Annotated in this window: 80 protein-coding genes and 1 pseudogene (2 of these 81 running past the window's edge); 49 read left to right on the top strand and 32 right to left on the bottom strand. The window is 64.4% G+C overall.

Going from position 1 to position 115343, the window contains the following annotated elements:
* From LTI14_RS04685 to LTI14_RS04650, 8 genes are all read left to right on the top strand, one after another.
* A protein-coding gene (locus LTI14_RS04685) for a carbohydrate ABC transporter permease (RefSeq protein ID WP_241464978.1) crosses the window boundary here: on the top strand, positions 1–570 show its 3' portion. 441 nt of this gene lie to the left of the window's left edge; only the last 570 of its 1011 coding nucleotides appear in the window; its start codon lies beyond the left edge, outside the window; the stop codon is at positions 568–570.
* Positions 571–572: 2 nt separating this feature from the next.
* The gene (locus tag LTI14_RS04680; protein ID WP_241464977.1) at positions 573–1424 is read left to right on the top strand and encodes a carbohydrate ABC transporter permease; all 852 of its coding nucleotides are present in this window, start codon (positions 573–575) and stop codon (positions 1422–1424) included.
* A gap of 21 nt (positions 1425–1445) precedes the next feature.
* Positions 1446–2693, top strand: coding sequence for an ABC transporter ATP-binding protein (locus LTI14_RS04675; RefSeq protein WP_241464976.1), 1248 nt, complete (start codon positions 1446–1448; stop codon positions 2691–2693).
* A 161-nt stretch (positions 2694–2854) separates the two neighbouring features.
* Complete coding sequence (gcvH, locus tag LTI14_RS04670) at positions 2855–3241, top strand: glycine cleavage system protein GcvH (protein WP_241464975.1); 387 nt, start codon at positions 2855–2857, stop codon at positions 3239–3241.
* 36 nt (positions 3242–3277) lie between these two features.
* On the top strand, positions 3278–3721 hold the full coding sequence (locus LTI14_RS04665; RefSeq protein WP_241475949.1) for an FHA domain-containing protein: 444 nt from the start codon (positions 3278–3280) through the stop codon (positions 3719–3721).
* Positions 3722–3812: 91 nt separating this feature from the next.
* Entirely contained in the window at positions 3813–4577 is a 765-nt protein-coding gene (gene ftsR, locus LTI14_RS04660; protein WP_241464973.1) for a transcriptional regulator FtsR, read from the top strand.
* A 14-nt stretch (positions 4578–4591) separates the two neighbouring features.
* Positions 4592–5095 (top strand): bifunctional nuclease family protein, encoded by a 504-nt coding sequence (locus LTI14_RS04655; protein WP_241464972.1) that lies wholly within the window; start codon positions 4592–4594, stop codon positions 5093–5095.
* Positions 5096–5288: 193 nt separating this feature from the next.
* Entirely contained in the window at positions 5289–5894 is a 606-nt protein-coding gene (locus tag LTI14_RS04650) for a MerR family transcriptional regulator (protein WP_342357718.1), read from the top strand.
* 66 nt (positions 5895–5960) lie between these two features.
* On the opposite strand, the gene LTI14_RS04645 is transcribed toward LTI14_RS04650, so the two are convergent.
* Entirely contained in the window at positions 5961–6746 is a 786-nt protein-coding gene (locus LTI14_RS04645) for a ParA family protein (protein WP_241464971.1), read from the bottom strand.
* A gap of 65 nt (positions 6747–6811) precedes the next feature.
* Positions 6812–7141: a putative quinol monooxygenase gene (locus tag LTI14_RS04640; protein ID WP_241475948.1), complete on the bottom strand. Its 330-nt coding sequence runs from the start codon at positions 7139–7141 to the stop codon at positions 6812–6814.
* A gap of 191 nt (positions 7142–7332) precedes the next feature.
* On the opposite strand from LTI14_RS04640, the gene LTI14_RS04635 reads away from it, so the two are divergent.
* The 3 genes from LTI14_RS04635 (at position 7333) to LTI14_RS04625 (ending at position 10791) form a co-directional block, all read left to right on the top strand.
* Positions 7333–8178, top strand: a complete 846-nt coding sequence (locus tag LTI14_RS04635) for a DUF4190 domain-containing protein (RefSeq protein WP_241475947.1) — start codon at positions 7333–7335, stop codon at positions 8176–8178.
* A 355-nt stretch (positions 8179–8533) separates the two neighbouring features.
* Positions 8534–9982, top strand: coding sequence for a mycothione reductase (locus LTI14_RS04630; protein ID WP_241475946.1), 1449 nt, complete (start codon positions 8534–8536; stop codon positions 9980–9982).
* A gap of 206 nt (positions 9983–10188) precedes the next feature.
* Positions 10189–10791, top strand: coding sequence for a mycothiol-dependent nitroreductase Rv2466c family protein (locus LTI14_RS04625; protein ID WP_241475945.1), 603 nt, complete (start codon positions 10189–10191; stop codon positions 10789–10791).
* A gap of 165 nt (positions 10792–10956) precedes the next feature.
* Here LTI14_RS04625 and LTI14_RS04620 read toward each other — a convergent pair whose 3' ends face one another.
* A complete protein-coding gene (locus LTI14_RS04620; protein WP_241470963.1) occupies positions 10957–11721 on the bottom strand; it encodes an SDR family oxidoreductase in 765 nt (254 codons plus the stop codon).
* Between the two features lie 81 nt (positions 11722–11802).
* On the opposite strand from LTI14_RS04620, the gene valS reads away from it, so the two are divergent.
* Positions 11803–14490, top strand: a complete 2688-nt coding sequence (valS, locus tag LTI14_RS04615) for a valine--tRNA ligase (RefSeq protein WP_241475944.1) — start codon at positions 11803–11805, stop codon at positions 14488–14490.
* 109 nt (positions 14491–14599) lie between these two features.
* Here valS and LTI14_RS04610 read toward each other — a convergent pair whose 3' ends face one another.
* The 3 genes from LTI14_RS04610 to LTI14_RS04600 all read right to left on the bottom strand — a co-directional run bounded on the left by LTI14_RS04610 (position 14600) and on the right by LTI14_RS04600 (position 17260).
* A complete protein-coding gene (locus LTI14_RS04610) occupies positions 14600–15307 on the bottom strand; it encodes an MgtC/SapB family protein (protein WP_241464962.1) in 708 nt (235 codons plus the stop codon).
* A 118-nt stretch (positions 15308–15425) separates the two neighbouring features.
* A complete protein-coding gene (locus tag LTI14_RS04605; RefSeq protein ID WP_241464961.1) occupies positions 15426–15557 on the bottom strand; it encodes a putative transporter small subunit in 132 nt (43 codons plus the stop codon).
* The gene (locus LTI14_RS04600) at positions 15554–17260 is read right to left on the bottom strand and encodes a sodium:solute symporter family protein (RefSeq protein WP_241464960.1); all 1707 of its coding nucleotides are present in this window, start codon (positions 17258–17260) and stop codon (positions 15554–15556) included. Before LTI14_RS04600 ends, LTI14_RS04605 begins: the two co-directional genes overlap by 4 nt.
* A gap of 625 nt (positions 17261–17885) precedes the next feature.
* Here LTI14_RS04600 and ileS point away from each other — a divergent pair.
* The 4 genes from ileS to ndk all read left to right on the top strand — a co-directional run bounded on the left by ileS (position 17886) and on the right by ndk (position 23605).
* A complete protein-coding gene (ileS, locus tag LTI14_RS04595) occupies positions 17886–21260 on the top strand; it encodes an isoleucine--tRNA ligase (RefSeq protein WP_241475943.1) in 3375 nt (1124 codons plus the stop codon).
* Complete coding sequence (locus tag LTI14_RS04590) at positions 21257–22633, top strand: bifunctional folylpolyglutamate synthase/dihydrofolate synthase (protein WP_241475942.1); 1377 nt, start codon at positions 21257–21259, stop codon at positions 22631–22633. Before ileS ends, LTI14_RS04590 begins: the two co-directional genes overlap by 4 nt.
* 86 nt (positions 22634–22719) lie before the next feature.
* Positions 22720–23199 (top strand): DUF4233 domain-containing protein, encoded by a 480-nt coding sequence (locus tag LTI14_RS04585; protein ID WP_241475941.1) that lies wholly within the window; start codon positions 22720–22722, stop codon positions 23197–23199.
* Positions 23192–23605, top strand: coding sequence for a nucleoside-diphosphate kinase (ndk, locus tag LTI14_RS04580; RefSeq protein ID WP_241464956.1), 414 nt, complete (start codon positions 23192–23194; stop codon positions 23603–23605). The genes LTI14_RS04585 and ndk overlap by 8 nt, the downstream gene beginning before the upstream one ends.
* Before the next feature lie 87 nt (positions 23606–23692).
* Here the strand turns inward: ndk and LTI14_RS04575 are convergent, their stop codons facing one another.
* The 3 genes from LTI14_RS04575 to LTI14_RS04565 form a co-directional block, all read right to left on the bottom strand.
* Positions 23693–24730: an ABC transporter ATP-binding protein gene (locus LTI14_RS04575; protein ID WP_241475940.1), complete on the bottom strand. Its 1038-nt coding sequence runs from the start codon at positions 24728–24730 to the stop codon at positions 23693–23695.
* The gene (locus LTI14_RS04570; protein ID WP_241475939.1) at positions 24727–25665 is read right to left on the bottom strand and encodes an ABC transporter permease; all 939 of its coding nucleotides are present in this window, start codon (positions 25663–25665) and stop codon (positions 24727–24729) included. The genes LTI14_RS04575 and LTI14_RS04570 overlap by 4 nt, the downstream gene beginning before the upstream one ends.
* A 147-nt stretch (positions 25666–25812) precedes the next feature.
* The gene (locus LTI14_RS04565) at positions 25813–27918 is read right to left on the bottom strand and encodes an acyltransferase family protein (protein WP_241475938.1); all 2106 of its coding nucleotides are present in this window, start codon (positions 27916–27918) and stop codon (positions 25813–25815) included.
* 227 nt (positions 27919–28145) lie between these two features.
* On the opposite strand from LTI14_RS04565, the gene LTI14_RS04560 reads away from it, so the two are divergent.
* The 4 genes from LTI14_RS04560 to LTI14_RS04545 all read left to right on the top strand — a co-directional run bounded on the left by LTI14_RS04560 (position 28146) and on the right by LTI14_RS04545 (position 34317).
* Complete coding sequence (locus tag LTI14_RS04560; protein WP_241475937.1) at positions 28146–30272, top strand: acyltransferase family protein; 2127 nt, start codon at positions 28146–28148, stop codon at positions 30270–30272.
* 554 nt (positions 30273–30826) lie between these two features.
* Positions 30827–31750, top strand: coding sequence for a hypothetical protein (locus LTI14_RS04555; protein ID WP_241475936.1), 924 nt, complete (start codon positions 30827–30829; stop codon positions 31748–31750).
* Positions 31751–32021: 271 nt separating this feature from the next.
* Positions 32022–32960: a hypothetical protein gene (locus LTI14_RS04550; RefSeq protein ID WP_241475935.1), complete on the top strand. Its 939-nt coding sequence runs from the start codon at positions 32022–32024 to the stop codon at positions 32958–32960.
* Between the two features lie 226 nt (positions 32961–33186).
* A complete protein-coding gene (locus LTI14_RS04545) occupies positions 33187–34317 on the top strand; it encodes an ATP-grasp fold amidoligase family protein (RefSeq protein ID WP_241475934.1) in 1131 nt (376 codons plus the stop codon).
* Positions 34318–34338: 21 nt separating this feature from the next.
* On the opposite strand, the gene LTI14_RS04540 is transcribed toward LTI14_RS04545, so the two are convergent.
* The 3 genes from LTI14_RS04540 to LTI14_RS04530 form a co-directional block, all read right to left on the bottom strand.
* Positions 34339–36390 carry an acyltransferase family protein gene (locus tag LTI14_RS04540; RefSeq protein WP_241475933.1) on the bottom strand — a complete coding sequence of 684 codons (2052 nt, stop codon included), beginning with the start codon at positions 36388–36390 and terminating at the stop codon, positions 34339–34341.
* A 48-nt stretch (positions 36391–36438) separates the two neighbouring features.
* Positions 36439–39210: a glycosyltransferase gene (locus LTI14_RS04535; protein ID WP_241475932.1), complete on the bottom strand. Its 2772-nt coding sequence runs from the start codon at positions 39208–39210 to the stop codon at positions 36439–36441.
* A 295-nt stretch (positions 39211–39505) separates the two neighbouring features.
* Positions 39506–41629, bottom strand: a complete 2124-nt coding sequence (locus tag LTI14_RS04530; protein WP_241475931.1) for an acyltransferase family protein — start codon at positions 41627–41629, stop codon at positions 39506–39508.
* A 168-nt stretch (positions 41630–41797) separates the two neighbouring features.
* Here LTI14_RS04530 and wecB point away from each other — a divergent pair, with 168 nt between their 5' ends.
* The 3 genes from wecB (at position 41798) to smc (ending at position 49543) form a co-directional block, all read left to right on the top strand.
* Positions 41798–42955 carry a non-hydrolyzing UDP-N-acetylglucosamine 2-epimerase gene (gene wecB, locus LTI14_RS04525; protein ID WP_241475930.1) on the top strand — a complete coding sequence of 386 codons (1158 nt, stop codon included), beginning with the start codon at positions 41798–41800 and terminating at the stop codon, positions 42953–42955.
* Positions 42956–43601: 646 nt separating this feature from the next.
* A complete protein-coding gene (locus tag LTI14_RS04520; RefSeq protein ID WP_274615898.1) occupies positions 43602–45680 on the top strand; it encodes an acyltransferase family protein in 2079 nt (692 codons plus the stop codon).
* A 146-nt stretch (positions 45681–45826) separates the two neighbouring features.
* On the top strand, positions 45827–49543 hold the full coding sequence (smc, locus tag LTI14_RS04515; RefSeq protein WP_241475928.1) for a chromosome segregation protein SMC: 3717 nt from the start codon (positions 45827–45829) through the stop codon (positions 49541–49543).
* Here the strand turns inward: smc and LTI14_RS04510 are convergent.
* Positions 49530–49922 (bottom strand): DUF1801 domain-containing protein, encoded by a 393-nt coding sequence (locus LTI14_RS04510; RefSeq protein ID WP_241470983.1) that lies wholly within the window; start codon positions 49920–49922, stop codon positions 49530–49532. The two genes, smc and LTI14_RS04510, sit on opposite strands and share 14 nt — an antisense overlap.
* A 128-nt stretch (positions 49923–50050) precedes the next feature.
* Here LTI14_RS04510 and LTI14_RS04505 point away from each other — a divergent pair, with 128 nt between their 5' ends.
* Complete coding sequence (locus LTI14_RS04505; protein WP_241475927.1) at positions 50051–51283, top strand: MFS transporter; 1233 nt, start codon at positions 50051–50053, stop codon at positions 51281–51283.
* Between the two features lie 106 nt (positions 51284–51389).
* On the opposite strand, the gene LTI14_RS04500 is transcribed toward LTI14_RS04505, so the two are convergent.
* From LTI14_RS04500 to eat, 6 genes are all read right to left on the bottom strand, one after another.
* Complete coding sequence (locus tag LTI14_RS04500; RefSeq protein ID WP_241464941.1) at positions 51390–52670, bottom strand: ammonium transporter; 1281 nt, start codon at positions 52668–52670, stop codon at positions 51390–51392.
* A 161-nt stretch (positions 52671–52831) separates the two neighbouring features.
* Complete coding sequence (locus LTI14_RS04495) at positions 52832–53608, bottom strand: 3-oxoacyl-ACP reductase (RefSeq protein ID WP_241475926.1); 777 nt, start codon at positions 53606–53608, stop codon at positions 52832–52834.
* A gap of 75 nt (positions 53609–53683) precedes the next feature.
* A complete protein-coding gene (locus tag LTI14_RS04490) occupies positions 53684–55042 on the bottom strand; it encodes an aldehyde dehydrogenase family protein (protein ID WP_241475925.1) in 1359 nt (452 codons plus the stop codon).
* Entirely contained in the window at positions 55039–55860 is an 822-nt protein-coding gene (locus tag LTI14_RS04485; RefSeq protein ID WP_241475924.1) for a gamma-glutamyl-gamma-aminobutyrate hydrolase family protein, read from the bottom strand. Before LTI14_RS04485 ends, LTI14_RS04490 begins: the two co-directional genes overlap by 4 nt.
* Positions 55841–57187: a glutamine synthetase family protein gene (locus LTI14_RS04480; RefSeq protein WP_241465102.1), complete on the bottom strand. Its 1347-nt coding sequence runs from the start codon at positions 57185–57187 to the stop codon at positions 55841–55843. The genes LTI14_RS04485 and LTI14_RS04480 overlap by 20 nt, the downstream gene beginning before the upstream one ends.
* Before the next feature lie 93 nt (positions 57188–57280).
* Positions 57281–58714 (bottom strand): ethanolamine permease, encoded by a 1434-nt coding sequence (gene eat / locus LTI14_RS04475; RefSeq protein WP_241475923.1) that lies wholly within the window; start codon positions 58712–58714, stop codon positions 57281–57283.
* A 193-nt stretch (positions 58715–58907) separates the two neighbouring features.
* Here eat and LTI14_RS04470 point away from each other — a divergent pair, with 193 nt between their 5' ends.
* A complete protein-coding gene (locus tag LTI14_RS04470; protein ID WP_241475922.1) occupies positions 58908–59624 on the top strand; it encodes a FadR/GntR family transcriptional regulator in 717 nt (238 codons plus the stop codon).
* 90 nt (positions 59625–59714) lie between these two features.
* On the opposite strand, the gene ftsY is transcribed toward LTI14_RS04470, so the two are convergent.
* A complete protein-coding gene (gene ftsY, locus LTI14_RS04465) occupies positions 59715–60914 on the bottom strand; it encodes a signal recognition particle-docking protein FtsY (RefSeq protein WP_241475921.1) in 1200 nt (399 codons plus the stop codon).
* Positions 60915–61117: 203 nt separating this feature from the next.
* On the opposite strand from ftsY, the gene LTI14_RS04460 reads away from it, so the two are divergent.
* A complete protein-coding gene (locus tag LTI14_RS04460) occupies positions 61118–63289 on the top strand; it encodes an acyltransferase family protein (protein ID WP_241475920.1) in 2172 nt (723 codons plus the stop codon).
* Between the two features lie 89 nt (positions 63290–63378).
* On the opposite strand, the gene wecC is transcribed toward LTI14_RS04460, so the two are convergent.
* Positions 63379–64608 (bottom strand): UDP-N-acetyl-D-mannosamine dehydrogenase, encoded by a 1230-nt coding sequence (gene wecC / locus LTI14_RS04455; RefSeq protein ID WP_241475919.1) that lies wholly within the window; start codon positions 64606–64608, stop codon positions 63379–63381.
* Between the two features lie 210 nt (positions 64609–64818).
* On the opposite strand from wecC, the gene LTI14_RS04450 reads away from it, so the two are divergent.
* Complete coding sequence (locus LTI14_RS04450) at positions 64819–67014, top strand: acyltransferase family protein (RefSeq protein ID WP_241475918.1); 2196 nt, start codon at positions 64819–64821, stop codon at positions 67012–67014.
* 36 nt (positions 67015–67050) lie between these two features.
* On the opposite strand, the gene LTI14_RS13215 is transcribed toward LTI14_RS04450, so the two are convergent.
* The 3 genes from LTI14_RS13215 to LTI14_RS13210 all read right to left on the bottom strand — a co-directional run bounded on the left by LTI14_RS13215 (position 67051) and on the right by LTI14_RS13210 (position 73282).
* Entirely contained in the window at positions 67051–69927 is a 2877-nt protein-coding gene (locus tag LTI14_RS13215) for a glycosyltransferase (RefSeq protein ID WP_241475917.1), read from the bottom strand.
* Positions 69924–70316 carry a hypothetical protein gene (locus LTI14_RS04440; RefSeq protein WP_241470995.1) on the bottom strand — a complete coding sequence of 131 codons (393 nt, stop codon included), beginning with the start codon at positions 70314–70316 and terminating at the stop codon, positions 69924–69926. Before LTI14_RS04440 ends, LTI14_RS13215 begins: the two co-directional genes overlap by 4 nt.
* A gap of 119 nt (positions 70317–70435) precedes the next feature.
* On the bottom strand, positions 70436–73282 hold the full coding sequence (locus LTI14_RS13210; RefSeq protein ID WP_241475916.1) for a glycosyltransferase family 2 protein: 2847 nt from the start codon (positions 73280–73282) through the stop codon (positions 70436–70438).
* Positions 73283–73379: 97 nt separating this feature from the next.
* On the opposite strand from LTI14_RS13210, the gene ffh reads away from it, so the two are divergent.
* From ffh to LTI14_RS04375, 12 genes are all read left to right on the top strand, one after another.
* Positions 73380–74984, top strand: a complete 1605-nt coding sequence (gene ffh / locus LTI14_RS04430) for a signal recognition particle protein (RefSeq protein WP_241464927.1) — start codon at positions 73380–73382, stop codon at positions 74982–74984.
* 217 nt (positions 74985–75201) lie between these two features.
* Positions 75202–75609 carry a 30S ribosomal protein S16 gene (gene rpsP, locus LTI14_RS04425; protein ID WP_241464926.1) on the top strand — a complete coding sequence of 136 codons (408 nt, stop codon included), beginning with the start codon at positions 75202–75204 and terminating at the stop codon, positions 75607–75609.
* A gap of 17 nt (positions 75610–75626) precedes the next feature.
* Positions 75627–75869, top strand: coding sequence for an RNA-binding protein (locus LTI14_RS04420; RefSeq protein ID WP_036476533.1), 243 nt, complete (start codon positions 75627–75629; stop codon positions 75867–75869).
* A 19-nt stretch (positions 75870–75888) separates the two neighbouring features.
* On the top strand, positions 75889–76473 hold the full coding sequence (gene rimM / locus LTI14_RS04415) for a ribosome maturation factor RimM (protein WP_241470997.1): 585 nt from the start codon (positions 75889–75891) through the stop codon (positions 76471–76473).
* Between the two features lie 14 nt (positions 76474–76487).
* Positions 76488–77222: a tRNA (guanosine(37)-N1)-methyltransferase TrmD gene (trmD, locus tag LTI14_RS04410; protein ID WP_241470998.1), complete on the top strand. Its 735-nt coding sequence runs from the start codon at positions 76488–76490 to the stop codon at positions 77220–77222.
* A gap of 206 nt (positions 77223–77428) precedes the next feature.
* A complete protein-coding gene (gene rplS / locus LTI14_RS04405) occupies positions 77429–77824 on the top strand; it encodes a 50S ribosomal protein L19 (RefSeq protein ID WP_241464923.1) in 396 nt (131 codons plus the stop codon).
* A 143-nt stretch (positions 77825–77967) separates the two neighbouring features.
* Positions 77968–78594, top strand: a complete 627-nt coding sequence (lepB, locus tag LTI14_RS04400) for a signal peptidase I (protein WP_241464922.1) — start codon at positions 77968–77970, stop codon at positions 78592–78594.
* 70 nt (positions 78595–78664) lie between these two features.
* Positions 78665–79315: a signal peptidase I gene (gene lepB / locus LTI14_RS04395; protein ID WP_241470999.1), complete on the top strand. Its 651-nt coding sequence runs from the start codon at positions 78665–78667 to the stop codon at positions 79313–79315.
* A 49-nt stretch (positions 79316–79364) separates the two neighbouring features.
* Positions 79365–80033, top strand: coding sequence for a ribonuclease HII (locus tag LTI14_RS04390; protein WP_241464920.1), 669 nt, complete (start codon positions 79365–79367; stop codon positions 80031–80033).
* Positions 80034–80214: 181 nt separating this feature from the next.
* Complete coding sequence (locus LTI14_RS04385; protein ID WP_241464919.1) at positions 80215–80595, top strand: YraN family protein; 381 nt, start codon at positions 80215–80217, stop codon at positions 80593–80595.
* Positions 80595–82232, top strand: a complete 1638-nt coding sequence (locus LTI14_RS04380) for a YifB family Mg chelatase-like AAA ATPase (protein ID WP_241475915.1) — start codon at positions 80595–80597, stop codon at positions 82230–82232. The genes LTI14_RS04385 and LTI14_RS04380 overlap by 1 nt, the downstream gene beginning before the upstream one ends.
* Positions 82233–82246: 14 nt before the next feature.
* A complete protein-coding gene (locus tag LTI14_RS04375; RefSeq protein WP_241475914.1) occupies positions 82247–83041 on the top strand; it encodes a DNA-processing protein DprA in 795 nt (264 codons plus the stop codon).
* 292 nt (positions 83042–83333) lie between these two features.
* Here LTI14_RS04375 and LTI14_RS04370 read toward each other — a convergent pair whose 3' ends face one another.
* From LTI14_RS04370 to LTI14_RS04360, 3 genes are all read right to left on the bottom strand, one after another.
* Complete coding sequence (locus LTI14_RS04370) at positions 83334–84140, bottom strand: hypothetical protein (protein WP_241475913.1); 807 nt, start codon at positions 84138–84140, stop codon at positions 83334–83336.
* Positions 84141–84293: 153 nt separating this feature from the next.
* Positions 84294–85376: an AAA family ATPase gene (locus LTI14_RS04365; protein ID WP_241475912.1), complete on the bottom strand. Its 1083-nt coding sequence runs from the start codon at positions 85374–85376 to the stop codon at positions 84294–84296.
* Entirely contained in the window at positions 85373–86971 is a 1599-nt protein-coding gene (locus tag LTI14_RS04360) for an ATP-dependent nuclease (RefSeq protein WP_241475911.1), read from the bottom strand. Before LTI14_RS04360 ends, LTI14_RS04365 begins: the two co-directional genes overlap by 4 nt.
* A 222-nt stretch (positions 86972–87193) precedes the next feature.
* Between LTI14_RS04360 and LTI14_RS04355 the strand changes: the two genes are divergently transcribed.
* From LTI14_RS04355 to LTI14_RS04340, 4 genes are read left to right on the top strand one after another with little or no spacing between them, the layout of a single operon-like run.
* The gene (locus tag LTI14_RS04355; protein ID WP_241475910.1) at positions 87194–88681 is read left to right on the top strand and encodes a class I SAM-dependent DNA methyltransferase; all 1488 of its coding nucleotides are present in this window, start codon (positions 87194–87196) and stop codon (positions 88679–88681) included.
* Positions 88671–89903, top strand: a complete 1233-nt coding sequence (locus tag LTI14_RS04350; protein ID WP_241475909.1) for a hypothetical protein — start codon at positions 88671–88673, stop codon at positions 89901–89903. The genes LTI14_RS04355 and LTI14_RS04350 overlap by 11 nt, the downstream gene beginning before the upstream one ends.
* A gap of 59 nt (positions 89904–89962) precedes the next feature.
* Entirely contained in the window at positions 89963–93004 is a 3042-nt protein-coding gene (locus tag LTI14_RS04345; protein ID WP_241475908.1) for a type I restriction endonuclease subunit R, read from the top strand.
* Positions 93005–93036: 32 nt separating this feature from the next.
* Positions 93037–93687, top strand: a complete 651-nt coding sequence (locus LTI14_RS04340; protein ID WP_241475907.1) for a hypothetical protein — start codon at positions 93037–93039, stop codon at positions 93685–93687.
* Between the two features lie 1430 nt (positions 93688–95117).
* Here the strand turns inward: LTI14_RS04340 and LTI14_RS04335 are convergent.
* Positions 95118–95519: pseudogene (locus tag LTI14_RS04335) on the bottom strand (ISL3 family transposase); the annotation flags it as partial.
* A gap of 279 nt (positions 95520–95798) precedes the next feature.
* Between LTI14_RS04335 and LTI14_RS04330 the strand changes: the two are divergent.
* The 3 genes from LTI14_RS04330 to LTI14_RS04320 all read left to right on the top strand — a co-directional run bounded on the left by LTI14_RS04330 (position 95799) and on the right by LTI14_RS04320 (position 105537).
* Positions 95799–97889, top strand: coding sequence for a peptidoglycan-binding domain-containing protein (locus tag LTI14_RS04330; RefSeq protein ID WP_241475906.1), 2091 nt, complete (start codon positions 95799–95801; stop codon positions 97887–97889).
* A 19-nt stretch (positions 97890–97908) separates the two neighbouring features.
* Positions 97909–103962 (top strand): hypothetical protein, encoded by a 6054-nt coding sequence (locus LTI14_RS04325; RefSeq protein WP_241475905.1) that lies wholly within the window; start codon positions 97909–97911, stop codon positions 103960–103962.
* A 264-nt stretch (positions 103963–104226) separates the two neighbouring features.
* Positions 104227–105537 carry an ISL3 family transposase gene (locus tag LTI14_RS04320; protein ID WP_241475904.1) on the top strand — a complete coding sequence of 437 codons (1311 nt, stop codon included), beginning with the start codon at positions 104227–104229 and terminating at the stop codon, positions 105535–105537.
* Between the two features lie 298 nt (positions 105538–105835).
* Here LTI14_RS04320 and LTI14_RS04315 read toward each other — a convergent pair whose 3' ends face one another.
* The 3 genes from LTI14_RS04315 to LTI14_RS13325 form a co-directional block, all read right to left on the bottom strand.
* Entirely contained in the window at positions 105836–106375 is a 540-nt protein-coding gene (locus LTI14_RS04315) for a hypothetical protein (protein WP_241475903.1), read from the bottom strand.
* Positions 106362–108320, bottom strand: coding sequence for a hypothetical protein (locus LTI14_RS04310; RefSeq protein ID WP_241475902.1), 1959 nt, complete (start codon positions 108318–108320; stop codon positions 106362–106364). The genes LTI14_RS04315 and LTI14_RS04310 overlap by 14 nt, the downstream gene beginning before the upstream one ends.
* A gap of 1963 nt (positions 108321–110283) precedes the next feature.
* Entirely contained in the window at positions 110284–111636 is a 1353-nt protein-coding gene (locus tag LTI14_RS13325; protein ID WP_446740376.1) for a site-specific integrase, read from the bottom strand.
* A 310-nt stretch (positions 111637–111946) separates the two neighbouring features.
* On the opposite strand from LTI14_RS13325, the gene LTI14_RS04305 reads away from it, so the two are divergent.
* The 3 genes from LTI14_RS04305 to LTI14_RS04295 all read left to right on the top strand — a co-directional run bounded on the left by LTI14_RS04305 (position 111947) and on the right by LTI14_RS04295 (position 114343).
* Positions 111947–112663 (top strand): DNA-processing protein DprA, encoded by a 717-nt coding sequence (locus LTI14_RS04305; protein ID WP_274615891.1) that lies wholly within the window; start codon positions 111947–111949, stop codon positions 112661–112663.
* 48 nt (positions 112664–112711) lie between these two features.
* Positions 112712–113689 carry a tyrosine recombinase XerC gene (locus LTI14_RS04300; protein WP_274615890.1) on the top strand — a complete coding sequence of 326 codons (978 nt, stop codon included), beginning with the start codon at positions 112712–112714 and terminating at the stop codon, positions 113687–113689.
* Between the two features lie 147 nt (positions 113690–113836).
* Positions 113837–114343: a DUF3145 domain-containing protein gene (locus LTI14_RS04295; protein ID WP_241464916.1), complete on the top strand. Its 507-nt coding sequence runs from the start codon at positions 113837–113839 to the stop codon at positions 114341–114343.
* A 245-nt stretch (positions 114344–114588) separates the two neighbouring features.
* Here LTI14_RS04295 and fabF read toward each other — a convergent pair whose 3' ends face one another.
* On the bottom strand, positions 114589–115343 hold the 3' portion of the coding sequence (fabF, locus tag LTI14_RS04290) for a beta-ketoacyl-ACP synthase II (protein ID WP_241464915.1). 505 nt of this gene lie beyond the right edge of the window; only the last 755 of its 1260 coding nucleotides appear in the window; its start codon lies off the right edge, out of view; its stop codon occupies positions 114589–114591.

Here is a 115343-nt window from a genome sequence, read left to right as displayed (position 1 = left end):
CCCTACGGCATCATCACCGTGGTCTCCGCCTTCGCCTGGTTCTACATGTTCGACATCAACTCAGGCTTCGTGAACAACTGGTTCGGCTGGGTCCCCGGGATCGACAGCGACCTCGACTGGTTCGCCAACTTCGGCACGGCGATCACCGTGATCATGGCCTCGGAGATCTGGAAGACGACCCCGTTCATCGCCCTGCTGCTCCTGGCGGGCCTCGCCCAGGTCCCCGATGAGCTCGTCGAAGCCTCCAAGGTCGACGGCGCCAGCTGGCGTCAGCAGATGACCCGGGTGATCCTGCCCAACATGAAGGCTGCGATCATGGTCGCAGTGCTCTTCCGCGCACTGGACGCCTTCCGAATATTCGACAACGTCTTCATCATGACCAATGGCGCCGCGGGCACCGAGGTGCTCTCGCTGCTGGCCTATCGGACCTCCATCGGACGGTTGGAGATCGGACTCGGCTCCGCGGTCTCGGTCATCCTCTTCATCTGCGTGCTGCTGATCTGTGTCATCGCGATCAAGTTGTTCAAGGTCGATCTCGCCAGCGGCACCGACTCCAAGGGAGGTAAGTAGAGATGGCCTCCAACGGCAAGCTCACCGGAAAGCAGCGCCTGGGATGGACGGTGCTGAGCGTCGTCGTCCTGGTCTATGCACTGTTCCCAGTGGCCGCGATCCTGGCCACCAGCTTCAAGACTCAGGCGGACCTCGGCACTGCCTCCTTCCTGCCTGGCAGCCCCACCTGGGCGAACTACGAGATGATCCTCTTCGGGGACGCCCAGGGCCTGTTCCTCACGGCGCTGCGCAACTCCATCGGCATCACCCTGATCGCCACCTTCATCGCCGTGGTGCTGGCCACCCTGTGTGCCTACGCCATCGCGCGGCTGGACTTTCCGGGCAAGAAGATCATCCTCGGATCCGCTCTGGCGGTGTCGGTCTTCCCCGTGATCTCAGTGGTCATTCCGCTGTTCAACCTGTGGCGCAACATCGGGCTCTATGACACCTGGCTCGGGCTGATCATCCCGTATCTGTCGCTGACGCTGCCGATCTCGATCTGGACGCTCGCCGCGTTCTTCCGGCAGATCCCCTGGGACCTCGAGCAGGCGGCGCAGGTGGACGGCGCCACCCAGTGGCAGGCCTTCCGACGAGCGATCGTGCCGCTGGCCATGCCCGGTGTATTCACCACCGCGATCATCGCGTTCTTCATCGCCTGGAACGACTTCGTCTATGGGATCTCGCTGACCTCCACCGAAGCCGCCAGACCCGTTCCTGCGGCGCTGGCCTTCTTCACCGGGGCTTCCCAGTTCGAGGAACCCACCGGCGCAATCTCCGCGGCTGCCATCGTCGTGACCATCCCCGTCGTCGTTCTGGTGCTGCTCTTCCAGCGCCAGATCGTATCCGGACTGACCCAGGGCGCCGTCAAGGGCTGAGTAGATAAGGACTCCACTGCAATGTCATCCATCACGCTTAAGAATCTCGTCAAGAAATACGACGATGGCTTCCCAGCTGTCAACGACATCTCCATAGACATCGAAGACGGCGAGTTCATCATCCTGGTGGGACCCTCCGGCTGCGGAAAGTCCACGCTGCTGCGCATGATCGTGGGCCTCGAGGACATCACCGAGGGTGACCTGCTCATCGGCGGGGAGCGCGTCAATGAGAAGGCCCCGCGCGAACGCAACCTCGCCATGGTCTTCCAGAGCTACGCGCTCTACCCGCACCTGACCGTCTACGAGAACATCGCGTTCCCGATGCGGCTGACCAAGGGGAAGTTCACCAAGGAAGAGATCGATGAGAAGGTCCGCCACGCGGCAACCATGCTCGAGCTCACCGAGCACCTGGACCGCAAGCCGGCGAATCTCTCCGGCGGTCAGCGTCAGCGTGTGGCCATGGGCCGCGCGATCGTCCGCGAGGCCGACGCGTTCCTCTTCGATGAGCCGCTCTCGAACCTCGATGCGAAGCTCCGCGGGCAGATGCGCGCAGAGATCGCCAGGCTCCAGCGTGAGCTCAACACCACCAGCGTCTACGTCACCCACGATCAGACCGAGGCGATGACCCTGGGGGACCGGGTGGCAGTGCTGAAGAAGGGTCTGCTCCAGCAGATCGCCTCCCCGCGGGAGCTCTATGAGCAGCCGGCGAACCTCTTCGTCGCCGGATTCATCGGCTCACCGTCGATGAACTTCCTGCCCGGCACCGTGGAGGGCAATGTCTTCTCCACTCCGCTGGGCAAGATCGAGATCCCCGACCGTGCGGCAAAGGCGGGCGAAGGGCGCGACATCGTCCTGGCGGGCATCCGCCCGGAGTTCTTCGACGATGCCTCCCAGCTCAGCGAGGCTCAGCTCTCCAAGGGCACGACCTTCACCGCAGAGATCAGCCACAGCGAGTGGATGGGCAATGAGCAGTACGCCTATGTCTCCTACGAGACCGACGAACGGGTCCACGAGACGCTGCGCAACCTCGCCGAAGAGATGGACGCCGACGAGCTGCGCACGCAGCTCGTGGTCGAGGTCGATGCGACCTCGCGCTTCCGCAGCGGTGACACGGCCGAGCTCTGGCTGGACACCCGCAGGATGCACCTCTTCGACCCAGCCACCGGGGAGAACCTCACCCGGGACGAAGAAGCCGGCGCGGAGCTCACTCGCGAGGCCCGCGAGGACCGCAAGCGCGACGCCGAGCGGTTCGTCGCCCGGCAGGGCTGACCGGAGCGCCGCCGTCCCGGTTGACCTGCGGGGTCATACCGTCAGGTCGGCCTGGGGTGCTAAGTTGTTCGCAGACAGACCTGACGCTCAGCAGGACAGACCGCCGCGAGGCGGCTGTCCGCTGAGCAGTCAACACCAGGCCGAAGAGTTGGAGCGCAAGCATGAGCACCGTCCCCGAAGATTTCAAGTACAGTGCCGAGCACGAATGGATCGGCACCACCGAGGATTCACTCGTGGTGCGCGTGGGCATCACCGACTTCGCTCAGGACGCCCTCGGTGAGGTCGTCTACGTGGAGCACCCCGAGGTCGGCGCTACCGTCGCCTCCGGTGATGTGGTCGGCGAGGTCGAATCCACCAAATCTGTATCAGACATCTTCGCGCCGGTCGCGGGAGAGATCGTCTCCGTCAACACGGATCTCGACGAGAACCCCGGTGCCGTGAACTCGGCCCCCTACGCCGCGGGCTGGCTGTTCGAGATCAAGCTCGCAGAATCCTCGGGGGCAGATTCGCTGCTCTCTGCCGAGGATTACAAAAACCAAGTAGGCTGAAGGCCGCCAGCAGGCAGGCCGGCGAGAGGAGGCGACGTGGAGAGCACGCGAGAACATGACAGCAGTCAGAGTGCGGCGGAGACGACGAGCATCTCGTTGCCGCCAGCCGATGCGCACGCGGGGGAGCCTCACCTATCTGAGGATGACAAGCAGGCCATCGCGGCGCTGCCCAAGAACTCCGCTCTGCTGATCGCCCACAGCGGCGCCAATCAGGGAGCTCGGTTCTTGTTGGATCAGGACCTGACCACTGTAGGCAGGCATCCGGAGGCGGGGATCTTCCTCGACGATGTCACCGTGTCACGGCGTCACGTAGAACTGGATCGGGAGGGTCTGGGCTTCCAGATCCGGGATCTCGGCAGCCTCAACGGCACATACGTGAACCACGACCGCGTGGACGAGTATGCGTTGAGGCCAGGTGACGAGGTGCAGATCGGCAAATTCCGGCTGACCTTCTATGCCGGATCCAAAGAATCCGACTGACCGGTGACTCGAGATCCCAGGGCGGACCGGAGGGGAACGTTATCCTGAAGCCGATCTCGTCCCTTCCCCACAGCCCGAAAGAGGACACGCAGTGAGTGCTTCCGCAGCGTCGAAGTCGAAGCCGAAACCGGCCCCGCCCTCGACCGAGCGCGCCGCCAAGCATGTCTTCACCATCTCTGAAGTCCTGCGGGAGCTGCAGAACGAATTCCCGGATCTCACCGCATCGAAGCTGCGCTTCCTCGAGGAGCGCGATCTGGTGGAACCGGCCCGGACCGCCTCGGGCTACCGCAAGTACTGTGCCTCCGACGTCGAGCGGCTGCGCTTCATCCTGGCGCTGCAGCGCGACCGGTACATGCCGCTGGACGTCATCAAGCAGACGATGGACGTCATCGACTCAGGCGAGACCCCCGAAGAGCTGCCGCAGGCGCCTCCGGTGGGTCCCCGTGAAGTCACCGATGAGATGGCAGCTCAGATCACCGGACGCATCCGGCCGATGTGCCGCAAGGAGCTGCGCGCCCACTCCGGCGCCACGCGCGGGATGCTCGACACGCTGGAGAAGTTCCGCATCATCCAGGCCGATGGCGAGGGCAACTACAGCCACCACGATCTCAAGGCCGTCAAGGCGGTCCGGGTGCTGGCACGCTATGGGCTTGAACCGAAGCACCTGGTCAACATCCGGCGCTCCGCGGACAATGAGCTGGACCTGATCGCGCGCGCCATGGCCCCGCATGCCGCCCGCAAGGACACCGCCGCCCGAGCGCGGGTGGCAGAGTCCTCCAAGGAGATGCTCCAGTGCCTGAAAGACCTGCGAGCTTCAATCATGGACACATCGGTCGAGCAGTTGGACAAAAACTGACCTAGACTTGGATCATGGAGAGCCAGCTTGTGCCGCTGGATGTCGTGGGAGTTCGGATCGAGCTTCCATCGAAACAGCCTGTGGTGGTGCTTCGAGGCGCCGAACCCGGACTGGAGAATCTCCATGTGGCCGTCCTGGTTGGACCTGCCGAGGCCAATGCCGTCGCCATGGCGATGGAGAAGAAGGTCCCGCCCCGGCCGATGACTCACGACCTGCTCGCCGAGGTCATGACCAGGCTCGGCTCGGGAGTGCGCTCCGTGGAGATCGGCATGCTCGACTCCTCGACCTACCGCGGGACCATCACGCTGGGCAGTGGTCGCAGCTTCGATGCCCGGGCCTCAGACGCCATCGCAGTGGCGGTGCGGGTGCAGTGCCTGGTCACCATGGACCGCGAGATGCTCACTCGGGTCGGGATCACCCCGCGCACCGCCGCCACCGGGCAGCGTCCCATCTCCGAGGATGAGATCAAGGAGTTCCGCCGGTTCCTGGACAACGCCGAGCCGGAGGATTTCCAGTGAAGCAGGCCCGCTGCGGGCGCGAGACTAGTGCAATCGCGCGACACGCCGTAGAGTAAATTTCAAATGTCTTTGACCCATAGCGGCTGCGGCAATACCGTCAAGGGACAAGACTCTCGCACGCACCTTCCTCGTCGCTCTCGCGTCGCAGGGACGCGCTTCCCCGGCGGAGTCGAGCACTTCAGGAGGGTACCAGGTGGGTCCAGAATCGCACGCGGGCACTGAGCGTGTTCGGCCAGGGCAGGCGGCTGCCCAGCAGCCCCTGTTCAGTGACGGCCTGCCCGAGCTCGACGAGGAGCTGGGCTACCGCGGTCCGGTCGCCTGCGCCGCCGCCGGAATCACCTACCGCCAGTTGGACTACTGGGCGCGCACGAAGCTTGTCCAGCCCTCCATGCGCAACGCCGCCGGGTCCGGCTCGGCGCGTCTCTATTCCTTCCGCGACGTCCTGGTCCTGAAAGTCGTCAAACGCCTGCTGGACACCGGCGTCTCGCTCCAGCAGATCCGCAGCGCGATCGAGCACCTGCGCGAACGCGGCGTCGATGACCTCGCGCAGATCACCCTGATGTCAGACGGTGCCTCGGTCTATGAATGCACCTCCGCCGACGAGGTCATCGACCTCGTGCAGGGCGGACAGGGAGTCTTCGGCATCGCCGTAGGCCGCGTCTGGCGCGAAGTCGAGGCCAGCCTGGTGGAGCTCCCGCGTGAGCGCACCGAGCCCGACGCGGTCCCCGAGCTCGAAGCCTTCGGTTCCGCCGGCGACGAGCTTGCCCAGCTCAGAGCCCGCCGCTCCCAAGCCTCTTAGTGCCCCACCCGTCTCCATCGAGGGGCGGAGTCTCGGTGCACCTGAGTGCGATCCAGGCGAGACCGCTCAGACCAGCTGCTCAAGCAGCTGGTCGAAGGACCTCGCCAGGTCCCTGACCTGATCGCTCGGCCACTGGTGCACCGGGTAGGCCGCGCCCTGGATCTGCTGCCAGAAGGGGTTCTCCTCCAGGACCGGAAGCATCAGCTTGTCCTTGTAGAGCCGTTCCATCTCGAGCAGCCGGTACTCGTGCTCGGCGGAGTCCGCGCGGACACGGTTGACCACCACACCGGCCGACTTGAGCTGCGGCGCGTACTCGTTGGAGAACATCCGGATGGCGCGCATCGTACGCTCTGTGCCGGCCACGGAGAACAGGCTCGGCTCGGCCACCATCAGCACACCGTTGGACGCCGACCAGCCGATCCGGGTCAGCCCGGCCAGCGAGGGCGGGCAGTCGATGAGCACCAGGTCATAGCCGGTGACGCGATCCAGCAGCAGCCGCAGCCGCCGCATGTCGCGGGGCCGGATATCGGGGCGATCGAATGCGGCGGAGAGCGCGGAGCCCACGACGACGTCCAGCGTCGCGTCGGAGCGATGTTCCTGGGGGAGCAGATCCACCCAGCCGGAGCGGACCACATGGTCGCTGAGGTTGGCGCGCTTGGCGTCGCGCAGCAGCTGACCTGCCTCCGTGCCGGTGCCGCGGGCGACCGCGAGCCCGGTGGTGGAGTCCGCATGGGGGTCGAGGTCGACGACGAGGGTCCGCACCCCCTGATGGAGGGCGGCCGAGGCAAGGCCCATGGTGACCGAGGTCTTACCGACCCCGCCCTTCAGACTGGAAACGCTCAAGATCTGCACGCTACCCATCATAGGGATGATCTGCGGTGTTCCCTGCCCCGGCGCTCCGCGCAGCGAGAGCGGGGTCAGTTGATCTTCATCTCACCCATCTCCTCCCAGTCCTCACCCTCGATCTGCCGGGAGATGATCTTCGGGGTGGAGACCAGGGCCTCTGCCATGGCGCCGTCCGAGCTGACCGCCCGCTGGAAGTGCGCCGATTCCACGTGCGGACCGGCGGCGTCGTCGTCGAAGGCCTCGATGAGCACATACTCGTTGGGGTCCTCCACGCTGCGGGACCATTGGAACCACTTGTTCCCGGGCTCGGCGCGCGTGGCTTCGGTGAACTCAGCCGTGATCGCTGGCCACTTCTCTGCGTATTCGGGCTTGACCTGGAATTTCACGACGATGAAGATCATGTGGATCCTGCTCTCTGACGATTAGGGGAGTGGGCCGCGGACTGTCCGCTGGGAATGGCCGTTCACTGGCACGTTGTTTAGTCTGCCTTGTCCAGCGAGATGACGCCATGACGAAGACCAATGATGCTGAAGTCAGCAGCGTTCTTGCTTCTCGATGGTGACTCGTATCACGTAGCCTTTAACGTGATTCCGTGCGGCGCCAAACCACCGCGGCTTCACTCGCCCGCATCAACGTCCCCCACCTTGACGAGGCAACCATGTCTGACCGGTATCAGCAGAACCCGCAACAGTACGACCCGTATCAGCAGTATTCACCAGTGTCACCGACGCCAGCCAAGACAGGTATCGGCATCGCGGCAATGGTCCTTGGCATCGTGGGGATCGTCTTCGCGTTCATTCCCGTTGTTGGATTGCTCAACTTCTTGCTCGCACCCCTAGCCATCATCTTGGGCATCATCGCGGTCGTGAAGCGTCGCGGCCGCGGCCAGGGCATCACGGGTGTCGTCACCGGCGCCGTCGGCCTGGTTATCGCCACCATCGGCGTCGCATTGGCCGGAGCCATCTTCATCAGCGTCGATGACGAGATGCAGAACCTCGAAGAATCCCAGGAAGAGGCTGAGGAGGAGATCGAGGCAATCGCCGAAGCAGACGACGCAGTCGAAGACGCCGACATCGAAGAGATCGAGGAAGAGGTCGCCGAGGAGGAGGCACCTGCCGAAGAAGTCGAGGCCAGCGGGGAATGGGTAGAAGTTGCCACCCTCTCGGGAACCGGCAACCAGCGTGGCGAGGTCTTCGAGGTCACTGGCGACGTCCTGCTCTCCTACGAATTCAACGGAGACGACGACTTCGGCATCGCCGGTGTTTATCTCATGGACGAAGGCAGCAACCTCACTGAAGACGGGGGTCTTCCCGAAGTCATGCTCAACGGCTCAGACAGCGGCGAGACTATGATCTACCGCTCCGCCGGTAACTACTACCTCGACGTCACCGCGGCCAACTACAGCGACTGGACCGTCACCGTCGAAGAACAGCAGTAACTCCATCAGCGACGGCCGAAGGGCTCCACTGCGCCCGAAGGAACTTCCGACTGGCACAAGCTGGATGGGGCGCTTCTTCGTCTGGCAGCGCGGCTCGTGGCCGTGGACGTCAGCCGCGTGCAAGAACGCTCGTCTTCTTCAGCGCCGGCACCTCCAGGTTCCCGATCGGGGGCTGGCCGTTCCTGCTGACTGGGACTAGTCACATTGTTATGGGCGGCCGCAGCGGTCACCACCGAGGTCCTGGTGATGTTCACCAGTGGTGACGCCGCCGGCCCACGACAACCGACCAGACCGCCGAGGGATTCCCCCGAGGCCGCTGTGAAGCCGGTCCGACGTTCCCGTCTAGGATGGCCGCATGGCCCACTATGACCTCTCCATCATCGGCTCCGGCTCCGGGAACTCCCTGATCACACCCTTCTGGGATGACAAACGCGTCGTCCTGGCGGACAAGGGTGCAGGGGGCACGGGAGCCTTCGGCGGCACCTGCCTCAATGTGGGCTGCATCCCCACCAAGATGTTCGTCCGCCCGGCGGCGCTGGCCCGAGGGCCTGTCGAAGCGGCCCGGCTCAACGTCACCCAGGAGACCACCGACGTGGACTGGCCCGCCATGCGGGACCGGGTCTTCTCCCGCATCGACGCCATCTCGGCCGGCGGCCGGCACTACCGGGAGGTCGAGCTGGACAACGTCGACCTCGTCGCCGAGAAGGTCACGCTCACCGGGGACTTCAGCCAGCCGCCCTTCGCCTTCGTCTCCGAATCAGGGGTCCGGGCCGAGGCTGACCAGCTGGTCATCGCCGCCGGCTCCCGTCCGGTGCTCCCGGACGTCGCGGGCATAGGCCTCCCCGGGGTGCACACCTCGGACACCATCATGCGCATCGACCAGCGGCCCGACAAGCTGCTGATCCTCGGTGGCGGCTACATCGCCTGCGAGTTCGCAGGGGTGTTCTCAGGCTTCGGAACAGAGGTCGTCCAGATCAACCGCAGCCACGGACTGATGACCGCACTGGACCACGACATCTCCGCGGCCTATACGGCCGAGGCGGAGAAGAACTGGACCGTGCACTACGAGCGCACCATCACGAGCATCTCCGAGCACGGCCCGGGCCTGCGAGTCGAGCTGGTCACCTCTGACGGCCGGGTCGAGCACTACGACGTGGACGCGGTCCTGGTGGCCATCGGCCGCACTCCGAACACCGACCTCATCGGTGCCCGAGAGGTCGGGCTCGATGTCCACCCGGACGGACGCCTCTTGGTGGATGAATACCAGCGGGTGCTCATGCAGGGCGAGCCCGTGGACGGCCTCTATGCGCTCGGCGACGTCAGTTCCGAGGCGATGCTCAAGCACGTGGCGAATCAGGAGGCCCGGGTGGTCGCCCACAACCTGGTGCATCCGGACCGGATCCGGCCCTCACGGCATGAGGCCATCCCCTCGGCGATCTTCTCCTTCCCCGAGATCGCCCAGGTCGGGGCGACCGAGGCGCAGGCGGCACAAGCCATCGGTGAGGAGCACCTCACCACCAAGATCCAGAGGTACGGCGACACCGCCTACGGCTGGGCGATGGAGGATGGCAGCGGGATCTTCAAGGTGATCGCGGACCGCCGCACCGGCCAGATCCTCGGGGCCCACGTCATGGGCTACCAGGCTTCGAACCTGATCCAGCCGGTCATCCACGCGATGAGCTTCGGCCAGGACGCCTACACCGCCGCCCGCGGCCAGTACTGGATCCATCCGGCCCTGATGGAGGTCACCGAGAATGCGCTCCTGGGCCTGGAAGTCCCGATCGCAGAGGACGCCCCGCTCTGAGGTGACCTGGGCGGATCCGATCTGATCCCGGGAGCACAGGTGGCGCCACTGACAGCGCCGCCGCAGGAATGGAATCAGCAGCGCCCCAGTTGTGACCACGAGAAGCATCTGCAGCAGAATCATCTCCGTTCACGAGCTGCAGCTGACACGAACCAACACTGATCCGTGCGCGGAGGCTGAATGCCCCGCGCCGAGAGGAGTCCTTCATGGCTGAACGCGTCGATTTCTGGTTTGACCCGCTGTGCCCCTTCGCCTGGGTGACATCACGCTGGATCCTGGAGGCGGAGAAGGTCCGCGACATCGAGGTGCACTGGAACGTGATGAGTCTGGGCGTGCTCAACGAGGCCAAGAACCCCTCACCGGCCGAAGATCCCGAGCAGCTCGCCCGCTGGGTCCCCGCCCGCGCCGCCACCGCTGTCGCGCTGCAGCACGGTGAGGCCAAGGTCGGCGAGTTCTACACCGCCGCCGGCACTGAGATCCACAACAACGGCAACAAGGACTTCGAGTCCGCCACGCTCAACGCGCTGCGCGCCGTGGGCCTGCAGGAGGACCTCCTCGCCGAGGCCAAGACGGATAAGAACGACGCCGAGATGCGCGCCTCCCACGACAAGGGCATCTCCCTGGTCGGTCAGGACGTCGGCACCCCGGTCGTGGCGTTCCAGGGCACCGCGTTCTTCGGTCCGGTGCTCACCCGGATTCCGCGCGGCGAGGACGCCGGCAAGGTCTTCGACGGCGCCGTGGCTCTGGCGCAGTTCCCGTACTTCTTCGAGCTCAAGCGCTCACGCACGGAGTCCCCAGTCTTCGACTGAGCGGGACTTCCACCATGTGACGTCACTTCAGGACGCCACCGCACGACGACGCCGGCGCGGGCTTGAGAGCCCACGCCGGCGTCGTCGTCGGTTCTGCTGGCGTCGGCCCTCGAGGCAGCAGCCTCGGGTCGGTGCCGCGTCAGGCGGCCGGGGTGCCGCGGCTGATCACTCCTCGCGGATCACCTTGTGCTGGGCGGCCTGAGCGACCGGGCGGACCACCACCTGGTCCAGGTTCACGTGGTGGGGGAGGGTGACTGCGGCGGCGATGACCTCGGCGATGTCCTCGGCCACCAACGGGCGCTTGACTCCGCGGTAGACCGCCTCGGCGGCGGCCACATCGCCGCGCAGCCGCTTGGCGGTGAACTCCTCGGTGGCCACCATGCCGGGCAGCACCTCGATCACGCGGATGTTGTGCTCGGCCTCCTCCAGGCGCAGCGCGCCGGTGAGTGCGTGCTCGCCGAACTTCGCCGCGTTATAGCCTGCCCCGCCCTCATAGGGGGCGAGGGCGGCGGTGGAGGTCACGGTGAGGATCGTGCCCTCGCCGTGGGCGCGCAGCATCGGGACGAAGGCCTTGATCATGTTCAACGCGCCCAGCACGTTGACCTCGTACATCCAGAGCCAGTCCTCGGGCCGTCCCTCGGCGACCGTGTCCATGCCCAGCGCGCCGCCGGCGTTGTTGATCAGCGTGTCGATCCCGCCGGCCGCGGTGACCTCTTCCAGCGCGGCCGCCACCTGCTCCGGGTCGGTGACGTCGCAGATGATCGGAATGATCCCCTCCTGCTCGGCCAGGCTCTCGAGCTTCTCGGCCCGGCGGGCGACGGCGAAGACCCGCCAGCCCTCGGTGGTGAGGCGGTGCGCGGTGGCGGCGCCGATCCCGGAGGAGGCGCCGGTGACCAGGGCGCTGCGGGTGGAGGCATCAGTGTCAATCATGAAGACAGCCTAGTGAGCGGGGTGCTCCGGGAGAACCGCCCGTTCAATATGTGACACTGCCGCCGTGAGAGAATGGCCAGCATGGCTGATCACACTCCGGGCACAGACGCGCCCGCCACCGAGACCCTTTCCACAGACGCATCCCACGGCACCGCCGCGCGCAAGACCCCCGTGGTCCCGGACCGCCCCGCGCTGGAGGGCCTCGAGGAGAAGCTCCACACCGCCTGGCAGGCCGAGGAGATCTACCACTTCAACGAGGACACCGAGCGCGCGGATGTCTACTCCATCGACACTCCGCCGCCCACCGCCTCCGGGGCGCTGCACGTGGGGCACATGTTCTCCTACACGCAGACCGACGTGATGGCGCGCTTCATGCGGATGTCGGGCAAGAACGTCTTCTATCCGTTGGGCTGGGACGACAACGGTCTGCCCACCGAGCGCCGGGTGCAGAACTACTACGGCGTGCGCTGTGACCCCGCGCAGCCCTACGACCCGGACTACACCCCGCCGGAGAAGCCGGCCAAGAACCAGCGCGACTGGGACGCCATCAGCCGGGCGAACTTCATCGAGCTCTGCGAGACACTCACCGTGGAGGACGAGAAGATCTTCGAGGATCTCTTCTCCCGGCTGGGCCTCTCCGTGGACTGGCGCCAGACCTACCGCACCATCGACGACGATTCTCGCGCCGCCTCCCAGCGCGCCTTTCTGCGCGACATCCATGCCGGCAACGCCTACACCGCCCAGGCACCGACGCTGTGGGACATCACCTTCCGCACCGCAGTGGCCCAGGCCGAGCTGGAGGCCAAGGACCACCCCGGGGCGTACCACCGCTATCCCTTCACAGTGAAGGACACCGGTGAGCAGGTCTTCATCGAGACCACCCGCCCTGAGCTTCTGCCCTCCTGCGTGGCCCTGGTCGCGCACCCTGACGATGAGCGCTACCAGCAGCTCTTCGGCAAGACCGTGATCTCCCCGCTCTTCGGCGTCGAAGTCGAGGTCAAGGCGCACGGACTGGCACAGCCGGACAAGGGCTCCGGGGTCGCCATGATCTGCACCTTCGGCGACATGACGGACGTGACCTGGTGGCGTGAGCTGCAGCTGCCCACCCGCGCGCTGATCGGCCGCGACGGCCGCTTCTCCCGCGAGACCCCGGAATGGATCAGCTCCGCCGAAGGCCGGGCGAACTACGAGCAGCTCGCCGGCAAGACCGTGCATTCTGCCAAGGAAGCCGTGGTGGAGCTGCTCAAGGCCGCCGATCTGCTCGACGGTGAGCCGAAGAAGATCACCCACGCGGTGCACTTCTACGAGAAGGGCGACAAGCCGCTGGAGGTCGTGACCTCGCGGCAGTGGTACATCCGCAACGGCGGCCGCGACGCCGCCCGCCGGGAGAAGATGGTCGCCCGCGGCAAGGAGATCTCCTGGCACCCGGCCTTCATGCGCTCGCGCTACGAGAACTGGGTGGAGGGCCTCAACGGTGACTGGCTGGTCTCTCGGCAGCGCTTCTTCGGCGTGCCGATCCCGGTCTGGTACCCGCTCAACGCCGACGCCGAGCCCGACTATGACAACCCGCTGCTGCCCGAGGAGGCGCTGCTGCCGGTGGACCCGGCCTCGCAGGTCCCCGCCGGGTATGACAAGTCCCAGCGCGGCGCCGCCGGCGGCTTCATCGGCGAGGCCGACGTGCTGGACACCTGGGCCACCTCGGCGATCACCCCGCACATCGCAGGCCGCTGGGAGAAGGACAACGACTTCTTCAACAAGGTCTTCCCCTTCGACCTGCGCCCGCAGGGCCACGACATCATCCGCACCTGGCTCTTCGCCTCCGCGGTCCGCGCGAACTCGTTGAACGACTCCGTGCCGTGGACCAACACCGCGATCTCCGGATGGATCCTGGACCCGGACCGGAAGAAGATGTCCAAGTCCAAGGGCAACGTGGTCGTGCCCACCGAGCCGCTGGAGCAGTTCGGCTCCGACGCGGTGCGCTACTGGGCTGCCTCGGCCAAGCTCGGCGCGGACACCGCCTACGAGGTCGCGCAGATGAAGATCGGTCGACGGCTGGCGATCAAGCTGCTCAACGCCTCGAAGTTCGCGCTGAACCTGGGCGTGACCGAGGCCCACATCATCACCGACGACGCTGGAGCCCAGGTCCTCACCGAGCCCCTGGACCGCGCCCTGATCGCCGAGCTGCGCACCGTGGTGGAGCAGGCCACCAAGCACTTCGCCGACTATGACTACGCCCGGGCGCTGCAGCTGGTGGAGTCATTCTTCTGGTCCTTCACCGACGACTACGTGGAGCTGGTCAAGGATCGCGCCTACGGCTCACGCGGCGAGCAGGCGCAGGACTCGGTGCTGGCGGCCCTGGCCACCACGCTGGATTCGCTGCTGCGGCTCTTCGCTCCGGTGCTGCCGTTCGTGACCGATGAGGTCTGGCGCTGGTGGCGCAACGGCTCGGTGCACTCCACCCAGTGGCCGGGAACCTCCGGGCTGGAATCCGTGCAGGGCTCGGCCGGGATGTTGGACTCCGTCGCGCAGGTGCTCTCGGGTCTGCGCAAGGTCAAGTCCGAGGCCAAGGTCAAGCAGCGCACCGAAGTGATCACCGCCAAGGTCTTCGCGCCGGAGCGGACGCTGGCCCACATCGACGCGGCGATCGCGGACGTGCAGGCGGCCACTCGGGCGCGCTCCCTGGAACTGGTGGTTCAGTCCGAAGCCGTGCAGCACGTGGTCGTCACCGACGTGGAGCTCGTCGAGGAAGAGCAGCCCGCCCAGGTCTGACGCTTCCGCGAAGTCAAGAAATCGTAGAGCCATAGCCGATCATCGGGCTATGGCTCTACGATTTCTTCATCGCTGGACAAGCTGACCGCCCTGCGCGGGACCGGGTAGGTCAGTCGTTCTCCTCGGTCACGGTGCGGATCTCCAGGACGCCGTCGAGCTCCTGGAGTGCTTCGAAGAGGTGTTCCCGGCCCACGCGCTGGGTGCGGGTGAAGGTCATCGTGGCGTCCACCGCGAACCCATCGCCGACCTCGAGCCGTCGGGTACGCACCAGCCGGGTCTCATAGCCCCACTGAGCCGCGGCGCCGAGGATCTCGCGCAGGATCCCGCGACCGTCTGCGTAGCGCACGATATAGCGTTCGGAGCGGTCGTGGCGGGGGAGTCGGCGGACCAGGTTCGTCACCACGGTGACCGAGAGCAGGTAGAAGACCACGGTCAGCCCAGCGATCACCGGCATGCCGGCCCCGCAGGCCATCCCGACGGCGGCCGTCACCCAGATCGACGCCGCGGTGGTCAGCCCGGAGACGACGTTCTGCCGGACGAAGATCACCCCTGCGCCGATGAAGCCGATCCCGCTGACGATCTGCGCGGCGATCCGCGACGGGTCCAGGACCACGTCCCCGCCGATGAGGTGCGAGAACCCGTAGGCGGAGACCAGGGTGAACAGGGCCGAGCCCATGCCGACCAGGATGTGGGTGCGCGCTCCGGCGGACTTCTGCCGGATGTCACGCTCGATCCCGATGGTCGCGGACATCAGGAACGCGAGGGTCAGGAGCAGAATCTGCGTCGGGGCCGTCTCCGGCCAGACATCGATGTTCATCACCGGCTCCTCTCGAGATCCCACATCACCCTATAGCGCCGTCGTCGAGCGGCACAGTCCTGCCGGGGGCCGCCCCAGGGCAGGGCAGCCCCCATGCCGGGCGGCCCTGCGTCCAGACTCAGATGATGTCCTGCCCGGACTCGCGAGCCTTCTTCCAGTCGGCGAAGAAGGCGTAGCCGATCACGCCCATGACCGCGAGCACGATCAGCGGCCACATCAGGGTGTAGAGGGTCATCGCAAGGGGGCTCATCGGGTGTCTCCCACTGTTGTCGGTTCAGGGTTGGCGGTGCTGGCAGCATCTGCGGGGCCGGCTGCCGCGTCGTCGTCGAAGTTGCCGGTCCGCTGCGCGATCAGCGCGAAGTCGAACTCGGCGTTGCCGCGCACCGACATCGCCCAGCAGACGATGGTGCTGACCGCATAGGCGACCAGCGAGGCGCTGAGCGTGGCGTAGTCGTGCAGGAAGCCGATGACGAACGGCGCCGAGACCACGGCGGCGATCACCGCCACCACCTTGGCGACCTTCATTCCGAAGAAGCCGAAGCACATCAGCCCCAGGATCACCGCGATGCCGACCACCGAGAGCAGGTCCACGAAGATCCCGACCGCCCCGGAGAGCGGGAACCATTCGAAGCGCACCGGCACGAAGCAGGCCAGCGCCGCGAGCACCGAGACGGTGAAGGCCTTGTTGGTGACCTTCTTCCAGTAGAAGCTGGCCAGCACCGGGAAGACCAGCGCGCCCCAGAGCGCGCCGACGAACACCAGCAGGTCCAGGATGCTCAGCTGCAGGCTGGCGAAGCTCACCGCCGCGGCGGTGGCCAGCAGCATGGTCACTCGGCCTACCAGAAGCATGGTCTGCGGGTTGGCCTTGGCCTTGCCGGCCACGTTCTGCCCATAGACATCGGCCATCATGATCGAGGACATCGCTGAGAGGTCGGAGTCAGCGGTGGAGGAGAGGGCGCCGATGATCATCACGAAGAAGATCGCCAGCAGCGCCGCGGGCAGGTAGCTCGCCGCCATCTCGGGAATGATGTTGTTGACGTCGCCGTCGGTGGGTTCGAAGCCCAGGTAGAGGGCCATCACGCCGAACATGCCCACCCCGATGACCATGGCGCCATAGCCGATGGTGGCGGTGATGAAGGTCGGCTTGATCAGATCCTCGCGCACGGCGAAGAGCCGCTGGGCGATGGTCTGGTTGCCGATCGCGTAGGCGAGCACCGCCGCGATATAGGGCGCGCCCTGATTCAGGAACGCCTCGCTGGAGAAGAAGCTCTGCTGCTCGGGCGAGAGGTTCTGCGCGCCGGTCTCGAAGGCGGACGGGAAGTCCGCGGCGAAGAAGATGAACGGGATGATCACGGCCACGGCCCCGAACATCGCCATGACCTGGATGAAGTCGGTCAGCACCGAGGCGCGGAAGCCGGACCACAGCGTGTAGAGCAGCACCCCGGCGGCCACGGTGAGCACGCCCTGGATGAAGGTGAACGGAGAGAGCATCGCGATCAGCACCCCGCCGGCGATGAAGTTCGACATCAGCGAGATCAGGCTGCCCACCACATTGGAGCCCGCGAGCATCAGCTGACTCGAGCGTCCGTGCCGGGCGTACATCACCTCGGCGATGCTGTGCGCCCGCGGCGCCACCGCGCGGATCCGCTTGCCGAAGGGGTAGATGAACAGGATCATCAGCGCCCCCCAGAGCCCGTAGTGGATGGGCCCGGAGATCCCGTAGGTGTACCCGGCCTCGGCGGAGGCGTACATCGACGACGCCCAGATCCAGGTCGCGGTCATGGATGCCGCGGAGATCCCGAAGCCGATCTTGTTGCCGGCCGTCATGTACTGGTCAGCGTTCTCCTTCTTCTTCCTGATCCGATGCGAGACCAGGTAAGTCCCCCCGTAGAAGGCCACCAGCAGCAGCACCACCGTGATGGCGCCGAACTGGACTGCGCTTGATTCGTTCACGTCGTATGTTCCCCTCGTTGAGTATCAGTCGTCTCGCTGCGTTCACTCGTCGTCACATCCGCCTGGCGCCGCATTTTTGGGCGCGCACAGGCAAGGCATCGCGTGACGCCGCATCGTGCTTCAACGGATCCGTGGCCGCGCTCTGAGCTCATGACGCGGGCCTGTTCTCAGGCCTCGGCGGAGCTGGTGCAGATGGCGCGGGACGGTGTCCCCTCGTGGCGGCCGGGCCGCACCCTCATCCATCAAAGGGGGTGAACCAGGCCACAAGCAGTAGACCGTAACACACTGCCTATTTCACTCGACCGTTCCCGGTGCCCGCGGCGCCGGCTCCGGATGGCCCCTCAGGCACGGACCCAGTAGACTGATCACCAGCAGCTTTGACCCGGCCATCACCGGTGAGCTTCCGGTAGAACCGGTCCCGCGGCATCACCCCCGCGGCGCCTCAGTAGAGCCGGACGGGTAAGCCCGTCACAGCAGTCATGGAGAGGCCCGACGACGGCGCGTCCTCAGCTCCTTCACGGAGCAGGGACGGCAGGCGTGGGGCAAGCAAGGTGGTACCGCGCCCGGCAGGCGTCCTTGTGAGTGCGTCAGACCATCGCTCAGCACCACAGCAGGACGGACCTCCATGACCGAGAACAACTCTCCCGTGTATCCCCGCGCATCAGCCGCCGAGTCAGGCGCGCGTCGGATCCCCGCCTCCCCGCGCTTCCCGAAGATCGAAGAGCGCGTGCTGGCGCAGTGGGAGAAGGACGGCACCTTCCAGGCCTCCATCGACAACCGGCCCACCGAGGACGCCTCCGGTGAGGCCAACGAGTTCGTCTTCTACGACGGTCCGCCCTTCGCCAACGGTCTGCCGCACTACGGTCATCTGCTCACCGGCTACGTCAAAGACCTCGTGGCGCGTTACCAGACCCAGCGCGGCTCCCGGGTGGAGCGGCGCTTCGGCTGGGACACCCATGGGCTGCCCGCCGAGCTCACCGCCATGAAGGAACTCGGCATGACCGACAAGGCCGAGATCGAGGCCTTCGGCGTGGACAAGTTCAACGACGCCTGCCGTGCCTCGGTGCTGAGGTACACCGGCGAATGGGAATCCTATGTGCACCGCCAGGCCCGTTGGGTGGACTTCGAGAATGACTACAAGACGCTCAACGTGGACTACATGGAATCGGTCATCTGGGCCTTCAAGCAGCTGCACGAGAAGGGCCTGACCTACCAGGGCTTCCGCGTGCTGCCGTACTGCTGGAAGGACGAGACCCCGCTGTCCAACCACGAGCTGCGCATGGACGACGACGTCTACAAGGACCGCCAGGACCCCTCGGTCACCGTGGCTTTCCCGATCACCGGAGGCGGCGCGCACGGCGACGCCCTCACCGGGGTCAACCTGTTGGCCTGGACCACCACACCCTGGACCCTGCCCACCAACTTCTCCGTCGCCGTGGGTCCTGAGGTGGAATACGTCGTCGTCCAGGCACCCGCAGATTCCGCGCTGCCCGGCCGGCACCTGATCGCTGCCGAGCTGCTCGGCGCCTACGCCAAGGACCTGGGCTTCACCGACGCTGAAGCCACCGACGCTGAAGCCACAGACGTGCAAGCCACCGAAGCGGTGCCTGCCACCGCGGCCGAGGCGGCAGCCGCCGCCGTCGTCGCCCGCTACCAGGGCACCGAGCTGGCCGGGCTCGAGTACGCGCCGCTGTGGGACTACTACACCGACACCGAGACCTGGGGCACCGAGCACGCCTTCCGGGTGCTGGTGGAGGACTACGTGACCACCACCGACGGCACCGGGCTGGTCCACCAGGCCTCGGCCTACGGTGAAGAGGATCAGCGCTCCTCCGAGGAGGCCGGGATCCCGGTGATCCTCTCCGTGGACGAGGGCGCCCGGTTCCTGCCGATGTTCGCCCAGCCCACCCCCACGGGCAAGACCCCGCTGGCCGAGATCGCCGGGGTCCAGGTCTTCGAGGCCAACCGCACCATCATCAACGAGCTCAAGACCTCCGGGCGACTGGTCCGTGAGGCATCCTATGTGCACTCCTACCCGCACTGCTGGCGCTGCCGCACCCCGCTGATCTACAAGGCGGTGACCTCCTGGTACGTGGCTGTCACCCAGGTCAAGGAGCGGATGCTCGAGCTCAACGAGCAGATCAACTGGATCCCGGGCAACGTCAAGCACGGCCAGTTCGGCAAATGGCTGGAGAACGCCCGCGACTGGTCGATCTCCCGCAACCGCTACTGGGGCAGTCCGCTGCCGGTCTGGGTCTCGGACGATCCGGAGCACCCGCGGACCGAGGTCTACGGCTCGCTGGAGGAGCTCAAGGAGGCCTTCGGCGACTACCCGCGCAACGCCGAGGGCGAGCCCGACCTGCACCGGCCCTGGATCGATGCGCTGACCCGCCCGAACCCCGACGACCCCACGGGCGCCTCCACGATGCGCCGGGTCGAGGACGTCCTCGACGTCTGGTTCGACTCCGGCTCGATGCAGTTCGCCCAGGTCCACTACCCCTTCGAGAACGCCCAGTGGTTCGCCGATCACCACCCGGCGGACTTCATCGTGGAGTACATCGGGCAGACCCGCGGCTGGTTCTACACCATGCACGTGCTGGCTACCGCGCTCTTCGACCGCCCGGCCTTCACCAACGTGATCAGCCACGGGATCGTGCTGGGCTCCGACGGCCAGAAGATGTCGAAGTCGCTGCAGAACTACCCGGACGTCTCCGAGGTCCTGGACCGCGACGGCTCCGACGCGATGCGCTGGTTCCTGATGTCCTCGCCGATCCTGCGCGGCGGCAACCTGGTGGTCACCGAGGAGGGCATCCGTGAGAGCGTCCGACAGGTGCTGCTGCCGATGTGGAACGCCTGGCACTTCTTCGGGCTCTACGCCAACACCGCCAACCAGGGCGCCGGCTACCAGGCCAAGTCCGTGGGGGCCGACGACGTCGCCAGCCCGCTGGACCGCTACATCCTCGCCGCCACCGGTGATCTGGTCCGCGAGGTCACCTCCTCGCTCGACGCCTACGACGTCTCCGCCGCGTGTGAGTCGCTGCGCCGGTTCTCCGACACGCTGACCAACTGGTACATCCGCCGGTCTCGGGCCCGCTTCTACGCCGAGGACTTCGCCGCCTACGACGTGCTCTACACGGTGCTGGAGACCTTCGCCCGGGTCTCGGCTCCGTTGCTGCCGCTGATCAGCGAGGAGATCTGGCGCGGCCTGACCGGGAAGCGCTCGGTGCACCTGGCCGACTGGCCAGACCCTGAGGACTATCTGCGCGACGAGCGTGCCGTGGAGCTGATGGAGCTCACCCGTCTGGTCAGCTCCGCCGGGTCCTCGCTGCGCAAGCAGGCGAATCTCCGGGTCCGCCAGCCGCTGGCCAAGCTCTCCGTGGCCGTGCCGCAGGCTCAGGCGCTGGAAGGCACCTACCAGCAGATCATCGCCGATGAGCTGAACCTCAAACAGGTCCAGCTGCTCGACGCCGCGCAGACCGATGCGGCGGACTTCGGCATCGGACAGCAGCTGGTGGTCAACGCCCGCGTCGTCGGCCCCCGACTGGGCAAGCAGGTCCAGCAGGCCATCAAGGGCGCGAAGTCCGGTGACTGGTCGGTCGAGGCCGGCGTGGTGACCGCTGGAGGGTTGGAGCTCTTCGATGGTGAGTACACTTTGAGCACCACGGTCTCCGAAGAGCTCGGCGAGAAGGCCGTCACGGTCCTGGACGGTACGGGCGGCTTCCTGGTGCTGGACACGGAGCTCAGCGAGGAGCTGATTGCCGAGGGCACCGCCCGGGACCTGATCCGCAGCATCCAGCAGGCCCGCAAGGACGCCGATCTGCAGGTCTCAGACCGGATCGAGACCACGGTCACGGCGTCCCCGGCCATCGTCGCGGCGCTGGAAGCCCACCGTCAGCTCGTCAGCGAGGAGACCCTCACGGTGGATCTGCACCCGGTCGCCTGCGAGAGTTCAGCCGAACCGAGCATTCATGTGTCCGTCGTCGAAGGAGCTCGAGCATGAGCGAAGACCTTGATCAGTTCTCAGTGGCCAGCGTCTACGCGGAGCTGCTCTCGCGCGCACCGGAGAACAAGATGGAACCGCGGATGCAGCCCATGGTCGAGGCCATGGACCTGCTGGGGGAGCCGAACCGGACCGCGCCGGTCATCCACATCACCGGCACCAACGGCAAGACCTCCACCGCCCGGATGATCGAGGCCGGCCTGCTTGCCCACGATCTGCGCGTCGGGCGCTACACCTCCCCGCACCTGACCTCGGTGACCGAACGGATCTGCCTCGACGGCCAGCCGGTCGACGACGGCACCTTCGTGCGGATCTGGGACGAGGTGCGCCCCTTCATAAGCCTGGTCGACGCGAAGCTGGACGACCGCGGCGAGGTCCCGCTGACCTACTTCGAATGTGTCACCATCCTGGCGTTCGCGGTCTTCGCCGACGCCCCGGTGGATGTCATGGTGCTCGAGGTCGGCCTCGGCGGCATCACCGACGCCACCAATGTGGCCGACGGATCGGTCAGCGTGGTCACCCCGATCAGCCTGGACCACACCGACCTGCTCGGCGACGACGAGCGCGACATCGCCCTGGAAAAGTCCGGCATCATCAAGTCCGACGGGTTCCTGATCTCCGCCGCCCAGGTCCCGGCCGCGGCCGATGTGCTGCTCGCCGAGGCGCGGGCCAAGAATGTGCCATACCGCTTCGAAGGCGTGGAGTTCGGCGTCGAATCCCGGGTGCCTGGGGTAGGGGGTCAGCAGCTGACCGTCTCCGGCCTGGCCGGACGCTACCCGGACATCCTGCTGCCCCTGCACGGGGCGCACCAGGCGCAGAACTTCGCCGTGGCGGTAGCCGCTCTGGAGGCGTTCATCGGCGGGGGAGACCAGGAACTCAACATCGAGAACCTGCGCCTGGCCGCGGAGAACATCAGCGCCCCCGGACGACTCGAGACCCTGCGCACCGGCCCGAGCATCATCGTCGACGCCGCGCACAACCCTGCCGGGATCACCGCCAGCGCGCAGGCGCTCAAGGAGAGCTTCGGGCTCTCCCGACTGGTGCTCGTGGTCGGGATCCTGCAGGACAAGGACGCCCGCGAGATGCTCACCGCGCTGTACAAGGAGTATGAGGGTCTGGTCGAGGACATCTGCTTCACGCAGTCCACCTCCCCGCGGGCCATTCCCGCAGGACAGCTCGGAACACTCGCGCTCGAGGTCGGCTACGCCGAGCAGGACATCTACGTCACCGAACGCCTCGACGACGCGATCGACTGGGCGGTGGGGCGCGCCGACGAGGCCGACCCGGGCCTGATCGGCGGCGTGCTGATCACCGGATCGATCACCCTGGTGGGTGAGGCCCGCACGCTGCTGGGAGCACCCGAGGGAACATGAGTCAAGACCCCGAGTCGAGCGGCGAACCAGAACCAGTTCAGAGAACCCCGCAAGAACCAGCACCCAGCACGAGGCAGGAGCAGAGGATGCCCAAGCAGACCCGCGCACAGCGCGAATGGCGCCCCGGACAGGTCAAGGCACCACGATCGGTGAAGACGCTGTTCGCCTCCACCGTGCTGTGCCTGGAGGCAGTGCTGATGTTCTTCTTCAGCCTCATGGCCTGGGGGTTGAACCAGAACGAGTGGTACGCCTGGTGGCTGCTGGGCGGCTCGCTGGCCCTGGCGGTGGTCCTGATCTTCACCTGCGCCATCCTGCAGCGCCGAGGCGGCTATGCGTTCGGCTGGGTGCTGCAGTTCGTGATGCTCCTCGGCTTCATCGCGGTGGCACTGGTGACCAGCGAAGGCCTGATCGTGCCACTGGCAGCGATCCCCGGCGTGGCCTTCATGGCCTGCTGGTGGTACGCGCTGAACAAGGGCGATCAGCTTGACGACGAGAAGCTCGACAGATTCCGGGCCGAAGAGGCCCTGGCAGAGAACCCGACAACTGAGGAGCACAAGAATGACTGAACGTACCCTGATCCTGGTCAAGCCCGACGGTGTTGAGCGAGGTCTGACCGGTGAGATCCTGCGTCGGGTGGAGGCCAAGGGCTACCGCGTCACCGCGCTGCAGCAGCTCAGCGCCAGCACCGAGCAGCTGGCGCAGCACTACGCCGAGCACGAGGGCAAGCCCTTCTACCAGCCGCTGGTGGACTTCATGCTCTCCGGCCCGGTGGTCGCCGCGGTCGTGGAGGGTGAGCGCGTCATCGAAGGCTTCCGCTCCCTTGCCGGCACCACAGAGCCGACGACGGCGGCTCCGGGCACGATCCGCGGAGACCTCGGCCGGGACTGGGGCGAGAAGGTGCAGAAGAACCTGGTCCACGGCTCCGACTCGGTGGAGTCCGCCGAGCGCGAGATCGGCATCTGGTTCAGCTGAGACCGCTCGGCTCCTCAGCTCAGCTGAAAGCCTGAACATGACGGCGGCTCCGGAGGATGACTCTCCCGGGGCCGCCGTCATGTTCGCTCAGCGGCTCCGGCTGCCGCCGGCCTTCTTCGGCCGGGAGCCGGAGGTGAAGTCGACCTTGATCGGATCCAGCCGCAGCCGGGTGCGTTCGTAGACCACCTTGGCCGCGCGCATCCGACCGTTCGACTTGTGCGAGGTGTACTCCTCGTACTGCTCGCACACCCACTGCGGGTCGCCGTCGGCGAGCATCTCGCCCTGTTCGATCCAGATCACCCGGGTGCACATCTGCTTGATGGTGCCCAGCGAGTGTGAGACCAGGAAGACGGCGCCGGCATTGGCGCGCACTTCATCCAGGCGCTCCTTGGTGCGTGCGCGGAACTGCGCGTCTCCGGTGTTCAGCGCCTCATCGATCAGCAGGATGTCCGGGTCGACGGAGGTGGCGATGGCGAACTGCAGCCGCGAGGACATGCCTGAGGAGTAGGTCTTCAGCGGCATCTCCAGGGCATCAGAGAGCCCCGAGATCTCCACGATCTGATCATATTTCGCCGCAGTCTGCTCCGGCGAGAGCCCCATGGCCAGGCAGCCGAGCCGGATGTTCTCCCGGCCGGAGATCTCTTTGACCAGTGCGGCGTTGACGCCGAGCATCACCGGGGTCGACGTGGCGTAGACCTCACCGCTGGTGGGGCGGACCTTGCCGGTGAGCAGCTTCATCAGCGTGGACTTGCCGGACCCGTTGGTGCCGATCACGCCGACTGATTCACCGCGGTTGACGATGAAGCTCAGGTTCGACAGGGCGTGGACCTCGGCCCAGCCGGCGCCGGTGAGCCGTCTGAGGCCTTGAGCGATGCGACCGCCGGAGCCCTTGTTGCCCGTGGATGAGCGCACCCGGTAGGTCATGGAGGCGTCGTCGACGACCATACAGACATTCTTCGGATCCACGGTCTGGATCACCGGGGTCTGTTGGGTGAAGGGATGATCCTCCCAGGCGTCGGCCAGACCGGCAGAATCATCGTCCAGTTCTATGGCGAGGTCTTGAGCAATCAGGTCAGCTTCGGTGTCGGTGTTGCGCCGCGGGACATAGGGAGTAGAGGTACTCATCGTTCCTTCCCGTAGCTCTCTTCCCCGTGCCAGAAGATCAGGAACCCGATGAGCATTGAACCAGCTGCCCAGGAGCCCAGGACGATCCAGCGGGCGGGATCAGCGAACCCGTCGTAGAGCCAGGCATGACGGATGATGTCGAGGACACAGAAGAGCGGGTTGAGGCCCATCACCGTGTCCAGCCAGTCAACACCCATGTCAGAGTATCGATCTGAGGAGAAGAACACCGCTGAGGTGTAGAACAGGATCCTGGTGCCGAAGCTGATCAAGTGCTTGACGTCGTTGTGCGCATTGACTGCTCGTGCCAGCGCGAGGGACCAGCCGAGCATCACCATCAGCGCCAGGGCGATGCAGGGGAAGAACAGCAGCCAATGCCAGGTCAGCGAGATCGGCACCTCGTCGGCGTCCCCGAGCTGCAGGTCTCCGATGCTCAGCACGAGCAGGGCCATCACGAAGAACATCGGGATGCTGGAGAAGAGCTCGCGGACCGTGGTGGAGATGACCAGGCAGGCACGAGGGAAGTTGAAGGCCTGCACCACTCGTTGGTTCCCGGCGATTGCGTTTGACCCGCCGGAGACCGCGGTGGTGAAGAAGCGGAAGGTGAACACGCCGATGATCAGATACCCGATGAAGTTGTCCACGCCGCGACCGGTCTGCAGCAGCAGGCCGAAGACGAAGAAGTATGCCGTGCCGAAGAGGATCGGATTCAGGATCATCCATACCCGGCCCAGCGAGTCATAGCTGTTGGCCGAGGCGACGCGGGAGTGAGAGTCGTAGTACAGGAAGTGGCGGAAGGACCAGATCTCGCGGATGTAGCGGAAGAGCCCCGGGCGGGCCCCGACCCGGATGAGGTTGCTGCCATCAAGTTGAGCGACCCTGCGAGCTTCGCCTGGCTCCTGGGGTCCACCGGCGCGCTCTAGAGCAGGTGCGGCCATGGTCGTTTCCTTCCTGATACCTCGATCGGGCAGGAGTGCCGTCTCGTTCTCGCGGTCCTCCTGCCTTGTTCTACCACCTATGCGGAGTCGAAGTGCGGGACCGGCTGAGCGCCTGCGAGTCTATCAGCGTCGCCGCTCACCACCGGGTCAGCTTGCCTGCGGAGAGAACAACCCAGGGACGGACTCCCGAAGCTCCCGCTCAAGATGCGGCACCATGGTCTCGACGTATTCATTGGTCAGGTGGTGGCTGTCCCGGTAGACCAGGATATTGCCGATCACAGCCGAGCACTCCTGGGCGGGGCAGAAGTGCTCGGTGAGATCCAAGCTGTAGGTGTTCTCGGGCAGGTCCAGCTCATTCAGCGGGTTGACGTCGGCGTATTTCTCATACTCCGGGGCGCATTCGATCGAGTCTCCGCCGTCGGCCAGACAGTCGGGGACGTTCTGCGTCTGCCGAGGCGTTCCCCGCACGAGCAGCAGATCCGTTCCGGCCCCCGTGATCGCGTCCCACTGGTCCGGGGCCCCCTCATGCACGCTCTCGGTCCCGGACTCCCGGGGGATCGCGGTGCCCGGGGTCACCACAAGATCGGGCTGACGGTCGGCGACCACATCGGGGAAGCCGGTGAGCCACTCGTCGCAGGTGTTCGGATCCTCGGTGTCGAGCCCGCGGAACACACACCCGCCCTTGGTGGAGACCAGCACTTCCCAGTTGTGCTTCTCTGCAAGGATGATCCACGCGTTGTGCCAGTGACCCGCGTGGGAACCGCCCGCGAGCATGATGGTCTTGGAGGGGTTCTCCGGCTGTGCGGGATCCTCACAGACCAGCACCTCACCGGATCCAGGCTGATCTCCTGTGGGCTGGTGACAGTCGGTTCGCGCGTACTCGGGCACCCGACGGGAGATGCCGCCGAGATCCGGGTAGAACTCGACGTCGCGCGCGGAGCGATCGGCATTGATGATGTCTGCTCCGGGATAGAGCATCCGGTCCACACCCGCCATGGCGAGGCCGTCCTGCTGCGGGGAGGTGGTCATCTGCACGTAGGTGGTGGCGCCGAGTCCACCAATGATCAGCGTGCTGGCGGCCAGCGCCAGCGTCTTCCCGGCAGCTCTTCTCGCTCCTGGGCCGCTTTCGGTCCTGGACGTGCGGGCCAGTGGCTGCTCGACGAAACGGTGGGTCACCCAGCCCAGGAGCAGGGAGAGGGCGAGCACGGACACCGAGTCGGTGAGCGTCAGTCCGGAGGCGCCGCGAAAATCGAGAGTGAAGATGAGCAGCGGCCAGTGCCACAGGAAGAGTCCGTAGGCGATGTCACCCAGCCGGGTGAACGGAGCGGTGGAGAGCAGGCCCGCGGCCGTACGCCGCCCGTCCTTCTGCCCGGAGCTCGGCGGAGTCGCCGAGGCCAGGACCAGCGCCATGCCTGCCAACGGCCAGAGCGACCACGGTCCGGGGAAGAGCGCCGCCCCGTCCAGGACGAAGCCGCAGCTGATGACCAGGCCGAGCCCGAGCCAGCCAGCGGCCGTGCGCGAACCGCGCGGGAGCACGAACCTGGCGCCGAGCAGAGCGAGGAGACCGCCGAAGCCCAGCTCCCAGATGCGCGTCTGGGTCAGCAGGTACGCCTCCGCCTGGTTCTGCTGCTGAACGATCAGGGCGGCTGCGAAGGAGGCGCTCATCAGCAGACCGATGAGCGTCGCCATCGTGACGGTGGGGGAGAACCCGGATCGACGGGCCAGCCAGACAGCGAGCAGCGCCACCGCTGGCCAGATCAGATAGAACTGCCCCTGGACGGAAAGGGACCAGAAATGCTGGAAGGGACTCGTCTCGGCACCGGCGGCCTCGTAGGAGAGCTGCGAGCGGATCAGCTCAAAGTTCTCGAAGTAGAGCAACGAAGCACGCGCCTCGGCGATGAGCTGGGCATGTCGGGTGAGCGGGAGCAGGAGCAGGCCCGCAAAGGTGGTGACCGCGATGACCAGGGCCGCGGGAGCCAAGATCCGCTTCGCCAGTCGCACGAAGTAGCGCAGAAAGTCGATCTTCCCCGTTGAACCCGCCTCACGCAGAAGCATCGCGGTGAAGAGGAAGCCGGAGATGGCGAGGAAGATGTCGATGCCCCCGGAGACCCTGCCGGCACCGAACAGGTGGAACAGGACGACGCCGGCGATCGCGAGTCCGCGCAGACCGTGCAGCTCAGGCCGATGGCGTCGTTCGAGGAGCGCGCCTGCCACAGGCTCGTCAGCTCTGGAGGCGCGCGGACGTTGGGTCAAGATCGGTCGAGGCACTGTGACGCAGGATATCTGATGGCTGTATTGGTGGCGCTCCGCGACACCCACCGGATCCTTGCAGCACTGAAACAGCGATGAGACGCGGATTCGCAGAACACTATTGGCGAACACGCGTCCAATGGCGGAGGAGGGGGCGTGTCTCCTGCATATCATGACCCACGTGTCTCTGGAGATCACTCCGTGGACTCTTTGACTCAAGGAGCAGGACCGTGACTGCAGCTATGACGACACCCGTGCAAGGGCACGCTTACACCCAATCAAAATACCGACCTGACATCCAGGGATTGCGTGCTGTAGCGGTAGGTCTTGTACTGCTGTATCACGCTGGTGCACCGTTTCTCGAAGGCGGGTTTGTCGGGGTGGACGTCTTCTTCGTAATCTCCGGTTTCCTGATCACAGGAATGCTCCTGCGTCAAAGTCTTGAGACTGGCAAGATCGACCTCTCCGATTTCTACGCGCGGCGTATTCGAAGGATTCTTCCCGCCGCGACAGCGGTTCTCATGGTGACAGCTGTGGCCACGCTGCTAGTTCTCCCCCGAACCCGATGGGAGGGCGTTGGCCATGATGTCGTAGGCAGCGCGCTGTACTACGTCAACTGGGTATTCGCATCGAACACCGACTACCTCAACGCCGACGCGGCGGCGAGTCCGTTGCAACACTTCTGGACGCTCGCCGTCGAAGAGCAGTTCTATATCGTATGGCCCCTTCTGCTCGTGGTGGTCCTCGCCCTTGTCGCGCGTCTGCGCACTGTCAGGTCCCTGCCACAGTCGCTCGCGCTCGAGCGCATCAGGATTAGAAGAGCATTGGAGCTGGGAGTCGCGCTGATGATTGTGCCTTCGCTCCTGTGGTCCGTTTATTGGACGGCCGCTGAGCCCGCGCGAGCCTACTTCGTCACCACTACTCGTCTCTGGGAACTTGGTATCGGTGCGGCTGTTGCGGTATTCGCCGTATACCTCGAGCGCATCCCACCGCAGGTCGGGTACATGCTGCAGCCGCTAGGGCTAGCGTGCATCGCCACTGCAGGCGCGATGTATTCGAACGAGACTTCATTCCCAGGGGCGGCCGCTCTGCTGCCCACGCTGGGGGCGGCGGCGGTCATCGTTGGAGGTATGTCTGGTCGGGCCTACACCGGAGTCTCACGGATTCTTGTGTTGAAGCCGATGCGATGGTTGGGAGACCTCTCCTACTCACTCTATCTCTGGCATTGGCCTCTCTTGGTCTTCGGGGCATATCTCCTGGGTGGCGAGCTCGAGTTTGTCCACGGTCTCGCGATCATCCTGCTTGCCATCCTGCCGGCCTGGCTCAGCTTCACGTACATCGAGACACCATTCCGAACATGGAGTTATGTCGCACGGGACCGATGGCGTGCCATCAAGGTGGGCCTGGCAATGATGCTGGCCTCCGTGCTGGTTGGTCTGGTGATGATTCTGGCCGTGGGTCTATCCGGACAGCCGAACGAGCTTGCTCCGAGAGACGCTGCTGGGGCCGAAGTGCTGAATGACGACGGTGCGGCCGGCGATGTTGTCGATAGCGTGAATGCGTTCACGCCCGTGCCCGAAGATGCAGCTGATGACAATCCTGGCCTATTTGACCTCGGGTGCCACCAGGAGCAGAACGCTACAGAGGTTGAGCCGTGCGTATTCGGCGATGAAGATTCCGACTACGTAGTAGCTCTGGTCGGGGATTCACATGCAGCCCAATGGCTCCCGGCTCTCGCCCCCGTTGCGGAGTCGCACAGTTGGCGATTGGAGACGTACACGAAGTCGAGCTGCCCTCTCAATGGAGTAGGGCTGTCCCATCAAGGAGTCTTCTACGAGGAGTGCTATCAGTGGGGACAGGAGATCGTGGCGTCGTTGAGCCAGCGATCCGACGTGGACCACGTCGTCGTCAGTGCATCTCGGTACGAGACCCCGGAGGATGTGCCGGAAGGTGTCCCGGTGGGTGACCTCGAAGAAGGCTATTCGCAGATATGGGGTCAGCTCAGTGAGTCAGGGATTCCGCTGACCGTCATTCTCGACACCCCAAGAACTGAGATTGATGTGCCGGAATGTGTTGTAGAGCATGAAGACGATCTTAGCGAGTGTGCGGTTCAACGAGACCAAGCGCTTTCTTCGAGCGGATACCGGCAGCTCAAGAAGGCCGCCGAGATGAGTGGATTGACGACGATCGACATGACCGACTCGATATGTCCGGCTCAACACTGTGCGCCCGTGATCGGGTCGGTCTTGGTCTACCGAGACTCCAATCACATCACGGCGACCTACGCTGAGAGTCTCTCCTCCCACCTGGAAGAGGCGTTGCAGGATTCCAGCGAGCTTCGATTCTCCGATCGCTGAGGTGGGTCCTCGGAGTCGTTGATGCTCCCAGGGGTCGAACCGCTCCTCATGCCAGGACCCCGGAAGCTGTCACGGTGTCGATGTCACCGGAGACCATCTCCGCGCCTACGAACTGGAAGAGGACGACCCCCGCGCTGGCGGTCCAGCGCCAACCTGACCGCTCCGGTTGGCAGCGACGTACTGGCAAGGTACCAAGTTGGTCTGGACTCTTGAGCATGGCGGGGGAGAATGCGGAGGGAGGGAATCTGAGCCGCGTGATTTAGGCTATAGGCCTAGTTCCCGTGCTCCCCGCATTGCCGAGTGCAGACCACCATGTCCACAGCGAGGCCTAAGTGACTTCTATCAGCAGTACTCCGCCGCCGAGCCCAGAGTCGGTCAATCTCGAGTTCGTAAATGAACACCTACGAGACCGATGGCTCGACTTTAGCCAGGGTGGCGAGTCCCAACCCCACACCGAAGCGATCCTGTCTGCAGTCACGGCAAGAGGGTGCCGAACGCAGCACGTCGGGAAGAACGTGCTCGTCTTCAAGGGTCGGCATTGCGTCGGAGGCATCATGGGGGCAACTCCTTCGTTAAACACCACCCTTGCCCAGTTCATCGCATCTTCGAAGCACCTCACCAAGTTTGTGCTCCGGAAGGCGAAAATCCCCACGCCGCTGGACGGACAGTTCACCGCCGGGGAACAAGACGCAGCTGTCGCTTACCTCTTGGAGCAAGCTGGTAAGCGACAGGTGGTGAAGCCGGTTGATGGGCGTCAAGGTCGGGGTATCACCACCGGCGTGAGCTCTCCGAAAGAACTCCAGACGGCCTGGACGCGAGCAATGAACGCTTCCGAGTCCGGGAAGCTCCTCGTGGAGGAAGAAGTTCCCGGGGTGGACGTGCGGATCATCGTAGTCAGGGGGAGGGCCCTGGCAGCTGCGACACGGATTCCTCCTTTCATCGTTGGAGACGGTCAACTCACTGCGCGGGAACTCATCGCGAAGCTGCAGGAAGCGAGGAACCAGCACGTCTACCTCAAAGATCGAAGATTGAAGCCCGACGCGCGATACCTCGCTCGACACGGTGTGACCCTCGATGCAGTGGTCGATGCGGGACGGGTGCAGTTCCTCAATGGCACGGCCAACCTGTCTCAGGGAGGTATCGCCGTGGACCTTACGACCACCATTCCGCGAGAAGTCTTGGAGCTTGCTGAACATGTGTGCTCGTGCGTCCCCGGCCTGGGCTTCGCCGGGGTGGACATCTTGATGCCGAGTCTTTCGACGCGCGATGGCGCTTCGGTCATCGAGATAAATACAAGCCCCAACCTCCTGGTCCACGACGCCCCAGCGTTCGGCACCTCAAGATCCGTGGCCGCAGCAGTGGCTGATGCGCTTGTGACTCCCCCCGCCGCGCCGGGAGAAACCGACGCCCCGCGTCAATCGAAGCCTCAACTCGGCGGAATCATGCACACGATTCGCGGACGGCTCAGGAGACATTGAGTGGTCTGGTACAGCAGTTTCATGGCGAGCCATGTGTGGGCCCGGCGCTAGGCTTGGGACCATGGTGAAGAAATCGACGTCCCAATCGCCGCTTGATTGGCCAAGCCAAGTTGTTCCGAACGGCGATCGGGAGTTGAGCCCTCTCGAGCGATTCGTCAATGAGAGCGTCCTGCCCCGACTTGGGGAACTCAATCGGCCTGCGAAGATACTCGAGCCTCACGGGCTCCTATGGGGGGCATCGAAGCGTAGGGGAGTAAAGGCAGCAATCGTTGTGGACGACTACCGCGTCTATTCGAGAAACGGAAGGGTAGTCGGAGGACGTGAGGGGTCTTCGACCTCATTGACGAGCGACCTGGCCGAACGCACGCTTTCCTCAAAGGCATCCACCAGGCACCTCATGGAGTTGGCTGGGCTGACGGTTCCAGAGGGCAAAACTTTCCGGCGGGATGAGCGCAATGTCGCCGACAGCTACGCGAGTTCCCTCGGGTGGCCCGTCGCGGTCAAACCGGACGGCAGGAGTGCCGGGCGGGGCGTTTCGACTGGCGTGAGTTCTCCGGAGCGATTTGTCTCGGCGTGGGAATCGGCGGTCGCGGCGCTCAATTTCGTCGATGCGCCGAGGCCCTGGGATACCAGTGAGAGATCTGCACTGTCGCGGCAGGAGATTTTGATCGAGCGCGACGATCGAGGCATAGGACTCCGGGTGTTTGTCGCGGGTGAGGCCGCCCACGCCGCGCTCGTAAGGCTCCCGATGTTCGTCATTGGTGACGGACGCCGGACAGTGTTGTCACTGGCGCGGGATCTTCAATCATGGCGTAGCCAGAACATCTATTTGAATCGTATGAACATCGGTGAGTCAGTCATGCTCAAGCGACTCTCTCGCCTAGGGATAGACCCGCAGAGCGTCCCCGAGTCTGGCCACCTGCTCATCATTCAAGAATCTCCGAATATGCACGGTGGTGGATTAACCATGGACGTAACATCGATTGTGCGTCGAAAGGTCCTTGAGATGGCCGTGGAAGCCCGGTGGGCGATGCCAGGGCTGCTTGCCGCAGGTATCGACTTGTCGATCCAGAGCACCGGTGACTCCGGGGCAACCATCATCGGTGCCAACGATCGCGCAAGCCACCAGATACACCGCTACCCGGCGTTCGGCCAGTCGCGAAATGTGACCGAAGGCGTTGTGGACATGTTTGTCCGCTCCGGTGGTTGACTCGTCCTTGCGCAAGGCCGCAGAGCAACAGAACACCGTCAAGTGAAGGTAATGTGTCTACAGCACACCCGCCGAGAGTTGCGTGCGCAGCTAGATCTGCATCCGTCGAAACAGCCGTACCGTGAAACCTGAGGAGCCTATGAGAGACCCGCGTGGAGCCATCGTGCGAAGGATTCCCGGGCTCGCGTGGCGCGATCGCAAGTTGCACCGCCTCGAGAAGATGTCCATGGATCGTGAGCGTGACCTGGATGCCGCAGCGGAGCAGCTCCGAGGTGCAGAGGCATCCGCAGTGGAAAGCTCGAATGCCCTTGCGACCGTCACAGGGGAGCGTGACGATCTGGCTCGAGACGTTGAACGGCTGGCTGCCCTGGCGAGGCAGGAGCGCCTCCGCCGTCGAGCACCATCTTTCGAGGCGCTCCTTGCTGCATATGCGGCGCAGCACAGTGCTGCCGTAAAAGCTGGGGATCGAAGTCTGAGCCCCATGGCGCAGGTGCCATATAAGTTGCGCAACTATTCTCTGGCTCAGAGCCACGGTGTCAGATCGCCGAAGATCCATGGTGTCTGGACGTCTCGCAAGGACGTTACGCTGCGGGATATCTCTGTCGACCGCGTGGTGCTCAAGGGTGACGGCGGGCACAGCGCACAGGGGGTGTTTCCACTGGAGCGCACAGCCCGAGGTTGGCGTTCAACCGACGGGAGTATAGATTTCGCAGGTGATGAGGTGCCTGAAGCCATGCGGACAGCATTGGGCAAAGCTCGCGCTCCCTTCTTTGCCGAGGAATTCCTGGAGAGCCCGAGTGGCTGGGCCATCCCCGAGGATGTCAAACTTTACTGCGCCTACGGCCAGGTGATGCAGGTCTACATCATGCGCTCGTCCAGTGACGGAAGCATGGAGCGGCAGAGATTCAGCAGCCGATTCTTGGATTCTCGCGGAGAACCCTTGGGAGAGATTCGCAATGGTCTCGCCTACGATGAGTCCATCGATGTCCCCGCGAATTTCCCCCAGCTCGTTGAGGCCGCCCAACATCTGTCACTAGCTTCGGGACTACCATTCGTGCGAGTCGACATGTACGCCACCGCCGCAGGTCCAGTTCTCGGCGAACTGACTTCAGTGCCGAGTGGCGGGAAACAGAGCTACGTCGAATCACACGACAAGGCGATGGGCCTTTCCTGGGTTCATGGCGCGGCCCGCCTGGAGCGGCACCTGATGGAGGGACGACCCGTCGGAACCTTGTTCGGCGATCAGGAGTACTCATGGTGGTATCCCGCTGCCAAAGACCCGAGCAACATGCACAACCCGTCAAACTGGCTTCGAAACCACACGCGGTGCCAAGACTGGTGCCAATCCGCGTCTTAAGGCGCGATCCAAGCCGGAGTCTCAGCGGTATAGCTCGGGGACTGCCCGCTTCATACGTTCATCCAGGAAGGGAGCCAAGGTTTCCACATAGTGGGAGCTGAGGTGACTGTCGTCCCGGTATACAGCGACATTCCCGATGATGGCTGGACAAGCCCTGTTTGGGCACACAAACTCAGTCATATCGATAGTATGGATCGAGTCATTGCCAGCCACTGACTCAAGTGGATCGTCCTCCGCGTAGATGCTGTAGTCAGCTCCGCAACTCTCAGCTGTTCCACCGTCGGCGAGGCAATCAGGCACGTTGTCGTCAGGGCGTGCCGTTCCGCGAATCAGCAGAAGGTCACTGCCTGTGTGTATGATCTCATCCCACCGATCCTCTGCTCCCCGAGTGATCTCCTCTGAGCTCCCACTGCGGTAGAGAGCAGTTCCAGTGGTGACCACGAGGTCCGGCTCACGCTCTGTGATCACTTCGGGAAGGTTGTCATTCCATTGTGAGCACGTGTCGGTGTCGATCTCATCTGTGTGTCGCAATCGGCACCCCGCTTTGTCGGCGACGATGAGTTCCCATTCGTATTCGTCGGCTAGAAGCGCAAGCGCGTTGTACCAATGTCCCGAGTGTGAACCGCCGGTGAGCATCACCGTGGCTTTGGGGTCGGCTGGGGCATCAGGATCCTCGCAGACAAGGACCTCATCGTTTCCTGGTTCGTTCTCGTAAGTCTGCTCGCACCCCCACGAGTAGTACATCGGTTGACTGGCACCCAGCTCCGACGGCTCCGGAAGAACATCAATGCCTGCCGCACCGGCATCGCCCTCTACTGCGGCCGCACCAGGGTAGGCGTCACGGTCAGCGCCTGCCATGGCGTATCCCTCTGGATTTGTGGGCGCCAGCTGGCTCAGAACGACCGAGAGGGCGGTTCCAACTACAGTGAGGACAACCAGTGCGGACACTAGCTGAGTTCTGATGTCCAGCTTGGTCCTGCTCACAGGCTCTTCAATCCACCGATGCGTCAACCAGGCAAGGAGCAATGAGACCACGAAAACGAGGCCAGCCCCGCGCACCCCTATCGAGTCTTGGTCTCGAAACTCCAGATAGAAGATCAGCAACGGCCAGTGCCAGAGGTAGAGGCCATAGGCCACATTGCCGATCCACGCGAAGACCCTATGGGAGAGGAAAGCAGCTGCGCTTCTCCGGGGTTCGCGACGATCCGCCCCATTGGCGGAAAGCATCACAAGTGTCAGACCAGCCAGGGGCCACAGGGCCCAAGGGCCAGGGAAGAGCGTGGCGCCATCGAGAACAAAACCACACGTGATGATCAGACCGATGCCGAGCCAGCCGGCAAGGAAGCGGACTCGATGCGGCAGGGCAATAGATGTTCCGACGAGAGCGAGGAGACCACCAAAAGCCAGCTCCCAGAACCGCGTCCGTGTCATGAGGTACGCCTGATCCTGATCCACGGTCTGCATATAGAGCGTGAACATGAAAGACGCGGCAATGATCACACCCACGAGGACGGCCATGACGCTGGCTGCGGGCTTCTTGAGTCTTCGCGCGAGAAGGACCGATGCGATGGCTACGAGTGGCCAGACAAGGTAGAACTGCCCCTGCACACTCAGCGACCAGAAATGCTGAAATGGACTGGTGTCCGGTCCTGCCGCTCCGTAGGCAAGCTGAGAGTTGATCAGCTCGATGTTCTCGAAATAAAAGAAGGACGCTCGGGCTTCCCCCCAAAGTTGTTCATGTCTCGTACTGGGGAGGAGCAGGTGCCCGACGATCAAGGTCGCGGAAATGACCACGGCCGCTGGAGGCAGAAGTCGCCGGACCAGACGTGCAAGGTAGTGACCGACGTTGACCGAACCGCCAGAGCGCGTCGCCTCCCGCAAGAGCATTCCTGTGAACAGGAAGCCCGATACGGCCAAGAAGATGTCGATGCCACCGGAGACGCGACCCGCCCCGAAGAGATGGAACAGCACCACTCCGAGGATGGCCAGACCGCGAACTCCATGAAGTTCTGGGCGGAATCTGCGTTCTGGCAACCCGCTCGTCAGGTGGTCATTCTCGGCGTCTTGCCTCAAGCGTCAATCTCTTCTCATTGGGCACAGCAGTGTAGGGAGTCCGTAACTTCAGCCTGCTTCCACTCCCTGATCCCGAAGACGCGTGAGGTAGGCCGTAGGGCTGCACTCGTCGTTGACGAAGTCGAATCCTCTCTCGCGCTGAGCAACATACATCTCTTCGTCCCAGAACCGCTGAATGGTCGATTGCACCTCGCCTGACTTCGCGTACACCGCTCCATCCCCGAATACGGGGGCGAAGTGCGGCGGTAGTACGCACACGACTCCGTGGTTCATCGCCTCCAAGATCGCCATGCCGAAGGCCTCCACGAGGTCGTCACTATGGTAGTAGACAAAGAAGTCCAGGCTCCGAAGGTAGTCCGAGACGTCGATACCGTTGAACGGGTAGACCGTCCAAGAGTCAGGAAGCTCCTCCGAGAGCCACCCAGATCGGATCGGCGTGCTCGCGCCTCCAAGTATCGAGACTTCGACGGAACCGTCCACGGGATACGCGGCGAGGAAGTCCTTCTTGGTGGAGGGCCACTTACCTGGGTGATCACGGCCGTGTCGTCCTATGACCGGCGTACGGTCAAGGTCTGGAACTCGATTGTTGCGCGAGACGTCGTCCAGAGGGACGGTGATGCCCTTCCAGGCGGTAGCCGAGAGGACCCCTGAAGGGACCAGATCCTCGAGGTAGTCGCGAAGGCGCTCACTCTCCGGGGCCCACACCGGCTCGCTGCCAAATGTCGCGGCGATGTTGCGTGAGACGGTTCTGACGTCGTAGCTGCGCCTGTCACCGGCCAGTTCATAGGGCATATGATTTGCGACCGCAAGGATCCGCTGGGCAACGAGGCCCGATCGCTTCCCAAGGGCAAGTTGCAGGCTGGCTGGCCACCTTACGAGCAGGAGCTTTGTCGTCGCAGCGCCCTCAACTGAGAGCCGGTCCACTTGACCGTTCAGAACCAGACGTTCAAGGAACGGGACGAAGTGGCGCTTGGACGCCGAGGCGATCAGTCCATTCTCGATAGGAATGACACCCACGCGCAGGCCCGCCTCTAGGCAAGTAGTGATCTCCTGCAGGAGGACGCTGGAGTTGCCCGCCTCGAAGCCAAACTCTGAGAGATAGACGACGTCATACGCCGGTGGTTCCGTGGGCTTCTGGGGGAGGAAGCTCGGTGGTGCGACAAAGGGGCGTGTCGTGGGGTGTTTCGGCATGTACGCCGAGGCTTCACCGCGCTGGATCTGGCGGTGCCAATCGCGGTACGCCCTCTGGTACGCGTGACGGTCATCGTGACGGAACCCGAGTCCCAGATCCGAACTGGTCAGATTTCCGCTGCCCATCAATGAGAACGCGAGAGGAGCCGTGATCGTCGGCTGCAGATCCACGCCGTAGACGAGCTGGAATCGGAACTTGAACTCTCCGTCACCGGATTTTCGGACGGTGTCCCAGTACCCGAGCGTCTGCTGGATTTCTTCGCGTCGGAACATCAAGGAGGCGAAGCTGGGATGTACCACCCGATCCGGCCCCCAGCGCAGCAGGAACTCGAGTTCTTCGCTGACCCGGACCCAGTTACCGAGGTTCGCCTTGACCGAGGTGTCGTTGAGCAGCTCGGTCGCTTGGAGCTCGATCTTCTGCGGATGATGCCAGTCATCTTTGTCCGCAATCGTGACGAAGAGGCCATTCGCGAGGTCGTATCCGTCATTCCGCACCGCATAGGCACCACGGTTCTGCTCGCAGAAGACCAGCCGCACGCGCTCGTCTTGCTCAGCCCAGCGTTGCAGACGATCGCGATAGTCCGTCTGGAGACCCTGCTCGTCGTAGCGAGGGGAGGCGTCATCTATGACAAGAACCTCGAGATTCCGCCAGCTTTGATTGAGCAGCGACTGAATAGCAAGGTCCGTAGATGAGTCGGGCTCATAGATCGGCATGATGACACTGACCAGCGGCTGGTTCTCTGGCGCGATAGCGGCTTCGGGAGTCTCGGCTCGCAGCTCGAAGAACGAGGGGGCTTCGAGATTCTCAACGCTGATAGGCGTGAGGCCGCTCTGCGCAAGCAAATCGTTCATCGATTCGAGCCACTCGTGCCGACGTCGAACGTCTCCAGTGACGTTGGGGTTGATGGCGTTCAATCGGAGGAAGCTCTGCGCGTAGCGCCGACCGGCACTCTGAGCCGGCGAGGCATCGATGATCTCGAGTGCCTCCACGGACCGTCCCTTCCAGGTCAAGAGATCCGCATAATAGGACTGGTCCACTCCGGTGATCGACGTCGATCCGTGCCAGCGACGCATTGCATCGTAGATGCTCAAGGCATCGAGCAGGTCCATTTCGTTAGTCCGCTGGGAGTACAGCACTCGCGCCAGGCTGATCAGCCCAGGTTTCCAGATGTTGTGCTCGAGCAGCTGATCTGCATTGTCCTGATACATCGGAATGCGTGAGGATTCCAGAATGTCTCCGAATTGGGCAAAGTCGTAGCGCCCATTGGTCGCCGCGTGTGCCAGAACATCTCGAGCGCCGATCAGGCGGTTTCGAATAGCCAGAGTCGAGAACCACGGCAACTGACCCTTGACGGACCGAACCTGCCTCGCCCAGTAGGCCGTGGTGGATTCGTGAGTCTGCACGGCCACCGAAGGTACGGCGCGCGACTCGCTCTTGCGATCTCTGCGCAGCTGACGGGAGATGGTTGTGGTCTGAGTAATTACCCGTCGTGAGACATTGTTAAATCCGTAGATGGCGACAGCCAAGGTGAGGAAGAGCAAGCCGCAGATGCCGATTACGACCCCGGTCCACCACTCTTGCGACGCCGCGATTGAACTGAATATTGCGACGCCTCCGAAGATCGTCACGGCAACCCAGTGTGCAGGGGTCAGTCGCCTATGGACATCTCGAAACGGACGCACCGGAGCTGAACGCAAAATCAATCCTTTCTCGCATCGTTCTGGATCCCGATGCTGACACGGTGCCTGAGTTTACCGGCATAATAGGTCCGGACCCTGGTACCTGGGTATTTGGCCGGTCCCATGTCGGAACGGGAAGCAAGGCTGTGGAGACTCTCGGGGCCCGCTCGGTCGCTCCTCGTGCGTCGCCACCACCGGGTGCCCGACCGCCGAATCTCCAAGAGGCCCGGGACGGACCAGGGAATCAGCGGTACAGCTGGGGCATTACGTCCCTGATCTTCTCATCCAGGTACGGGGCGAGAGTCTCCACGTAGTGCGCGCTGAGATGGCTGTTATCGCTGTAGACGGCGACATTGCCGATGACGGCCGGGCATGAGCCGTCGGGGCACACGTACTCGGTCATGTCGATCGAATAGATCGACGCATCCTGGGTGGCCTGTGAAAGGAGATCATGCTCGGCGTAGATGCTGTATTTAGGGCCGCAGCTCTCAGCGGTACCGCCGGACGCCAGGCAGTCAGGCACATCCTCGTCTGGACGAGCTGTTCCCCGGATCAGGAGCAGCTCTGCGCCGGTCTGTACGATCTCGCTCCAACGATCTTCCGCTCCCCGGGTGAGGTGCTCCTCACTGCCGCTGTCGTATAAGGCGGTCCCGGTGGAGATCACCACGTCGGGTTGACGTTCCGCCATGAAGGCGGGCAGGTTTGCGTTCCACCTCGCGCAATAGATGTCATCGTCCTCGTCTGCGTCATCGCCATCGGCCTCGTCTGTGTGCTGCAACCTGCATCCAGACTTGATGACGACGATGAGTTCCCAGTCCTGCTCTTCGGCAAGGAGCGCGAGTGCGTTGTACCAGTGACCGGAGTGGGAGCCTCCGGTCAGCATGACCGTGGCCACCGGGTCAGCGGGCGGATCAGGGTCCTCGCAGACCGTGACCTCGTCGGAGCCCGGTTCGCTCAAGTACGTCTGTTCACAGTCCCAGGACATGTGCATCGGGAGGCTTGCGCTCAGCTCGGTCGGTTCCGGGAAAAAGTCGATGCTGTCATCGACAGGCTGCCCGCCGCCCACAGCGGCCGCGCCGGGGTAGTCACTCCGATCAACCCCAGACATGGCATAGCCCTCTGGGATCACAGGCGCCAGCTGGTTGAGGATCAGCGAAGAGGCCACTCCGGCTGCCCCCAGCAGAACGGCGGCGGATGCGAGCTGTGTCTTCTCGCGGATCTTCGTTCTGCTCATGGGCTGTTCGACCCACCGGTAGGTCGCCCAGGCGAGCAGCAGTGAGACCGTGAAGACGGCCGCAGCCCCCGGCACGCCGATCGCGTCTTGGTCGCGCACCTGGAGGTAGAAGATCAGCAGCGGCCAGTGCCACAGGTAGAGCCCGTAGGCGATGTTGCCGATCCAGGCGAAGAAGCGGTTGGACAGGAACGTCGCGGCGCTGGCCTTGGATTCTCGGGGTCCGATCCCGCCGTTGGCCGAGAGCATCACCAGTGTGAGGCCAACCAGCGGCCACAGCGCCCAGGGTCCCGGGAACAGTGAGGCCCCGTCGAGGACGAAGCCGCAGGTGATGATCAGGCCGATTCCGAGCCAGCCGGCGAGGAAGCGGAATCGAGGAGGCAGGGCGATCGAGGAGGCGACGAGCGCGAGGAGGCCGCCGAAGGCAAGTTCCCAGAAGCGGGTGCGCGTCATGAGGTAGGCCTGGTCCTGGTCCATCGTCTGCATGTAGAGCGTGAAGATGAAGGATGCCGCGATGATCAGCCCGACGAGTGCGATCATCACGTGTGCGGCGGGCTTCTTGATCTTGCGGGCCAGGAGCACCGCGGCGATGGCGACCAGTGGCCAGACGAGGTAGAACTGTCCCTGCACGCTGAGTGACCAGAAATGCTGGAACGGGCTGGTGTCGGGCCCTGCGGCGCCGTAGGCCAGCTGCGAGTTGATCAGCTCGATGTTCTCGAAGTAGAGCAAGGACGCCCGGGCTTCACCCCAGAGCTGGTCATGCCGAGTGCTGGGGAACAGGAAGAGTCCGATGGCCAGAGTCACGGTGATGACTAGGGCGGCCGCTGGCAGGAGACGGCGTGCGATCCGGGCGAGGTAGCGGCCGATGTCGATGGGGCCGCCGCCGGCGGCGGACTCGCGCAGCAGCATGCCGGTGAAGAGGAAGCCCGAGACTGCGAGGAAGATGTCGATGCCGCCTGAGACTCGGCCTGCTCCGAAGAGGTGGAACAGCACGACGCCGAGGATGGCCAGGCCGCGGACCCCGTGGAGCTCTGGGCGGAACCTGCGTTCGGGCAGACCTCGGGTCAGGGTCTGGACCTCAGCGGCGGGGGCCGCAGCGGCACGGCTGCGCAGCGAACGCGTCGATGCTGAACGCACGATCAACCCCTTTCCTGCACCGTCCGGATTGCGGTGCTGACATGGGGCCTGAGTTTATCGGCAGAATCGGTCCGAACCCCGATACCTGGGTGTTAGACCGGTCCCATGTCGGCACGGGAAGCTAGGCTGTGTGGCAGACACTATGCGCGCGAAGGGACAGGTACAACCATGAAGCGAATCATGCCCATCTATGGGACTCGTCCCGAAGCCATCAAGATGGCGCCGATCGTCAAGGCGCTGCAGGCCAGCGAGCTCTTCGAGTGCGAGGTCACCGTGACCGGGCAGCACCGCGAGATGCTGGACCAGGTCAACGAGCTCTTCGGAATCGTGCCAGACCATGACCTGAACATCATCCAGCCCCGGCAGACGCTCAACGGGGTGCTCACCCGCACGGTCACCGGCCTGGACGCGATCTTCACGCGGAACAAGCCCGACGCCGTCGTCGTCCAGGGAGACACCACCACCACCACCGCCGGCGCGATGGCGGCGTTCTACTCCGGGATCCCGGTGATCCACGCCGAGGCTGGGCTGCGCTCCTTCAACCTCTACTCGCCGTTCCCCGAAGAGGCGAACCGCAAGATGACCAGCCAGATCACCGCGCTGCATCTGGCCCCCACCGCCCAGTCCCGCGCCAACCTGCTGCGCGAGGCCCTTCCGGCTGAGGACATCGTGGTCACCGGCAACACCGTGATCGACGCGCTGCTCGAGGTCGCGAGCAAGCACGTGCCCTTCGCCGACGCCGAGCTCGAAGACGCGGCGGCCTCGGGCCGGGATGTGCTCCTGGTGACCACGCACCGCCGGGAGAACCAGGGATCCGCCATGGAAGGAGTGGGCCGCGCGCTGGCTCGCCTGGCCAACCGGTACCCGGAGAAGCTGATCGTGCTCCCTGCACATCGCAACCCGGTGGTGCGTGAAGCGATCCTGCCCGCGCTGGCCGGTCATGAGAACGTGATCGTCACCGAGCCGCTGCCCTACGGGGAGTTCACCCGGCTGATGAACCTGGCCACCATCGTGCTGACCGACTCCGGCGGCGTGCAGGAGGAGGCTCCCTCGCTGGGCAAGCCGGTGCTGGTGATGCGCGAGAACACCGAACGCCCCGAAGCCGTCGACGCCGGAACGGTGCGGCTCATCGGCACTGCCGAGGAGCGGGTGGTCGAGGAGGTCGCCGCGCTCTTCGACAGTCCTGAGGCATACTCCGCGATGGCCAATGCGGTCAATCCCTACGGTGATGGCCACGCCGCGCAGCGCACCGTGGCGGCGATCGCTGCGATGTTCGGCCTCGGGAACCGGCTCGAGGACTTCCACCCCATGTCCATCAATGACTAGTCCAAAGTCCCGCCAGGCCCCCGGGCCAGCAGGAGACGTTATGCGCATGAGGGATTGGGTCTAGTCGTGTGATGAGCGGCGGGGGCGACCGGGGGAGTGACCATGCCTAGAGGCCAGACCGGTCAATACCAATGATCCTGTTGCGGGAGATGGCGTCCTTAGAAGCTGGCCCGGGCTCGTGGTGACTTGCTTGCCCGTGGATTCCGCACGCTCATCGGCGAGGCAAGCGCCTGGCGGGAGGTTGAGTCTGCCACGGCCCTCGAAGGCCGGGTGAGAAGCGGGCCGTCAACGGGGCCAGGGGAATCGAGTCGAACGCAAGAGGTCCCGCCTGTCCCCTGCGGAGAGTTGGCCGGGCGACCCCTTCTTCCATCAGGGACCTTATCCTTTCCTGGATTCGTCGGCATTTTCAGGTTTATGAAAAGACTCAGAATCGAACGTGTGTCGACATTCAGGATTTGCACAGATTTGCACTATGGTTGTCAAGGCCATTCGCCCGGACATGGAAGAAAGCCCTGACCGCGAGATGTTTCCACGAACGACCAGGCTTTCAGGTAGCGGATGCTGTTTCTCCTATCTTCCTTCGATTCAGCTGGCTTGCTCCGTCAGTTATATGCCTGATCCTGTCCGTTCTCAGCGAAAGTAGTAGATGAAGCACGCTCGAAAATCACCTAAGAAGACTCCAGTGCTCATAGACGGGCTTCCTCCGCGGCAATTTCGACCGGAGATCCATGGTCTCCGAGGTCTGGCGATTCTTGGTGTGGTGGCTTTTCACCTGTTTGGCGCGGGGCGCGTCTCAGGTGGAATCGATATCTTCTTGGCGATATCAGGTTTCCTGTTCACCGCCATGCTGCTGCGGGAAGCAGCTGAATCAGGCGGCACGATTCGAGTGGGACGGTACCTTCTCCGTCTGCTCAGGCGCCTCGTGATCCCAGCCGGGCTGGTCATAGCGGTGACATTCTTCGCGTCCTGGTTAGTTTTTCCGAGTACGCGAAACGCTCAACTGTTGGTCGAAGTACGGGCCTCGCTGCTCTACTTTGAGAATTGGCAACTCATCGCGGACAGCATGTCCTATGAGGTTGCAGACGCGACGGCGAGTCCGTTTCAGCACTTCTGGTCGCTGTCGGTGCAGGGCCAGTTCTTTTTGATCTGGCCATTGGTGGCCGTCGCAGCGGTGTGGTGCGCCAAGCGTCTCAATCGATCGGCAGCATCGGTCATGACCGTTTTCGTCATGCTTGTGCTCGCCGTCTCGTTCACCCACGCAATCTACATGCAGACGATCAACCAAGATCGCGCGTACCTCATGACCACCACACGTTTCTGGGAGTTCGCCTTCGGCGGGCTGCTTGCCTTGTTGGCGTCCAGAATCGCACTGGGCCGTGCGGCCCGAACCGTGTCGGGCTGGGTCGGCCTGACACTCGTGGTCAGCACCGGTTTCATCATGGACGGGGCCGAGGTGTTTCCCGGACCGCTGGCGCTCTGGCCCCTGATCGGCTTTGCCCTGATACTGATGTCGTCGTCGCACCCGAACCCGACTGCGTCTGGTCGGTCGAGTGTCGATCGCCTGCTCACCCTGAAGCCCATCAACTGGGTGGGAAACCTGGCCTACGGTCTCTACCTCTGGCACTGGCCCTTGTTGATCTTCTACCTCGAAATTCGTGATCGGGAGCAGGTTGGTCTACGCGGAGGCACCCTGATCCTTGCGCTGTCGTTTGCGCTGGCGTGGCTTACCCACCGCCTGGTGGAAGTGCCGCTGAGCAGATCGAGCTTCTCTCGGCCAAGACTGAAACTCGGTCTTGCAGCAGGGGTCCTGGCAGCGGCGGCCGTGGGATCGAGCGCGACACTGGCGACCCTCAATGAACCGGCCGTGGCGGGAACACCGCCTTCCACGGCGGAAGGAACGCCTTTCGGCGCAGCGGCCGTGGGGACGCCCTCGGCAGATCCGTGGGATGGTGCCGAGATTCACCCGCCGATTCCTGCCATCAGGAATGACATGCCTGCCTACTACGGGTGGGACTGCCGCCAGCGCGGGGGCAACGACCCAGGAACAGGTGAAGCCCTCGTCTGTGAGGATCCGGATGCACCAGAGAGCCCGAAGGCGACGGTGATGCTTGCAGGTGGGTCCCACGCGGGGCAGTGGCACGCGGCGTTCGTGCTCATGGCTCAGGAGAATGATTGGGAGCTCATCCTGGCTGACAAGTCCGGTTGCAGATTCGGAGAGGTCACGGACGTCAGTGCCAACATGTGCCACGAATGGAACGTGGACTTTTTCGACGTGCTGCGCGAGAGGCAACCGGACCTGGTGGTCACACCAGGAAGCGTCGTCTCCCGAGAGGGCGGAGGGCCTGAGAAGATTGAAGCGGGCGCGCCGGATCGGTGGCTGGAGATTGTCGAGACGGGTTCTGACCTGTTGTTGATGCGTGGTACCCCGCGGCCGAACGACGATGTTCCGGAATGTCTGGCTGGAGGTCGAGGCGCGCTCGAGTGCGGCCCGACATTCGATACTCTCGCTGAGAAGAACCCCCTGAACGGTATTGATCTTCCGGAATCCACCGTGAGCGTGGACATGACGGAGTACATCTGCTGGGAAGACGCCTGTCCGGCAGTCATAGGTGACGTCGCCGTTTACCGAGATGACAGTCACTTGACGAATTCCTATGTGGAATCAATGGTCCCCATGCTCGAGGAGCAGCTGAAGGACCGTTTCCCTTTCCTGTTCAAGCGCTGAGATGAAAATTGGGGAGCTCTCTGTCGCAGACAGGGCTGATCAGGCGAGTCGCGAGTGACTGCGTAGAATTGGGTCATGGACCTCAGCGTAGATGTGAACCGCGAGGCGCTGCCCGCAGAGCCACCATCTAGGCAGGACTCCCCAGAGTGCACCTGAAGACCCTGACCGTCCGCGGATTCAAGTCTTTCGCCTCGGCCACCACCTTCGAGTTCGAACCAGGGGTCACCGCCGTGGTCGGCCCCAACGGGTCGGGCAAGTCCAATGTCGTCGACGCGCTGGCCTGGGTCATGGGCGAACAGGGCGCCAAGTCCCTGCGCGGCGGCACCATGGAAGACGTCATCTTCGCCGGCACCACCGAGCGCCAGCCGCTGGGACGCGCCTCGGTGTCGCTGACCATCGACAATTCCGACGGCGCGCTGCCGATCGAATACTCCGAGGTCACGATCTCTCGGACGATGTTCCGCGCCGGGGGCAGCGACTACACGATCAACGGCGCCAAGTGCCGACTGCTCGACATCCAGGAGCTGCTCTCCGACTCCGGGCTGGGCCGGGAGATGCACGTGATCGTGGGGCAGGGGCAGCTGGATCAGATCCTGCAGGCCACCCCGGAGCAGCGGCGCGGCTTCATCGAGGAGGCTGCCGGGGTGCTCAAGCACCGTCGCCGTCGGGAACGCAGCGTGCGCAAGCTCGAATCGATGCAGACCAACCTTTCCCGCCTCGAGGACCTGATCAGCGAGATCTCCCGGCAGCTCGCCCCGTTGGGCCGGCAGGCCCGGGTAGCCCGCCGAGCTCAGCGCATCCAGCACGATCTGCGCGATTCACTCTCCCGGCTCATCGCCGATGACCTCGTCCGTGCGGCCACCGCGCTGCACGAGTCCAGCCAGGGCGAACAGGACGACCGGGAATCCGCCGAGCAGCTGCGCGCCTGGCTCGACGCCCAGGACACCGAGATCGCGCAGCTGGAGAAGCAGGCCGCAGCGCAGCGCGCCCACGCGGAGAAGCTGTTGGCCGGTCACCACCGGCTCGAGCAGGTCCAGGAGCGGCTGCGCTCGGTCGCCTCGCTCGCCGAGGAGCGCGCCCGCAGCCTGCAGGCCTCCGCCGTGGTGCAACTGAGCGGCCGCGACCCGCAGGCGCTGCGGGCCCAGGCCCAGAGCGTGGCCGAGCAGGCCGCAGAGCTCGACGCCGAGGTCACCGCCGCCAGGGAACGCCTGGAACGCACTTCCGCTGGGCGGGCACAGGCTGAGGAGGCATGGAAGGACGAAGAGACCCGTCTGACCGAGCAGCTGCGTGCCGTCGCGGACCGTCGCGCGGGACTCGCGACGCTGCGCGGCCGGGTGGACACCGCCCGGGGGCGCATCGACGCGGCACAGGCCAGGCGCCTTCGTGGCCAGGAACAGGGCGACGCGGCCCGCGCCGCGCAGCAGCGAGCCCGCGGCGAGTTCGCGGAGCTGGAGCAGCGGATCGCGGGCGTCGAGACCGGCGAAGAGGGCCTTGACGCCGCCTACGAGGCTGCCCATGAGCGGCTCAAAGCACTGCGCGGGGCCTATGGCGAGAAGCTGGCACAGCAGCAGGGGCTGCGCACGGTCATCAGCGAACACCGAGCGCGGCTCTCCGGACTCTCCGCCGCCCGAACCCCTCGTGACGGAGCCGCGGCGCTGCTCCGCGACCGGGCCGAGGAGATCGTGGCACCCCTGGCGCACCGGCTGCGCATCACCCGCGGGTGGGAGACCGCGATCGCCGCCTGCCTCGGCAGCCTCGACGCGGCGCTCATCGTCAAGGACGCCGAGACCGCGGCTGATGCACTGGGCTGGCTGGCGGCCGGAGAGGCCGGCCGTGCGCACCTGATCCACCAAGTGGCGGCCGAGACTCCTCTCGCCTCCCGCCGACCCGCCGCTGAGCCTCCGGGGAGTGCGGTTCACGGCGCTGAGCTCCCCGACATCGAGCTCCACAACATCGAACTCCCCAGCATCGAGCTGCCGGCAGGCGCGATCTGGGCTCGCCAGGTGGTCGGCATCGACGACGACCTTCAGATCCCGGTGCACGCCGCGCTTGCCGGCGTCGTGCTCTGCGCTGACCAGCGCCAGGCGGCCGCGCTGCTGGAGCTTCCCGAGGTGCGCACCGCGGTGACTCCTGCGGGGGTCATCCTCCGCACCGGTGAGCAGATCGGCGGCACCGTGCTGGAGAACTCCGACGTCGCGATCAATGCCGAGATCAGCGAACTCACCGAGGCGCTGCGCCAGCGTGAGCTCGAGCTCGACGAACGTGTCTCCGCCTCCGTCGCTGATGAGTCAGAGGTCAACGCCGCGGAGCTGCACGTCGAGGAGACCCTGCAGGCGCTGCATGCCAACGACGCCGAGATGCACGCCACGACCGAACAGCTCGGCCGGCTTCATGCGGAACTGGCGCGGTCCGCCGAGCGGATCGAACACGCCGACCAAGAGATCCGCGAGGCAGATGCGGCCGCTGCCGAGGCCCAGCAGCAGTGCGAAGAAGCCGAGGCGCGCCTGCAGGCGGCGCAGAGCGAGGACACCGAAGAGGAGCCGTCCAGCGTTGAACGGGATCGACTCTCCGCTGCTGCCACGACCCAGCGCCGCGAAGAGGTCGACGCCAGGCTGGAGCTGCGCGCCGCCGAAGAGCAGCACAAACAGATGCTCGAACGCGCCGCCGGGCTGCGCCGCAGCGCAGCCGCCGAAGAGACACGCAGGGAAGAGGCGCGGAGGATCGCTCAGGTCCGCAGCTCCCGCGCACTGCAGGCAGAGACCATTCAGCGCGAAGCCGAAGCGGCCTATCAGACATTGTTCGGCGTCCTCCAGCGTTCGCAGACCACTCGCGGCGCCGCCGAGACCGCCGCTGACGCGACCCGCCAGCGCACCCTCTCACTTCGCACAGCGCGCAAGACCGAGGCGGCTGAGCTCGAGACTCTCACGGCTGCGTTGCACCAGGCGGAGCTGACCCGCACCGAGCTGCGACTGAGCCTGGAGGCCGCGGAGGCCCGCGGACTCGAGGAGCTCAGCCTCACCGCGGAGTACCTCATCGAGCACTATGGTCCGGATCAGCTGGTTCCGCAGGCATCGGATCAGCTCCTGACGCAGGCTGATCCCACCCAACCGGACAGGCCCGAGGACCCAGCCGATCCAGCCGATCCAGCTGACGAAGCCGAGTCGGGCGTGCCCTTCAACCGGTCCGAGCAGGAGAAGCGGCTCGCGCAGGCCCGCCGTGACCTCAGGGCGCTGGGCAAGGTCAACCCGCTGGCGCTCGAGGAGCACTCCGCACTCGAGGAGCGTCACGGCTACCTGCAGGAGCAGCTGAGCGATCTCAAGAGGTCCAGGCAGGACCTGCTCGAGATCATCGCCGATGTGGATGCCACCGTGGAGAAGGTGTTCACCGAGGCCTGGCTGGACACCAAGCTGCAGTTCGAACGGGTCTTCGCGCGACTCTTCCCCGGCGGGGAGGGTCGGCTGGATCTGACCAACCCGGAGGACATGCTCAACACCGGCATCGAGGTGCAGGCGAGGCCCCCGGGCAAGCGGATCCGCCGCCTCTCGCTGCTCTCCGGCGGGGAACGCTCGCTCACCGCCGTCGCGCTGCTGGTCGCGATCTTCAAAGCCCGGCCGAGTCCGTTCTACGTGATGGACGAGGTGGAGGCCGCGCTTGACGACACGAACCTCTCCCGCCTGCTGGTGATCTTCGAGGAGCTCCGCGAATCCTCCCAGCTGATCATCATCACCCACCAGAAGCGCACGATGGAGATCGCCGATGCGCTCTACGGGGTGTCCATGCGGCAGGACGGCTCCACCCGGGTCGTCTCCCAGCGGCTGGGGACCTCCGCAGAGCCCACAGCAGCAGAGCTCACCACGCCGTGACGGACCGATACGAGCCGGTGATGATCTCTTCGAGCACCGTGACATCCACCTGGTCCAGGCGTGGGATGTAGAGACAGCCGACTCCGGTGCTGTGCGCACCCAGGCGGCCGAGCTCCTCTGCGTGCGGGTCGATCCCGTCGGGCAGATAGATGGTGGTGGCCTGTCGACGTGCGGCGAAGGCGGCCGCAGGAGCGTCGCCCTCGCGGCCTGAGTCGTAGCGGCAGTGATACGTCCCGAAGCCCACGATGCTGCCCCAGAGCTGCGGGTCTTCGGCGGTGATGCGCTGCATCAGTCCCACCATGGTGCGGGCGTCTCGCTGCCGAACCTTCGGCGTGATCGCGCTCAGAAGGGCCTCCAGGCTGCCACCGGTGGGTTCCATCGAATCGCCTCTCGTGATGAAGTGCTCCCATCGTGCCATGGGATCGAAGACCGGCGGAGGGAATGGTCCTGGGGTTCGTTGCGTTGAGCAACGAGGATGACCGGTGGCATAAGGACAGGAGCGGCTCAATGACACGTGAGGTGAAGACCGGGATCCCTCCTGAGCTGAAGGTGATGATCGTCTCGGCCTTCGTGATCGCGATCGGCTTCGGCATCGTGGCGCCGATCCTGCCGCAGTACGCCTCGGACTTCGGGGTCTCCGCCATGGCCGTCTCGGCCGTGGTCTCGGCCTTCGGGCTCTTCCGGCTGCTCTTCGCGCCGGCCTCCGGGAAGCTCACCCAGTGGTTGGGGGAGACCCCGGTCTACGTGATCGGGCTGCTCATCGTGGCGGTGTCCATGATCGCCACCGCGTACGCCCCAAGCTATGAGCTGCTGCTGCTCTTCCGGGCGCTCGGCGGCATCGGCTCGACCTTCTTCACCGTCTCGGCGATGACGTTCCTGGCTCGGAAGTCCCCGCCCACGATCCGCGGCCGGGTCTCCGGCGCCTACGCCTCGGCGTTCCTGTTCGGCAGCGTCGCCGGTCCGCTCATCGGCTCGGGACTGCTGGTCTTCGGCCCTCGGGTGCCCTTCCTGGTCTACGGAGGGGCCTTGGTGGTGGCGGCGGCGATCGTGTTCATCATGCTTCGCCAGTCCCGGCTGGAGGACCGTGGTCGCAAGGAAGATCGAGAGACGGTCACCCTGGCCGAAGCCTGGCAGCACCGCGGATACCGTGCGGCGCTGACCGCCGGCTTCGCCAACGGATGGGCGACCTTCGGGCTGCGCAACTCCGTGGTGCCGCTCTTCGCCGCCACCGCCTTCGTCGGTTCCGGATGGATGCTGGATTCCAGCCAGCTCGCAGGAGTCGCGCTGGCCACGTTCGCCGCCGGCAACGTGGCAGCCGTGCTGCTCTTCTCGCGCCGGTCAGATCGGTATGGACGACGACGTCCGATCATCCTCGGGCTTCTCATCTCGGCGCTCGCCACGGGTCTTCTCGGTCTGGCGCCCAGCCCGCTGATCCTGCTGCTGCTCAGCGTGATCGCAGGGGTGGGCACCGGGCTGATGAACCCCGCCCAGCAGGCGGCGATCGCCGACATCGTCGGTTCGGGGCGCAACGGGGGATCGGTGGTGTCGACCTTCCAGATGACGCAGGACTTCGGCGCGATCATCGGACCGCTGCTGGCGGGGTTCCTGGTGGACCAGCTCGGCTACGCCTGGGCCTTCGGCGTCACCGGGGTGATCCTGATGTTCGGCGCCCTGGCCTGGACTCAGGCTCCGGAGACCTTGGAGGCCGAGGAAGAGTCGGCTGAGACAGTGCAGCCCTGAGGCGCTGCTGCTGAATCCACTCAAGAGCCTGGGTCCGGTTGACCGAGCGAGATGCTCGATGAACCGGACCCAGGCTCTTGAAACGAAGCGGTGACCTAGGAGGCCGTCACTCGCGCGGTGCGCCAGCGGGGCTCTTGCTGGAACCGTTGATGGTCTCGAAGATGTAGGCATCTTCGTCGTGCTCGGAGCGGTCGATGCCGAGGGTCTCGACATCCGAGGTGACGCGGAATCCGATGGTGGCGTGGATGGCGTAGGCGATGATCGCGGTCATCACCACGGTGAAGACCAGAGTCACCAGGACAGCCACGACCTGCGAGCCCATGAGGCCCAGACCGCCGCCGTAGAACAGGCCGGAGCGTTCGCCGTCGATCAGTTCGGCGCGGCCCAGCAGACCGATGGCGACGGTGCCCCAGAGGCCGGCGACGAAGTGCAGGCCGACCACGTCGAGCGTGTCGTCGAAGCCGAGCTTGTACTTCAGGCCGACTGCCAGGTAGCAGAGGAACCCGGAGACGGCGCCGATGATGATGGCGCCGACCGGGTCCACGTGGGCACAGGCGGGAGTGATGGCCACCAGGCCGGCCACGATGCCCGATGCGGCGCCGAGGGCGGTCGGCTTCTCGCCGCGGATGCGCTGGGTGAGGAGCCAGACCACCAGTGCCGATGCGGGGGCAAGGAGGGTGTTGACCCAGATGAGTCCTGCTTCGCCGGCCTCCGTGGCTGCGCCGCCGTTGAAGCCGAACCAGCCGAACCAGAGCAGCGAGGCGCCCAGCAGCACGAACGGGGTGTTGTGGGGGCGGTGTGATTCGCGTTCGGTGAAGTTGCGACGCTTGCCCAGGATCAGTGCAAGGACCAGAGCGGCGAGGCCGGCACACATGTGGACCACGAGCCCGCCGGCGTAGTCGACTGCCTCACCGACAGCGTCGCCCACGGCGCCGCCCTCGACGAGGAGTCCACCATCGCCCCAGACCATGAAGGCCAGCGGGCAGTAGACCAGGGTGACCCAGATGGGCACGAAGACCATCCAGGCGGAGAATTTGGCGCGGTCAGCGATCGCGCCGGAGATCAGGGCCGTGGTGATGATGGCGAAGGTGGCGCCGAAGCCGATGCCGATCAGTTCCTCCGGTGCTTCTGCGAGGGTGCTGTAGAGGCCGAAGTCAGTGGCTGGATTGCCGAACAGGCCGCCGACGGACTCTCCACCTGCGATGGCGGAGCCCCAGAGGGCCCAGACCACGCCGACGAGTCCCATGGCCGCGAAGCTCATCATCATCATGTTGATGGCGGACTTGGCCTGAGACAGACCGCCGTAGAAGAAGGCCAGTCCGGGTGTCATGAGCAGCACGAGTCCGCTTGCCACAAGCACCCAGACGTCTAGTGATCCAAGTTCCATGTGTCCCTCCAGGAAACATCAATTCATCGGTGAACTTCACCGATGCGAGCTGATCTCAATGGTGACTGGCTCGTGTTTCACCGGGCGCGCCGTGATGTTTCAGAAAGGTTAAAGCTTTCCCCGCGGAGGGCAGGGGAGAGCCCCCGCCGCAGCCTTCACGCTCAGAACGGCGTGACGTAGGCTCCCGAGATGCCGCCGTCGACCAGGAACGTGGAGGCGGTCATGAACGAGGAGTCATCGCTGGCCAGGAAGGCCACGGCCGCGGCGAGCTCTTCGGGCTCGGCGAAGCGGCCCAGCGGCACGTGCACGAGGCGGCGAGCCGCCTTTTCGAGGTCCTTGGCGAACAGTTCCTTCAGCAGCGGCGTGTTGACCGGTCCGGGACAAAGGGCATTGACGCGGATGCCCTGGCGGGCGAACTCCACTCCCAGTTCACGGCTCATCGAGAGGACGCCACCTTTCGATGCGCTGTAGGAGATCTGCGAGGTGGCCGCGCCCATGACGGCGACGAAGGATGCGGTGTTGATGATGGAGCCCCTGCCCTGCTTCTGCATATAGGGAATCGCATATTTGCAGCAGTGGTAGACCGAGGTGAGGTTGACGTCCTGGACCCTGCGCCAGGCGTCGATGCCGGTGTCCAGGATGGACGCGTCGTCGGGCGGGGCGATGCCGGCGTTGTTGAACGCGATGTCCACGCTGCCGAAGGCCTCATGGGTCTGCGCGTAGAGGTCCTGGACCTCCTCCGGGTTGGTGACGTCGACCTTGACGAACAGGCCTCCGAGCTCCGCGGCGGCCTGCTCCCCGGCGACCGCGTCGACGTCGGCGATGACGACGCGTGCTCCTTCGGCGGCCATGCGGCGGGCACTGGCGAGACCGATGCCGCTGGCGCCCCCGGTGATGACGGCGCTGCGGTCGACGAGACGACGGGCGTTGATCTGCATGGGACTCCTTGATTGAGGGTCATCTGCTGAAGTTCTCAGTTGATGAGGTGTTCGGCTGCGCGGTCACGCAATCGGTCAGCTGCTGGAGATGAAGACGTTCTTGGTCTCGGTGAAGGCCTCGGCGGCGTCGGGCCCCAGCTCCCGTCCGAAGCCCGATTGCTTGAACCCTCCGAAGGGAGTCCAGTAGCGCACCGAGGCGTGGGTGTTCACCGAGAGGTTCCCGGCGTCGACCCCGCGGGAGACCCGCAGGGCGCGTCCCACGTCACGGGTCCAGATGGAGCCGGAGAGGCCGTAGTCGGTGTCATTGGCCAGGCGGATCGCCTCGGCCTCATCCTCGAAGGGGACCACGGCGATGATCGGTCCGAAGATCTCCTCGTTGAAGACTCGGGAGTCGGCAGAGGGAGTGAGCACGGTCGGCGGGAACCAGAATCCGGGGCCGGTGGGGGCTGACCCCTGGAAGGCGATGGGGGCGTCGTCGTCGAGGTAGGCGGCCACCGAGTCGCGGTGGGCGGCGGAGACCAGCGGACCCATGGCGGTCTGCTCCAGGCTCGGATCGCCGCAGTGGAAGTCGCGCACGGCAGGCTCCAGCAGCTCCAGATACCGATCCAGGACCGAGCGCTGCACCAGCACCCGGGAACGGGCGCAGCAGTCCTGGCCGGCGTTGTCGAACGCGCCGCCGGGAGTGGCGGCGGCGGCCTGGTCCAGGTCGGCATCGGCGAAGATGATGTTGGAGTTCTTCCCACCCAGCTCCAGGGTCAGGCGCTTGACCTGGTCCGCGCAGCCAGCCATGATCCGCTTGCCCACCGCGGTGGAGCCGGTGAAGACGACCTTCCGGACGTCCGGGTGGGTCACGAAGCGCTCACCGACCACGGAGCCCTTGCCCGGCAGCACGGTGAAGACGTCCTCGGGCAGTCCGGCCTGCAGGGCAAGCTCGCCCAGCCGGATGGCGGTCAGCGGGGTGATCTCCGCGGGCTTGAGCACCACGGTGTTTCCTGCCGCCAGGGCTGGCGCGAAGCCCCATGCGGCGATCGGCATAGGGAAGTTCCAGGGCACGATCACCCCGATCACGCCCAGCGGCTCGTGGAAGGTCAGGTTGACCCCTCCCGGGGTGGGGATCTGACGACCGGAGAGCCGCTCGGGGGTTCCGGAGTAGTAGGTCAGGACGTCACGGACGTTTCCGGCCTCCCAGCGGGCGTTGCCGATGGTGTGCCCGGCGTTGCGCACCTCCAGGGCGGCGAGATGTTCCAGGTCGGCGTCCACCGCGTCGGCGAAGCGACGCAGCAGTCGCGCCCGGTCCGCCGGCTCCACGGTGCGCCAGGTGAGGAACGCGCGCTGGGCGCGGGCGATGGCGGCGTCGGTCTCCTGCAGCGAGACCAGCTCGATGGTCTCGATGATCTCTTCGGTCGTGGGATCGACGATCTGGGTCACGGTCATGGGTGCAGTGCGTCCTCTCGGTGCTGGTCAGGGTGGGCGCCGGGTCCCCGATGTGGGTCTTGGGGGGCGTCTCGCCGCTCGGCGAAGCGCCGGGCCACGTCGATGAAGCCCTCGAAGAGCCGAGCATCCTTGCGGTTCTCCTCGGGGTGGAACTGGACCCCCAGGGTCCAGGCCTCCGTGGTGGTCTCCACGGCCTCGATGGTGCCGTCGGCGGCGCGGGCGGTGACGACCAGGCCCTCCGCCACCTCATCCAGGGCCTGATGGTGGTAGCACGGCGACTGGGCGCTCGCGCCGAGCAGCTGCGCGCACCGGCTGCCCGGCTCGGTGGTGAACTGGACCCTTCCGTACAGGCCGGGTCCGGGCTGGTACTGCTCGGCGTCGGGGTTGACGTCGGGCAGGTGTTGGATCAGGGTCCCACCCAGCGCGACGTTGAGGATCTGAGCGCCCCGGCAGATGGCGAACAGCGGCAGGCCCCTCTCCAGGGCTGCCCGGGTCAGCGCGATGTCGTGTTCATCCCGGCTGGGCTGGGAGGAGGTGCGTTCGTGCCGGTCGGCGCCGTAGATGAGCGGATCCACGTCGACGCCGCCGATCACGATCAGCCCGTCCATCAGCTCCAGCACCGAGGTGTCGGTGCCCACCGGGGGCAGCAGCACAGGGGTTCCCCCGGCCGCCGCGACGCCTTCCACGTAGGACCCGGGCACGATCGCCGCCACCGAGTTCCAATCGCCCCACGAGCCCTCCTGGTAATACGTGGTGAGCGCGATCCGGGGTCGCCGGCGCGGCGCCGACGAAGAATCCCTAGAGCCGCTCGAAACCACGGTGCAGCTCCCAGTCGGTGACGGCGGACTCGAAGGCTTCCAGCTCCACATCGGCGTAGTGGACGTAGTGCTCGACCACATCCTCGCCGAAGACCTCGCGGGCAAGTGCCGAGTCGGCGAGCAGGTCGCGGGCCTCTCTCATCGCCGTGGGCACGACCTGTGCGTCGGACTCATAGGCGTTGCCCTCCATCATGGGTTCCAGCTCCAGCTGGTGCTCGATCCCGTAGAGGCCTGAGGCCAGCATCGCTGAGAGTGCCAGGTAGGGGTTGACGTCGCCGCCGGGGAGACGGTTCTCCATCCGGGCGGACTGGCCGGTGCCGACCAGGCGCACCGCACAGGAGCGGTTGTCGATGCCCCAGGCCACCGAGGTGGGGGCGAAGCTGCCCTTGGCGAAGCGCTTATAGGAGTTGATGTTCGGGGCGTAGAAGATGCAGAGTTCGCGCATGCCCTTGAGCACCCCGGCGATGAAGTAGTCGTAGGTGGCGCTGCGGGCGTCCTTCTCCTCATCCCAGAAGCTCAGTTCGCCGTCGAGCCCGCGCAGCGACATGTGGATGTGGCAGGAGCTGCCCTCACGCTCGTTGGGCTTGGCCATGAACGTGATGGACTTGCCCTGCTGCTGGGCGATCTGCTTCGAGGCCAGCTTGTAGACCACGTGGTTGTCCGCCGTGACCAGTCCCTCGTCGAAGCGGAAGGCGATCTCGTGCTGACCGAAGTTGCACTCTCCCTTGGCGCTCTCCACCGTCATCCCGGCGGTGTACATGGCGTTGCGGATCTCGCGCAGCAGCGGCTCGACCCGTTGGGAGCCCAGGATGTTGTAATCGACGTTGTATCGGTTCGCCGGGACCAGGCTCTGGTAGTTGGAGTCCCAGGCGTCCTCATAGCTGGTGTTGTAGACGCAGAACTCGAGCTCCGTCCCGGTGAGCATCTGGTAGCCCATCTCCCGAGCGCGGTCGAGCTGACGGCTCAGCATGGCCCGCGGGGACATCGGGATCAGCTGGCCGTCATGGGCGGTGAGGTCACACTGGATCATCACCTGACCCGGGTTGTGCGGCATCCGCCGGATGGTGTCCAGGTCCATGGCGAAGCTCATATCCCCGTAGCCGGCCTCCCAGCTGCTGATCGCATAGCCGCCGGGGGTGTTCATCTCGGTGTCCACGGCCAGCAGGTAGTTGCACCCCTCGGCTCCCTCTTCGAGCATCGAGTCCAGGAAGAACTGGGCGTGGCAGAGCTTGCCCTGCAGCCGGCCCTGCATATCGGTGAAGGCCAGCACCACGGTGTCGATGCGCCCTTCGGTGATCTCCTGGCGCAGCCCAGGGACGGTGAGCATTCGATCGTTGCGGGGATGCTTGGGCGATGTCGTCACGGGATCTGATCCTTGGGTTGCAGGGGTGATGGCAGGGGCGTGGGTGACCGGTCGGGCTCAGTTCAGCGTGGAGTCTGCGTCCTTGACCCGGGCGAACTCTTCCTCCGGTGCGTTGGCGACCACGCGATGGCGGCTGTAGAACCAGAAGTAGGCGAGGAAGGCCAGGAACACCGCGGCTGTGATGGAGGCCGCGAAGACATCGACGAGGAAGGTCGCGATCACCGCCACCACGGCCAGGACGAGCGCGACGCCGGTGGTGACCACCCCGCCGGGGGTGCGGTAGGCCCGCGGGAGGTCGGGCTCGCGCAGGCGCAGCACGATGTGGGAGAGGTTGAGCAGCACATAGGACACGGTGGCCCCGAAGACCGCGATGTTGATCAGCAGGCCTCCGTCCCCGGTGGCCGCCGCCAGCACGAAGCCGATGGTCCCCGGCACGATCAGCGCGACCCACGGGGTCCGGCGCTTCCCGGTCAGTGAGAGCCAGCGGGGCAGGTAACCGGCGCGGGAGAGTGCGAAGAGCTGCCGGGAGTAGGCGTAGATGATGGAGAAGAAGCTGGCGATCAGTCCCGCGAGTCCGGCGTAGTTGACGATGCTCGCCATCACGCTGTCGGGGCCGGCGACGGCGCGGATCGCCTCGGGCAGCGGATTGTCGGAGGTGCTCATCGACTCTGCGCCTGCCGCCCCGGGGACCAGGACCAGCATCAGCGCACCGGTGACCAGCAGGATCAGCATCGCCACGATGATGCCGCGCGGCATGTCGCGCTTCGGATCGGTGGTCTCCTCGGCGGCCAGCGGCACGCCTTCGATCGCCAGGAAGAACCAGATCCCGTAGACCAGCGCCGCCATCGCTCCGGCGTAGCCCATCGGCAGGAACGCACTGGCTCCCACGGCGTCGTTCGGGACGATGTCGAAGAGGTTGGCGGCGTCGAAATGCGGAACCAGGGCAATGACGGTGACCACCAGGGCGAGCACGGCGATCGCGGTGATGCCGAACATCAGCCGCAGCGCCTCACCCACTCCGTAGAGGTGGATGCCCACGAACACCACATAGGCCGCCAGGTAGACGGGCCAGGAATTGGTCATGCCGAACAGGCCCAGTGCCTCGATGTAGCCGCCGATGAAGGTGGCGATCGCGGCCGGCGCGACCGCGTACTCGATGAGCACCGCGACACCGGTCGCGTAGCCGCCGAGCGGGCCGAGGGCCCGCCGGGCGAAGCCGTAGCCGGCGCCTGCGGTGGGCAGCGAGGAGGACATCTCGGCGAGGCCGAAGACCATGCAGGTGTACATCACGCCCATGAGCACGAAGGCGATCAGCAGACCGCCCCACCCGCCTTCGGCCAGACCGAGATTCCATCCCGCGAAGTCCCCGGAGATGACGTATGACACGCCCAGGCCTGCCAGCAGGATCCACCCCGCGGCTCCGGTCTTGAGCCGGCGATGCGCCATGTAGCTGGAATCAGCGAGGAATGACCTGCTCTTGTCATGTGGCATGGCTGTCCACCTCTTGTGGATTCGACCCGACGGGGGAGACCATCAAAGGACTGATTTCAGTCCATGGTGCTGTGCGGAATCCTGACAGCTCTCCCCCGGGGCGTCAAGAGGTGGACTCCCATGTCGTAACCCCGCGCGGGGGAGCCCGTAGGCTGAGGCCAGAGCCAGTGCGTGAGCCGGAACGGAGGACCAAATGACGGCGGCAGACTTCGGGAACCCCTATTCGGTGCTGCGTCCGGTGCGTTCAGGAAATACGTTCGAGGAGACGATCGAGCATCTGCTCCAGGCGATCCGGGTCGGACTCTTCCCCCCGGGACAGAAGCTGCCCCCGGAGCGGGAACTGGCCGGGCACCTCGGGGTCTCCCGCGCAACCCTGCGCGAAGCCCTCGCTGAGCTGCAGCAGGCAGGCTTTCTCGACGTCCGTCGGGGTCGCTACGGCGGGACCTACATCCTGGAGGCGCCGAGCGCCACGCCGCAGGGCGTAGAACACATGGATCCCCTGCAGCGCCGCGACGTGCTGGTCTTTCGCGCGGTGCTCGAGCCGGCCGCCGCGGAGCTGGCGGCCCAGGCAGACCTCTCCGCCTCGGCGCGCGAGCACCTTCAGGGTTGTCTCTCAGATCTGGAGCGCGCCGATCGGTCCAGCTATCGCGCCCGTGACGCTCGGTTTCACATCGCGGTCGCCGAGCTGAGCGGGTCCCCGTCGCTCATCACCGCCGTGACCGACACCCGGGCGCGGGTGAGCGCGCTGCTGGATGAGATTCCGCTGCTGCCGGCGAATCTCGAGCATTCGAATCAGCAGCACCTGGCGATCACCACGGCCATCCTGGCCGGTGACGGGTCCGGGGCGAAGTCGCTGATGATCGATCACCTGGAGGGCACCGCCTCGCTGCTGCGCGGATTCCTCAGCTAGGCGGCTTCGCGGATTCCGCAGGCGGAGGACCGCTGAGGTGCAGCGCCTGCCGAGGGTCAGCGGGCGCTGATGGTCAACGGGCGCTGATGATCAGTGGTCCTCGAGCAGCGCGGCGACGAACTCGGCGGCGTCGAAGGGTGCGAGATCGTCGGGACCCTCACCGAGTCCGATGAGCTTCACCGGGACGCCGAGCTGGCGCTGGATGGCGACCACGATGCCGCCTCGAGCGGTGCCGTCGAGCTTGGTCAGCACGATGCCGGTGACGTTGACGACCTCGGAGAAGACCTTGGCCTGGTTCAGGCCGTTCTGACCGGTGGTGGCGTCGAGGACCAGCAGGACCTCGTCGACGGCGGACTTCTTCTCCACCACACGCTTGACCTTGCCGAGTTCGTCCATCAGGTTGGACTTGTTCTGCAGCCGGCCTGCAGTGTCGATCATGACCACGTCGGCTTCGAGCTCGATCCCCTTGTCCACGGCCTCATAGGCCACCGACGCCGGGTCAGCGCCTTCGACGTCGGACTTCACCGTCGGCACGCCCACCCGGTGACCCCAGGTGCTCAGCTGTTCGGCGGCGGCTGCGCGGAAGGTGTCGGCCGCTCCGAGGAGCACGTCCTTGTCCTCGGCGACCAGCATCCGGGCCAGCTTGCCCACCGTGGTGGTCTTGCCGACGCCGTTGACGCCGACGACCATGATGACCGCGGGACGACCCTGCGCCGTCACCGTGAGTCGGCGATCAAGGGTGGGATCGACCAGGGTAGTCAGCTCTTCGGTGAGCATCGCCTTGACCACGACCGGGTCCTTGGTGCCTTCGACCTTGACCCGTTCGCGGAGCCTGTCGACGAGCTCCATGGTGGGATCGGTGCCGAGGTCCGCCATCAGCAGGACCTCTTCGATCTCTTCCCAGACGTCCTCGTCGATCTCGTCGCGAGACAGCAGCGCAAGCAGCGACTTGCCGAAGATGTTGTTGGACTTGACCAGCCGGGCGCGCAGCCTGGCCAGACGTCCGGCCACCGGTTCGGGGGTCTCGACGGTCGGTTCAACGACCGTCGGCTCCTCCACCAGATCGACGCCGCCGCCCAACTCGGGCTCTGCGACGTCCGGGCGGTCTTCCGCGGGGGCCTCAAGGGTCCCGACGCCGCCGGACGGGATGTCATCGGGGTCGCGCTGGGTCAGGTATTGCTCACGCTTGTCCTTGGGCAGCAGCTTCCCGCCCTGCACCAGGAAGAATCCCAGGGTGCTGAGCAGAATCACGGCAAGAACGATGAACAGAATCAGTACGTCAAAATCCACGCGCTCAGTCTGTCACAGACCTGCGGACCCGGCGGCCAGGACCCACGCGGACGACCACCTCCTGCGAACCTTCAGGACGCTGGAGTATGGTGCGGCATCGGACTCATCGGCGTCTCTATGGGCCGCCGACCGACTTGCAGCAGATGTGGACAGAGTGACGCCTCGGCGTCGACGACGAGAAAAGACGAGAGACTCACGTGGGCATGACATCGATCTCTTCGGCAGAGGCAACCCCCTCGGGCCGACCGCTGCCGGCCGCGGGCGGGGCACCGACGCGCTTCCAGCCCGAGATCCAGGGGCTCCGGGCCCTGGCGGTGCTGGTCGTGCTGCTCTACCACTTCTGGCCCGACCGTCTCACCGGCGGCTACGTCGGCGTCGACGTGTTCTTCGTGATCTCCGGCTACCTGATCACAGCGCATCTGTTCAAGGAGGCGGTGAAGACCGGGGGAGTCCGGCTCGGCCAGTTCTGGGCGCGCCGGATCCGCCGGCTGCTGCCGCTGAGCCTGCTCGTGCTGCTGCTGACCGCGATCTCCGCCGTGCTGATCCTGCCCAGCACCGCCTGGCAGGCCACCCTGCGGCAGATCATCGCGTCCACGCTCTACGTGCAGAACTGGATCCTCGCAGCCGACGCGGTGGAATACTCCAAGGCCGACGAACGAGCAACAGCCGTCCAGCATTTCTGGACGCTGTCTGTCGAAGAGCAGTTCTACGTCCTGTGGCCGGTCCTGCTGGCGCTCACGCTGATGTTCCTGGCCTTCAGGCAGCGCCGCTCCGGCGCCCCCGGGTTGGAGCGCGCCCAGATCCGGGCCGCGTTCCTCTGGGTGGTCGGACTGCTGGGAGCGTTCTCGCTGCTGTTCTCCATCTACTACACCGCCGCCGCGCCGGCGCAGGCATACTTCGTCACGCCCACCCGGATCTGGGAATTCACCCTCGGTGCGATCGCCGCACTGGTGCTCGGATCTCGGCAGTTCAGCGGTCGAGGGGGAAACCTGCTGGGCTGGGCCGGATTCCTCATGATCGTCGGCGCTGCATTCTTCTACACCGACACCACTCCGTTCCCCGGCTGGACCGCGCTGCTGCCGACAGTGGGCACAGTCCTGGTGCTGGCCTGCGGCGGGCGGGAACCGATGACAGGGGTTCACTGGTGGCTCTCGCTGCGCCCAGCGACCGCCATCGGGGACTGGTCCTATGCGATCTACCTCTGGCACTGGCCGGTGGTGATCTTCTCGCCCTACATCAGCGACGCCGCCAGGTTCTGGTACGTCAAGGTCCTGCTGATCCTGGGCATCATCGGACTCTCCGCGCTGAGCACCCGTTTCTTCGAGTCCCCGATCCGCCGCGCCAAGATCCTGCTGCCCACCTGGCGGACGATGGTCGCGGCCGGCACCGGCATGGTGCTGGTCATCGTGTCCGGGATCGCTGCGGTCTCGGTGATGCAGACCAGCACCGCAGACTCCACACTCACCCAGGACCACCCCTGTTACGGCTACCGGGCGCTGGCGAACCCGGACGAATGCGGTGACCCGTTCGAAGGGGAGCTGGGTCTGTGGCCCTCGCCTGCGGTGGTGGCGGAGCAGTACCAGGAGGAGGCGTTCCCTGGCTGTCAGGCCGACGAGGACGCCGATGGTGTGCCGGAGTGCTGGCTCGGGGCGGAGGAGACGGAGTCCGACGGGACGATCGCGGTCTTCGGCGACTCCCATGCCACCATGTGGCTCCCGGCGCTCGATGAGATCGCCCAGGAGCAGGACAAGCGCCTGCTGGTGCTGACGCGGTCCGGCTGCACGCCCCGCGGCGGCGAGGTCGATGAGGACTCCAGCGACTGCCTCCGCGCCAATGCCGAGATCATCGACCAGGTCTCCGCGGACGACGGCATCGACACCGTGATCGTGGCGGCCAGCCAGATGCATGGGGGGCTCGGCGGGCCGAGCCGCGACCTCGGACTGGACGAGGGTGATTCCGGTCTCGACGATTCGGCGCGGGCCATGTACGAGCCGATCGTGGCCTGGCTCGAGGCCGACAAAGAGGTGGTGGTCTTCGGTGAGGTCCCACGCATGAGCAACGACGAGCAGGAAGAAGAGACCCTGCCGGAATGCGTGGCCCTGAACGAGAGCGACCTCTCGGCCTGCCACGAGAGGCTCGAGGACACTCGGGTGGGGGATCGCTGGCTGACCCGGTCCGCGGAGGTCTTCGCGGACGAAGAGAACTACCACTTCGTGGCCACCGAGGATCTGGTGTGCCGGGAGGACACCTGCTACGCGGTTCTCGGCGGTGCCATCACCTACTCGGACAACAGCCACCTGGCGCGGACCTTCGTGCAGTCGACGATCCCTGAGCTCACCGACCGGATGGAACCGGCGCTGGCCGGGAGCTCCTAGGTCGGGGCAGCTCCGTTGGGGCAGCTCCGTTGGGGCGGGGCAGTTCCGGCGGGGCAGCGAAGTTCAGGCCGGCGCGCCGGTCAGGCGCGTCAGCGCCAGATGCCGCGGGTGTCGATCACCGTGGCATCTCCGAGCCGAGAGGCCGGCAGCTCTTTGAACACCTGATGGTCCACCAGAAGCACCACCACATCGGCACGCTCCAAGGCCTCGTCGAGGTCGCTCAGCCTGACATTGCTGTGCTGCGCCAGCGACTCGGGCAGCTCCTGGATGTGCGGTTCCACCGCCAGCAGCTGCGCTCCCGGGGCGCGCCCGGCGAGCTTCTCCGCGATGTGCAGCGAGGGGGACTCGCGCAGATCATCGATATTCGCCTTGAACGCGAGCCCGAGCAGCGCCACCGCGGGTGAGTCGCCCGCCGTCTCCAGGGCCTGTTCGATCCGACCCAGCACCCATTCGGGCTTCGCGTCATTGGTCTGCCGCGCGGTCCGGATCAGGTTCGCCTCCTCGGGTGCGGCATCGACGATGAACCACGGGTCCACCGCGATGCAGTGTCCCCCCACTCCGGGACCGGGCTGCAGGATGTTGACCCGCGGATGGTGATTGGCCAGCTCGATGAGCTCCCAGACATCGATGCCGAGCTTGTGGCTGATGACCGAGAGCTCGTTGGCGAAAGCGATGTTGACGTCACGGAAGCTGTTCTCGGTGAGCTTCGCCATCTCCGCGGTGCGGGCGTCGGTGAGCAGGAACTTGCCCTCGCAGAACGCGGAGTACAGGTCCCGGGCGGCCTCGGCGGCTTCTGGAGTCAGGCCGCCGATGATCCGGTCATTGGTGATCATCTCTTCCATGATCTTCCCCGGCAGCACGCGCTCGGGACAGTGCGCGACCAGGATGTCGGCGGCACTGAGATCGGGGCGGGCGGCGAGGATGCGCTGCGCCATGTGCTCGGTGGCCCCTGGTGGGGAGGTGGACTCCAGGATGATCAGTTCCCCTCCGGTGATCTCGGCGGCGATCCCGTCGGCGGCGGCCTCGATGTAGGAGAGGTCAGCGGAGTGGGTATCGGTGAAGGGGGTGGGGACCGCGACGATATAGGCATCAGCCTTGGGCGTCTGCGTCGTCGCGGTCAGGGTGCCGCTGCTGACCGCGCGCTCCAGAACCTCACGCAGGCCGGGCTCCACGAAGGGGACCTCGCCCTTGTTCACCGCAGCGACGTTGCGTGCGGAGACATCCATGCCGATCGTGGTGACGCCGTGGTCCGCGAGGATCGCGGCGGTGGGCAGACCGATGTAGCCGAGTCCGATGACACCGACGCTCGAGATGTTCATTGGCAAAGGGGACCACTTTCTGTCGCGACGCGATGACACTGACAGCACGAAGAGGCTGACAGCACGCGAGTCTATCCCAGCGGATTCCAGGGGTCACTACCCTCCACGGGCGTCAAGATCCGGCGTCCGGTGTGGGGTCGGGGATTCCCTGAGAACGGCGATATCTTGGAGCGGTTGCATTCGACCGTCGAAGGAGACCAAGAACCGCCCATGACCACACGCGCCGAGTCCGCCCAGGCACTGCCGGTCGCTGCACCGACGCTGCCGGAGGCTGCCGAACGGTCCTCGCGCGGCGGACGCTACCAGCCAGAGATCCAGGGCCTGCGCGCACTGGCTGTGCTCCTCGTCGTCGGATACCACTTCTGGCCGGAGCATCTGACCGGCGGGTACGTGGGTGTGGATGTCTTCTTCGTGATCTCCGGGTATCTCATCACCGCGCACCTGTTCAAGGAGGCGGCGAGGACCGGGCGGATCCGGCTGGGTCAGTTCTGGGCGCGCAGGATCCGGCGTCTGCTGCCGCTGAGTCTGCTGGTGCTGGGCATCACCGCGGTGGCGGCGGTGATGATCCTGCCCAGCACGGAATGGCAGAACACCCGCCGACAGATCTTTGCGTCGGCGCTCTATGTGCAGAACTGGATCCTTGCTGATGACGCCATCGACTATTCCAAGGCCGACGAACGTGCCACCGCGGTGCAGCACTTCTGGTCGCTCTCCGTCGAAGAGCAGTTCTACGTCCTGTGGCCGGTGCTGCTCGCCGTCGTCCTGGGCCTCGCGGTCCTGGCCCGGCGCGGTCGGCAGTCTGTGCACGGCGAGGCTGTTGCGCGCAGCCACACGCGCACCATCTTCCTCTGGGTGATCGGTCTGTTGGGCGCAGGCTCCCTGGCCTTCTCCATCTACTACACCGCGGACTCCGCCGCCCAGGCCTATTTCGTCACGCCGACCCGGATCTGGGAGTTCGCGCTGGGCGCCCTGCTCGCGCTTCTCCTCGGCGCCACCCAGTTCACCGGACGGTGGGGGAACCTGCTCGGCTGGACCGGGCTGGCGATGATCCTCGGTTCGGCGTATCTCTACAGCGAGCTGACGCCCTTCCCGGGCTGGACGGCACTGATCCCGACGGTGGGTGCGACCCTGCTGATGGCCTGCGGGGGCAGAGACTCCTGGACCGGGATCCACTGGTGGTTCTCGCTGCGCCCCGTGACCGCGATCGGGGACTGGTCCTATGCCATCTACCTCTGGCACTGGCCGGTGGTGATCCTCTCGCCCTACCTGCTGGAGACCGCCGATCTATGGCACGTCAAGGTCGCCCTGATCCTCGGCGTCGTCGTGGTCTCCGCGCTGAGCACCCGGTTCTTCGAGACCCCGCTGCGCCGAGCGAAGATCCTGCTGCCGACCTGGCGGACCATGGTCGCCGCCGGAGTGGGCATGGCGCTCGTGATGGCCCTCGCCCACTATTCGGTCGAGCGTGTGGAACAGGAGTTCACGGCCTCGGACCTCTCTGAGGACCACCCCTGCTACGGCTACCGGGCGCTGGCGAATCCCGATCAGTGCGGGGACCCCTTCGAAGGCACCCAGGGGCTCACCCCCTCGGCGGCCGACGTCGCCGCGCAGCCCCAGGAGCCTGTCCACCCCGGGTGCCAGGCCGGAGCAGACGACGACGGCGTCCCTGAGTGTTGGCTCGGGGCTCTGGCATCAGAGGCCGACGGCACCATCGCCGTGTTCGGGGATTCACACGCCACGATGTGGCTTCCGGCACTGGATGAGATCGCGCGGGACGCGGGCAAGCGGCTGCTCGTGCTGACCCGGTCCGGCTGCACCCCACGGGCCGCGACCTTCGTAGAAGCCGATGACCCCTGTGGTGAGGCCAACCTGGAGATCCTGGACAGGCTCTCCGAGGATGCCGAGGTGGAGACCATCGTGATCGCTGCCAGCCAGATGATGGGAGGCTTCGAAGGGCCCGACGTCGAGGTGGACCTGCCCGACTCCGAGGTGGAGCTCACCGAGCAGGGACGCAGCGTGATCACCCCGATCCAGGTCTGGCTCGACGCCGAGAAGGAGGTCGTCGTCCTGGGTGAGATCCCGCGGCTCAACCTCGAGCGCAATGCGACCGAGACGCTGCCTGAGTGCGTGGCGCTCAACGAGGACGACCCCGCCGCCTGCAACGACGATCTCGAGGACACATGGGTGAGCGAGCGCTGGCTGACCCAGTCCCAGGACGTCTTCGCCGAGGCGGAGAACTACCACTTCATCCCCACGGAGGACCTGCTCTGCTCCGAGGAGGAGGCGACCTGCTTTGCGGTGCTGGGCGGGGCGATCACCTACAACGACAACAGCCACGTCTCACAGAACTTCGTCCGTTCGGTCACCGCCGAGCTGGCCGAGCGGATCGAGCCCGCACTGCAGGGCTAGGTGGCGTCCGGAAGCTCGGTGGTGTTGCGGGGCCGGTCAGGGCTTGGCGCGTCGACGCGCTTCCGCCAGATGGTCCCAGAACTCGACGGCCTCGGGGGTGGTCCACTCGTGGTCCCCGTAGTATCCGAGCAGGTCTGCCAGGGTCTCGGCCGCGAAGAGCCAGTCTGACGGCTCTGACTCGAGTCGGCGCAGCTTCGGGAGCATCCAATTCACGAAGAAGGGCTCCAGCCGGAGATCCCTGTAGGCCTGAAGCTTGTCCACCTCGCGCAGCCAGTCGGCGCGCGCGAGGTCGAGCGGACGGTACTTCTCGAAGTAGCCCGGGTTGATCGTGTTCACCGTGGAGTCGCTGACTGCGGAGTAATAGGTGTGCACCCCGATGTCCTGCACCCGGACTCGGCGGGCGTAGTAGAGCATCTGCTGGAAGAAGTAGCTGTCCTGCCCCACCGCGCCCAGAGGCTGCTCCAGCCCGCAGGCCTGGAGCCAGTCGGTGCGAGCGACCACCGTCTGGATCCCCATGGGACGAAAGTGCAGCCGCTCCAAGGCGTCGCCCGGCACGGCGATGGTCCCGGACGCGTCCTGGTGATCCGCGAGGGTCTCGCGCAGCAGCTCGCTGTAGTGCAGCCTGCCGAACCGGCTGGCCCAGTGGGTCATGTCGCCGAGCACGAAATCCACATCCTGGTGGGACTGAATGTCCGCGAGCAGCTGCGCGAAGCCGTCATGGACCGCCTCGTTGTCGGGGTCCAGGTAGGTGACGAACTCGGTATGGGTCAGCTTCAGACCGGTGTTGCGCGGTCGGGACGCGGACCCTGAACCGCCCCCGCCGTGATGGTAGGCCGTCACGTTCGGAAACTCGTGGGCCAGCTCCTCGACGGTGTCCACCGTGACCGGATCCGTGGACCCGTCATTGACCAGCAGCACGTGCATCTTCTCGAAGACCGAGGATCGGCGCAGCGAGGCGAATGCCTTGTGCCGAAGATGATCGCCGTTGTTGTACACCGGCACGATCACGGTCAGCTCGAGGTTCAGCGCCCCCGCGGTGGCAGCGGCGAGCTTGGAGCTTGCGGCGAGATCCTCATCGACCGTCAGTGCCGGACGATCTCGGCGCATCGACGCTCCGAGTCCGCGGGCATGATGTCCGAGGTGATCAGAGAAGAAGATCCGCTGGTCATGCGCGTGGGCCAGCAGGGCTGCGGCGCTGGCGGCGGGACCCTCAGCGGGTCGCCACCAGGCGGTCAGGTCCAGGGCCGGCGGCGCTGATGCCGAACCCGTAGTCGTCGCCGTTGTCCGTGCCGAGCTGGGGGTCTGATGGCGCAGGGCGGCGCGGTCGGTCTGTTCGGCAGTCCCGTCCAGCTTCGCGACGACGCCGGCGCCCTGGTATCGGAAGGCGCTGATCATGTCAGCCACATAGGTGGGGGAGTAGTGCCGGCGGGTGGAGACCGGCAGCAGGATGTCATAGCTGCCGTGGCGGGCGGACACCTGGTCCCAGGAGACCAGGGGGATCTCCGCGTGGGTCTGCGACCCCAGCTCGGCGCGCAGCACCGAATCCAGCGGGTCCACTGGTTCCAGGGAGTCCGTCTGGCCGCTTCGCCGGGTCTGCCCGGTGTGCTCGACCTGATCCATGACCGCGAGCACCCGTTCCGCGGGCCGTGGCGCCGAGAGGCCCACCGCGGTGCAGATTCTCGCCAAGACGTCGGAGACGTGATGGCTGCTGAAGGCCGTGCGGATCCCGTCGCCCTGGACGCGCCGGAGCTCCCCGAGGGTCAGCGACCCGAGAGTGTCCGCGACGTCCGCCGTCGACTGTGGGATCCTCACATGCGGGAGGTAGGAGTTCACTCCCTGGTTGTAGCCGCTGAGCACCATCGAGCCTGAGGCCTGCAGCTCGATGATGCGCCGGTCATAGAGCGTCTGGGAGCTGATCACGTCATTGAGCACGATGCCGATGTCGGTGACCCGGTCCAGCGCCGCAATCGCGTCGGGTCCCGGGTCGTCGACGAGCAGCGGCCAGTGGCGCGCCGCGAACCCGGCTCCGTGCCCGGCCGGGAGGGTGCCCTCCTCGCCCCGGCGCAGCAGCGCGGCGGGCAGGCCCTGGGCGCTGATGCCGTCAAGGATCCACTCCACCATGACCCGCAGATCGCGGGGGCTCTGCGCCACGTGCGCGCCTGCCATGGCGATCACGGCCGAGGTGGCGCTGCGGGTGCCCAGCGGGGAGTTCTGCAACGGGTTGACCACCATCGGCACCCGGGTGACCTCTGCCTTCTGCCGCCGCGTGTCGGCATAGCGCCGGACGGCTTCTTCGGAGACGGCGAAGACCGCGTCGCAGGCGCTGGCCACCTCGCGGCCGGTCGCGGTGGTGCTGCGGGTCGTGCGGTCCCAGAAGACCACGGGAACGCCCTCGCGCCGACAGCGGGGGATCACCTCGGTGAGCAGCAGCCGCGCCCAGGCCTGGAGCTGGTCCTCGCTGCCCTCCACGGTCCCCTCCGGGGGGACGCTGTATCGGGCGCCGGCGCTGACCGGGGTCAGCACCACCAGGTCGACGCGGTCAAGCGCTGAAGCGTCCGCAGTCAGCTGCTCCGCGCTGAGACCGATCAGCTCGGCGGCCCCGCGCAGCACCTGCTGGGTGCTCAAGTCGTCGATGACTGCCACGCACAGCGCCAGGGGCGGCCTGGAGATCCCGGACTCGAGATCCGGCAGCGCCGCCATCGCCGGTGCCAGCTGCTCGAGCAGATCGGAGGCGTCAGTCGTCCCGCGAGAGAAGGGGCTGCCCGGGCCGGGGCCCAGCAGCTCGGTGGTGCCCTCCTCGGTGAGGGCGCTGAGCAGATCGGGGGCGGCCAGCAGCTCGGCGATCCGAGCGATGCCGGCATCCAGGCGGTCCCGGCGCGGGTGCGGACCAGTCAGGCCCAGGTGGTGGGTCACCGGTCGAACCCTGCTCGGCGGGCCACCTGTTCGAAGGGTCTGGCGAGCTTTCGTCCTGCGACCCGCACGGCCTTGTCAGGGTGCTGCAGGGTGAACTCCACGCGCTTGCGCATCCTCGACGACGCGCTCGCGGACGCGGCCTTGGCCGTCTTCCGCGCTGGTCGGCGCTGCTCCAGTTCCGAGACCCGCTGCTTGAGCGCAGCGATATCGACCTCCTGGACGCGTTCGAGCTGGTCATAGGCCCAGCGGAGCTCGGTGAGCAGGGCCTGGTGCTGAGTGAGCAGCTCGACGACGACCTCGCGGGTGTTCTCGCTGAGATCGGTCACCGCATTCGGCTCGGTCTCGGTCGGTGCCGCCGCGCTGGTGCTGGTCTGATTGGTCTCGGTCATCGCCTGATCGTCCTTCGCATCGATTCTGCCCCGGGCAGTCCCGGCTGCTCTGCTGTGGTCCTCTGCTCTGCCGTGGCCCTCGGCCCTGCCGACTGACCCGGAGGTGGGCGATTCCGTCATCACGGCCGCCCCTCGGGACTGCGGAAGAACTCAAGTCCGCGCGGATCTCTCCAGCGCACATCACCGTAGGCGGCGATGAGCTCGCGGAGCACCCCGGCCGCCTCGTCGCGATCGTGAGGCAGCACCCGCTTGTACTTCTGCAGGTACCAGGACACGAAGAACGATTCGAAGCGCTGCTCGAGGTAGACCTCGAACAGGCCCACCTCGCGCAGCCAGGCGGCACGATCCTGCTCCAGGATCAGGTACTTCCGGAAGTAGTTCGGGGAGATCACGTTGACGATGGAGGTCTCCACCGCACCGTAGTAGGTATACACCGGTCGATACACCGGAACATAGGCCCGGGTGTGGAAGAACAGCTGCTGGAAGAAGTAGCTGTCCTGCCCCACCGCGCCCACGGGCTGCACCAGTCCGAGGCGTTGGAGCCATGCGGTGCGCGCCACCATGGCCTCGATCGACGCCGGTCGGAAGTTCAGCGTGACCAGGGAGTCGGCCGTCGGCCAGTGCAGGCCGTCGCGGTGCTCGACGCCGGCCTGGAACCACTGGTGGTAGTCATGGACTCCGTACTTCCGCGTCCAGACGGCCATGGTCCCGAGCGCGTAGTCGGCCTCCGGTGCCTCGCGCAGCCGCTCCAGCAGCTCCCAGTAGCCATCCTCGAGCTCCTCGTCATCGGGGTCCAGGTAGGTGACGAACTCAGTGAAGCTCAATGCGAGCCCGGTGTTGCGCGGGCGGGAGGCAGACCCCGATCCGCCCCGGGCGTGATGGAAGGCCGAGACGTTGGGCCAGACGTGGGCGAGCTCCTCGATGGTGTCGACGGTGGAGGCGTCGGTGGAGCCGTCATTGATCAGCAGGATGTGCATCTTCTCGAAGATCCCGGATCGGCGCAGCGAGGCGAAGGCCTTGTGCCGCAGGTGGTCGCCGTTGTTGTAGATCGGCACGACGACGGCGAGCTCGAGTCCCAGCTCCTCGGCGGTGCGGCGGAACTCCTCTCTGGCCTGCGCCATATCCGTGCCCTGCTCACGATCGATCTCCCGGCGGGCACCGGCGGGGCGGTGCCCGAGGTGGTCGAGGGCGTAGACCGGCATGGTGGAGTCCGTGGCGCCAGCACCGGCCTCGAGGGTCTCGAGGAGGGCGTCGGGGGAGTCCAGGGCCTCCGGCGCGGGCCGCCACCAGGCGGAGAGGCCCAGGTCGGCGACGCCGGCCCGGCGCTGGTGGGCGGCGTCGTCGGTGGAGTCGGCGTCACCGTCGAGCTTCGTGGTCACCGCGGCGGCCTGGTAGCGGAACGCGGCGACGTGATCCGCCAGGTACTCCGGGCTGTAGCGCCGGGCGCAGCTCATCGGCACCAGGATCTCGAAGCGGCTGGTGTCGGGGAGATCTTCCGCATCGTCGGTCCGGGACGCGGCAAGCTCCGCCCAGGTGGTGATCTCCACGGCCGGGTGCGTCTGGGAGGCGATGTCGGCACGGAGATCTTCGGTGAGCTCATCGGCGACCACCAGGACGCGGTCCTGGTGTGCCGGGATCTCAAGGCCGGCGGCGCGGGCGATCCGGGTCAGCACGTCGGTGCCGTGATGAGCGGTGAAGATCGTCCTGATCCCGTCGGCCTGGACCCGGCGCAGCTCGTCCAAGGTCATCGTCTCGAGGGTCTTGGCGACGTCCTCTGCGGAGTTCGCGATGTGGACCTGCGGGTAGTAGGAGTTCACGCCCTGGTTATAGGTGGCCAGGACCATGGTGCCGCTGGCCTGAAGCTGCAGGATCTGCGGATCGAACACGGCCTGGGAGTCCATCACCGCGTTGACGGCCAGCCCGACGTCCATCGCACGTTGGACCTGGGCCGTCTCGCGGGCTGACCCGACAAGAGCGGCCTCGGCGCGGGTCAGCGTCCACGGGGCGTAGTCGGCGGGGATGGACCAGTGGTGGGGGCGCGGCTCCGGAGGAAGAAGCGCGGCCGTCCGACCGGCTCCCAGCACCCCGTCCACCAGCGGTGGGATGAACTGTGGTTCTTCGAGATGCGGGGCGGGGTGCCGCTGTTCCATTCCCAGCAGCGCGATCAGCGGGGTCCGCGCGGGGCGGGTTCCCACCGGGGTGTGCAGCAGCGGGCTCACCGGGTGTGGGATGACCTCCACTTCGACGTGTTCGGGGCAGCGGCTGCGCAGCACGGCGGCGGCCTCGGGGTCCGTGGCGAAGATCTGGGTGCAGCGCTCCGCGATCGACAGGGACGATCCCAGCGCGGGTCCAGACGTCACCACCAGCACGACGGGCAGCCCGCGGGCGCGCGCCGCAGGGATCAGGGTCTCCAGCAGGAATTCGGGGGATTCCTCGGTCTCTGAGCCGATCATGAGGAGGTCGAGGTGCTCCAGCTGGGTCTGCCAGTCCTCGGCGGTGAGATCGCGCAGCTCGGCCAGGCCGAAGAAGCCCAGACGCAGCCGTGGCCCGGCGACCAGGCCGACGCGCAGTCCCAGGCGTGGTCGGGAGACGCCTGCCTCGGGGGAGGGCAGCTGCGCGGCGTCGCCCAAGGCCTGTGCCCACTGCGCGGCGGGCGTCTCCGGGGGGTCTGCGACCAGGCCGTCCGCCGGTGGGACGGCGGAGGCCGACGCGGCCTCGGCGAGTGCTTCGGCGCGCTCGAGGTGCAACGATGCGTGATGGGCGTACAGGCTGGTCGCCACCGATTTCTGCGTCGGACCTGACCAGGCGCTGGCCGCGGCCCGGTGCGCCTGCTCGGCGGCCTCCAGGGCGGTGTGGTGCGCCGCCCGGGCCGCACTGAGGACATCAGCGTCGGTGGCAGATACCCGCTCCGCGACGGTGGAGGTCTGGGAGGTGGTGTCACTGGGGTGAAGGTCTATCCATCGCACATTGATACTCTAGAGCCTCGGTACATCCACTGCGCGGTGGACGCACTCTGCTCCGCGACGCGCAGCCACCACCAACGACCCAAGGGACATCCCAGACGTGTTCAACTCCCTCTCCGATCGCCTGAGCGCCACCTTCAAGAACCTCCGCGGCAAGGGGAGGCTCTCCGAGGCCGACATCGACGGCACCGCGCGGGAGATCCGCCGGGCGCTGCTCGACGCCGACGTCGCCGTGCCGGTGGTCCGCGAGTTCATCGCCAAGGTCAAGGCGCGCGCCCTCGGGTCCGAGGTCGCACAGGCGTTGAACCCGGGTCAGCAGATCGTGAAGATCGTCAACGAGGAGCTCGTCGGGATCCTCGGCGGGCAGACCCGTGAACTGGCCTTCGCCAAGAACCCGCCGACGGTGATCATGCTCGCCGGCCTCCAGGGTGCGGGCAAGACCACGCTCGCCGGGAAGCTGGCGCACCATCTGAAGAACCAGGGCCACACCCCGATGCTGGTGGCCTGTGACCTTCAGCGGCCCAACGCGGTCACCCAGCTGCAGGTCGGCGGAAAGCGCGCCGGTGTTCCCGTCTACGCTCCGCACCCCGGCGTGTCCTCGGAATTCGAGTCCACCACCGGTGACCCGGTCAAGGTGGCCACCGATGGTCTCGCCGAGGCCCGCAGCAAACTCCACGACGTCATCATCATCGACACCGCCGGGCGCCTCGGCGTCGACGCCGAGCTGATGCGTCAGGCCGCTGACATCAAGGCCGCCGTCGGCGCGCACGAGACGCTCTTCGTGATCGACGCGATGATCGGTCAGGACGCGGTCACCACCGCGCAGGCCTTCAACGAGGGCGTGAACTTCACCGGCGTGGTGCTCACCAAGCTCGACGGCGACGCTCGCGGCGGTGCCGCGCTCTCGGTCGCCTCGGTCACCGGCAAGCCCGTCATGTACGCCTCCACCGGTGAAGGGCTGAAAGACTTCGAGGTCTTCCACCCGGACCGGATGGCTCGTCGGATCCTGGACATGGGTGACATCCTCTCCCTGGTCGAGCAGGCCGAGGCCAACTGGGACCGCGGCGAGGCCGAGAAGATGGCCAGGAAGTTCGCCGACCAGGAGGACTTCACCCTCGACGACTTCCTCGGTCAGATGCAGCAGCTCAAGAAGATGGGCTCGATGAAGAAGCTGCTGGGCATGATGCCCGGCGCGCAGGGGATGCGGCAGCAGCTGGACCAGTTCGACGAGTCCTCCATCGGCCGGGTCGAGGCGATCATCTATTCGATGACCCCCTATGAGCGCAACGTCCCCAAGGTCATCAACGGCTCCCGCCGGGCCCGCATCGCCAAGGGCTCCGGCGTCCACGTCTCCGAGGTCAACCAGCTTCTGGAGCGCTTCACCCAGGCACAGAAGATGATGAAGAAGATGGCCGGCGGCGGGGGCATGCCCTCGATGCCCGGCGGCGGCGGGATGCCGGGGATGGGCGGGATGCCCGGCATGGGTGCCGGAGGAGGCGCCTCGAAGAAGCGCAAGCCCCAGCCCAAGCCCAAGAAGAAGTCCGGCAACCCGGCCAAGGCCGCCCAGGAGGCCCGCGAGGCTGAGCTCAAGCGCACCCAGGGTGCCGCCAAGCGGATGGACGGCTCCAGCTTCGGCGCAGGCACGAAGGATCTCAAGCCCGAGGACCTGAACCTCCCCAAGGGATTCGAGAAGTACCTGCGCTGAGTCTCGGCCTGCGCTGAGCAGGGCTGACCGGGTCTCAGATCGCGTGTTCGGCCGATCTCTGGCACAATAGGCAGGTACTTTGTTCGACGGAGGGCACCCTCTAAACCCGCCGTAGGGACAATGTTCTGAAGTGGTCGCCTCGATTGTGCAGCACGTCCCCACGCAATCCGTTGCCTGACCGCGCCCCTGAAACAAGAAACAGGAGTGGACCACTCAAGTGGCAGTTAAAATTCGTCTGAAGCGCATGGGCAAGATCCGTGCACCGTTCTACCGTGTTGTCGTCGCCGACTCCCGCACCAAGCGTGACGGCGTCGCCATCGAGCAGATCGGCAAATACGACCCGACGCAGGAGCCCTCGCTGATCGAGATCGATTCCGAGCGCGCTCAGTACTGGCTCTCCGTGGGCGCACAGCCCACCGAGCAGGTCAATGCACTGCTGAAGGTCACCGGTGACTGGCAGAAGTTCAAGGGCCTCGAAGGCTCCGAAGGCACTCTGCGGACCAAGGCCCCGAAGGAGGAGTTCGTCGCTCCCAGCAAGGGCTCAGTCATCCAGGAGAAGAAGACCAAGGCTCCGGCTCCTGCCGACGAGGCAGCTGAGTCTGCTTCGCAGGAGAATGCAGAGTAATCATGGGAGCTGATGCAGTGCTGAGTGACGCGCTCGAACACCTGGTCCGCGGAATCGTGGACGCACCCGATGACGTCGATGTCCGCCGTAAGGGCGGGCGTCGCTACGACGTCCTCCAGGTGCGAGTTCATCCGGATGATCTCGGTCGAGTGATCGGTCGGGCCGGGCGCACCGCCAAGGCACTGCGCACTGTGGTCTCCGCCCTCCCCGGTGGGGGCGATGTCCGCGTCGACGTGGTCGACACCGACCGCAGCCGCTGACGGATATGAGGACTGCACCATGATTGCTGGCATGCAAGGCCAGGAAGCATATGAGACCGACCCGCAGGCACTGCCAGATTCGGCAGAGCGCCTGCGGGTCGCTCGTATCGGCAAACCCCACGGCATCCGTGGCGAGGTCACAGCCCAACTCTTCACCGATGACCCGGAGCAGCGACTCGCTCCCGGTTCGGTGATCATCCGGATCGCCGGCGATCAGACCGTCGACCGGATCACCACGCTGCTCACTGTGACCCGGCAGCGCTGGAACAAGAGCATCGCGCTGCTGAGCTTCCGCGAGATCACTGACCGTGACAGCGCCGAAGCCCTGCGCGGCTCCACCCTCTACGTCGAGGTGCCGATGGAGGAAGACTCCGACGAGGACGGCTGGTACAGCCACGAACTCGCCGGATTCGCCTGCGTGGACCTACAGGGTCAGCGCCTGGGCACGCTCAAGGAGCTGATCACCGGTTCGGCGCAGGATCTGCTCGTGGTCACGGCCGTCTCCGGCGAGGACGTGATGGTCCCCTTCGTCGAAGAGCTCGTGCCCGAGGTGGATGCGGAGAATCAGCGCATCGTGCTGACCCCGCCGCCCGGCCTCTTCTGAGCGAGGAGCGCGCCATGCGGATCGACCTCATCTCGATCTTCCCTGAGTTCTTCGACGTCCTTGACCTCTCCCTGATCGGGAAGGCCCAGCGCGAGGGACTGCTCACCCTGCACCGGCACCAGCTGCGCGACTTCAGCTTCGACAAGCACCGCAGCGTCGATGACACCCCCACCGGCGGCGGCGCCGGGATGGTGATGAAGCCCGAGCCGTGGGCGCTGGCGCTGGAGCACGTGCTCACCCAGCGGGAGACCCCGGCATCGGATGATCCCCCGATCCTGATCATTCCCACCCCTGCGGGGGAGGTGCTCACTCAGCGGACCGCTCAAGAGCTGGCCCAGGCCGAGCATCTGGTCTTCGCCCCCGGACGCTTCGAGGGCATCGATCAGCGGCTGCTCGACTGGGCGCCGGAGCATTTCCAGGTGCGCCCCATGTCCATCGGGGACTATGTGCTCAACGGCGGGGAGTCCGCCGTCGTCGTCATGGTCGAAGCCATCACCAGGCTGATCCCCGGGGTGCTCGGCAACCCGGAGTCGCTGGCGGAGGAGTCCCATGCCGACGGCCTGCTGGAGTATCCGGTCTACACCAAGCCTGCGCGCTGGCGCGGCCTCGATGTGCCCGAGATCCTGCTCTCCGGTGACCACGCGAAGATCGGCGCCTGGCGCGCGGCGCAGCAGGACATCCGCACCCGGAAGCTGCGCCCCGATCTGTGGGCCAAGCACGTGGTCGCGCAGGAGCGGAATCTGACATAGAATTGGCCACCGTGCCTGCTGGGCGGCTCCATCTGCCATAGGGGATGACCGTCAACAGACAGGCCGCCGGAGAGGGAAATCATCCCGATCCGGATCCTTACGCTTTGACCTGCGCCGGATTCCGGCGTGATCGGCGCCTTGTGCGCCGTCCGCAAGAGGTCGCAACCCGGGCGAGTGACCTGTGGCAGTCGTCCAAGGAGAAGCATATGCATAAGCTTGATTTCGTTGATTCAGCCAGCCTGCGCACCGACATCCCGGAGTTCGGCCCCGGTGACACCGTCAACGTGCACGTCAACATCGTTGAGGGCAAGAACACTCGTGTTCAGGTCTTCAAGGGTTACGTCCTCGGCCGCCAGGGCCACGGCATCGGCGAGACCTTCACGGTCCGCAAGGTGTCCTTCGGCGTCGGCGTGGAGCGCACCTTCCCGGTCCACTCCCCGGTGACCGAGAAGATCGAGGTCCTGGCCCGCGGTGACGTCCGCCGCGCCAAGCTGTACTACATGCGCGATCGCCATGGCAAGGCTGCACGCATCAAGGAGAAGCGTGAGTCCACCATTGCTCGCCAGCAGGGCGAGAAGGTCGAAGAGGTCACCGAGGCCTGATCCGCGGATCGGCCTCGGCTCATCGCTGAGAGCTCGTACGTCTTATGAACAGCGCAGAGAACCCTGAGCCGCCCGAGTCTGACTCGGCGACTCGGGGTTCTCGGCGTCTGACGCGTCCTCGCCGCTTCCGGCTCTGGATCGCGGTGCTCGCGACCGCCGTCATCGCGGTGCTGCTGGCCACCGGGCTGCGCCTGTTCGTCGTGGACGTCTACACCGTCTCCCAGGTCTCTATGGCGCCCACTCTGGCTGACTCCGAGCGGATCCTGGTGGAGAAGGCTTATCCCGAGGACCAGGGCGTCCGGCGCGGAGATGTGATCGTCTTCGACGGAGAAGGCTCCTTCACCCCCTACGTGGGAGGGGGTTCGACCCTCGAGCAGCTCGGAGCGAGGGTCGGTCACTGGTTCGGAATCGCGACACCTCCTGCGACCTACGTCAAACGCGTGCTCGGCACCGGCGGAGACATCGTCGCGTGCTGCGCGGACTCCGGGCAGCTCACCGTCAACGGGGAACCCGTGGAGGAGCCCTATCTGGGCCGAGACGTCACCGCGCAGGCTCCTGCCTCAGAGCTGAGCTTCGAGGCTGAGGTTCCGCCGGGCCGACTCTGGGTCATGGGGGACAACCGCGAGCAGTCCCTGGATTCGCGGGCGCTGCTGGGCGCACCCGGCGGGGGTATGATCAGCGAAGACCGCATCCTCGGCCGCGTCACCGGCGTCTTCTGGCCCTGGAATGAACGACGAGAGCTTCCGGAGGCACTTCATCAGCACCAGTGACGGGCCTCCGTCTCCATCGCCGGAGAGCCGCAGAGAACGCCGTCGTCGGGCCCGCTCGGCGCGGCACCCGGTGGTCGGATTCCTGATCGAGATCGCCACGATCCTGGTCTTCGCGCTGGTCATCTCCTTCGTCGTCAAGACCTTCTTCTTCCGGGCCTTCTACATCCCCTCTGAGTCGATGGAGCCCACCCTGGAGGTCGATGACCGGATCATCGTGAACCTGCTCGCCCCAGACCTCATGGAGGTCGAGCGCGGCGACGTCGTGGTCTTCGAAGACACCCGCCAGTGGTGGGGCGCCGGGAGCCAGGTGCCCACGAACGCCTTCCAGGACGCGATGATCTTCGTCGGTCTGATGCCGGACACCTCCTCGCACTTCGTGGTGAAGCGGATCGTGGGCCTCGGCGGTGACGAGGTGGAGTGCTGTGACGATCAGGGTCGGATCATGGTCAACGGCGAACCCATCGACGAGCCCTATATCTTCCCCGGCGACGTCCCCAGCGAGGGTGAGTTCGCGGTGACCGTTGCCGAAGACAGCGTCTGGCTGCTCGGGGATCACCGCGGGAACTCCGCGGACTCGCGCTCCCACGTGGATGAGCCCGACATGGGTGCGGTGCCGATCGAAGACGTCATCGGTCGGTCCTCGGTCGTGATCTGGCCGTTTGACCACTTCGGCGACGGCGGAACCGAGCGTGACCCCTTCGAGGCGGTCCCGGAGCCTTGAGCGTCTGGTCCCGGCGCCGCGCCACGCGTCTCATGCGAGGGCTGCGCTGATGCCCGAGAACGCCACGCTGCTGCCCGAGCTGGGAATCGCCGCCGGACGCGACGTCCGCTACATCGCTGGGATCGACGAGGTCGGCCGCGGCGCCCTGGCGGGCCCGGTCAGCATCGGAGTGGTGGTCTTCGATCTTCAGGCCCCGGTCTTCGCCCAGACGCCGACGACGAGCGGGATCTGTACCCAGCTCGACGGCGTGCGCGACTCCAAGCTGCTCAGTGCCAAGGCCCGGCAGCGCTGGCATCCACACATCTGCGAACACGCCGCCGCCTACAGCGTCCAGCACCGGGCGCCGCGGGAGATCGACGCCCTGGGCATCAACGGGGCGCTGCGGGCCGCCGGGCTCGCCGGGCTCAACGCGGTCGAGGTCAAGCTCGGTCGGCCGCTGGACGCCGTCATCCTGGACGGCGCCCATGACTGGCTGACCCATGGCGCCTCGCCCCGCGTGCAGACCATGGTCAAGGCCGATATCAAGGCACTGACGGTGGCCTGCGCCTCGGTGCTGGCGAAGCTCGAACGCGACCGTCTGATGGAGGAGCTCGCCGCGGAGCATCCCGGATACGGCTGGGACTCCAACCGCGGGTATGGCTCTCAGGGTCACCGGAATGCGCTGCTCGAGCTCGGGGCCACCGCTCAGCACCGGCTCAGCTGGAACCTCGGGGTCTGACCGCACCGTCTGACCCGAGTCCGACCGCACCGTTGAAGTCACTCTGACTTCCACGGCTTCCCGAGTCTTCCCCAGGAGCCGCCTGCCCACTCGGTCCGCGTGCGTCCTCCACAGAGCCCGGGGGCAGTCCCTCTGCTGTCGCGCTGTGCCGGATGCTGGTGCCTGTGAGAGAGGAGCGCGAATGCGAGCCAAGGACGTCACCGGCATGGTCGGGGAACAGATCGCGGCCGACTATCTGGGCCGACAGGGACATCAGATCCTGGAGCGGCGCTGGCGCGGCGCGCACGGTGAGCTGGACCTGATCACCAGGGACGGGGCCCACCTGGTCGCCGTGGAGGTCAAGACCCGACGGGGCATCGGATACGGGCACCCCTTCGAAGCGGTCAACGGGCGCAAGCTCGCGCGGCTGCACCGGCTGCTGCTGGAATACTGCGTCGGCCAGCAGTGCCTCCAGGTTCCGCGACGCGTGGACGTCGTCGCGGTGCTGCTCAGCGGAGCGGCTGCGGCGCACGCCGAGGAGCATCTGATCCATCGGCTGGAGCACCTCAAGGACGTGAGCTGATGAGCATGGGTCGGGCCCGCGGGGTGGTGCTCTTCGGCATGGATGGGCATCTGATCGAGGTGGAGGCCGATATCGGGCGGGCGCTTCCGGGGTTCATCCTGCTGGGCCTGCCGGATGCCTCGATGCGTGAGAGCCAGGACCGGATCCGATCGGCGGCGAAGAACACCGGGATCGATCTGCCCGCCCGCCGGCTCACCGTCAACCTGCTTCCGGCCTCGCTGCCCAAATCCGGCTTGGTGCTCGACCTCGCCATCCTGATCAGCGCCTGGGCTGCAGACGGGAGGGTCCACCGCACGTCCGAGGTCGTCTTCCTTGCGGAGCTGGGTCTCGACGGGCGGCTGCGACCGGTCCGCGGTGTGCTGCCCGCGGTGGCGGCAGCACAGGCTGCCGGCGCGCAGACTGTGGTGGTCGCCCAGGAGAACGCTCAGGAGGCCGCCCTGGTGCCCGGGATGGAGGTCCTTGCCGGGTCTCATGTTCGGCAGGCGGCGGCTTCTTTCGCCTCCGCCGCGCTCGAACCACTGGTGCGCGATGCTCCCGGGCTCGAACGGTGGTCCGCAGACCGTTCTCTGGAGGCGCCTGTTCTGGTGGATCCTTCGCAGCCGGCCCGGTCGCCGCAGGTCTGTTCTGCTGATCTCCGTGGCGAGGTCGACGACGGCAGGCCGCTCTCCTGCGACCCGGCGCCTGACCTGGCAGAGGTCCGGGGTCAGCAGGAGGCCCGGTTCTCTCTGGAACTGGCGGCCGCCGGCGGCCACCACCTTCTGCTCATCGGCGCTCCCGGTGCCGGCAAGACCATGCTGGCCGAGCGGATGTCCGGCATACTGCCGCCGCTGGATGATCAGGCGGCGATGGAAGCCACCGCCATCGAGTCGATCTCGGCAGAACCCCGCACCGTGACCAGGCTGCGACGCACACCGCCGTTCCAGGCCCCACACCACAGTGCCTCGATGGCAGCCATCGTCGGTGGCGGAGCGCGGATCGCGCGGCCCGGTGCCGTCACTCGCGCACACCGGGGAGTGCTGTTCCTCGATGAGGCCCCCGAATTTCCGCGCCACGCGCTGGACGCCCTGCGCCAGCCCTTGGAGACCGGAAGGATCTCACTTCACCGCTCCGCCGGCAGCGTGACCTACCCGGCCCGTTTTCAGCTGGTCCTCGCGGCCAATCCCTGCCCGTGCGGGCTCAACGTCGGTGCCGGGACAGGCTGCCGGTGTTCGGTGGCTCAGCGCCGCAACTACATGGCGCGCCTCTCCGGTCCGCTCCTGGATCGGATCGACCTGCAGATTCAGGTCGACCGGCCGCGATCAGCGGCCGACGCACTGGGACCGCCGGGGGAGAGCTCCGCGGTCGTCCGCGCCCGAGTCCTGGACGCTCGAGGCGCACAGCGCGAGCGCCTCCGCCTGTGGGGCCTGCGCACCAACTCCCAGGCCCCTATGCAGCTGCTGACCGGAGATCTGCGGCTGCCCGCCGGTGCCACCCGGCACATCGACGCCGCGCTGGACCGGGCCGCGATCTCGCTGCGGGGATATCTTCGCGTCCTGCGACTGGCCTGGACCATCGCCGACCTCATGCACAACGACCGACCGGGGGCCGATGAGGTCGACGCTGCCCTGCAGCTGCGGCAGCGGTCTCACAAGACCTGAACCCAGGAGGACCTATGGAACGAGATCCCGCCCCCGGCCAACCGAGGGCTGCTTCCCGGAAAGAACGGATCATCCGGGCAGAGCTGTCCCGGCTGATCGAACCCGGAGACCTGCTGGCCGGGCTCGCTCTGGAGACCTTCAGGGCCCAGCACCTCCACGCGCTGATCACCTCAGAGCATCCCCCGTCCGTGGCGGAGCGTCACGCTCTGGCACAGGCCGCCGAATCGGCGGGGCTCGGACCTCGGCAGCAGGACCTGCGCGTCGGGCTCGAGCGATGGCGCACCCGCTGCGGGCAGCTGCGCGGAGCTGCCGATCTCGCCACGATGAGCAGGCTCGGCGGGGGCCTGCTGATCCCTGAGGATCCCACCTGGCCTGCGCAGCTGCGTGACCTGGGCCCGCTTGCCCCCGTGGCGCTCTGGTTCCGGGGCGGCGCGGAGGAGATCGCGTCCCAGTCGCTGGGTCGACTCCCGGAGCCGACCCGGGCCGTGGCGATCGTGGGATCCCGGGAAGTCACCGACTACGGCATCCGGATCACCGCGGAACTCACCCAGGATCTGGTGCAGACCGGGCTCTGCGTGGTCTCTGGCGGCGCCTACGGCGTTGATGCCGCCGCGCACAGGGCCGCTCTGCGCGCGGCTTCAGCGCCGGTCTCAGGCTCGCGCCCGGGGCCGGGATCGGCGGCCAGCGCCGCTTCCGGCACCTGGAGCGGAACCCGGCCTGCGCCGACACTGGCGGTCTTGGCCGGGGGCCTGGACCGGTTCTACCCGGCTGTTCTTTCGATGGTTCGGGGTTGTTGTAAGGAGACCTGAAAAATCAGTCGGCTAGCGACTGAGTGAGCGGAGCTAAAGACAAGAACGGTCGTGTCGGGCGAGGGAGTTCGTCGACTTCAGGGCGGTCCATCAGCGTTCACCACGTCCGGAACGACACGCGTGCGTAGCAGCCGGTAGTATCTCGGTGCCGGGAGGCGACTTCAACTGCGGCCGGCAATGCGCACCATGGTGAGTATCGACCTAGTGGTCACTCGATCGGTCAAGGCCATTGCAAAATAGAGACGAGGATCCTGTGACGGGGGTTAGACGCCCCCAGGACGGTGGCTAGCGGTTAGGAGCCACGCAGTTCACGCCAAGTTTCACCGTTCCAGCCCCAACCCAACCGGGAACCTTCATGGACGACCCACAGGTCCGTTACTGCTGGGTCGAGATCAGGCGCCTGCGATGGCAGGCCATAATCAGAAATATCCCACGACGGCGCGTCTCTGCTGAGCGGACGAGCAATGTCGGAGCGAGTCGCGTCATCCAGCCAGACAAACAAGTGGCGGCGCTGGGCGCCAGACTCTTGGAGCTTTTTGGGGTTGTCCGTCTTCTCACTCAACGTCTCGCCTAGCAACACGAGCGCCTCGTCACTACCTGAGGAACTCCCACCACTTCCGAGCGTTAGGTAGACCCTATGGTCATGCGCTTCCCTGTGCACGGGGTGAGGTACCGCAGAGGCCCTCTCGATTTCAGCAGCCAGTAAGGGTCGATAGACGTGCGATAGCGGCCCCAACTCAATGACGTGCCGAGTGGCCGCATTACGATCGAAGTCCTGTTGCCCCGCCAGCTCGAGATCTACGAGCCATGAGTGAAGTTTCTGGCGTAATCCTTTGACATTGGGGTGAGTGTCGGACACGAATGCAACCCAACAGGTATTGAGGCCTCTGTGGGAAGTTTCAGCAGCTGGAGACTTCCTGAAGGCACCCCATGCGGCGCGTCTCTCGCCGTCTGTGACGCGGGTGACCTCGACAGCGTGAATTCCGTCCGTCGAGATGTAATCGACTCCGCCGTTGGTATCAGCATGTTCGAGCTCAAATCCCATAGCTTCCTCCAGGATTACTTTCGCCGCTCGTTCGTCGTCCCGTTCCCGGTTCATTTCACTCCTGGATAGTCTCAGATTAAGGCAGCCGAATCCACAATAGAGTCAAGGCGCCCAGACCGACGCGTACAACTCCGACGGGCAATGACAACAAGCGCACCATGGTCAACAACGGAGCCGCGGACACTCATTCCTTGGAACAACGTACCCTCAACCACTTGCCGCATCTCGCCCTTGCCAAGGGGTGAGGTTGGGAAGCTGTGCGTCGGTAACGAATGCGACGCTGTGTTTGGCGCGAGTAACACCGATGTAGAGAGCACAAGCAGTAAGGCCGTCAAGCGGAACTCCGCTTCTGAGAAACTCACGCACTTTCGCTGTTGGGTAGATCAGCACGTGGTCAACAGTGCGACCCTTTGCTGCACCGAAGGTAAAGAAAGGGAGATCCAGATGCCCGGCCACTGCTTTGCTGTGTCGGAGGCATAACGCCCTATACCTCTCGGCGTAATCACTGGCGTCGGATTCTTTGACGGTGAAGAGGCCGACATGCGGGTGCGAATCTGTGGATGCAGAGATCGTCGGTGCGTAGCCGAGGGCTGGATCGAAGATGGAATCCGAGAATGTCGCAATGTTCTGGTTGGAACGATATGTCGTGGGTTCCTGCACGATCGTAAGGAGCTTCCTCTTTTCCATCAACTGAAACCAGGCGAAGATCTTCTCTCTGCGGTACTGCCGGTTCTTTGGATCTCGGATGTTGGTAGAGAGCAACGCCTGACGCATGTCACCGACCATGGTCACCGCCAGCTTCGACTTGAGAAGGGATTCCACGAGATTCAGGTCCCATCCGCCGAGATCCTGCACCTCATCGATGTAGATATCGTCGTAAATGTGCTCCAAGCGGTCGATCGCGCCGCCATTGCTCGCACTCGAAACATCGTGGGCGAGCTTGGCGAGATGGAGCTTGTAGGCGCGGTTGTCGCCGTCGAGAAACCGCCCTGGCCCTGTCGCGTAGCGGCCAGGATCGCCATCGAAATTGAGACCAGCCAACCTACGTCCGTCGTAGAGAAGGGGAAGGTAGGGGCGGACGAGATGCTGGAGAAGAAAGGTGAACCAACCCATCACCTCTACGTCACGACCATGGACACCAGCAGCTCGAATCCGAGTGGCGAGTTCGTCTTGGCTTGCTGTGGTGTAGCCGATCACTAGGATCCGGCGTCCTTCTGGGTGCGACCGGCAATCGTCAACGATCGTCTGGGTCTTGCGTCCACCGGCCACCGCCAAGATCGCACGGCTCACGCAAAGTGCTCGATCGCCTGGTTGATATAGGCGGGTATGGCGACTGACTCCTGCGACTCAAGGATCCTCAGAGCGCCTTCGGTCTTATGGTTGGGCATCCACGTTTCCGGGTTGTCCCGGGGACGCAGACTCAGAATTTTTCGCATGTTCTCGACGCCGTTAACCGTGATCAGCTGTGGTTCAAGCGTCGCACCCAGAGCTGGCTCTCCGACAAACATCGCTCGGTTCGTCGACGTGTACTCGCTGAGCTCCTCGATTATCTCGGCAGCTGGAGTGCCGTCGTTGTCCTGGAGTGCGACCACGTCCCGGTCGAGTCGAGCGCATAGCTCAAGTGCGCGCTTGAAGGTTATTCCGTTCATCGAGATGACGTCGATACCGTCGGACTCGGGATACTTCCGAAACTTGTCGAAGTAGCCTCGCTTAAAGATCATCTCGTCGGACGGTCCTTCAACGAGGACCACCCGGTCCGCCAGGACAAGCCGCAGGGTGTCGTATCCCGAGAGGTGCTTGAAGTAAGAAACTGTGTCCTCACCTAGCTCGGTGATTCTACTGGGAGTGTCACCGTGCATACAGATCAACTTATCGAGACCAAGGCGGTTGAGAACGAACGAGCTATGGGTCGTGACGAACAATTGCTGGCTCTCCCCAGCGAGGGTTTCAACGCGGGCGAGCAACCTCTGTAGGCGGCTATAGGCAAGGTGCGTTTCTGGTTCCTCAATCAGCACAATGCGGGCAGACTCAGCGCGCCGTTTCATCGCTAGCGCTACCTTGATAGAGGCTTGCTGACCCTGCCCGGCCATGGCAAAAGGAATGCCGTCGACCTGAGGCACGACACCGGCCTCCCACGAAGCCCGAGCAGATTGGTCCATCGTCAAGCCGAGGGGAGCGTCGTGAATGGCTTCGGAACCCTCACGGATCTTCATGTTGAGGCTGCTGAGCGCCGTAGTTGCCATCTCCTGACGTGATTTGCGGTGGGCAACCGAGATCGCCGCCCGCTCTCTCGGGTCGAGGAAAGAGTCCAGGATCTCGCGCGTGTGGTGGTCGACTCCCGCCTTGGAACGAATCGTACGTGAATCGATCACCGAGAGCCCTAGAGCCGTCGGTCGGCGGCGCAGCGGTCGGTCATTGAAGTCTCTCCACTCTGCCTCGAAGTACTCAATCGGCAGAACGTCGGGTCGCTCCTTGTCTGCCATGAAGGACGCAAACTCCTCTTCGTAATCAAGGCTGCGGGAAACTTCGAGCTTGGTGCCGGGACAATCCATCTTCAAGGAATTGTGGACCCCGCGCATTCGCTGCACCTCGGGGTCCCTGGAATCGAAGTAGAGCTCGATGCTGATTGACGGCGGGGCCGTCTGGGAGTCCTCTGCGTATGCAGCGAAGTACTCCCGCACGTCGTCTGCGTTAAACCAATACGGGTTGAGCTCCTCGTTCGCCCAGCGCCCGTCAATGCGTCCACTGAGAGCCAAGGTGATTGCTTCCAGCAAGGTGGATTTACCGGTCTCATTGTCACCGACGATAATGTTCGTCCTGGGATCGGGCGCGATGGAGAAACGGCGGAACTTGCGATACCCGTTGATGACAACCTTTGAGATCATAGTGCCCTCATGATCCAAGCTTTAGGGCGCCGCGCGCTTGTGCCACGCCGCTGTATCGGGATCCACCGCTCAGGAACGAAATCCGCTTCTCCTGTCCTTCTGTACTGGCCTTCCGTCCCGAGCGAGTCATGAAAGAGTGTAGGTGGCTTCGCACGCCAGGCGACGCTCTACCAGAACAACGAACGGACACCATTGACGCTCGCACCAGTCGATCCGGGACACATGACCCAGCAACAGCTTGAATCCACCCTGTTGGCCGCCGCAAACGCGCTCCGCGGACCTGTCGACCCTGGAGATTTCAAGGCCTATGTCTTCCCCGTCATGTTCTTCAAATGGATCAGCGACAACTGGGACTATGAGCACAAGTTGGCTATCCAGGACTACGGCGCCTCGTTGACGCCGGAAGTCGAAGCGGACCGCCACGCCTTTGTCGTTCCCTACGGGTGCCACTGGACCGACGTCTTCGAAGCGACCCAGCACACAGGTGCGAAACTCGACCAGGTGCTTCAGCAGCTGCAGCTCGCCAACCCTGAATCCCTTGCCAACGTTTTCGGCGACGTGAACTGGGCCAACCAGGACAGGCTGCCCCAGTCGGCACTGACGGCGTTGCTCAATACTTTCCACGGCGTACGCCTAGATCCCGACTCCGTCGGTGGCGACATGCTGGGATCCGCGTACGAATATCTCCTGCGCGAATTCGCCGAGGCATCCGGCAAGAAGGCCGGGGAGTTCTTCACGCCCAGGCACGTCGTTCACCTCTTGGTGAAGCTGCTCGAACCGAAGCCCGGAGACAGCATCGCTGACCCCGCCTGCGGCTCAGGCGGCATGCTCGTCGAGACGGTTACCGCCGTGAAGGAAGCGGGCGGAAACCCGCTTACCCTGCGACTGCACGGCCAGGAGATCAACCTCACCACCTCGGCGATCGCGAAGATGAACCTCTACCTCCATGGGCTCGAGGACTTCCAGATCGCCCGTGGCGACACTTTCCGCACGCCGAAGCTTCTGGACGGTGACGGGCTGCGCAAGTTCGACATCGTCATCGCTAACCCGCCGTTCAGTCTGCAGAACTGGGGCGCCGAGGCCTGGGCAACCGACCCGTACGGCCGCGGCAACTATGGAATCCCTCCAGCTAAGAACGGAGACTGGGCGTGGATTGGGCACATGATCGCGTCCATGAAAGAAGACACTGGGAGGGTCGGCGTCGTAATGCCCCACGGCACTCTTTTCCGGGGAGGTAAAGAGGCAGCCGTCCGCGAGGCGGTCTTGCGTGACAACGTTCTCGAGGCCGTCATCTCCCTGCCAAACAACCTCTTTTACTCGACATCTATCCCAGTGGCCATATTGGTCTTTCGTCGGACCAAGACAGCCGCGCGGGACGACAAGGTCCTGTTCATTGATGCTTCCAAGAGATTCGTGCCGGGTAAAAACCAAAACACCATGTCCGAGGATGACATCAATATCGTTGATACCGCCTATAAGCACGGCGTGGACATCGCTGGAGACGACGGGCTGAGCCTACGCCTCGTCGACCTTTCAGAAATTGAGCATAACGGGTTCGATCTGAGCATCGGGCGGTATCTTAAGAACGAAACCGTGGCGGAGACGAACGTCGAAGAAGCACTAATCGTTTATAAGGAGGCGCGTGAACGCCTCGCTGCCGTGGAGGACGTCCTCGCTGAGAAGTTAAAGGCGGCCGGTTTTGAACTCTGAGTGGGAAACGGTTCTACTGAGCGAAGTATTCGCGGTCAGCAATCTTCGACTCGGCGAGCATGTTGAGGAACCACCCGTCTTCGCCATCTCGAAGTACCACGGCGTTGTCCTCGGGTCGGACTATCACGGCAGGCGCGTTGCATCAGCAGCATTGGATGGCTACAAAGTTCTGGGCCGTGATGACTGGGCATACTCGACGATCCACATCGATGAAGGATCTATTGCCCGGAACAGGCATGCTTTCTCCGGTGTGGTGAGCCCGATGTACACCATCCTGCGATGGACCAGCACTCACCACGACGCGCGGTACTTCGAACTGCTGCTCAGAAGCCCCGCAATGCTGAACGAGTACGGGAACATGGCGCAGGGAAGTGTCAACCGCCGACGGAGTTTGCCATGGAAGAGGTTTTCAAACATCTCGGTCAACGTCCCGCCCGTCGAAGAGCAGAGACGGATAGTGGACTTGGTCGGAGCCTTGGATGCGACGGTCGATGCCGCGGACGAGCAGGCCCAAGCTGCTGACGCGTTGTGGTGGCGACTTTCCCGTCACCTCGAATCTGAAGTCTCGGGACAAGAAACTATTGAGTTCGGTCAGATCGCGGATATTAGCGGAGGCTTGACGAAGAACAAGAAGGACTTGGAGCGTGATGATCTTGTCGAAGTGCCATACCTCCGCGTCGCCAACGTCCACAGGCGGCACCTCGACCTTGAGGAAGTGGCAACGATCAGGACGAGCCCGGCCAAGCTAGAACAACTGCGCCTGCAACCCGGCGACCTCGTTATGAACGAAGGCGGGGATAAGGACAAGCTAGGGAGGGGGGCAGTGTGGAGAGGGGAAATCGCCGACTGCATCCACCAGAACCATGTCTTTCGCGCCCGGGTAACGGCTCAAGCGTTCGTTCCCGAGTTCGTCTCGGCCTGGGCAAACTCGTTTGGTCAGAGCTGGTTTGAAACCTACGGAACACAAACAACCGGTATCGCATCAATTAGCAAGACGACGTTGGCACGTTTTCCTGTGCCCGTCATGGCCCTTGCTACACAGACCGAGTGGGCCAATCTATTTGACGCCGCGATGCAGGCGCACGACGCGGCCAGGGCAACCGTGCGATCGTTGCGCACCCTCCGGACTGACTTGCTTTCTGTGCTGCAGTTCGGAAGTCACATAATTCCGGAATCCTACAACGAGTTCATGGACATCGCCGAAGCACAAGTTCTCACATAAACGCGTGGGGATAACCAGATAATGCGTATGGTGACTGGTACAGAAATATCCTGAGGGGGATGAACGTGGTGGGCTTCAACGAGGCGAACACAGTGCAAAGACCGATCCTGGAGCTTCTGGTCCAGGTGGGATGGAAGCACGTGCCAGGTCACAAGCTGGACCGCAATACGGAGGACACGCTGCTTCGCGGTGAGACGGCAGCCTCCCTGGCCCAACTGAACCCCCTCGTCGCGGAAGACCCGTCCCGCGCGGACGAGATCCTCACCATTTTGCAGCGCCGGATCCTCTCCGCCCGGGAGGACGGTACAGTCCAGTCGAACCAAGCCTTTATGGACTGGGTCCGCGGCCGAAAATCTTACCAGTTCCGTGGAGTGGTCAATCACCGTCCGGTGCACCTGATCGATTTCAGCACGCCGTCGAGGAACTCGTTCATCGTCTCGGACGAAGTCACCTTCGGCACGCCCAATGCTTCCGCTCGGTTCGACCTTGTGTTGTGGGTGAACGGGCTCCCTCTCGTTGTCATCGAAACCAAGACCCGCATGGATGCACGCATCACCTGGTTGAACGGCGCCAAAGACATTCATGACGTCTATGAGACCGGCTGCCCAGGCTTCTTCGTGCCGAACGCCTTCTCGGTAGCCACCGACGGCCGCGAGCTCCACTACGGGGCTGTTGGTCAACGCATCGACTCGTGGGGCGTGTGGGGGTCCACCGAAGACGACGTCCAGCTGTCAGGCTGGGACCGGGTAAAGCGCAGTGTGGAGCTGCTGCTCGCGCCGATAACCGTCCTTTCCGTCGTGAACGAGTTCACCGTGTTCGAAACCGTGAAGCGACCGGGAGGCCAACCACTCCTCATCAAGAGGGTGCCACGCTATCCGCAGGTCGAGGCCGTTGCCGCCATCCACGAGCGGGCGCTTCACGGAACCAAGCGTCAAGGGCTCATTCACCACACCCAGGGGTCCGGCAAGACGCTGGCTATGCTCTTCGCCGCAGTGAAACTCGTCAACGAACCGGCACTGCGCAACCCAACGGTCATAGTGATCGCCGACCGCATCCAGCTCGTCTCCCAGATGTACGGCCAGTTCCTGCGCGCTGGCATGCCATCCCTGGAGGCGCCCGGTGACGCACCGGCGCTGCGTGAGTTGTTGGCCCAAGACCGCCGAGGAGTGATCTTTTCAACCGTCCACAAGTTCAAGAATGCCGGAACACTAAGCGCCCGTGACAACGTCATCGTGATGGTCGACGAAGCCCACCGCACCCAGGAAGGTCAACTGGGCCAACATTTACGCGCGGCTTTCCCCAACGCGCGGTTCTTCGGGTTTACTGGCACTCCCATCGCGGACGACGACCGCAACACCTTCGCCATGTTTGGGGATCCCGACGACCCCGGGCACGCGATGAACACCTACAACTCGGACCGGTCCATCGCGGACGGCACCACTGTGCCCATCCATGTTGCGCCCCGTTTGGTGGATTTCCACGTCCGTAAGGAAGAGTTAGACCGCGCGTTCGACGACCTGGCCGAAGAGGAAGGCCTGGACGAAGCTGCCAAGAACTTTCTGGCGACTCGGGCGACCCGCACCCGCACTTTTTTCGCCAACCCCAAGCGCGTCGAGAAGGTCTGCGCCGACATCATCGAGCACTTCTATGCAACTATCGACCCGTTGGGCATGAAGGCCCAGATCGTTGTGTTCGATCGAGGCCTCTGCGCCGACTATCACCAAGAGCTGACACGGCAGTTGGCCCTACGCGCTGGTGCCGAGTTTGCCGACGAGGCGGCCGTCGTGATGTCGATTCGAGGCAAGGACGACACAGACTGGAATGCCTTCCGGCTGACAGACCAAGAAGAAGAAGAGGTCTTAGACCGCTTCCGCGCGTACGGTGACAACCTCAAATTCCTGATTGTCACATCCAAGCTCGGCACTGGCTTCGATGCTCCCATCGAAGGGGTCATGTACCTGGACAAACCCCTCAAGTTACACACGCTCTTTCAGACGATCACACGTACGAACCGTACTTGGCGCAACCCCGCGAATGGCCAGGAAAAACTGCATGGTCTGGTGGTGGACTACGTCGGACTCGGAGATGGCTTCGCCCGTGCCATGAGTCCCGCCAACCCCGAGCACGCGCGCAAGGAAATAGATGCAGAAGTCCTCGTCGACCAGTTCGAATCCGAGCTCAAGGCAACACTGGTTCGCTTCGTTGGGATCGATCGGACGGACTTCACGCACGCCGCGCTGACGGAAGCCGACAAGCGCCTACCGAATGAGGACGAGATCGCCTCTTTCGTTGCCCAGTTCGGAATGCTCCAAGGCCTCTGGGAGGCTGCGTGGCCCAACCTGCGGCTCGAGAACCACCAAGCCGACTACACGTGGCTCGCCAAGATCTACGCCACCCTCACCCCGTCAACCGCCACCGCGGAACTGCTGTGGATGAGGCTCGGCGCCAAGACCCTTGAACTCGTCCACGGTCACATAGGTGACGTCACCATCGACAAGGCGGGCGTTGACCTGATCATCGCCGACCAAGACACAATCGAACAGCTTATCCAGACGGGGATCCTCGACCCCGAGACGGGTTCGGGGGAGACCATCTCGGTGTCGGCATCGGAAGTCATTGACAACATCGCGAACCGGCTCAAGAAGAGGCTGGACGGAGCAAACGGAGACCATCAGGTTTACCGTTCAATTGCCGAGCGGTTGGAACGGCTTCGGGAACGGCGGGTCACACAGGCGCGTGACAGCATCGAAGTCCTGAAGGCCGCGCTCGAAATTGCCAAGGACTTCACCGTCGCTGAGAAAGCCGAAGACTCCGCAGGCACCTCCGGACTAAATCTGCTGCCCAACCCCAAAATCGGCGCGCTGACTCAGATTTTCCTGGAGTACAAGCCCGAAGGGACCCCTATTGTCTTGGACCGGGTAGTCACTGAGATCGATGACGTCGTTCGCTCCGTCAGCTCATCATGGGAGAACTGGGTGGCCACCCGCAGTGGTGACCGTCGCGTCCGCGACTCCATCCGTCAGGTCCTTTCCCACTACGGCCTGCCGATCCAAGGCGATCTTTTCGACCATGCCTACGCGTACGTCGCCGAAAACTACTAGTCCCGCCATCCCATGAGAGGTAGATAACGTCCTTGAACACGATCGAAAACCGGTCCTTTGTAGACCACCTCGCCTGGTTGCCGAACAACGATACTAATTATCCCGAGCTGGAGACCTTAGAAGAGAGTGCGGTCGATTGGCTCGTGGAACGCGCCGACGCCGCGAATCAGGAGCCAGTTGTTTTCATCAACGCAAAGAAGGCCGCCGATGGATTCTCTCCACCTTTTTCCGACTTGATCCGCCGACATGGCTGCACATATCCGTTGGACCGATCAAAACCAAGGCAGACTCCTGTTCTGTGTCTGTACCCGGATGCGCGTTCTCTCCGCATGGCGATGGAGGTGGCGCGCCGCTCGTCGCTTCTGGTGATCGAGTCGGTGACTCTTCCGCTGCACGGCTGGGCCGCGGCCACCGGTGCCACTGACATCACGGGCCTACACGTGGCAGAAGACTTGTTGGCTCCCGAGGCACGCGCCGCCCTGAACCGAACGCTCTTCTTCACCGGAAACAACAATTGGACGGGTTCCCGCGAGAGGTCCCACGCGAAGTCCGCCCTCCGTGCAGTTGTAGCTGCAGGCCTGCTGGATGCTGACACGGCGGCGGGTTACGTGCTCGGACACGGACGAGTGGCCGAACATGGCGCCAAGAACATCGCGAAGATTGTTGGGGCTCTGTCCAAGTAGACAACGTTGGGTGTCGGCACAGTGGATGAGGAGCACGCATCTCGCCACCGAGGTCAGGGTTCGAGTTTGAGCCCGGACCTCTACTTCGCGACGCCAGCGTCAACCGACGTCTTTAGAGACGGATGGGCGCTGGAGCCCTCGCGGTCGAGTTCTAAGGCCACGGTTGTGCTGCTACGGACCCGGACGTTGGCGAGGATATCGAAGGGTTTTCACGCGTGAGGAGATGGTGCCCTTCTCTGCTGTGTCGATTCCAGCTGCCCCTGATCTGGCCAATCGCAACGAAAGCAAGCGCACATAGCGTGCTGTTCATCGATACAAGCGCGAAGGACTGCATAGTCGGCGGCCATGACTAGACCCGAAGGAGGCATGTCCATCGTGGACCTTCGACCCTAGCGGGCAATCACCCACAGAGTCTCTGCCAGGGCAAGCGCAGAGCACCAACGAACATGCGCTAAGGGCGGCCTGATAAGCAACGACCTATGGAGTCATGGAGACAAGAAGAGGCGCCCACCGCCAAGTGAGCGCCTCTCCAGAAGCTTTGGATGATTCTGAACCACCAAGTCGCCAAACTGTCCGGTTCCAAGCTTCTTCTAAAAGGAGTTTCTATTATGTCCCACTTCATCATACAGGGGGCGCACCCTCTGCCGGGTGGAGGGCTCCAGTCGATCCCTTCTCTAACGCTGCGTGTCGCATTCAAATCCTGTCACCCCGACCATGGCACAAAAGGGCCGTTGACCTGCGGAAATGCTGACGCGGGACGCCTCGCGCGGCGCACTGGGGGTAAGGCGGCCACGAGCGGCCCCTGTGCCTTGGTGGTGCCGGTGGGGGCAACCCGGCCGGGACGAAGACGATGCTGCCGACGCTGCGGGCGTTCATAGACACCCACGGCCTGGCCGACGTCGTGGTCGCAGCCGACACCGGGATGGTGTCGGAGGCGAACATGGACGCGATCGAGGCCGCCGGGCTGTCCTACATCCTTGGGCATCAAGATGCCCCCCGTCCCCTACGTCATCGACCAGTGGCGACAGGACCACTCCGGCCAGGACGTGCCGAACGGGCTCACTCTCACCGCCCATGGCTCGGCGGCCCCTCCACGGGGGGCAAGGACGTGACGACGTCTACCAGTACGCCAACGACCGTGGCCGGCGCACGATCAAGGGCATCCAGACCCAGGTGGCCAAGGGCCGAGGTGCCGTCGCGGGCAAGCCCCGGTCAAGCGCAACCGGTTCGTCCAGCTCTCCGGCGACAGCAGGCGCGTGAACCGGGAGCTGGAAGGCAAGGCCAAGGACCCGCCCGCAGATACCGGACCTTCAGCATCGCCGCCGGCAAGCACACCATCAGCGCAGTCGACCCGTCCTCGACGACCTCGCCGACGCCCTCGACGCCATCAAGGCGAAGTTGGGAGCGCGCCTGGCCGAAGTCAGGTTCCCCGCCACCGCCAGCCCTTCAGCGACGCGTGCCATGGTTAGGTGCCGGGTCACGGTGCCCAGCAGTCCCCACCGCAGGCCGGCACGGGAGATCTTCGCCCGCGGCTCGGCCGCGGCCATTGTGCCTGAAGCCACACGCGGCCGCACTCCGCACACATATTGCGACCAACCTTGAGCAGCAGCGTCGTGGGGCACCAGCCGAACGGCTCGTACACCAGCCGCCTGGTGACCGTGCCGCGTGGCACGCCCTGGCAGCCGCACCGGTGGCACAGTCGTCCGGCTCGACCACCCCGCAGGCCAGCACTGCCCGGTCGCGCTCAAGCAGCTGGCCGGTGCCCGAAGTCCGAGGTTAACCAGGCGGGCCAAGGTGGTTAGGTCAGGACGCGTGAAGGTAGCGGTAGGCACGTCGAGGTCTTCCCGATGGTCAGCGTAGCAACTCCCATCATCGGAGCCCTCGACGCCTACCCCGTGGCCGACGCGACAGCGCTCCCTCACCCATCTGTGTGAGCCCGGTTACGGTCCTACGTGGGCGAGCTGGCCTACCATCCGTGCCGGGGCTCTGCCACACTGGCTACGAGACCTCGTTGCAGTGAGCCCACGAACGGTGGCGCCTGTGCATTCGAGGGTCGCACCAGAGGGCGAGGCTTTGAGCATGCCGGTAATCCAGAAGAGTTGACGACCGCCATGACGCTAGCCTTGCGTGTTCGTGCCCCATTCGAGTCGGTGCCGGGCTCGAAGGCTGCAGATTATGGGATCACAGAGCCTTTCGATGCAACGGGCCGCATGACGGTCGTCGTAAACGGCTCGGCACCAGAGCGCCTGTTGCTGCAACCAGTGTTCCCGGGTTTTCTCACCTTTAAGCCCGCCTCTTCGCAGACCATTCCGGCCGATCCTAGGAGTGGCGCCGCACCTATTGTTGGCGACCTGTATCTAGAGTTGGCGCCGCGGGCCGTTGAAGAGTTGGGTAAAGCTGAAGAAACGTTCGGTTACGCGCTAACTTTTGTCTACTATCAGGTTGCCCTGAGCGGTGCATTCCTTGCCACCACCATCGTTGATGCACTTAAGGCAACCGGCGGCGCGGGATTTGTCCGCGTGATTGAGAATTCAACTACGCTACGCACCCCGGCACAACTCACTAACGCTTTTGCGCGAGGCGCGATAGGCGTGAACCTGAGACCGGCCATGGTTGCTGCGGGCGTCACCTTCCCGATTTTGGTGCCAGCTGGCTCTGGAAATGGTCAGGCCACACTTCAGCTTGGCGTGCGGACTATGACCAACCCATACACCGCGCCGCCGTCCATAGTCAGCGCCGCTGGCCCCACGATAACGGCTGCGCCAGAGTTTGTAGCGTTTCCGATCCCGCTATTCTACCGACTGTTACGCACTCTGCCGCAATGGAGTCGCATCGCAGCCGGGTCGGGCCATGCCAGCCATGCCTTCTATGACGCGCTTGACGCACTCGAGGATCCGGTGACGAACGGCTATTGGCGGCGCCTCCGTGTATTTCTCCCCGGCCCACGTCCCAAGACCGCCGTCGCCGTCAAGGCCTTCGACGCTCTCACGTTTCGTGCTCGGACCACCGCGGGAGCACCGCTGTGGAGCGCTCCCGTTAACCGTGTGGGAGAGGTTTTCGTCCGACAAACGGACGGGCTCGGATGCCGGATCGACGTGACAACTCCAACTGAGACCGTCCTCGTCTCGGCAGCTCCGGACGGCCCGAAGGTGGCGCAGCTCGATGTGCAGTGGCCGCCCCTCGACGCGACAGGCAAACCAACCCTCTTGGACTTGACCGCGCATGTCGCGACGGTCGGTGATCCTCTGACTGTCGACCCTCCGATCCCACTGCGGCTCGGGACGCGTGACCAGGCGGGACTGACATTGAACCCGAAAGCAAAGGCCGTAGTGGCAGAACGCGAGTTGGTACGCCCGCTCCAGCGGGCGCTGGTCGACTTTGGCTTCGGCACCGTTGAGGCCGTCACGGGAATTTTCGATGCGCGGACCGAAGGGTTGGTGCGGGCCTTCCAGCGAGACGCGCGAACCACACAGCGAAGGGATGCTGTCGGCTTGGCCGATCCAGCGACGGTCACCCCTTGGACGGGCGCCGTCAATGGCCAGGCAGACGTACCAACGTTGCAGGAGATGCTGCACTGGCGATCGCAGGCTTATCGCACCGTCAACAGCGATCAACTGTGGGCTGTCGAGCACCAGTGGACCGACATAATGACGGGCACGACTACCTATGCTACTCACTACTCCACGTGGGTATCTGCCAACGTTGACCGGTTCAACGATACAGAGTACCTATGCAATTGGTTCCCACTGCGGCTGCTGGTTGAGTACGCGTCCATGCACGGCTTGCGGCTCCGGCTGCGGTACTGGCAGGGCTCCGCGCCCACCGACCCCCGATTGCGGGAAAACCGGTCTTGGGATTACTCGACCGTCCTGACGCACCACTCTCACGATGGTTCTTTCAACTCAAAAAGCGCCTACTACTTTAAGATCCGCTCGACCGTCACCGCCCGGATGATCGGCGAGTTGAACACGGCCGCGGTCAGTAGGGGCCAAGCGCAGCCGGGTGACCTTGTTGCCCTTGACTACGGCCGATACTACTGGCACATGCAGCAGATCGTCGCGGTGACCGGCTCAAGGGTCAGCGTCCAGGATGGATCTACACCAAAGCAGATACCGCGCGCCAACAAGTCCGACCTGACCGCCATCCCGGCCAAGGCCTATGGCGGCGGATACCGACGGTGGCGCTTCGGCGATTTTGATTAATCCCCGAAAGGATAGATTGATGACAACCTATGAACCGCTGGTTGATGTGCTCGACCTTGATAGTACTGCTGTGACCACCTTGATACCGAATGCAGTTGCCTTGCTTCGCGACGTGAGCATCGCAGAAGTTGCCATGCGTCACACGCCGTTCGGGCCGCTGCTCACTGGCAGCGTGATTCTCGACGAGCCTCTCGTGTTGCGGCTCGCCGGTGTGCCGGTGTCCCTTGTGCTCAACCCGAATAAAGGGGGTGCCCTGATGGTGCGAGCAGTAGTTTCCGAAGACTGGTTTATTGAAATCGAAGGAACTGGTGTCGGTTTTCGCCTTGAGAGTGGGCTCCTCCACCCGCTTGATCCTGAAGCCGGGGCTCCCGAGATTAGTGTGACGGGGGGGCTACGTATCACCCCCGACGACATCGAGTTGCTTGATCCAACTGTGTCACTGTCCCTGCCACCGTGTGAGATCGCCAGGACCGGCATCATTTTGTCACTGACCGGCATTATTGTCGACGGATCGACGGAGACGACGCCTGCAGAGATCGCCGAGCACGGGTATGAAGAGGCGTTCCGCGGGGTCTATGCTCAGTCAGGATCGATTCGTTTCCTTCCCATGCTTAGGTTCGGGGCTGTCCAGGGACTGGAGGTTCAGATCACCGACCTTCTGATCGGTGAGCAGGGTGTCGCCTGCGCCATTCATCAGGAGTTCAACCTACTCGTGAAACATTCGCATGTGGATCCAGCCTCCGAGCGCCTCGGGCACCTCATTAGCGCCGACTGGAGCGTGGGGATCGAATCCATCGATATCGACATTGAAGAAAGCACGCCGGTGACTTTCCGTGTCCAAGGGCTGCTCGAGGTTCCTCTCCTTTCCTCGCCCTTGGGTCTTGCCATCACTATGCGGCAGGGCGGGGAGGGCGACTGGAACGAGTATGCGGCGAGTGTGACCAGTTGGCCGGCCACACTTCGGACGCCCCTCGGCAACATCACCCACGAGGGCGCATCCTTCGAGGGGGCACTTACCTCTGATGTGGTCACCCTTAACGGCGTGATGTCGGGATTAACCGTCGCGCTCCCGTCGTTGACGTTGCGCGTACAAACTGCCTTTGGACGGTTGCAGCATCAAGCTGATGGGGATGAGTTGCGCCTTAGCGTCGAGGGCGCTGACCTCGGCCCACTTGGCTACGTTGAGCGGGTGGCTTTGGTGATCACCGAATGGCGTGACGGCGGTCAGGTTGGACGCGACATCCGCGCAGAGGCCACCCTGCTATGGCAGAATCTGAAGGCGCGGCTTGGATTGCCGCCTCTCTTGCCTACGCCAACGGATAGCACGGTAGTGCAGGCATCCATCACATGGTTCGACGACCCGTCAAGCGGCTTACGACGCATGAACGTGCAGCTAGGCGCGCACGTCGCGGATGTCGCCCAACTTTGGTCCTTTCTCCCCAGTTCCTGGCGCCCGCAGGTGGAGGAGGCACGACTTGAAGCGGAGATCGTTTACACGGACCCGGACGCCAGGATCGCTGCGTCGGCGAATGACCCACTGTCCGGCTCCGGCTCGGTCTCCGTCGTCGTCCGTCTACCGATGCTTCTCACAATCCCAGGGGTCCTCGCCGTTCAAACCGGGGATTCCGACGGTCGCGTCCGCGCGACCCTACGTGTTACAGAAGACGGCGACACGCCGCAAATTGCGCTGGAACTTACGGATCCGGTGGCTCTGGACCTCGCCATGCCTGGCTCTGCCAGGCCGACCGCCTCCCTTGTCCAACTCGAGGTCACCAAAATCGAGCTAAGCAACGGCAAGCGCCCCGGTAGCGGCAGGTTTGTTCTGGCGGGCTCGGTCATGCCGTCAGCGATGGATGACTACCTGAACGGGCTGGCCGGAGAACTCGGCCTGCCGACGGAGTTGGGTGTCGTCCTGCAGCCGCTGGGGCAGGCGGTGCCGGGAGGGGGCACGTTCTCCCTGGCGGTGGAGTCCGACGGGGCGCAGACCGAGGCGTCGATCGAACTGGCCTTCTATCCCGGCGACCCACCGCGCTTCCTCTTGCTGGAAGCCCTTGGGAGAGTGGTCAATCCCAACGGGGCGCCGACGACCGCGGCGACCGCGCTGCCGGGGCTGAGTTCGCCGGCGGATTTTTTTGAGGTGGCACCGAGCGAGCTCCGGCTCGCGGCCACGCTGTCGGACGAGCTGAGCATCCGGCTCAGCGGCTCGCTCGAAACGAAGGTGTTCGGCGAGACCTTCGACATGACGATCGCCCTCAAAATGGAGCCGGGTGACTTTGGAATCTTCCTGACCGCTGGCTCGGTGGATCCCATTCACATTACTGCGCCGATCCCGGACCCGACGGTAATCCTGGGTGCCGCCGACGTCGCCGCTATCGCCGCTACCTACGGACTCGATGTAAGCCAGCGTGTGGCCCTGGCCGCCGTCGATGACTTCCTCACCGACCTCGCGGGTGAGCTAGGGTCCCAGGGCGTGTTCGCGTTCGAGATAAGCAACCTAGGCTTGAGCGTGACCTCTGCTGGCCCGACTGTGGAGGGGTCTGTCCGGCTCATCCAACTGCCTCGCTTTGTTGAGGCCCTGACCCCGCTGACGGAACTGCATCTGGAACTCGGCGCGGAGATCGACAAAGTCTTCGTTCGCATCGTACGCGAAGGTACCGACTCTAGCGAGCCGTTTCTCAGATTGCCCCTGCCTGGCGACGTCAGCGTCGAGGTCAATTTCAGGAACTTTTTGCTTGCCTACGCCTGGGGTCGCAACGAGTTTGCGTTCGCTCTGGACGCCGACGTGGTTCCCACTCCCGAACTGGACATGACAGTCGGGGGGTCGGGCGTGATTCTGCCCGCGGCCACGTTCGACGTCCAGCTTGGGGCGACGGCAACAGCGCCGCCAGCCCCTCTCCCGGAGGGCATAGTTTCTTTCCGACCTCCGCAGCGGAGCGCCCGGGGCTCCGCTTTGGGGGAGTTGGGGCTGCAGGCTATCGTGGGTGTCGGAAACACTCGCCTAGTAACGACCTACCTCCGTGACGTGGCCTTCAGCCCCACGTATTTCCTGCTGTGGCCCGGTTTCCGCGGCGATGGCGGCCTTGTGCTTGGCGGTCCCAACCCGGTAGATTCACCGAACGCTGAGGCCTATCTTGATGCCAGTCAATGGGACCGGGGGGCCTTTTTTGCTCGGTTCACCGTCGAGAATGGAAGCCTAATATTCATCGACCCGCTTCTCGGCCTCATGCTCAACCCGTTGGCTGTCATCCCGCCCTTTGTCACGGCGAACCCACCGTACTGGATCGCCCCCCCGTTGTCCATGGGAGATCTGTACGCCGATCGAATTGGCATATCCGGCAATCTACCTGGCCTGGCCTTCTTCGACTTGACCTTCGAGCGCCCCCTGCCCGCGTTCTCGCTACAGGCACTACTCGAACTTGCGGCCCTGGCCGCAGGCGGCTTCGCTCATGCTATTCCTGACGGATCACCCCTCCGGGAGGTCTTTTTCGCCCGCCTTACGGCTTTGCTCCAGGTCCACTTGCCAGGTCTGAGTAGTCAGGCCGCTTCAGCACGAGTGACGCTGGAAGTGAACGTTGCCGACTTTGTCAATGGTGCCATCGACCTGATGCAGAAAGCCAAGGGCACACTCGACGCGGGGGCAGATCTCCTTGACCTCGTGGCCAAAGATCCAGGCGCCCTTGTGCGAATGATTCCCCCGGAAGCTAGACGGGTGGAGCACGTCATTGACTTGGGCGGTTTTAAGTTCAGTGGCTCCCTGTATCTGTTGTCATCGGATGAGCTACACGACGAACTGGTGCTCTTTTTTGAGAACAAGCGACGTCGCCCCCGCGGCATCGCGGCTAACTGGAGGCCGCCCGCAACTACAGGGATGCAACCCGTGAACGAGAGCCCCACGTTAGAGTCGGTGCGGCCAGTTCATCGGGAAACGATTCTTGACCCGCGCTCTATCCCACCCGACGCTGGCAGGATCGCGGCCAGAGCCGCCGCAAAGGCCCTCGCTGGCCGACGGATCCGAGCAGAGAAAATCGATAAACTCGAAGAGGACCGTCGCAGGAACATGGACGCGGCCGCCAACGCCCTCGTCGGTGCCCTGAGCGCAATCCCTTTGACCGACGCCCGAGCCCGCAAAAAAGCCCTCGCAAGGTTCGAGATGGCGGAGGTCACATCTAGCATCGAGGCAGCAGTTGCAGGTCTTATCGGACGCGGCGTCCCGCTCAACGCAGCGACCGTTGCCGCGAAGTTGCGGCCGGTCTTGATCGATGCGATCACAAAGCGAGACGAGGTTGTTGTTGCCGACAGCCGGCTGTTGTCTCCGCCCGCGGAGATGGCGAACAGTCTGATAGGGCGTTTGCTCCAACCAGACCCTGCGTCTCGAGCCCTTGCGGTGTCGGTTCCCTGGACGCATACGGCGCTCTTCTCCGTCCGAGAGCAGGCGCTCGAGGTCGAGCGTCTCGTGCCCGATGGAGGGCCGTTGAGGGCGCGTCGAGAAGTGGGGAAGGTACTTGGGCAACTGAAGAACAGGCTGGCCGATGCTGGCGCAACGGGGGGCGATGCTGAGCTCGCTATCGCCAGCGCCCATCGAGAAATTACGAAGGCGCTCGCCCACGAGTTCGGGGCACAGAGCCTGAAATTTCCTGATATCCCACGGCTGGACATGAATGTGGAGGGTCTGGCCGCCTCGATTCGGGATACGGCCATGGTGACATGGGGGACACCACCTCGCCTTGCAACCCGCACGGAGACCGTCGGCACCTTTCATGGGAAGCATTTCGCCGACGTCGTGGCGCACGAAACGTCTTTGTTCGCGCCCCCCCGTCAGAATCCAACGGAGACGGTGGAGGAAGTTGTGGGGTACGAGATTCGCCAACGCACGGGTGGGAGTTTCGCCGTGCCCGTTCAGGCGGCCACTGCCATCTACAAGGTGGTAGTGGAGGGTGACCGCTACAGGCTTCGCGTACGCGGTAGGGACCGGACGTGGACCGCCCACGACCTGCCAGCGGCGATGGTCAGTTCCGTTCCGAACGGGCCCGCAAAGGCCGGCCAACTTCGCGACCAATTACTGGTGGCGCCTCGAGTAGTCAGTAGACCCCCTACCCGGGCGGAGAATGACGCAGTCCAGGAGCGCTTTGAGCAGTCCGACGATCTGTATCTTACCTCGATTCTTGCCCGCGAAGAGTACCGAATAAAGCGGTCGGGCGGCATCCACGGGGCATTTTACTTCGCCGACCTCCTGCGGAATTCGTCGACGGGGCGGTATACGGTGCCCGCGGAGCCCGCTCTGCTCGGCGGTTTCTCCACGAAGTTCGGCAACGACACGCTTCAGTTGGCCGGCATGGTCGTCGGCGGGGGGGCAAAACCGAGCGCCTTTTTGTACGGTCACAGTGTCGTGAGCGTCGTTGTAGGTTCTTTGCGGCTCAGGGCCGAGGGGGAGTTCGTCGCTAGTTCCGGCGCCCTGTGGCAATCCGTCCCCCTACCCTCGGGTGCCATGGCGGCGCAAAATGCCGTCGGTTTTTGTGGTCACGTCACGCTCCTTCACGATAACAAGGCGATATTCGAGGGCGCGGCCACCGGGCATTTTTCCAGTTCTACTGGCGGAGAGGACGTTTCGGCAAGCCTGGACGTCCACGTCACGTCAGATGGTTCATATGATCTCGAGGTAGCCGAGACCAAGTTAGCGCGCCTCGCCTGGTCGACCGATGGAAACCTCCAAGTGAAGGTCACACCGCGAACAATAGATATCGCCAGTCAAACTACCGCCAGCGTCTCAGTCGACGTTATGACATTCGGGACCAGGTGGGTCGTCGATGTTCCCGCTCAGACCCTATGTATTCCCTGGTACGACATCAGCCGGTGGCGCTGGACATCCCTCTGTACGAAGATCCCGGAGGTGGGCCACTGGGAATTTGATTTTAGTCGTCCGAACTGGCTCAAGCTAGACAGCGGACGCTGCGCCATGAGCGCCTCTGTGTCCGAGGATGGAGTTACCTTTACGCTGGACCTCGACAGGTTGAATGACGCCGCGCGCAATGCGTTGCGTTCCAGCAGGATCGCATTACCGACCAACTTGATATGACTACAACGTTGATTCGGGTCTCTTCGCAGTTCAGCGGGCGGCCCTGTTTCATGCTGCTGACCTGGTGAGGGTGACTTGAGTCGGTATGCGGCGGTAGTTCTCTATGTCGCGGTATTCGCAGCGGACCCTCTTGATGTCTTTGATGGCTCTTCGCATTTGGGGGTGTAGCAACTGCTGGCACGTGATGGCGTGGCGGTGCGCAGATAGACGTCGAGGCCTTCCGAAGATGGAAGTTCTCACACTGCCCATCTGAAAGACCTCGACGTGGTCAAGCCTACTTTCACCACCCCTGACGTTGATACTTTCTGCCTGGTCGACCAGCTCGGACTCACCATCACAGGCCAGCGCCTCGAAGAACGCCGAGCCGTGCTGGAATGCCGGGTCCTCGACCACGACCCCTGGTGCCGAGACTGCGGCGCCGAGGGCGTCTCGATCGGCACCGTAGTGCGCCAACTCGCGCACGTTCCACTGGGATGGCGGCCCACCACACTCTTGGTTCGGGTACGGCGCTACCGGTGCGCTGACTGCGCCAGAGTCTGGCGCCAAGACACCAGCTGCGCGGCGGCACCGCGAGCGAAGCTCAGCCGCCACGCGGTGCTCTGGGCGCTGAAATCACTGGTGATCGACCGCATGTCGATCACCCGGATCGCCGCCGGACTCGGTGCCGCCTGGCACACCGTCAACGACGCCGTCCTCGCCGCCGGAGCCAAGCTGCTGATCAATGACGCAGTCCGATTCCACGGGGTCACCGTGCTCGGCGTTGATGAGCACTGCTGGCGCCACACCGGTCGTGGCAGCCACTTCGTGACCGTGATCATCGATCTGACCCCAGTGCGCAACGGCACCGGGCCGGCACGACTGCTCGACATGGTTCCGGGCCGTTCCAAGCAGGTCTTCAAGACCTGGCTCGACGACCAGAGCGCAGACTTCCGGGACGGGATTCAGGTGGTGGCCATGGACGGGTTCACCGGGTTCAAGACCGCCGCCGCCGAGGAACTCCCGCAGGCGACCGCGGTGATGGATCCCTTCCATGTCGTCGCTCTGGCCGGTGATGCACTGGATCGGTGCCGGCAGCGGGTCCAACAAGAAACCCTGGGACACCGGGGACGTTCTGGTGACCCGCTCTACAGCACCCGGAGGACGCTTCAGACCGGCGCTGATCTGCTCACCGAGAAGCAGCACCAGCGGCTGACGAAGGTCTTCACCGAGGATGACCATGTCGAGGTCGAAGCGACCTGGAGGATCTATCAGAAGATCGTCGCCGCTTACCGCAACCCTTCGAAGGGTGAGGGCGAGAAGCAGCTGGAGGCGGTGATCAGTTCACTGCATCGAGCGGTGCCCCGCCGGTTGCAGGAGTTGATCAGTCTGGGTCGGACTTTCAATCGCCGGGCAACGGACATCCTGGCCTACTTCGAGAGGCCCGGCACTTCCAACGGCCCCACAGAAGCGATCAACGGACGACTCGAACATCTGCGTGGCACGGCACTGGGGTTCCGGAACCTCGCCCACTACATCACCAGATCCCTGCTGGACACTGGCGGGTTCAGACCGCTGCTACACCCTCATCTGCGATGAGCCGGATTTCGGTTCCGCCTACCGTCCGTTATTTGCTCGTCTTCGTCACACCTAGCTGGCTCGTTCAGACTTCCATTGTCACTGCGCTGCCAGAGACACGATCCCAACGGAGTTCGACCCGGCGTAGCAAATAAGGAGGCAGTTCGACTGCTTCCGAGCGCCTTGCCTGACAATGCATGACATGACCCATACTCCGATCTCCCTTTCCAAGCGGAAACCTGGACGCCTGGGTTTGATAACCGATGTCGACCGAAGAAACACACCTACGCTGGTCCACGCTGTGACCCCAGTGAGTCTCTCAATCGTTGGGTCCGTCGGGTCTCCTTAGCTGGATTGGCGGAGCATAGCCGGGTCCTTCTTCTAACCGTTCCAACCGCCGGGCCAGTCGCCGCGTGGTGATTTGCTCTCGCTGCAACTCCTCTTGGAGAACGTTGATGGCGCGGCCAAGAACCTCACTGAGACCTTTCCAGTCTTGGGCCAGTTGTGAAGTCCTGCCTTGCAAGGACTTCGTTTCCTGGAGCTCCACCTTGGCTTGGTCCAACAAGTGGGTCAGGTGAACCTCTCTGGGAGAAAGTCGTTGAGAGCTTCCGCGCAGGAATTCATAGCGCTGCCTAAGGTCTGGATGGCTCTGGTAAAGATGGTACCGATGCAGTCCTGCCTCTTTGGCAAGGTCGGTAAAAGAAGTTGCATTTCGCGGCACGATCCTCGGGTGTCCCAGGAGTAGTCGTTGCATCGCGCTAAGGATTGCTCTGCGCACGGGATCTTTTTCTCTGGCGATTTCACCGTTGGTGGGTGCTACCGGCTCCTCAAAAGTTGCGTCAACTTCACTTTTCGCCATGCCGCCCAGTCTCCTCAGTGCCTTCACCCAGACGGACCGGATCCGGGCTCGGATATGCGTCGGGGCCGACCCTGCTATTCGCTGATTCTTCTACGATCTTTTGGTTACGTGCAGCCCGTGCCCGGAGAGATTGGGCCATCGGCAGAGGGGCAAGCTCCGCCTCGGCTTCCAGACGCTTCGCTTGCTGGGAGAGCTCCGTGAGGTGTTCGTCAGTTCTAGCGCAGTTAGGACAGCCATCGATACAGCCCAGTAGGTTAGGTTCAACATTCTTGAGTTGCACCTTCTGGCAGAGAGCCTTGGTCTCGTCGAAGATGCACAGGGCTAACGCTGCGGGGTTGTCGTACACCAAGAGACCGGGATCACGACGAAGTCGGCGCTCATCACCGGGAAGCATCTGCCGCGGGAGCTTCAGGGTTGCATCGATCGCCCGCTGGGCGGCGGGTCCGCTAATTCCTTGACCAGAGTCTCGTTGGTCAGCCAAATGGCGGATCATCTCTCGGCGGTGATTCCAATCCTCTTCTAGAAGCAGTTCAGGCAGCCCGGACTCTTTGGTCCCGGCGTACCCTTCTCCCGTCACGGTTCCGAGGTGCTGAAACTGTATCGCTGTTGTGACGTCTCCGTGCGGGCGGTTTCGTATGAACCACGCCAACGAGCGACGGAACCTCCGTAGGGTGATGTGTCCGTCGGGATCCGCGGGAATGGCGAACGTCTCTGGATCAGAAGTCGCGGGGACCAACCGAGTATTAACGAACTCAGTGAACGATTGGATCCATCGAACGGACGTTGACTTCGTGATCACATTTAATCCATCAGCAGAATACAGTGGGCCCGATTCGTGGCCGACCAAGATCTTTACTTGTTCTGCAGCATGTATTGCATTGGCTACAACTGGTATTGTCGCCCAAACCGCCTCTCTCGGCATCCTGGGGGACCCATCGTCATGACGGGCTGGCCCTTTGAGGACTTCGCCGTCTATCAGTTGCAGTCGCGATCCACTTGGCAAGAGAAGGGGCTCACGGGCGCAACCATCGCGCAAGTTGCAGACCTCATCTGGCCGCATTCCAGTAAGCGCCGCCACAACTATAAGGCTTGCTGTGCGCAACTGCATCAGTAGCGAGTGATCACCATAAGCTTTCTGCGTTCCATATCCTACGACCATGTCCGAGACGCGGATCGAATCAATCCACGGCTTCCCGTGAAACGAGCGGGTCACCTCAAAGTCCATCACGAATTCGTCCAGCGAATCGGTATACGAATATGATTCAGGATCAGATTTTGAGTAGACGTTTGCTAGATCAGTTTTTGAGACAGAGTGTCGATACTCGAGAGATCGCCAATCCACTTTGTGATATCTACTAGACCCGGCGTGCGATGGCAGAGGCGTCTGAGTTTCCCGATACCATCTGAGGCACTTGAACGCTGAGTTATTCCTGTTGATTCTCTTAATTGATTCGACGTAGTGGTGGTGCGCGTCAAATATGTCGGAGGCGAAGTCGTTGACAAATGAAGTCGCCCACTCAAGCAGGGGACTGAAGGTGGCCTCCGAGAGACGAACGGTCCGGTTTTCGTCGGGTTTCCTCTTGGGCTTCCAATTTCCGTGACGCCACAACGGTTCGGGCCATTGGCACTCAGCTGGTAACCAAGGATTCAAGTACCACGTCCTCACGACCTCGAAGAGGTGTGCGCCTGCAGATCGTTCTTCCAGACCGCGATTTTCGACCCAAAGTCTAAGATCATCGAGGTGTGAAGAGTCCAGATCCTCGGGTCCTGACACGGGAGTTAATGGATGCAACATCGACCACTCTGTCGTGAGCCAGACTACGTGGGAGCGGAGCCTATAAAGGGTGAGAACAATACTCCCTGTGCCGGGCCACCGGACGACCGTGTTTTTGACGTTGTCCAGCTGTGACTCTGGGTTCCCATAATTGATGAGAGCGTAGGCCACGTGCCGAGCGAATAGTTGAAAGCCATCGGGCCACCCCTCGAAATGTATAGTCCCAGTTGGCCGAGAACCCACGTCGAGCGCAGCGAGAGGCCACACGGGCGCCTCGAAGTTGGCAATGACGCAACTTGGATTGTGCACGCGCTCCGGGCGGATGCTCGGATCACCCCGGGAGGGGAGATCTTGGGCATGGTTTCCATTCAGCGGAACTGGTTGCGATGAATCAGGAGACTTCATCTGGGACTCCATGCCGAAGAGCTGCGAGTACCAAGGGGACATGACTTTTGGCCTCCGGTGCGGCGAGTCTCCGTTCTGTAGGAGTGCATCGATCGATCACAGACTGAAGCTGAAAGTAGTGCCTGGCGAACCGCACCTCCCAGGCGGGCCCAAGACTGTCCCTCAGCGTTTCTAGGACTTGCAGCGCCGCCAGCTGACGGGGCAACAGCCGGGGGACTGAGGCGGCGTTTGGGCAGTCGAGACAGTCGAGGAAAGAGTAGAAACCTGTAGTGCAGGGCGCGCCAGTCGTAGGGTGTGATAACGGGTCGGAACAGTTGGCTATGACTGCATCGTTGGCACTTGGGGCATCCTCGTTCGCAGAGAGTCGCAGAGTGAACCCCTGATGCGAGTGTTCGACCAGTTTCTGTATAGCTGCAGAGGCCGCTTCTTGCTGTTCTATGAGGGCGTCTGGGTCTGTACGAACGTAGTGTAGATATGTTTCCTCACTGTGATTGGTGGGTTCCAGGCTTACGCCCCGCCCCCTGCCTTCGGCACCGCGGCGTAGTCGTCCAAAATTGATGGTTGTGCCGGGAGGCACCCATTGGGATTTGCGCCTGACCTCGTTTAGAGGTAACCCTGACCTTGGTTGACTCGCAAAATCAGCCCAGTACACAACTAGTCGATGACTAGACTGTTCCTGGTTGGCGAGATATGCGCGCGTAGGCTCTGTTGCTTGAGCCACCATCATGAGGTCCTTGTAGCCGGAACCTGCAATGCTCTCCCCGGTTTCGCCGGAATCAATGAATACCTCCGCCCAAAATCTGAGCGCAGAACCGCGTCTTGGTTTGTCCAAGTCGAGTTGGGCGACTCCAGCTTGATGATCGGTTGGAACGTTCGCGGAAATGATGGTCGATAGATTGAGACCGCGATGGCAAGCGAGAAGAACCACGGCAGCGTAGGCCTCGTCCGGGGATAAGAATAAGTGCCTTCTGGCTGGTCCCAGGTTCCTCCTCCCGGCGGCCGTGTGCTCCGGCACGCCAAGGGACTGCATCCCAATCTCAGACTTCGGCTCGCCAACTTCGAGGACTTGTTTCAAGGCCTTGGCCTTCTCGACTTCCCGACCGTCGCGTTCCTCGGACTGAAGGGCCAGAGCGAAGGAGTGAGTGATCCGTGCGTGCGCGGTCCGGACGCTGCGACGTGCCGCGACGGAGATTTCCTGGAACTCCTTCTGGGAGTATCGATGAATCCGGGTCAACGGAAGTGGGAACGGGTCCGTTCGCCTGGCTGCTTCTCTGCGTAACTCGGGGGAGGACCCCTGTGAAGCGAGAATCAACCGCGTCGCGAAACCGTAATAGCGGCAGGTAGTGCTTCTGCTGTACGTCTCTTTTAGGTGCTCCTTGTACTGTCGCAGATGAAATGGAGTGACATCCATCATCGAGGCTACCGGTTCCGATTCTCCGATCTTCGGGTCGTTCCAAGCGTCGATCCACCTGAGTAGCGATGCCATGCCCGCTTTCGCAGCGCCTACTGATGACGTGCGCCTCAAGCCATCGCTGGTAGCTGTGAAGTAGACGAAGGCTTCGCCGAGTTCTTGCTTCAACCGAAGGGGACCTAACATACGAGTCAGATCCAAGAGATAACACGGATTGTCCTCAAGCCTCAGAGTGAATAGAAGAGCATCTTTGTCGGGTGAATGCGAACTGCGTGAACTGTCCAACTCTGGTGAGTAGGAGGATCCAGACTTCATGGTTCACCGTCCCTCGTTGAAACCGACCGCTGCACTTGAGGTAGAAATCTGTTCCCATACATCTGCGACTGTTTTCCCGTTGAACAGGTCTGATCTACGAATCACTTTCAGTGGTTCCAAGTAGATGTTTATAGTCGTTTGAGTGGAAGTATGACCTAAAAGATCGCGAACTCCATCGAAAACATGGGAATAGTTCCGTGCCCAGAAGGGATCGTGAGGCTCGCGTAGTCGATCATTGTCGCTGGCACGAACTCCCGCCACGAGCAGCATTAAAGCGAACGTGAACCGGAGCGAGTGCGGTGTCACGTGTACCCACGGTGACCTAACACCTAGTGAAGCTCTGGACGCTGAAACTCGCGCGTTCGCGGTGTCGAATATTGCGTTCCAGGTGACGTGTGGAAGAGGCCTCCCGCTCTCTGTCAACCAGAGACTAGCCGGCTCCACTCCGTTCTCTCCATTGACGAACAATCTCTTGCGAGATTCCGCCGACATGGTCACGACGTTGATCCATCGGCCGCTCGCTAGACGAACGCGTTGACCTACTCGACCACCCGGGGAGATTTCGTCCGCGACCAGGAGGTTTGGGAGAGTCCGATACAGACCTGCCCGCTGAGCTCTGCGAATGGCTGTCGCCCGTTCACCTTCGCGGTACGAAGCTACGGAGTCCAATCCACTCAAGTGCAACACTTCGTAGTGCCGCAAGACACTACCCTTGCCAACTATGGGGGCCTTGTCGCCCACGTTCGCCGGGATCTCGACATCCAGCAGTGAACCCGCTTCGCTTGACCTCAACCCGGTTGCAAGAACGTAATCACAGAACGCGGTGTTTCGTGCCCAATTTCGTCCTCGAAAGTTCTCATCGGGCACCGTTGCCTCTATGAATCCCTCCTCTGCCCTGGCGGCTCGATATCCCTTTAGCCCGACGTCGCGCCACAGTGTGTACTCACTCGGCGTGATCCACCGGTCGCGAGACGACCGCCCGTTCTTCTCGCGATAACCGCCAACTACCAGGGGATCCTTCATCCGATCCTGGTCACCAACGGGTGAGCGGTCCACCCAACCTTCTAATATCGCCCATCTGTAGAAGTGGCGGAGTGCCGCCCATCCCTTGTTCCAAGTTGCGGGTGTCACTAGGTCAGGATTGTCCCCGTCGTACAGTCTCCAAACTTGAAAAGCACGTATGTCATGGCGCGTGGCTTCGTCCCAGTGGGTTCCTATGTTTGATAGAAACGACAACCACGTTGCAAGCTCGTAGGCATACGTTACGGCGGTGGCGGTTTGATCGCGTCTGAATCCACCATTGAAATAGGCGCCGAGCCGGGCGTCGACTGATCCTCCGGAGATGAGCACAGGCATGCCTGGTCGAATGCCGAGTGCATGTTCGCGATCGGATACGTCGCGCCACTCGGCCGCCAACGGGTGGAAGGCCGGGGAAACGCGCGGACTCGATCCAGTCAAGCAAAGGACTCGAGGGACACTAGAGCTCTCAGGCATGAGCAGGACGATGTATGGGGCGGCCGGTCACGAGAGGCAGACCACAGGAGTCAGCTGGGAACGCCCGGACTATTTTCACTTCGGGTCTCACGCGCTCACCAAAACCCTCTCTCATTCGAGAAGGCAACCATTCGGTCCTCGGGGCCGTCTGGTGGATGCCTTGAGTTGACTCATGGTAACTCAGACCTCTGGCGTTGGACTACAGATCATCGACAACAGGCTGATTTTCTACAGAACCCCATGCAACGAAAGTCTGCTTCAGGAGGTGGCGGTGACCGGGTTGCTGCTCAGCGAGATGGCGCCTGGATCGGCGCCCACTCGGCACCGGTTCCTGCAGCGAAACCGGCTCATCGCAGCGCTGGGCATGGTCACGGTCATCACGGAGGCGCGATGGCGCAGCGGAGCTCAGTCCACCGCCCACCATGCGCTCACGCTTGGCCGGGAGGTGGGGGTGGTGCCCGGAAGCGTCTTCTCCGCCTCCTCGGCGGGGTGTCACCGACTGCTGCGGGAGACCCCGGCACAGCTGGTGCGCGACGCCACCGACGTTCTGACCCTCGTCACCGGCGGCAGAGCCTACGGACCAACGCCGGCGGGCGACTCCGACGTTCCCCGCCCTGCCATCGACCACAGGACCGGGCGCCAGGCTCCACCGTCCCGACACACCGTCCAACCAGAGCTTCCCGGACCAGCGGGGCGGGATCACCCGCAGGATGGACTCGATGAGGCCCAGCGCCTGCTCCTCGACGCGCTGCCCAGGCGTGGATTGAGCGCCCCGGGCAAGCTCTCATCCGTCGCGGGGCTCCCGCTGCCCACGGTGCTCGCCGAGCTGACCCGGCTCCAGCGCTCCGGCCACGCAAGGACCGTCAACGGGCACTGGGGCCGAGCATGACCGGCGCGGAGAACCCTGACCCAGCGCGTCCAGTCGTAGACTTCCGCCATGGCCTCCGCGCAGGATCGACCACGAGACACCGATCGACCATCAGACACCGAAGCTCCGGTCGACCCCGAGCTGATCACGGCGTTCATCGATCACCTCAGACACGAACGAGGGCTCTCGGCCCAGACGATCCGGGCGTACCGCAGCGATCTGCGTCAGCTCGCCCAGCGGCGCGGAGATCTGCAGGAGATCAGCCTGGCCGGGATCCGGAGCTGGCTGGGGGAGCTGCACGAGGCGGGGCTCTCGCGGAACACCCTCAACCGCAAGACGGCCTCGGTGCGGGCCTTCACCGCCTGGGCGCACCGCCGGGGTCACCTGCGAGAAGACCCCTCCGTCCGTCTGCGGACCGCCCGTCGAAGCAGCCACCTGCCCGATGTGCTGCAGCATCAGCACGTCGAAGAACTGACCAGTCACCTCGCGGATGCGGCGCAGCAGGCCGGCCAGGCCGCGGAACTGGATGCGATCGCTCATGCGCTGAGCCTGCGCGACGCCGCGATGGTGGAGCTGCTCTACGCCACCGGGATGCGCGTCTCCGAGCTCAGCGGCCTGGACCTCGCCTCCTTCGAGACCGGTCGGCGGATGGTCCGGCTGCTCGGCAAGGGCAACAAGGAACGGATCGTCCCGTACGGCGTGCCGGCGGAGACCGCGCTGCGAAGCTGGCTCGACCACGGACGGTCTGAGCTGGCCACACCCGCCTCGGCGAACGCCTGCTTCCTGGGTCGCCGCGGGGGCCGCATAGACGTGCGAACGGTGCGCCGCGTCGTCGACGATGCTCTGGCCCGGCTCGGGACCACTGCCGCCCGAGGGCCCCATGCGCTGCGGCATACGGCGGCCACCCATCTGCTGGAAGGGGGCGCTGATCTGCGCACGGTCCAGGAGCTGCTGGGACACGCCTCCTTGAGCACCACCCAGCTCTACACCCACGTCACCATCGACAGGCTTCGCGACGCCTATGGCCAGGCTCATCCTCGTGCCTGAGAAAGTGAGCTGACCTGGATCTGTTAACATCAGTAGTGTTGCTCGACGCGCTAGGTGTTAACCTTGGCAGAGCATCGAAACCATCAGCCACCTGGCTGCTGTCTGGTCGTAGGGGAAGACGTACCAACAGCACAGTGGAGGATGGATATGTCGAAAAATACGGCCCGAGGTGTGCTTCACATCCATTCGGCGCCCGCCGCGCTCTGCCCGCATGTTGAATGGGCGGTGTCCTCGGCGGTCGACTCGCGAGTGGACTTCACGTGGCACCCGCAGCCTGCCGCGCCCGGAGACTTTCGGGCGGAGCTCTCCTGGGAGGGCCCAGCCGGACTGGGCGCCACCCTGGCCTCAGCGCTGCGCGCCGTGAGTCATCTGCGCTTCGAAGTGACCGAGGACCCATCGCCGGGCTGCGACGGCGGACGCTGGTCCCATACGCCCGAGCTGGGCATCTTCCATGCCACCACCGACGTGCACGGCAACATCGTCGTGTCCGAGGATCGGATCCGCTACGCCTATGAGATGGGCGCCGGTGACCCCTCGGTGGTCTACCAGGAGCTTTCGCTGGCCCTGGGTGAGGCCTGGGACGAGGAGCTCGAGTCCTTCCGCCACGCTGCAGAGGGTGCACCGGTCCACTGGCTTCACCAGGTGGTCAGCTGACCCGAGGCTGACCGGGCGGCGCCCTCCACCGCCCTCCACCGCCGTCCCGCAGCTGCGCAGCCCAGCAGCGTCTGGTCGACGTGCACGACTACAGGCTTGCCGCACAGAGCCCCCCAGCGGGCCATCGCTTCCCAGCGCGGCAGCTTCCACATGAAGCAGAGAAGACCCCCGGCCGAAATCCCTGAGGATCCTGGCCGGGGGTCTTCTCGCGTGCTCATGCCACGGGCCTGCCCGGGCAGAAGGGCTCAGTAGGTGCGGAAGGCCGCCACGGCGTTGTGTCCGCCGAAGCCGAAGGAGTTGCACAGCGCCACCTGCTGCTTGTCGCCGAGGTCGCGGGGCGAGCCGGTGACCACGTCGAGCGGCATCTCCGGGTCCTGGTGGTCAAGGTTGATCGTGACCGGTGCGCGGCGTTCATGCAGCGCCTTCACGGTCAGCACCGACTCCACGGCGCCGGCGGCGCCGAGCAGGTGCCCGGTCTGGGACTTGGTGGCGGAGATGCAGACGTTCTCGAGGTGATCCCCGAACACCGATCTCAGTGCCGCGTACTCTGGCTTGTCTCCGACCGGCGTGGACGTGGCGTGAGCATTGACGTGGGTCACGTCGCCCAGCTCCGCGCCGGCGGATTCCAGGGCTCGGCGCAGCGCGCGGGAGGCTCCCAGCGCTTCAGGATCCGGGGCCGTGATGTGGTGGGCGTCTGAGGTGATCCCAGAACCAGCGAGCTCCGCGTAGATCGTGGCGCCGCGGGCCTTGGCGTGCTCCTCGGTCTCGACCACGAGGGCTCCAGCGCCCTCGCCCATGACGAAGCCGTCGCGGTCGCGGTCATAGGGCCGGGACGCCGCGGCGGGATCCTCGTTGCGCTTGGACAGCGCCTGCAGCGAGCTGAACGCCGCCATGGGCAGCGGGTGGATGGCAGCCTCGGTGCCGCCGGCGAGGACGACGTCGGCGTCACCCTTGCGCAGCATCTCCAAGGCCACATCCAGTGCCTCGACACCGGAGGCGC

Source organism: Nesterenkonia sp. YGD6 (assembly GCF_022565895.1).
Taxonomy (GTDB): Bacteria; Actinomycetota; Actinomycetes; order Actinomycetales; family Micrococcaceae; genus Nesterenkonia.
This window is presented reverse-complemented; position numbering and strand designations above follow the sequence as displayed.

Coding starts and splice junctions, on each gene's coding strand:
- LTI14_RS04680 (WP_241464977.1), top strand. CDS start 573: ATGGCCTCCAACGGCAAGCTCACCGGAAAGCAGCGCCTGGGATGGACG.
- LTI14_RS04675 (WP_241464976.1), top strand. CDS start 1,446: ATGTCATCCATCACGCTTAAGAATCTCGTCAAGAAATACGACGATGGC.
- gcvH (WP_241464975.1), top strand. CDS start 2,855: ATGAGCACCGTCCCCGAAGATTTCAAGTACAGTGCCGAGCACGAATGG.
- LTI14_RS04655 (WP_241464972.1), top strand. CDS start 4,592: ATGGAGAGCCAGCTTGTGCCGCTGGATGTCGTGGGAGTTCGGATCGAG.
- LTI14_RS04640 (WP_241475948.1), bottom strand. CDS start 7,141: ATGATCTTCATCGTCGTGAAATTCCAGGTCAAGCCCGAATACGCAGAG.
- LTI14_RS04630 (WP_241475946.1), top strand. CDS start 8,534: ATGGCCCACTATGACCTCTCCATCATCGGCTCCGGCTCCGGGAACTCC.
- LTI14_RS04625 (WP_241475945.1), top strand. CDS start 10,189: ATGGCTGAACGCGTCGATTTCTGGTTTGACCCGCTGTGCCCCTTCGCC.
- LTI14_RS04620 (WP_241470963.1), bottom strand. CDS start 11,721: ATGATTGACACTGATGCCTCCACCCGCAGCGCCCTGGTCACCGGCGCC.
- valS (WP_241475944.1), top strand. CDS start 11,803: ATGGCTGATCACACTCCGGGCACAGACGCGCCCGCCACCGAGACCCTT.
- LTI14_RS04610 (WP_241464962.1), bottom strand. CDS start 15,307: ATGAACATCGATGTCTGGCCGGAGACGGCCCCGACGCAGATTCTGCTC.
- LTI14_RS04605 (WP_241464961.1), bottom strand. CDS start 15,557: ATGAGCCCCCTTGCGATGACCCTCTACACCCTGATGTGGCCGCTGATC.
- ileS (WP_241475943.1), top strand. CDS start 17,886: ATGACCGAGAACAACTCTCCCGTGTATCCCCGCGCATCAGCCGCCGAG.
- LTI14_RS04590 (WP_241475942.1), top strand. CDS start 21,257: ATGAGCGAAGACCTTGATCAGTTCTCAGTGGCCAGCGTCTACGCGGAG.
- LTI14_RS04585 (WP_241475941.1), top strand. CDS start 22,720: ATGCCCAAGCAGACCCGCGCACAGCGCGAATGGCGCCCCGGACAGGTC.
- ndk (WP_241464956.1), top strand. CDS start 23,192: ATGACTGAACGTACCCTGATCCTGGTCAAGCCCGACGGTGTTGAGCGA.
- LTI14_RS04575 (WP_241475940.1), bottom strand. CDS start 24,730: ATGAGTACCTCTACTCCCTATGTCCCGCGGCGCAACACCGACACCGAA.
- LTI14_RS04570 (WP_241475939.1), bottom strand. CDS start 25,665: ATGGCCGCACCTGCTCTAGAGCGCGCCGGTGGACCCCAGGAGCCAGGC.
- LTI14_RS04555 (WP_241475936.1), top strand. CDS start 30,827: ATGGGGGCAACTCCTTCGTTAAACACCACCCTTGCCCAGTTCATCGCA.
- LTI14_RS04545 (WP_241475934.1), top strand. CDS start 33,187: ATGGATCGTGAGCGTGACCTGGATGCCGCAGCGGAGCAGCTCCGAGGT.
- wecB (WP_241475930.1), top strand. CDS start 41,798: ATGAAGCGAATCATGCCCATCTATGGGACTCGTCCCGAAGCCATCAAG.
- LTI14_RS04520 (WP_274615898.1), top strand. CDS start 43,602: ATGAAGCACGCTCGAAAATCACCTAAGAAGACTCCAGTGCTCATAGAC.
- LTI14_RS04510 (WP_241470983.1), bottom strand. CDS start 49,922: ATGGAACCCACCGGTGGCAGCCTGGAGGCCCTTCTGAGCGCGATCACG.
- LTI14_RS04505 (WP_241475927.1), top strand. CDS start 50,051: ATGACACGTGAGGTGAAGACCGGGATCCCTCCTGAGCTGAAGGTGATG.
- LTI14_RS04500 (WP_241464941.1), bottom strand. CDS start 52,670: ATGGAACTTGGATCACTAGACGTCTGGGTGCTTGTGGCAAGCGGACTC.
- LTI14_RS04495 (WP_241475926.1), bottom strand. CDS start 53,608: ATGCAGATCAACGCCCGTCGTCTCGTCGACCGCAGCGCCGTCATCACC.
- LTI14_RS04490 (WP_241475925.1), bottom strand. CDS start 55,042: ATGACCGTGACCCAGATCGTCGATCCCACGACCGAAGAGATCATCGAG.
- LTI14_RS04480 (WP_241465102.1), bottom strand. CDS start 57,187: ATGCTCACCGTCCCTGGGCTGCGCCAGGAGATCACCGAAGGGCGCATC.
- eat (WP_241475923.1), bottom strand. CDS start 58,714: ATGCCACATGACAAGAGCAGGTCATTCCTCGCTGATTCCAGCTACATG.
- LTI14_RS04470 (WP_241475922.1), top strand. CDS start 58,908: ATGACGGCGGCAGACTTCGGGAACCCCTATTCGGTGCTGCGTCCGGTG.
- LTI14_RS04460 (WP_241475920.1), top strand. CDS start 61,118: ATGACATCGATCTCTTCGGCAGAGGCAACCCCCTCGGGCCGACCGCTG.
- wecC (WP_241475919.1), bottom strand. CDS start 64,608: ATGAACATCTCGAGCGTCGGTGTCATCGGACTCGGCTACATCGGTCTG.
- LTI14_RS04450 (WP_241475918.1), top strand. CDS start 64,819: ATGACCACACGCGCCGAGTCCGCCCAGGCACTGCCGGTCGCTGCACCG.
- LTI14_RS04440 (WP_241470995.1), bottom strand. CDS start 70,316: ATGACCGAGACCAATCAGACCAGCACCAGCGCGGCGGCACCGACCGAG.
- rimM (WP_241470997.1), top strand. CDS start 75,889: ATGATTGCTGGCATGCAAGGCCAGGAAGCATATGAGACCGACCCGCAG.
- trmD (WP_241470998.1), top strand. CDS start 76,488: ATGCGGATCGACCTCATCTCGATCTTCCCTGAGTTCTTCGACGTCCTT.
- rplS (WP_241464923.1), top strand. CDS start 77,429: ATGCATAAGCTTGATTTCGTTGATTCAGCCAGCCTGCGCACCGACATC.
- LTI14_RS04390 (WP_241464920.1), top strand. CDS start 79,365: ATGCCCGAGAACGCCACGCTGCTGCCCGAGCTGGGAATCGCCGCCGGA.
- LTI14_RS04385 (WP_241464919.1), top strand. CDS start 80,215: ATGCGAGCCAAGGACGTCACCGGCATGGTCGGGGAACAGATCGCGGCC.
- LTI14_RS04380 (WP_241475915.1), top strand. CDS start 80,595: ATGAGCATGGGTCGGGCCCGCGGGGTGGTGCTCTTCGGCATGGATGGG.
- LTI14_RS04375 (WP_241475914.1), top strand. CDS start 82,247: ATGGAACGAGATCCCGCCCCCGGCCAACCGAGGGCTGCTTCCCGGAAA.
- LTI14_RS04370 (WP_241475913.1), bottom strand. CDS start 84,140: ATGAACCGGGAACGGGACGACGAACGAGCGGCGAAAGTAATCCTGGAG.
- LTI14_RS04360 (WP_241475911.1), bottom strand. CDS start 86,971: ATGATCTCAAAGGTTGTCATCAACGGGTATCGCAAGTTCCGCCGTTTC.
- LTI14_RS04355 (WP_241475910.1), top strand. CDS start 87,194: ATGACCCAGCAACAGCTTGAATCCACCCTGTTGGCCGCCGCAAACGCG.
- LTI14_RS04345 (WP_241475908.1), top strand. CDS start 89,963: ATGAACGTGGTGGGCTTCAACGAGGCGAACACAGTGCAAAGACCGATC.
- LTI14_RS04330 (WP_241475906.1), top strand. CDS start 95,799: ATGACGCTAGCCTTGCGTGTTCGTGCCCCATTCGAGTCGGTGCCGGGC.
- LTI14_RS04325 (WP_241475905.1), top strand. CDS start 97,909: ATGACAACCTATGAACCGCTGGTTGATGTGCTCGACCTTGATAGTACT.
- LTI14_RS04315 (WP_241475903.1), bottom strand. CDS start 106,375: ATGGCGAAAAGTGAAGTTGACGCAACTTTTGAGGAGCCGGTAGCACCC.
- LTI14_RS13325 (WP_446740376.1), bottom strand. CDS start 111,636: ATGCCTGTGCTCATCTCCGGAGGATCAGTCGACGCCCGGCTCGGCGCC.
- LTI14_RS04305 (WP_274615891.1), top strand. CDS start 111,947: ATGGTAACTCAGACCTCTGGCGTTGGACTACAGATCATCGACAACAGG.
- LTI14_RS04300 (WP_274615890.1), top strand. CDS start 112,712: ATGGCCTCCGCGCAGGATCGACCACGAGACACCGATCGACCATCAGAC.
- LTI14_RS04295 (WP_241464916.1), top strand. CDS start 113,837: ATGTCGAAAAATACGGCCCGAGGTGTGCTTCACATCCATTCGGCGCCC.